Genomic DNA, 87,759 nt, shown 5'->3' on the forward strand with positions numbered 1-87,759 from the left:
GGCTGTGCCGAGGATGAGGTCGGTGACAGCCTTGAGGAATGGCGCTCGCGTGTCCATCCCGATGATCTGGTAGCGGCCCAGCAGGTGCTGCAGACCCATCTGAAGGGGGAGACCGGGGTGTATGAGCATCTCTACCGGATGCGGCACAAGAACGGCAATTACTTGTGGATCCATGATCGCGGCGGCATCGTCGAGCGGGATGCGCAGGCCCGGCCGTTGCGTGTCATCGGCAGTTGTACCGATGTCAGCCAACAGCGCCAACAGCAGCAAACCCTGGACCGCTTGACCGCCAACGTTCCCGGGGCGCTCTACCAGTACCAGCTGGAGGCCGACGGGCATGGTTTTTTCCCGTATGTCAGTGCGGCCATCCAGGACATCTACGCCTGTCGGCCCGAAGACCTGCAGCAGGATGGCAGCCAGGTGTTTTCGCGGATCCATCCAGACGATCTGCAGGCGGTCAGGGATGGCATCGAACAGTCGGCACGTACGCTGGAGCTTTGGCTCAGCGAATACCGGGTCTTCCTGCCCGGGCGGGGGGAGCGTTGGATCAGTGGGCGTGCCAAGCCGGAATTGCTGGCCTCAGGCGCGGTGCTGTGGCACGGCTACCTCCAGGATGTCACCGAGGCCAAGCAACAGGCCATGCAGCTGCAGGAAACCGAGCGTCTGCTGCGGCACCTGATGCAGGAAATGCCGATCGGCCTGCTGATGGTGGATGGGCAGGGCCAGGCCTATTACGTCAACCGGCGTTTCCAGCAGCTGTGTGGTTATTCGCTGGATGAGCTGTCGGCACCGGAGCAGTGGTGGCTGCTGGCCTACCCCGATGCTGACCAACGCGCCCGGGCAAGGCATATCTGGGAACAGGCGGTGGCGCAGGCAGACAACAACGGGGGTTACATTCCCGACCAGAGCTATACGATCACCACCCTGGAGGGCCTGCAGCGCACGCTTCGCATCGGGGGTATTACCTTCGGCAATCATTTCCTTGCCACCCTGGTCGATGACACGGAACAGCAGGCGGAAAATGCCTTCTTCCGCGGGCTTGCCTACAACGATGGCCTTACCGGGCTGGCCAACCGGCGTCGCTTCGATGAGTTGTTCGAAGCCGAATGGCAGCGTTGTCGTCGCAGCCAGAGGCCGCTGGCGGTGCTGATGATCGATATCGATCAGTTCAAGCGTTACAACGATACCTATGGTCACCCGCAAGGGGACATCTGCCTGCAGCAGGTTGCCGATGTGCTGCGCCAGGGATGCCGGCGTTCGCATGACCTGGTCGCGCGCTATGGTGGCGAGGAGTTTGTCTGCCTGCTGCCGGAGTGTGACCTCGATGCAGCGCGTGCCCAGGCCCAGGCGCTGCGCCTGGCGTTATTCGAGCGGAGCATCGAGCACAGTAGCGCCGATGTAGCGCCGGTGGTCACGATCAGCATTGGCGTGGCCTGCCTGATTCCGGATGCCCAGTCCACGCCACAACAGCTGCTGGCAATGGCCGATGCCAACCTGTATCGGGCCAAAGCCAATGGTCGCAATCGCGTGGACGACGGCGGGCAGTGATTGCACGGCGCCTTGCTGATGACCGTTGCGGTCGCAGCGGCTGGTCACCAGATGGCCACTGCTGGCCCTGCAGATACTGGCTATGCGCCAGGTCAGGCCCGCAGGCCGGCGCCACGGCAGGGCGGGCAGCAACGGCGGGAGCGGCTCTCCCGCCGTTGGCCAGGGCTCAGAAGTCCCAGCGTGCGCTGATGCTCACCGGCACCGACAGGCGCTTGGCGTCATCGTTGATGCTGCTCAGGCCCAGGCCGCCGATATCGCGGTCATCACCGTCGAGCTTGGCGATGTAGCGCAGGCCGGCCTGTGCGGTGATGCTGAAGTTGTCGCTGACCGGGAACAGCACACCGACATCCACACCGGCCGAGGCCGACCAGCTCTGCTCGGTGAAGCGGGCGTTGGGGATGGAGATGGCAGCAGCGGGGATGTCAAAGCTGGCCTTGATCGCGTCGGTACGGGTGGCGCCCAGACGGCCGGCGACGAACGGGCGGATGCTGCCCGGCTGCAGGAAGTAATGGCGGTAACCCAGCTCGGCGCTGTAGCTCTTGTAGGTGCTGAAGTTGCCGTAGACCGGCAGCTCGGTATCCAGCGCCGGTACGAAGGCGCCGCCAACCTGCACGTTGCCCTGCGAGGCACGGGTGTGACGGATCTGACCGAACACTTCGGAACGGTCGCTCAGGCCATAGCCCAGTTCCAGGCCGTAGCTGTCGGCGCGGTCGTAGATGCGGTCATGCGAGCGCGGCTGGATGCGCAGCTCGGCCGAGACCCCGGCCAGGTCCGGGTTGAGCGGGCCCAGGTCCGGCACCGGGGCGGTCGCACCGCCGTGCACGTCACCGCTGGTGGGAATGTCGGTGCCACCAAAGACCGAGAAACTCAGCTTGCCGGCTTCAGGACCGGAGGCGTGTGCACTGGTGGCAGCGGTCAGGCCGGCCAGGACGAGAGCAAAAGCAGTACCTTTCATGCGGATTCTCCCAGGGGAATGAAATTTGCGGCGCTATGCCACTGACCAGATACGGGCGCTGATGGGTTTTGGATGCGCCGCGGGAGCCGGGTTGGCTGGCTGGTGTGGTCCGGCCAGACCCTGACCCGGGGGCGGTGACAGATGGCCGGGCGGTCACCCCCTGTGCGTGGCAGCGGGTGCGCCGGCATCAGGCATGGCACGCCCGCTGCCGGGCTGTACGCCAGCAGGGGTGGGCGGCGCGGGCTGGCCGCTGCACCGTCCCGATCAGCGGCTATGCTGTGTGCTTTGTGCGCGGAGGTCCCATGTTGCTTGAAACCATTGAACGCCAGACCGGCGACAACCCGCAGTGGAGCGTGATCTGGCTGCATGGCCTTGGCGCGGACGGCAATGATTTCGTGCCGATCGTGCCGGAGCTGGTGCGTCGGCACTGGCCGGCGATGCGCTTTGTGTTCCCGCATGCGCCGGTACGTGCGGTGACCATCAATGGCGGCGCGCGCATGCGCGCCTGGTACGACATCGTCGGCATGGACCTGGCCTCGCGCGCGGACACTGCCGGTGTGGCCGAGTCGATCGCACAGGTCGATGCCCTGATCCAGCGTGAGGTGCAACGCGGGATCGCGCCGGCGCGGATCCTGCTGGCAGGTTTCTCCCAGGGCGGTGCCATCACCCTGTCCTACGGGCTGCAGGCCACCACCCCGCTGGCGGGCCTGGTGGCCATGTCCACCTATCTGCCGGATCCGGCCAGTGCCGCCTCGCGGCTGGTGGCCGGTGCCACCGCCCAGCCGGTGTTCTTCGCCCATGGCAGCGCGGATCCGGTGGTGCCGTTGGCGCTGGGCGAGTTGAGCATGCAGACCCTGCGTGGGCTGGGCTTTACGGTGCAGGGTCATCGTTATCCAATGGCCCACCAGGTCTGTGGCGAGGAAATCAAGGACCTGGCCGACTGGATCGAACAGCGTCTGCAGCTGCCGGCCTGATGCCGCGGCGGTGACGCCTGTCAGGACACTGGTTACCATGCAGTGGAGCGGAGCAAGGGAGCTGGCAACGGCATGAAGGTGGTTATCGTCGACGACGAGAGTCTGGCGCGCGAGCGTCTGCGCCGGTTGTTGGCCGAGCATGCCGATGTCCAGCTGGTCGCCGAGGTCGACAGCGGCGCCGCGGCGATTGCCGCCTGCCAGGCACATGCACCGGATGTGGTGCTGCTGGATATCGCGATGCCGGGCATGGACGGGCTGCAGGCGGCCCGGCAACTGGCCCAGCTGCAGCCACCGCCGGCGGTGGTGTTCTGCACCGCCTATGACGCCCACGCCCTGTCGGCCTTCGAAGCGGCGGCGCTGGATTACCTGATGAAGCCGATCCGCCCCGAGCGCCTGGCCAGCGCGCTGGCTCGCGTACGTACCTTCATGGCCGGGCAGGGGCGTGAAGGTACCCGGCAGGCCGGGCCGCGGCAGCATCTGTGCGCGCGCCTGCGCGGCAGCCTGCGGCTGATCCCGGTCGCCGATATCCGCTACCTGCAGGCCGAAGAAAAATACGTGGTGGTCCACCATGCGCGCGGCCAGGATCTGGTCGAGGATTCGCTCAAGACGCTGGAAGATGAGTTCGGCACCCGCTTTGTGCGTATCCACCGCAACTGCCTGGTCGCACGCGACCAACTGCTGGAGCTGCGCCGGCATCAGGGAGGGCTGCAGGCGGTATTGCGTGATGAGCCGCAGTTGCTGGAGGTCAGCCGGCGCTGCGCCCCGCAGCTGCGCCAGCTGCTCGATGGCGGCTGAGCAGCAGCCTGCACACCCGGGCGGCAGCCATCGGCGATAATGGTCAGCATGAAAACGCTACGTATCGCCACCCGTAAAAGCCCGCTTGCCCTGTGGCAGAGCGAACATGTTGCCGATCTGCTGCGTCAGGCCCACCCGGGTCTGGAGGTGGTGCTGGTGCCGATGAGCACCCGCGGGGACGAGGTGCTGGACCGCTCGCTGGCGGCCATCGGTGGCAAGGGCCTGTTCCTGAAGGAGCTGGAACTGGCCATGCTGCGGGGTGAAGCCGACTGTGCGGTGCATTCGCTCAAGGATGTGCCGATGGAGCTGGATGGCCCGTTCGTGCTGCCGGCCATCCTGCAGCGCGCCGATCCGGCCGATGCCTTTGTCAGCAACCGCTATGCCCGGCTGGAGGATCTGCCGGCCGGTGCGGTTGTCGGTACGTCCTCGTTGCGCCGGCAGGCGCAACTGCGTGCCTTGCGCCCGGATCTGCTCTGCCGTGACCTGCGCGGCAACGTCAATACCCGTCTGGCCAAGCTCGATGCCGGTGAGTACGACGCGATCCTGCTGGCCTGTGCCGGGCTGCAGCGGCTGGGCCTGGAGGCGCGCATCGCTTCGCGGCTGACCGCGCCGGCCTGGCTGCCGGCACCGGCGCAGGCGGCGGTGGCGGTGGAGTGCCTGGCTACCGATGCCGCGGCCATCGCGCTGTTTGCGGTGCTGGACCATGCCCCGACGCGGACCTGTGTCGAGGCAGAGCGGGCGATGAACCTGGCCCTGCATGGCAGCTGCCATGTGCCGGTGGCCGGGCTGGCCCAGTTCGAAGGCGACAACGGCCTGTGGCTGCAGGGCCTGGTCGGTGATGTGGCCCATGGCCGTGGCATCCGCGCCCAGGCCCATGGCCTGGCCGACCAGCCGCAGGCGCTGGGCGAGCAGGTGGCCCAGCTGCTGCTCGGTGCCGGCGCTGGCGCGCTGCTGGGCCGCCCGGAATAACCGGCCGCCACAGCGGTTGCGATACAACAACGGGACCGCAGGGTCCCGTTGTTGTTTTTCGATGCAATGCCGGGTGTGGGTAGCGGCAGGGGCTTATTTGTAGGTGTAGACCAGGTTGACCGTGGTCAGGGTATCGGTCTTGCGCTTGCCGTCGGCCACATCACTGTTGTGGCGGGCCTGCCAGCCGGCCTTCAGCGCCAGCCGGTCGTTCATGCTCACCGACAGGCCCAGGTCATTCTGCGCAAAGGTGTTGTAGGAGCCCGCTTCCACCAGCAGGTTGTTGCTCAGCGCGGTGTTGTCGGTGATCCGGTAGCGCAGGTCCAGCTGGCTGCGGCCGATCAGGCCGGTACGGGTCTGGTCGGTTTCTGCCTCGTGGGTACGCCGTACACCGGGGCCGAGCTGGGCATCGAGCAGCAGCTTGTCCGCATCGATCAGCCGGGTACCGTAGCCCAGCGAGAAGCTGCCCTGGCGGTCATAGGTGGCAAAGTCGTCGCGCTCGTAACGGGCGTTGGCGGTGAGCTGGCGGTGTTCGCCCAGCTGCAGGCCACTGGCGGCGGCCGCGCTGTAGCGGTAAGCGGTGGTCTGGCGGAAACGCTGGCTGCTGCCGTCATCCAGGGTGCGGGTGTACTCGGCGCTGCTGCGCAGGCCGAACAGGTCCATCGAATGGATCCAGTCGCCCTCGTTGTAGCGCAGGCGCAGCTTGCCGTTGAAGGTTTCAGAGGTGCTGTTGCCATTGGCCGAGGCAAAGCCCAGTTCACCGCCGCTACCGGACCAGGGCGAGGCAATGGCGGCAAGCTGGCTGGCATCCTGGGCAATGGCCAACGGACACACGGACAGGCCGAGCAGACAAATCACAAGCCGGTGTTTCACTAAACGTCTCCGGATATCGCACAGGGGGAAATGCCTTGGCATGATATCCGAGCCTCCATGGCTGACCGCTAACCTGCGCACCGCTGTGTGCACTGGCGTTTGGCCCATGGCCACCGTGTTCCGGAGACCGTTGTCGTCATGGATCGTTACGAGCGTATCAATGCGTTGCACCGCCTGCTCAAGGCTTCGCGTTACCCGGTGACGGTGGCGCGCCTGCAGGATGAACTGGGCTGTTCACGGGCCACGGTCTACCGTGACCTGGCGTTTCTGCGCGATGCGCTGATGGCTCCGGTGGAGGGTGATGGCGAGGCCGGTTTCTGCTATCGCAAGGACGAAAGCGAGCGTTTCGAGCTGCCCGGGATGTGGCTGAGCTCGGAGGAACTGCTGGCCTTGCTGGCTTCCCAGCATCTGCTGCAGCGCACCGGCGGCGGGGTGTTGTCGCAGATGCTGGCGCCACTGCAGCAGCGCATCGAAGGCCTGCTGGCCGCCCAGGCCGGGGTCACCCGCTGGCCGGTGGAGCGGGTGCGGGTGGTACCGCACCGTGGACGCAAGCTGGACCAGGCCAGTTTCCGCGCGGTGGCCTCGGCGGTGCTGGAGCGGCGCCAGTTGTCATTTGAATACCGTGCCCGTTCCACCGACCAGGCAACCAAGCGGCTGGTCTCGCCACAGCGCATCACCCACTACCGTGACAACTGGTACCTGGATGCCTGGGACCATGAGCGCCAGGCCCTGCGCAGTTTCGCGGTCGACCGCATCGGCCAGGCCCGGATCGGCAGCGAGCCGGCGCGGGATCTGAGCGAGCAGGAGCTGGACGGCCAGCTGGCGGCCAGTTACGGCATTTTTTCCGGGGAACCCAAGGGCTGGGCGACGATCCGTTTCAGTGCCAAGGCCGCGCGCTGGGTTGCCGACGAGCACTGGCATTCGCGCCAGCAGGGGCGGTTTCTGGACGATGGCCGCTATGAGCTCAAGCTGCCCTACAGCGTCTCGCGCGAGCTGTTGATGGACGTGCTGCATTACGGCGCTGACGCTGAAATCGTCGAGCCACCGATGCTGCGCGAGCAGGCCAAGGCGCTGTTGGCCCTGACCCTGAGCAATTACGAGGCCTGAGCCCTCAGCGCCTGCCTGGGGTTTCAAACCCCAGCCGGCCCTGCTGCTCCGGTGCCTGCAGCACCCGGCGCATGCGGTCGGTATTGACCCCGTGCTCGGCCAGCCGCTGCGTCAGTTCGAAATAACGGGTCTGGCTCATGTCCGGTTCGCGCGACAGGATCCAGGCCATGTCGCGGCCGGGGTAGCCCACCAGGGCCCAGCTGTAATCAGCGGCCACTTCCAGCACCTCGGTGCGGGTGGGGATGATCCGGTAGAACCAGGTCCGCCAGCGCCGGTTGCCGCTGTCCTGGTCCACCCGTGCGCGCAGGTTCAATACCTGTACCGGGGAGTCGAAGTTTTCCCGGTAGTAATAGTTGATCTGGACCTTGCCATTGGCCGGGTCCTCCAGGCGGTAGTCGTGATGGCTGGCGACATGGCCGCGTTCCACCGGGTTGGCGACCCGGCCGATCACATACCAGCGGCCCATGTAGTGCTGCAGCGACAAGGGCTGGCTGCTGCTGGGCTGCAGCGTGCTTTCGCTCGCGGCCGGTTCGGCGTCCTGCGCGGCGCAGAAAAACGGTGTCGACAGCAGCAGGGCGAGGGCAAGCGGGTAGGCGGCTGAACTTGGCTGGCGCATGAGACGTTTCTAACCCGGCAACAGTGGAAGTTGGGTCGCAGCGGGTGAGATCGGCGCCGGCCATGCTGGCGCCAACGACATCCCGCTGGAGGGTTGATGATGCCAAGGTTGAGGTTGCAATGGGGCTACCGTTCAGAATTATTTCCGGTTGCCGCGTATTGGCGGACCGGCCTGCGTGAGGCCTGCGTCCTCGGCGCCGTGGTGGTGGCGCTGGTGCCGGCGGCGCGCGGCCATCACGACTGGTTCGGCTGGCTGCCGCTGTGGTTGCTGGCAATGCCGGCACTGGCCTGCTGGCTGGTCCACGGCGCGCCCTGGCCGCGACTGACGCGTGCGGCTGCCGTTCCCCGCAGTAGCCGGCCGCGGCGTGCTGGCGTTGGCCAGGCCCGGCGCCTGCCCCGCCGGTTCGGCGGCGTAGTGACTACCGGCCGGGGCCAGCCGACGCTTGCCTGTGGTAGCGTTCGCGGCCAGTAAACCGGTGGAGTACCCATGTCCAAGATCGTTTCGGCCTGCCTGGCGGCAGGCATGTTTGCCAGTGGTGCGGCGATGGCCGCTGACAATGCCGACCCGTACCAGTGGCTGGAGGAGGTCAGCGGCGAGCAGGCGCTGGATTGGGTCAAGGCGCGCAATGCCCAGGCCGAAGCCCGGCTGGCCACCACCCCGGCCTTTGCGCAGACCGAAACGGCGATCCGGGAAGTGCTCGATTCCGATGCGCGCATCCCCGGCGTCTACAAGATGGGCGGCTACTACTACAACTTCTGGAAAGACAAGAACAACGCCCGTGGCATCTGGCGGCGCACCACCCTGGCCGAATACCGCAAGGCCGAGCCGGCCTGGGAAACCCTGCTGGACCTGGATGCACTGAACAAGGCCGAGGGCGAGAACTGGGTCTGGCACGGTGCCAACTGCCTGCGTCCGGCCTATGAGCGTTGCCTGATCGCACTGTCGCGTGGCGGTGCCGACGCCGATGTCACCCGCGAGTTCAACCTGGCCACCAAGTCCTGGGTGGAGGACGGTTTCTACCGCGCCGAGGCCAAGGGCGGGCTGGCCTGGATCGACCAGGACAACGTGTTTGTCTACACCGATTTTGGCGATGGCTCGATGACCACCTCCGGTTACCCGCGGGTGGTCAAGCAGTGGACCCGCGGCACGCCGATGGCCAGCGCCCGGGTGGTCTACGAAGGCCAGGCCGATGACATGTACATCGCCGCTATGCACGACGACACCCCGGGCTTTGCGCGCAGCTTCGTCTCGCGCACGCTGGCCTTCTACAACAACGAGCTGTACCTGATCGCTGACGGCGGCCAGCTGCAGAAGATCGACGCGCCCAATTCGGCCGAGAAGTCGGTCTTCCGCAACTGGCTGACCTTCGAGCTGCGCGAGCCGTGGACCATTGCCGGTACGCAGTACCCGGCCGGTTCGTTGCTGGTCACCGATTTCAATGCCTGGATGGCTGGCCAACGCCAGGTGCAGGTGCTGTTCACCCCGACCGACACCACCTCGCTGGCCGGCTTCACGTGGACCAACAGCCACCTGGTACTGAACGTGCTGGACGACGTGAAGAACCGGCTGGAAGTGTTGACCCCGGGGCAGGGCAGCTGGAGCCGTGCGCCGTTCGTTGGCGCGCCGTCCTTTGGCACGATCAGCGTCGGCGCGGTGGACCGCGATGAATCCGATGCACTGTGGATGACCGCGGCCGACTACCTGACCCCGAGCACGCTGTCGCTGGTGCAGATCGGCCAGCCGCCGGAAGTGCTCAAGTCGATGCCGGCCTTCTTCGATGCCGAGGGCAAGGTGATCAACCAGCACTTTGCCACCAGTGCCGATGGCACCCGGGTGCCGTACTTCATCGTCCACGACAAGGACATCACCCTGGATGGCAGCAACCCGACCCTGCTGTACGGCTATGGTGGTTTTGAAATCTCGCTGACCCCGGGCTACTCGGCCAGCATGGGTCGCGCCTGGCTGGCCCAGGGCGGTGTGTATGTGGTGGCCAACATCCGTGGTGGTGGCGAGTACGGCCCGCGCTGGCACCAGGCCGCACTGAAGGCCAACCGACACAAGGCCTACGAGGACTTTGCCGCGGTGGCGCGTGACCTGATCGCGCGCAAGGTCACCTCGCCGCAGCACCTGGGCGTGCAGGGTGGCAGCAATGGCGGCCTGCTCACCGGCAACATGCTCACCCAGTACCCGGAGCTGTTCGGTGCGGTGGTGGTGCAGGTGCCGCTGCTGGACATGCAGCGCTACCACAAGCTGCTGGCCGGGGCATCGTGGATGGCCGAATACGGCAACCCGGATACCAGCGATTGGGAATTCATCCGGACCTTCTCGCCGTACCACCTGTTCGATGCGGCCAAGGACTACCCGCCGGTGCTGTTCACCACCTCCACCCGCGATGACCGCGTGCATCCGGGCCACGCACGCAAGATGGCCGCGAAGATGATCGAAGCCGGCAAGGACGTGACCTACTACGAGAACATCGAAGGCGGTCACGGCGGGGCGGCCAACAATGCCCAGGCCGCGCACATGCAGGCGCTGGCCTACCGCTTCCTGTGGGAGCGTCTGGGCGGCAGCCAGGCTGAGTAAACCCCTGCCTTCGCTTGTGATCGACAACGCCACCGCAAGGTGGCGTTGTTGTCTGCGCCGCCTGCCGTGTCGCGGTCTTCAGCGTTGTTGCTGCCAGCGCTGCAGGCCGCGTTCGATCCGGCCAACCGCCTGCAGCAGGCGCTCCACCGGCTGGGTGTAGGCGATGCGCAGGTGGGTACTGGCGCCGTGCTGGCCAAAATCCACCCCTGGCGTCAGCGCCACGTGTTCGGTTTCCAGCAGGAAGTGGCACAGCACCTGGGCATCGTCGGTGAACGCGCCGACATCGCAATACAGGTAGAACGCGCCGTCGGGCACGCGCTCGATGCCCAGGCCGATGGCGCGCAGGGCCGGCAGCAGGGCATCGCGGCGGCGGCCGAATTCGGCCCGGCGTTGCTCCAGCAGCGCGATCGAATCGGGCTGGAAACAGGCCAGCGCGGCATGCTGAGCCATGCTCGGCGCACTGATGTACAGGTTCTGCGCCAGTTTCTCCAGCGCGGGGAGGGCCGCAGGCGGGGCCACCAGCCAGCCCAGGCGCCAGCCGGTCATGCCGAAATACTTGGAAAAGCTGTTCAGCACCCAGGCGTTGTCATCGACTTCGAGCACACTGGGCGCGTCCATGCCGTAAGTCAGGCCGTGGTAGATCTCATCGACCACCAGGTGGCCGTCGTGTGCGCGCACCGCGGCGGCAAGGTCTGCCAGTGCCTCGCGCCCGAGCACGCTGCCGGTCGGGTTGGCCGGCGAGGCGACCAGGGCGCCGACGCTGTCTTGGTTCCAGCAACGCTGGACATGCGCCGGGGTCAGCTGCCAGTTGTCGGCCGCGCTGACCGGCACCAGTTGCGCGCTGGCTTCGACCAGGCGCAGGAAGTGGCGGTTGCACGGGTAGCCCGGATCGGCCAGCAGCCAGTGCCGGCCCGGATCGACCAGGGCGCTGGCCGCCAGCAGCAGTGCGCCCGAGCCGCCCGGGGTGACCACCACCCGGGCCGGATCCACATCAACGTCGTAGCGCTGCTGGTAGAAACCAGCGATCGCCTGGCGCAGGGCAGGCAGGCCGAGGGCGGCGGTGTAGCGGGTGTGGCCGGCAGCCAGGGCGGCCTGGCCGGCACGGACCACCGGTTCGATCGTGGTGAAATCCGGCTCGCCGATTTCCAGGTGGATCACATCGTGGCCGGCTGCTTCCAGGGCCTGGGCCCGCGCCAGCAGGGCCATCACGTGGAAGGGGGCGATGTCGCGGCTGCGCGCGCTGAAGCGGGTCGGATCGGTCATCGGCTGATCCTAACCCAGCAACCACGCATGACTGGTGGCAAACTGCCTGCCTTGCAACGCATGGACCGCACCCAAACTTATGAAATCCCTTGTTCCCCTGTTGATGGCCAGCCTGATGACCCTGCCTGCCGCCGCCGCCGCCGCCGCCCTGCCGGCTGCCCCGGATGTTGAGAAGCGTCCGCACACCGTGACCGCCCCGCACGGCGCCAGCCGCAGCGATGAGTATTACTGGCTGCGCGATGACAGCCGCAGCGACAAGGACATGCTGGCCTACCTGAATGCCGAAAATGCCTACGCCGATGCGGTGCTGGCACCGCTGAAGCCGCTGCAGGAGGCGCTGTATGCCGAGATCGTCGGCCGCATCAAGCAGGACGATGCTTCGGTGCCGTACCGCGACCGCGGCTTCTGGTATTACACCCGCTTTGAAACCGGCAAGGACTACCCGATCCATGCCCGCCGCGAAGGCTCGATGGACGCGCCCGAGCAGGTCCTGCTCGACCTGAACCCGATGGCCGAGGGCAAGGGCTATTTCGCCGTTGGCGACATGCAGGTCAGCCAGGACAACCGCCTGCTGGCCTGGGCCGAGGACGATGTCGGCCGCCGCCAGTACACCATCCGCTTCAAGGACCTGAGCACCGGGCAGATCCTGCCTGACGTGATCCAGGGTGTCTCGCCCAATGTGGTCTGGGCCGATGACAACCAGACCCTGTTCTATGTCGAGAACGATCCGGAAACACTGCTCACCGTCCGGGTGAAGAAGCATGTGCTCGGCACCCCGGTCAGCAGCGATGCGCTGGTTTATGAAGAACACGATGACAGCTTCTACATGGGCATCGGCCGCACCACCGATGACCGCTTCATCACCATCGGGGTCGAATCCACGGTGTCTTCGGAACTGCGCTACGCGCCGGCCGCCAACCCGGAAACCTTCACCGTGCTGGCCCCGCGCGCGCGCGATGTCGAGTACGACGCCGACCACCATGAAGGCCGCTGGGTGATCCGCACCAACAGCAACGGCGCCAGCAACTTCAAGCTGGTCACCGCGCCGTCCGATGCCACCGCCAGCACCCAGTGGAGCGACCTGGTCGCGCATGACCAGGCGGTGCTGGTGGAAGGCTTTGACCTGTTCGACGGCTACATGGTCGTGGCCGAACGCGCCGAGGCGCTGGAGCGGCTGCGCGTGCGCTTTGCCGATGGCCGCGATCAGCTGATTGCCGCCGATGAGCCGGTGTATTCGATGGGCCTGTCGGTCAACGCCGAGCCCAATACCGACTGGGTACGTTACAGCTACACCTCGATGACCACCCCGGCCACCACCTTCGAGGTCAACGTGCGCACCGGCGAGCGCCGCCAGCTCAAGCAGCAGCCGGTGATTGGCTATGACGCCAGCAAGTACCAGACCGAGCGGGTCTGGGTGACCGCGCGTGACGGTGCCCGCATCCCGGTCTCGCTGGTCTACCGCAAGGGCTTCGTCAGGGACGGCACCGCCGCGCTGTACCAGTACGCCTACGGCAGCTACGGCATGTCGATGGACCCGGGCTTCAACCTGCCGGCGGTCAGCCTGCTCGATCGCGGCGTGGTGTATGCCATTGCGCATATCCGTGGGGGCGAGGAGATGGGTCGCAGCTGGTATGACAACGGCAAGCTGCTCAACAAGCAGAACACCTTCAACGACTTCATCGATGTCACCCGCGCGCTGGTGGCCCAGGGCTATGCCGCTGCCGACCGCGTCGGTGGTGCCGGCGGCAGCGCCGGTGGCCTGCTGATGGGTGCGGTGGCCAACCAGGCACCGGGCGACTACCGCGCGCTGATGGCCCAGGTGCCGTTCGTCGATGTGGTCACCACCATGCTCGATGCCTCGATCCCGCTGACCACCAACGAGTACGACGAGTGGGGCAACCCCGAGGACAAGGTCTACTACGACTACATCCTCCAGTACTCCCCGTATGACAACGTCAGCGCCCAGGCCTATCCGGCACTGTTTGTCGGTACCGGCCTGTGGGACTCGCAGGTGCAGTACTGGGAGCCGGCCAAGTGGGTGGCGCGCCTGCGTGATGTGAACACCGGCAAGTACCCGATCGTGTTCCGCACCAACATGGAAGCCGGCCACGGCGGCAAGTCCGGCCGCTTCCAGCGTTACCGCGAGATGGCCGAGTACTACGCCTTCATGCTCGACCAGCTCGGCGTGCCGGCACAGCCACTGGCCGACTGAGCCAGCGGCGGCGGTCCTCGAGCCGCCATCGACCACAACGGCCCGGGTGATCGGGCCGTTGTCCTGTCTGCCCGCGGCTTGCCACTGGGCACCTGCTCAGGCAACGTGCACGCCTATGTCTGCCCCGCAACCGCCCCGCCGTCCCCTTTCCCGTCCGCTGCGCTGGGCATGGTGTGCGCTGGCCTATGCCAGCCTGGCGCTGGGCATCATCGGCATCTTCGTGCCGGGCCTGCCGACCACGGTGTTCGTGTTGATCGCCGCCTGGGCGGCCACCCACGGCTCGCAGCGGCTGCACGACTGGCTGCTGGGTCACCCACGCTTCGGGCCTTCGATCCGCAACTGGCGCGAGCATGGTGCGGTCAGCCGGCGTGGCAAGAAAATGGCCACCGCCACGATGGCGGTGTGCGCGGCAATCACCCTGTGGTGCGTGCCGCTGCTCTGGGTCAAGGTGCTGTCGATCAGCTGCATGGCCGTGGTCTGCGGGTGGCTGTGGCGGCGGCCACTGCCACCTGAAGAACGCGCCGGCTGAGCGCGGCCAGCCCGCCGGGCAGTGGCTATACTGCGGCCATGAACATTTTCAAGCGTCCGATTTTCCGGGTGATGTGGGGCGGCCTGCTGGCCCTTGGCATCGTTGGCTGTGGCAACAAGGGCCCGCTGGTGCTGCCGGCCAGGCCGCCGGCGCTGGAACAACCGGCGCCGATGCCGGCCGAGCCAGTGGAACCGGCAGCCGCCGACACCGATGCGGTCGATTCCGGTGCTGCCGCTGACGGCCTCACCGAGCCGGGGCGCTGACGGTGGCCGTGGCCAGCCAGGCGTTGCGCTTCAGCAAGATGCACGGTGCCGGCAATGACTTTGTCGTCATTGACCTGCGCCATGGCCAACCGGCTCCCGATGCCGCCCTGGTGGCGCGGATGGCACATCGACATACCGGCATTGGCTGCGACCAGCTGTTGACCATCGAGCCGGCGCTGTCCCCTGCGGCGGTGGCGTCCTACCGGATCTGGAACAACGATGGCAGCCTGGCCGGGCAGTGCGGCAATGGCGCGCGCTGTGTGGCGGCCTGGCTGGTGCGCGAGGGTTCGGCGCCACGTGCCGATTTCATCATCGACAGCCCGGCCGGCGAGCATGCGGTGCGCTGGATCGATGATGGTCACTTTGAAGTCGACATGGGCGCGCCGCGCTTTGCCCCTGGCCGGGTACCGCTGCTGGGATTTCCGCATGAGCGCGATGAATACCTGGTGTCGGTGGCCGGTGAGAGCCTGCGCCTGGGTGCGGTATCGATGGGCAACCCGCACGCGGTGCTGGAGGTCGGCCTGCTCGACACCGCGCCGCTGGAGCGGATCGGCCCGCTGCTGCAGCAGCACCCGAGTTTTCCAGAGTCGGTCAACGTCGGCTTCGTGCAGGTGCTGGCGCCGGATCATGCGCGCCTGCGGGTGTATGAACGTGGCGTGGGCGAAACCCTGGCCTGTGGCAGTGGTGCCTGTGCCGCCGCGGTGGTGCTGATGCGGCGCGGGCGGCTGGCGCGCCGGGCACGGATCGAATTGCCGGGCGGAAGCCTGCAGATCAGCTGGGAAGATGACGCCGCGCCAGTAAAGATGGCCGGTCCGGCAGCATTTGTCTTTGACGGGGAGTGGATCGGATGAGCGAAACCCAACCGGCGCTGGCCGGGCATGAAGTGGCGGCGTGGTTGCGCCGTCACCCGCAGTTCCTGCAGCAGTATCCGGACCTGGCGATGAGCCTGGTGGTGCCGCGCCAGGATGGCCAGGCCGCCTCCCTGGTTGGGTATCAGCTGGAAATCCTGCGCGAGAAGAACCGCGATCTGTCCCGCCGCCTGCATGAGCTGGCCAGCAATGCGCAGGTCAACGAGCAGCTGGCCATGCGCACCCACCAGCTCACGCTGGTCTTGATGCGCCAGCGCACGGCCGCCGACACCCTGAAGGCGATGGCGGCCAGCCTGGCCGAGGATTTTGCCGGTGACCAGGTGTCCATCGTGCTGCTGCAGGCGGTGGAGGACCTGCCGCAGGTACCGTGGCTGCAGGTGATTGCCGCCGACGATCCGCGTCTGGAGGTATTTGCCGATGCGCTGGCCAGCGGCGAGCCGCTCTGTGGCCGCCTGTTGCCGGCACGCAATGCGCTGCTGTACCGCGAGCAGGCCGGCCAGGTGCAGTCCAGTGCGTTGCTGCCACTGCCGGGGCTGGGGTTGCTGGCCATCGGCAGTACCGACCCCAATCGCTTCTACCCGGGCATGGGCACCGTGTTCCTGCACATGATGGCGCAGTCACTGCTCACCGCGCTGGCACGTTTTCGCTGATGCACCAGGCCGTGTCGGCCACCGTGGCCCCGGTGGCAGCCTTCCTGGCCCACCTGCAGCTGGAGCGTAATGCCTCCCCGCATACCCTGGCCGCCTACCAGCGTGACCTGCAGGCCCTGCAGCAGTGGGCCGGGCAGCAGGACATCACTGATGTGCTGCAGCTGCAGGCCGAGGACCTGCGGGCGTTTGTTGCCGCCGGCCACCGTGCTGGCCTGTCGGCCAGGAGCCTGCAGCGCCGGCTGTCGGCCTGTCGCAGTTTCTATGCCTGGCACCTGCGTCACGGACGGATTGCGGCCAGCCCGGTAGCCGGCATCCGCGCGCCCAAGGCCCAGCGCAAACTGCCCCAGGTACTCGATGCCGACGAAGCGGTGCAGCTGGTTGAACTGCCCACCAATGCCCCGTTGGGTCTGCGTGACCGTGCCTTGCTGGAGCTGTTCTATTCCTCCGGCCTGCGCCTGAGCGAAGTCTGCGCGCTGCGCTGGCGTGACCTGGATACCGCCACGGCCCTGGTCCAGGTGCAGGGCAAGGGCCGGCGTGAGCGCCTGGTGCCGGTGGGCTCGCATGCACTCAACGCGCTGGCCCAGTGGCGCGCCGACAGTGGTGGTGCCGATGAGGCGCCGATCTTTCCCGGCCGCAACGGCGGGCCGATCAGCCAGCGCGCCATCCAGCTGCGGATCAAGCAGCTGGCCCAGCGCCAGGGCCTGTTCAAGCACGTCCACCCGCACATGCTGCGGCACAGCTTCGCCAGCCACATCCTGGAATCCTCCGGTGACCTGCGCGGGGTGCAGGAACTGCTCGGCCATGCCGACATCGCCACCACCCAGATCTACACCCACCTGGATTTCCAGCACCTGGCCAAGGTCTACGACGCCGCGCATCCGCGTGCGCAACGAGTGACAGAGCGCGACATCGAGTAGCTGTCAATGCACTGGGAGCAGCGGTGCACTGAACGGATTCTGTACCCTGCGGTGCTGGGTGGGGGAGTGGCTTGAATCATCGCCGGCGTGCCCCATCTTTGGAATTCACCACGGAGTACCGCGATGGATCCCAGCCAGAACCCTTCTGTTTTTCATGCCACCACGATCTGCTGCGTGCGTCGCGGCGACAAGGTGGCCATTGCCGGTGACGGCCAGGTCACCTTGGGCCACACGGTGATGAAGGGCAATGCCCGCAAGGTCCGTCGTCTGGGCCGTGAGGGCCAAGTGCTGGCCGGTTTTGCCGGTGCCGCGGCCGATGCGTTCACCCTGTTCGAGCTGTTCGAGGCCAAGCTGGAAAAGCACGGCCAGCTGCAGCGTGCCGCCGTGGAACTGGCCAAGGACTGGCGTACCGAACGCCGTCTGGGCAAGCTTGAAGCCCTGCTCGCGGTGGCCGACCGCGAGACCTCGCTGATCATCAGCGGCACCGGCGATGTGATCGAGCCGGAAGACGGCATCATCGCCATCGGTTCGGGCGGCTCCTACGCCCTGAGTGCGGCGCGCGCGCTGCTGGCGCACACCGAACTGGATGCCCGCAGCGTGGCCAGCGAGGCGATCAACATCGCTGGCGGCATCTGCATCTACACCAACAAGAACGTGGTGGTCGAGGAGCTGTAAGCCGTACGGCTTGCTGCTGCCTACAACCCCACGTTGCTGTTAGCCAGGAATTGCCCATGAGCACCAAGATTGAAATTTCCTCCGCCTCGATGACCCCGCGCGAGATCGTGCAGGAACTGGACCGTCATATCGTCGGCCAGCAGGAGGCCAAGCGTGCGGTCGCCATTGCCCTGCGCAACCGCTGGCGGCGGATGCAGCTGCCGGCCGAACTGCGCAACGAGGTGATGCCCAAGAACATCCTGATGATCGGCCCCACCGGCGTGGGCAAGACCGAAATCGCCCGCCGCCTGGCCACCCTGGCCAATGCGCCGTTCGTCAAGGTCGAAGCCACCCGTTTCACCGAGGTCGGCTATGTCGGCAAGGATGTCGAGCAGATCATCCGTGACTTGGCCGACACCGCGGTCAAGCTGTACCGCGAGCAGGCCAAGGTGCGCGTGCGCACCCAGGCCGAGGAAAAGGCCGAGGACCGTATCCTCGATGCACTGCTGCCCCGGCGCAGCGTCGGCCTGGGTTTCGATGCCGAGGCGGCGCGCAACGAGCCGTCAGCCGCCGACAGCGAGACCCGGATCAAGTTCCGGCGCATGCTGCGCAATGGCGATCTGGACGAGCGCGAGATCGAACTGGACCTCAGCGCCAATGTCTCGATGGACATCATGACCCCGCCGGGCATGGAGGAAATGGGCCAGCAGCTGAAGTCGATGTTCGCCAACCTGGGCGGCGGCAAGAGCCACAAGCGCACGCTGACGATCAAGGCCGCGCGCCCGCTGTTGATCGAGGAAGAGGCTGGTCGCCTGGTCAACGAGGAGGATATCCGCGCCGCCGCGATCGAGGCCTGCGAACAGCACGGCATCGTGTTCATCGATGAAATCGACAAGGTGGCCAAGCGCGGTGACAACGTCGGTGGTGGCGATGTCAGCCGCGAAGGCGTGCAGCGCGACCTGCTGCCGTTGGTGGAAGGCTCCAATGTTTCCACCAAGTACGGCACGGTCAAGACCGACCACATCCTGTTCATCGCTTCCGGCGCGTTCCACCTGGCCAAGCCTTCGGACCTGATCCCCGAGCTGCAGGGCCGTTTCCCGATCCGGGTCGAGCTGGGGGCGTTGAGCAAGGACGACTTCGTGCGCATCCTGACCGAACCGAAGGCGGCGCTGACCCGGCAGTATGTCGCGCTGATGGGCACCGAAGGGGTGCAGATGTCCTTCACCCCGGAGGCGGTCGAGCGTCTGGCCGAAATCGCCGCCCAGGTCAACGAGCGGCAGGAAAACATCGGCGCCCGTCGCCTGCACACGGTGCTGGAACGGCTGCTGGACAGGCTCAGTTTCGAGGCGCCGGACCGCGATGGCCAGCAGGTCACCGTGGACCGCGATTACGTCGACAGCCACCTCGGTGAGCTGGTCAAGGATCCGGACCTGAGCCGTTACATCCTGTAACCGGCGTCAGCGCCAGACACCACAACGGGGCGGCCGCACAGGTCGCCCCGTTGCTGTGGGGGATGGGGCTGCTCAGGCCGGAGGTGTCGGCGGTTGTCCGGGGACAAAGCTGTCGGCGGTGACCAGGGCGCCGAGCAGGGCATCCAGTGCGGCCATGCCGTCACGGTGCATGTCGATCGAGCCGGGCTGGAAGATGCTGTTGTAGAGCACCCCGGTCAGGGTGATGTGGAGCAGACGTGCGGCATGCTCGGCGCTGACCCCGGGGCGCAGCTGGCCCAGAGCGTGGGCCCGGTTGAAAGCGCTGATGATGCGCGCGTTGCAGTCGCGAAAACCCTCGGCATGGGTCTGGCGCAGGATCTGGCTGTCGCTGGACAGGTCATTGCGCAGCATGATCTCCAGCAGGCCGCGCAGGCGCGGGCTGGCTTCCAGTTCCATCCACGAGTTGAGGAAGACCGCACGCAGATCCTGCACCGGGGTGTTGCGGCTGCCGGAGGAGGCGCGTTCGAGTTTCTGCAGGAACGGCACCCGGCAGCGGGTGATTACCGCGGCGAGGATTTCGCCCTTGTTCTTGAAGTGCCAATACACCGCGCCACGCGTAAACCCCGCGCGTGCGGCGATTTTCTCCAGCGAGGTATTGGCGATCCCGCTTTCTTGGAAGCAGGCTTCGGCGGCATCGAGGATGCCGTCGCGGGTGGCCAGCGTTTCCTCTTTGGTCTTGCGTGCCATCGGAAAGTGTGTGCAGTTTCAAGAATGAACAGATGCAGAGTCTACTCTGTAACAAACAGTCATGCATGTATGTATACTGACGCACTTGTCCCAGCAGGGGTGGGGGGAGGTTTTCCCCAGACCCCGGAACCACTTGGTTTCACTGGGCACATGGTCATTTTTTGGCATTGTGCCCGCGACATGCCCAATTTCCCCTTGCGAGCATTTTTCTCATGTTGCCTCCACGTTTTCGCACCGTTGTCCTGTCCCTGGCACTTGCCGCGGCGCTTGCCGCCTGTGGTGGAGCCGAGCAGGGCGGTCCGCAGCAGGGCCCCGGCCAGGTCACGGTAGTGACCCTCAAGCCCGAGACCGTCAATCTGAGCCGCGAGCTTCCCGGGCGCACCTCCGCCTACCTGGTGGCTGAAGTCCGTCCGCAGGTCAGCGGCATCATTGCCCGCCGGTTGTTCACCGAAGGAACCGAGGTCAAGGCCGGGCAGGTGCTGTACCAGATCGAGGACGCCAGCTACCGGGCGATGGCTGCCAGTGCCCAGGCCCAGGTGCAGCGCGCCACGGCCAATGCCGAGCAGGCACGGCTGGCGGCACGCCGCATCAGCGAGCTGGCGCAGGTCAATGCGGTCAGCGCCCAGGAGAATGAAAACGCGCAGGCCGCGTTGAAGACGGCCGAGGCAGATCTGGCCAGCGCGCGCGCAGCGTTGCAGCAGGCCAATGTGACCCTGGGCTACGCACGGATCACCGCGCCGATCAGTGGCCGGATCGGCAAGTCCTCGGTGACCCAGGGTGCGCTGGTGACCGCCAACCAGGCCGATGCGCTGGCCACGGTGAACCAGCTTGATCCGATCTATGTTGACCTGACCCAGTCGGCCGCCGAGCTGATGCAGCTGCGCCGTGAACTGGCGGCGGGCAAACTGCAGGCCAACAACCAGATGCCGGTCAAGATCCTGCTCGAGGATGGCAGCACGTTCAACCATGATGGCGTGCTGGAGTTTTCCGAAGTCAGTGTCGACCCGGCGACCGGCAGCTTTGGCCTGCGGATCAAGGTGGACAACCCCGAGGGCGTGCTGATGCCGGGGATGTATGTGCGCGCCGTGGTGGGCACGGCGACCCGCGAGCAGGCGTTGCTGGTGCCGATGCAGGGCGTGCAGCGTGATCCCAAGGGCGCTACCAGTGCGATGGTGGTGGATGCCGAAGGCAAGGTCGCAGTGCGGCCGATCCAGGTCAGCCAGACGGTTGGCGACAAGTGGCTGGTCGAGGGCGGCCTGGCTGCCGGCGACAAGGTCATTGTCGAAGGCCTGCAGAAGATCGGCCCGGGGATGCCGGTCAACGCCACCGAAAAGGGTGCCCAGCCGGCCGCTGCAGCTGCCGCGCCGACCGCCGCCCCGGCCGACGCGAAGTAAGCGGAGAATCCCATGGCACGTTTCTTTATTGATCGCCCCATCTTTGCGTGGGTGATCGCGATCATCATCATGCTTGCCGGCCTGCTCTCGCTGCTGCGCCTGCCGATCTCGATGTACCCGGAAGTGGCTCCGCCAGCTGTTGAAATCCGCGCCACCTACCCGGGTGCGTCGGCCAAGGTGGTGGAAGACTCGGTGACCCAGATCATCGAGCAGAACATGAAAGGCCTGGATGGCCTGCTGTATTTCTCCTCCAACAGCGCGGCCAACGGCATGGCCACCATTACCCTGACCTTTGCCAGCGGCACCGACCCGGACATTGCCCAGGTGCAGGTGCAGAACAAGCTGCAGCTGGCGATGCCGCTGCTGCCGCAGGCGGTGCAGCAGCAGGGTGTCAACGTGGCCAAGTCCTCCAGCAGCTTCCTGCAGGTGGTGGGCTTTGTCTCCGAAGACGGTTCGATGAACGCCAATGACATTGCCGACTATGTCGGCTCGACGATTGTCGACCCGATGAGCCGGGTGCCGGGCGTGGGCAACATCCAGGTGTTCGGTGGCAAGTACGCCATGCGCATCTGGCTGGACCCGGGCAAGCTGCACACCTACCGGTTGTCGGTGGATGAAGTGGTCGCTGCGGTGCGGGCACAGAATGCCCAGGTGGCCATTGGCCAGCTCGGCGGCGCGCCGTCGGTCGAGGGCCAGCAGCTCAACGCGACCATCAACGCCCAGGAGCGGCTGCAGACCCCCGAGCAGTTCCGTGACATCGTGGTGCGCAGCACCGCCGATGGTGGCCAGCTGCGCCTGGGCGATGTGGCCCGGGTGGAGCTGGGTGCGGAAACCTACGATTTCGTCACCCGTTACAACGGCAAGCCGTCCACCGGTATTGCCATCACCCTGGCCACCGGTGCCAACGCACTGGATACCGCCGAGGGCGTCAAGGCCACCCTGGCCGAGCTGGAAAAAGACTTTCCGGCCGGCTTGAAGGCGGTGGTGCCGTATGACACCACCCCGTTCGTGAAGGTGTCGATCAAGGGCGTGGTCAAGACCCTGATCGAGGCGATCGTGCTGGTGTTCCTGGTGATGTACCTGTTCCTGCAGAACTTCCGCGCGACCCTGATCCCGACCATCGCGGTACCGGTGGTGCTGCTGGGTACCTTCGGTGTGCTGGCTGCGCTGGGCTTCTCGATCAACATGCTGACCATGTTCGCGATGGTGCTGGCGATCGGCCTGCTGGTGGACGATGCGATCGTGGTGGTGGAAAACGTCGAGCGCATCATGGCCGAGGAAGGCCTGTCGCCGCTGGAGGCCACACGCAAGTCGATGGAGCAGATCACCGGCGCGCTGGTCGGTATCGGCCTGGTGCTGTCGGCGGTGTTCGTGCCGATGGCCTTCATGGACGGCTCCACCGGTGTGATCTATCGCCAGTTCTCGGCCACCATCGTCTCGGCGATGCTGCTCTCGGTACTGGTGGCCATCGTGCTGACCCCGGCGCTGTGCGCAACCATGCTCAAGCCGTTGCCCAAGGGCGAGCATCATGTGAAACACACGGGTCTGGCCGGCCGTTTCTTTGGCTGGTTCAACCGCAGCTTTGACAACACTTCGGGCAAGTACCAGCGCGGTGTGCGCGGGATCCTGGCACGCCCGGGCCGCTTCATGGCGGTGTTCGCTGCGCTGGCGGTGGTGATGGGCGTGCTGTTCGTGCGCCTGCCCAGCTCGTTCCTGCCCAATGAGGACCAGGGCATCCTGATGGCGCTGGTCTCCACCCCGGTGGGCGCCACCCAGGAGCGCACGCTGGAATCGATCGCCAAGCTGGAAAACCATTTCCTGGAGAACGAAGCGGAGCTGGTGGAGTCGGTGTTCTCGGTGCAGGGCTTCAGCTTCTCCGGCATGGGCCAGAACGCCGGTATGGCCTTCATCAAGCTCAAGGACTGGGAACAGCGCCCGGATGCCGACCAGCAGGTCGGCGCGGTAGCCGGCCGCGCGATGGGCGCGCTGATGCAGATCAAGGACGCCTTCATCTTTGCCTTCCCGCCGCCGGCGATGCCGGAGCTGGGTATCGGCAGTGGTTACAGTTTCTTCCTGAAGGACATGACCGGCCAGGGCCACGAGGCGCTGCTCAATGCCCGCAACCAGCTGCTGGGAATGGCCGGACAGAGCCCGCTGCTGGCCAATGTGCGTCCCAATGGCCAGGAAGATACCCCGCAGCTGCGTCTGGATATCGATCCGGCCAAGGCTGGCGCGCATGGCCTGAGCATGGCGGCGATCAACAGCACGCTGTCGGCGGCCTGGGGTTCGAGCTACATCGATGACTTCATCGACCGTGGCCGGGTCAAGCGGGTGTTCGTGCAGGCGGACAAGGATTTCCGCATGACCCCGGAAGACTTCCAGCTGTGGTCGGTGAAGAACAATGCCGGGCAGATGGTGCCGTTCAGCTCCTTTGCCACCTACCACTGGGACTACGGTTCACCGCGTCTGGAGCGCTACAACGGCGTCAGTGCGGTGGAGATCCAGGGTGAACCGGCGCCCGGCGTGGCCTCGGGCGATGCCATGGACGAGATCGAGAAGCTGGCCAGCCAGTTGCCGCCGGGCTTTGCGATCGAATGGACCGCACTGTCCTACCAGGAGCGTGCGGCCGGCAACCAGACCCCGCTGCTGTACGCGCTGTCGCTGCTGATCGTGTTCCTGTGTCTGGCCGCGCTGTATGAAAGCTGGACGGTGCCCACCGCGGTGCTGCTGGTGGCGCCGTTGGGCATCCTTGGCGCGGTGCTGGCCAATACCCTGCGTGGCATGGAGCGCGACATCTACTTCCAGGTGGCGATGCTGACCACCGTTGGCCTGACCTCCAAGAACGCGATCCTGATCGTGGAGTTCGCCAAGGAAAACCTGGAGAAGGGAGCGGGCGTGATCGAGGCGACGATGCATGCGGTACGTGACCGTCTGCGTCCGATCATCATGACCTCGCTGGCTTTCGGCCTGGGTGTGCTGCCGCTGGCGATTGCTTCCGGTGCCGGTTCCGGTGCCCAGCGCGCCATCGGTACCGGCGTGCTGGGTGGCATGATCCTGGGCACCGCGCTGGGCGTGTTCTTCATCCCGCTGTTCTTTGTCGTGATCAACCGCATGTTCAACCGCAAGCAGAAGGACGCCAGCCATGACTAAGTTCAAGATCACCGCACTGGCGGCGGCCCTGGCCTTGGCCGGCAGCGGCTGCGCGATGCTCGAGCCGCGGCTGCCGGCGGCCCAGGCCGATATTCCGGTCAGCTGGCCGATGCCCGAGCAGGGCAAGGTGCCGGTGGCCGATGCAGTGGCAGTGGCCGATGTCGGCTGGCGCGACTTCTTTGCCGATGAGCGCCTTGAGCAGGTGGTAGCCCAGGCGCTGGAAAACAACCGTGACCTGCGGGTGGCCGTGCTCAACGTCGAGCGCGCCCAGGCCCAGTACCGCATCGTGCGCGCCGACCGCCTGCCGGCGCTGGGCGTGACCGGGCAGATGGAACGCATCGGCGGCGATGTGCCGGTCAGCGAGCAGTACAGCGTCAACCTGGGCGTGGCCGCGTTCGAGCTGGACCTGTTCGGCCGCGTGCGCAACCTCAGCCAGGCGGCGCTGCAGGGGTACCTGGCCACCGAACAGAACCAGCGCGCGGCACAGCTGGCGCTGATTGCCCAGGTAGCCGGCAGCTGGCTGGCCCTGGGCGCTGACGAGCAGGCGCTGGCCATTGCCCGCGACACCCTGGCCAGCTACGAGGAATCGTTGGCGCTGAGCCAGAAGATGTTCGATCTGGGTGCGACCTCGGCCCTGCAGCTCAACCAGACCCGCACCCTGGTCGAATCGGCACGCGCCGATGTGGCCCGCTACAGCGGCCAGGTGGCCCAGGGACGCAATGCGCTGGCGTTGCTGGTGGGCCAGCCGGTGGACAGCTCGCTGCTGCCGACCCGGCTGGACATCGGCAGCAGTGGCGTGGCCGCACTGCCGGCGGGCCTGCCTTCGGAAGTGCTGCTGCGGCGTCCGGACGTGATGGCCGCCGAGCACAGCCTGCGCGGTGCCAACGCCAATATCGGTGCGGCGCGGGCGGCGTTCTTCCCGTCGATCCGGCTGACCGGCGCCATCGGTAGTGCCAGTGGCGAGCTGTCGGGCCTGTTCGAGTCCGGCACCCGGGTGTGGAGCTTCATGCCGCAGGTCAGCCTGCCGATCTTCCAGGGCGGCAGGCTGCGCGCCAACCTGGGCATGGCCACGGCCGAGCGCGACATTGCCCTGGCCAACTATGAGAAGGCGATCCAGGCCGGATTCCGCGAGGTGGCCGACGCGCTGGCCCTGAGCCAGACGCTGGCCGAACAGCGCACGGCGCTGGAAGCGCTGGTGGCTGCCGCGCAGCAGGCCCACGACCTGTCCCAGGCGCGTTATGACGCCGGCATGGACAGCTTCCTGGTCCTGCTCGATGCGCGTCGCAGCCTGTATTCGGCCCGCCAGGGGCTGGTGGCGGTGCAGCTGGCCGAACAGGCCAACCGGATCAGCCTGTACAAGGCGCTGGGTGGGGGCTGGGTGGAAACGGCCGGCACCACGCCGTAACCACGCCGGGTTCATGCAAGGAAAAAGGCCGCCTGCAAGGGCGGCCTTTTGTGTTGCAGGGCGCCGGCCGTGGTCAGTCCTCGCCGATGTCCTCGTTCCACAGCGCCGGGTGGGCGGTGGTGAAGCGCTCCATCATCTCGATGCAGCGCTCATCGGCCAGGTCGATGACCTTGACCCCGGCCTCGCGCAGCCAGTCGATGCCGCCGGCAAAGGTGACCGACTCGCCCACCACCACGGTGCCGATGTTGAACTGGCGCACCAACCCGGAGCAGTACCAGCACGGGGCCAGGGTGGTGACCATGATGGTGTCGCGGTAGGAGCGCTGGCGGCCGGCCTTGCGGAAGGCATCGGTCTCGCCGTGGATGGACGGGTCGCCTTCCTGCACACGACGGTTGTGGCCGCAGCCCAGCAGCCGGCCATCGTTGTGATACAGCGCCGCGCCAATCGGAATCCCGCCCTCGGCCAGACCGATGCGGGCCTGGTCGATCGCCGTTTCCAGCAGGGCGCGGTAGTCGGGGGTGGTGATCATGTGCCAATCCTTCAGAGGTCTGGCGGCAAGTGTGCCCGATTGCGCCGCCGCTGTTGCAGCACGGTTTGCCTGCGCTGTGCTATCACTGCCATCTCGCGGCCCACGGGCCGGCCTGCAGTGCGATAATCCCCCCATGAGCCAATCCCCCTACGAAAGCGGTACCACCCACTTCGGTTTCCGTGATGTTGCGGCCAAGGACAAGCAGAAGCTGGTCGCAGAAGTGTTCACCTCGGTCGCCGGCAAGTACGACCTGATGAACGACCTGATGAGCCTGGGCATCCACCGTGCGTGGAAGCGCTATTTTGTCGCTACCGCACAGGTCAAGCCCGGTGATCGCGTGCTCGACCTGGCCGGCGGCACCGGCGACATTGCCGCGCTGCTCAAGGACCGGGTCGGCAAGGACGGCTACATCGTGCTGGGCGATATCAACGCCGGCATGCTCACCGTCGGCCGCGACCGCCTGCTCAACCGCGGGCTGGTGTTCGGCCTGGATTACGTCCAGCTCAATGCCGAGGCCTTGCCGTTCCCGGATGCCAGCTTTGACCTGGTGACCATTGCCTTCGGCCTGCGCAATGTCACCGACAAGGACAAGGCGCTGGCGGAGATGTACCGCGTGCTCAAGCCCGGCGGACAGGCGCGGGTGCTGGAGTTTTCCGAAGTCACCGCCGAGTGGTTCAAGCCGATCTACGACTTCCATTCGTTCAAGGTACTGCCCAGGCTGGGCAAGCTGTTTGCCCATGGTGACGGCGACAGCTACCAGTACCTGGCCGAAAGCATCCGCAAGCATCCGCCGCAGGAAGAGCTCAAGGCGATGATGGCCGGCGCCGGTTTCGAGCGCTGCCACTACAAGAACCTGTCGGCCGGCATCTGCGCCATCCATTCCGGCTACAAGCTGTAAGGCGCTGTAGCGGCGCCGGGTTGTCAGCAGCGGGCCTGCGGATCGGGCCCGTTGTTATTTGGCCCGGCACGGGACGCTACACTTGGGGTTTTCCACAAGTTGGGTTGACCCATGCGTTCTACGTCCCTGATCCTGCCGCTGGCCATTGCCCTGGTGCTGGGCACTGCCGGCTGCAGTGAATCGACCAGCGCACCGGCCGCGCCGGCCGCCGCCAGCAGCCAGGCAGCCATGAGTACGGCACGCAGCCACGACGAAAGCTCCTATGCGCAGCCGGAAAAGGTGGTGATCACCGATCTGGCGCTGGACCTGAAGCTGGATTTTGATGCCCGGCAGATCAGCGGTACCGCCACCTATACCCTGGACTGGAAGCAGCCCGATGCCGATGCGCTGGTGCTGGATACGCGCGAGCTGAACATCAGCAAGGTCGAGGCGATTGCCGCAGACGGCAGTGCCAGCGAGCTGGCGTTTGCGCTGGCGCCTGCCGACAAGGTGTTCGGCAGCAAGCTGACCATCACCGCGATCAGCCAGCCGCAGACCGTACGCATTACCTATGCCACCGCACCGACCGCTTCGGGCCTGCAGTGGCTGGAGCCATCGATGACCGAAGGCGGGAAGCTGCCTTTCATGTTCAGCCAGTCGCAGGCGATCCATGGTCGCTCCTGGGTGCCACTGCAGGACACCCCGGGCGTGCGTTTCACCTACAGCGCCAAGGTGGCCTCGCGCCCGGACGTGATGGTGCTGATGAGCGCGGACAACGACCCGGCAGCGGTGCGTGACGGTGTGTACGAGTTCACCATGCCGCAGCCGATCCCGTCCTACCTGCTGGCCATCGCCGCCGGTGACCTGGTGTTCAAGCCGGTGTCGGCGCGTTCGGGCATCTGGGCCGAGCCGACCATGGTCGACAAGGCGGCGGCCGAGTTCGAGGACACCGAGAAGATGATCGTGGCCAGTGAAAAGCTTTACGGCGAGTACCGCTGGGGCCGCTACGACATGCTGGTGCTGCCGCCGTCCTTCCCGTTTGGCGGGATGGAAAATCCGCGGCTGACCTTTGCCACGCCCACCGTGATCACCGGCGACAAGTCGCTGGTCTCGCTGATTGCCCATGAGCTGGCGCACAGCTGGTCGGGCAACCTGGTGACCAACTCCAGCTGGAAGGACATCTGGCTCAACGAGGGTTTCACCAGCTATGTGCAGAGCCGCATCATCGAGGAGGTCTACGGCAAGGAAATGGCCGAGATGGAGCGGATGATCGACCAGGCCGGCCTGCGCGAGGAAATGCAGACCACGCCGAGCGCACAGCAGCGGCTGGCGCTGGCCCCGCTCGGTGAGCTGGACCCCGACGAAGCGCTGTCCAGCGTGGCCTATGACAAGGGCGCCTGGTTCCTGCAGTTCCTGGAGCAGCGCGTCGGTCGCGCGGCGTTCGATACCTTCCTGCGCGGCTGGTTTGACAGCCATGCCTTTGGCAGCACCGATACCGACACCTTCCTGGCCTACCTCAACAGCGAGCTGCTGGCCAAATACCCGCATGCGGTCACCGCGCAGGAGCTGGATGAGTGGATCAACCAGCCCGGCATTCCGGCCAGCGCACCGAAGGCGGTGTCGCGCAACTTTGCCATCGTCGACAGTGCACGGATCGCGCTGCAGGGCAGTGGCCAGCTGCCGAGCAAGGAAATCACCGCCAACTGGGTCACCCAGGAGTGGGTGCATTTCATTACCGGCCTGGGCCAGACCCAGGACGTGGCGCTGCTGGCGCAGCTGGACCAGGCGTACCAGTTCTCCGGTACCAGCAACGGTGAAATCGCCATGCGCTGGTACCCGCTGGCCATCCGCAGTGGTTACAGCCAGGCGCTGCCGCAGGCGCAGGCCTTCATCGAGAAGGTCGGCCGGCGCAAGCTGATCATGCCGATCTACGCCGAGCTGGTAAAAACCTCGGCCGGTCTGGAAGCGGCCACGGCCAGTTTCGAGCGGGCGCGTGCCGGTTACCACCCGATCACCACCAGCTCGGTGGCGGCGTTGCTGGCGCAGGCCCGGCCGGCCGACTGAGGCGCTTGCCAGCACTGCGGCTGGTTGCAACGGCGGGCCGCACGGCCCGCCGTTGTTGTTTCCAGGACAATACGTGTGTTGGTGGACGCTGCAACGGATGGTCTTTTGTGTGAAACTCGGGTGAATAACGTCATCTATTAATGACAAGCTTTGCTGCAGCCATCGGGGGCGGTTGGGCGGCAGATGGGCAAAGAGAGGATTCTTGTCTGGGGTGGTTGTGATGAGGGCTGAGGCTGCGCCAACCGGCGCGTATGGGCAGATCAGGCCGGGGGCCTGGCAGTTGTGTGGGCCCGAGCATGGCTTGCCCGGGGGGCTGGTGGCGCCAGCGGGCACCGATGAGGCCGGCCAGTGGTCGCTGTTGCGGCCACAGCTGCTCTACCTGATCCGCTGGCCCGACCCGGCCGGGGTGCCGGAAACACTGGGCTGGGGCAATACCGCACGGGTCTGCGCGTTGCTGAGCCGGCGCCAGAGTGCGGGCTTTCTGGTCGGTCAGTTGCTCGGGATGGAACCGGCGCTGTGCCAGCAGATACTGCTGCTGCTGTGGCGGCAGGGCTGCCTGCAGGCGATTGCGCCGGGGGTGCTGGGCGAGGCGGCCGCGGTGGCGCCAGCTGCCAGCGATCCGACGCCGACCACGCCGGCCGGGTCGTTCATTGTGCGGCTGTGGCGGCGGCTGGCCGGGCTGGGGCAGCACTAGGTCAGGAGGCGGATCGATGGAATGGAATATTGCCTTCATGGGCGCGGTGGGTTCGGGCAAGACCACGGCCATTGCTGCGGTCAGTGATATCGACTGCCTGGATACGGAAGTTGCCTATTACGAGGGTGGGCCGCAGAGCAAGCCGACCACCACCGTTGCCTTGGACATGGGCGTGCTCGAGCTGGGCCAGGGCGACCGCCTGCGCCTGCAGGGCGCGCCCGGCCAGCAGCGTTTTGATTACATGTGGGAAATCCTGCTGCTGCAGGCGCAGGCCGTGGTGGTGCTGGTGCATGCCGGGCCACAGGCGCAGGCGGAGCTGGATTTCTACCTGGGCCAGGTACACCAGCTGATGGCCGCGCAGGGGCGTTCGGTGCCGATCGTGGTCGGCGTGACCCATGTGCAGAACCGGGCAGTGGACCTGCATCTGGATTCGGCGGCAGCCTGTCCCTGCCATCAGTGCCGGCCGCCGATCCTGCCGGTGGATGCGCGCCAGCGCGCCAGTGTGGTGCAGCTGCTGCAGGTGGTGACCGCGCTGCTGGAAGTCAGCGTTCGCCAGCCCGAGCCGGCCCTGCATCGCTGGCTGGGGCAGGCCGGCGCAGGCGTGGTCATGCAGTAACGGCGGCAATGCCAAGGAGAGGGGAGATGTTGAATCCGGCAATGGAAAAATCCGCGCGGGCCATCCTGCGCCAGTTGCAGGGCAGTGAGCCCAACATCCAGGCGCTGGCCTGGGTGGATCGTGCAGGCCAGGTGGTCACCGCCCTGTTTGACAACGGCAACCAGGACCGGGTCGGGGCGATGAGTGCCTCGCTGCTGGCGCTGTCGGCGGCCGCCAGTCGCGAGGTGGCGCTGGGAGCGTTGAACCAGGTGATTCTCAACGGCGCCAACGGCACGATGCTGCTCACCGGGGCCGGCAAGGACCATGTGCTGCTGATTGCCGCCGGTACCCGGGTCAACCTGGGCCGGCTGTTGCTGCATGCGCAGTCCATGAGCAGCCGCCTGGCCGAGCTGGAGCAGCAGTCGGCGACGCTGGCATGAACGCCTGCGCTGGCTACACTGCAGCAACCTTTGTCCGTGAGTGCGCTGTGCGATGAAAACGATGACCCTGTCGGCCCTGTTGTGTACTTCCGTTCTGCTGGGGTGCTCGGACCCCGAGGCCGAGCGTGCCCGGCAGCAGGCGGCAGCGGCGGCAGAAAACGCGCGCAAGGAGCAGGAGGCGGCGGTGATTGCCGGCCATTTCGAACAGGCGGTCAGTGCCGGGGATTGGGACCGGGCGCGTCTGCAGGGGGTCTCGCTGGCTGACCAGTACCCCGATACTGCCGCCGCCGCCGCGGTGGCCCCGCGCATGGACGAGGTGCGGCTCAAGGCCGAGGCCGCGCGCGAGCTGCGCCGCCTGCGCGCGCTGTGGCATTACAACCAGGTGGCTGCAGGCAGTGGCCTGCAGAAGTCAGCCGCCATCTACGCCATGCAGCCGGTGGATGTGGATGGCAGCGGCGCCAAGCCGGTGCAGCTGGTGTTCCGCGACCATCCGCAATGGAAGCAGCATGCCTACCTGGTGCTGCAGGCTGGTGATTTCCGCTGCCCCGGTGGCTGCCAGGTCAAGGTCCAGGTCGACGATGGCCCGGTGCGTTCGATGGCTGCCTGGCGCCCGGACACCGACGAGGCGATTGCGATGTTCATCACCGACCACCGGCAGCTGTGGAAAAGCGCAGCCGGAGCGGGGCGCCTGAGCATCGAATTCCCGGTCAAGGCCGGCGGCACCCGCACTGCGGTGTTCGAGACCAAGGGGCTGGATACCACCACCCTGCCGGCACGCTGGAACTGACCCCGGCCGCTCAGGGCGCCACCACCACCCGGTTGCGTCCGCTGTTCTTGGCGCGCTGCAGCGCCTGGTCGGCGGGGTGCAGCGCGGTATCGACATGGCGCTCGTCATCCTCGCCCAGTGCGGCCACGCCGATGGACACGCTGACGGCCAGCGGCGGCAGGCCGGGCAGCAGCACGAAGGGTTCTTCATCGATGCGCTGGCGCAGCTGCTCGGCCACCTGCCGGCTGCTGGCCAGATCCGCCGCCGGCAACACCACCGCAAACTCCTCGCCGCCGAGGCGGCCCAGCAGGGCGCCATCGGGCAGGCTGGTGCGCAGCCGTTGCGCTACTTCGCGCAGCACCAGGTCACCGGCGGCATGGCCGTGGTGGTCATTGATCTGCTTGAACAGGTCGATGTCCAGCATCAAGGTGCCGATGCTGTGGCCGGTGTCCTGCAGCAGCGTGGGCAGCTGGCTGAAAAAGCCGGCACGGCTCAGCAGCCCGGTCAGGCCGTCATGTGCGGCCGCATGGTGCAGTGCCTTGAGCATGCGTTCGCGCGAGGCATTCATTGCCGAGACCAGAAGCACGGGCACGGCCAGCAGGGCCACGCCGGTGCGCAGGGAAACGATGTCGCCCAGCTCCGGATCCACGGATCCCAGCTCCAGCAGGCCGATGGCCACGGCGTACAGCGTGCCGATGCTGGTGATCAGCAGGCACAGGGCTGCCAGGCCTTGCCGATAGCGCAGCGCGCACCACAGCAGCGCCGGCAGGGTAAATGCCAGTGCGCCGGCACCGTCTGCCCACATTGCCAGCAGCGCACTGGCTGCCAGGGCAAGCAGCGGTGCCCAGCGCCAGAAGCGCGGAGCGGCTGGTGGCAGCAGGCTCTGCCTTGAACTGGTCAGCAGGATCGCTGGCAGCAGTGCCATGTACCAGACCAGTTCGGCGGAAAACCAATACAGCAGCGCCTGGCCATGGCTGGCATCGAGCAGGAACGTGGTGGCAGGCATGGCCACCAGCGCAGAGGTCCATGCCGCGCTCAGGCTGGCCAGCAGCAGCATCAATACCGAAGCCGGGCCCAGCAGCAGGCGGTTGAAATGCGGGCTGTGGCGCAGCAGGGTGTAGCCAACGGCGACCCCGGCCAGGTTGGCCGCCGCCATGTGCACGGTGAGTTCCACGCTGCTGCCGGTGACCAGGTCGGCGGCGAGGTACGCCAGTGCGGCGCAGCTCCAGCCGAGTACGCCAGCCAGCCGGCGTTGCCGCAACAGCCAGCCCAGCAGCAGGGCATTGGCCGGCCAGATCACTGCCAGCAGGTTGTCCGGACGGCTGAAGATGCCCAGCAGGCAGGCGCCGAAGAGGCTGGCACTGAACAGCAGCAGCGTGCCGGTGCCAGGCTGACGGCTGCGGGAAAACAACTGCATGCGGCCCCTTTGAGGTCAGTCAATGGCCGCAGTATGCGGCCACGGCACGCCCGGGTCGAAATTCCAGCGGGTTTTCCGGGTGCAGGCATGCTGTGCAGTCATGCCGCGCCGGCGCAAGCGGCGCCAGTTGCCCGCGATGGTGCTCACGAAAGGAATCGAACCTTCGACCTCCTCCTTACCAAGGAGGTGCTCTACCGACTGAGCTACGTGAGCATGAGTGCCCGGGTGTGCATGGTGCTCACGAAAGGAATCGAACCTTCGACCTCCTCCTTACCAAGGAGGTGCTCTACCGACTGAGCTACGTGAGCATGGAGTGCCCGGGTGCGCATGGTGCTCACGAAAGGAATCGAACCTTCGACCTCCTCCTTACCAAGGAGGTGCTCTACCGACTGAGCTACGTGAGCGCTGCGCGCTCCTGCCTGCGCGCAAAGCGCCAAACAAGGAGCGGGATTCTAGCAGGAAATTACAGCGAATAGCCGAATTGCTGCTTGAATTCCTCATTGAACTGGGCGAAATCAAAGCACTGGTTCTGGGTGCCCGGATGCTCGACCTTCAGCGCACCCATCAGGTTGCCCATGCGGCCGATGGTCAGCCAGTCGTAGCCGTTTTCGATGCCGAACAGCAGGCCGGCGCGGAAAGCATCGCCGCAGCCGGTCGGGTCGGTGACACGGCGTTCGTGCGCCGGCGGGATGTCGTAGCTCTTTTCCGGGGTGTGGATGACCGCACCCTTCGGGCCCTTGGTGGTGATGTAGGCCTTGACCCGCGAGACGATCTGCTTTTCGTCCCAGCCGGTGCGCTGCTGCAGCAGGTTCGACTCGTAGTCGTTGACCACGACAAAGTCGGCCTGCTCGATGAAATCACGCAGCTCCGGGCCGTTGAACAGCGGCATCGCCTGGCCGGGGTCGAAGATGAAGGGGATGCCGCATTCGCGGAATTCGGCCGCGTTCTGGATCATGCCCTCGCGGCCGTCCGGCGAGACGATGCCGATGGTCACGCCGGGCACGTCACGCACGTGGTTCTCGTACGACCTGGCCATCGCGCCCGGGTGGAAGGCGGTGATCTGGTTGTTGTCGTGGTCGGTGGTGATGAAGGCCTGCGGGGTGAACATGTCATCGATCACCTTCAGCTGCGACATGTCGATGCCGCATTGCGCGAAGTGCTCACGGTAGGGGCCGAAATCCTGGCCGACGGTGGCCATTGGCACCGGGTTGCCACCCAGCAGCTTCAGGTTGTAGGCAATGTTGCCGGCGCAGCCGCCGAATTCGCGACGCATGGCCGGCACCAGGAACGACACATTCAGGATGTGCACCTTGTCCGGCAGGATGTGGTTCTTGAACTGGTCCGGGAACACCATGATGGTGTCAAAGGCGAGGGAACCACAGATCAGAGCGGACATCGGATAAAGCCTTTCGGGTGTATGGGGATGGGGCCTGTCGCACAGGCGCACGCAGACGGGCGCCCAATGGCGCCGTGGGGGGCATAGATTAGCGCGTGCGGCGGCATAGAACCAGAAGCGGGGTCTGAACCGGCGATGTCGGCGGTTTGTCTGAATGGGCGCAGCCCCGGGCTTGTGCAGCGATCCGCCTTGCTCGCCCAGAGGTGGGTTGTTAGGCTTGTCGGCCTTAGATTTCCGCCCGTTTTCTACGCCCGCTCCGGGCGCGGGCGCGATGCCCTCCAGGACCATCTCCCCGAATGTTCAAGAAACTGCGCGGCATGTTTTCCAATGACCTGTCCATCGACCTGGGCACGGCCAACACCCTCATCTACGTGCGTGGCCAGGGGATCGTGCTCAATGAGCCGTCCGTGGTGGCCGTACGCCAGGATCGTGCCATCGGTGGCACCCGCTCGGTGGCCGCCGTCGGTGCCGAAGCCAAGCAGATGCTCGGCCGTACCCCGGGCAACATCACCACGATCCGGCCGATGAAGGATGGCGTCATTGCCGACTTCACCTATACCGAGGCGATGCTCAAGCACTTCATAAAGAAGGTGCACAAGTCGCGTGTGCTGCGTCCGAGCCCGCGCGTGCTGGTCTGCGTGCCGGCCGGCTCGACCCAGGTCGAGCGTCGCGCGATCAAGGAATCGGCCGAAGAAGCCGGTGCGCGTGATGTCTACCTGATCGAGGAGCCGATGGCCGCCGCGATCGGTGCCGGCCTGCCGGTGTCCGAGGCACGTGGCTCGATGGTCATCGATATCGGCGGCGGCACCACCGAGGTGGCGGTGATCTCGCTCAACGGCATCGTCTACTCGGCCTCGGTGCGCATTGGTGGTGACCGTTTCGATGAGTCGATCACCAACTACGTGCGCCGCAACCACGGCATGCTGATCGGCGAGGCCACCGCCGAGCGGATCAAGGTCGAGCTGGGCTGTGCCTACCCGCAGGCCGAGGTCAAGGAGCTGGAGATCTCCGGCCGCAACCTCGCCGAGGGCGTGCCGAAGATGATCAAGATCAACTCCAACGAGGTGCTCGAGGCCCTGCACGAGCCGCTGTCGGGGATCGTCTCGGCGGTCAAGCTGGCACTGGAGCAGACCCCGCCGGAGCTGTGCGCCGACGTCGCCGAGCGCGGCATCGTGCTCACCGGTGGTGGCGCGCTGCTGCGCGACCTGGACCGCCTGATCAGCGAGGAAACCGGCCTGCATGTGCAGGTGGCCGATGATCCGTTGACCTGCGTGGCCCGCGGTGGCGGGCGTGCGCTGGAGCTGGTGGATATCGACGGCAACGAATTCTTTGCGCCTGAATAAGCGGCGGTTGTCCGCTGATGCTCCACACGCCCCTGTATTCCGTGTCATTGCCGGCCCTGCGCCGCCTGGATGATGCGGGTGCGGGGGCGTCTGGCCTGGTTACCCCGTTACTTCAATCCTGCTGATCACTGTGCCGACTTACGCCGGACCCAATGTCGCTTCCCGCCCGGCCGATATCGGTGCGATCGTGCGCCTGCTGGTGCTGGTTGGCCTGGCACTGGTGCTGGTGGTGCTGGACAGCCGCGGCGGCTGGCTCAGCCAGTGGCGCACCCAGGCCAATGCCGTGGTGCAACCGGTGTGGGCCCTGCTCGGCCTGCCGACGCATGTCGCCGGCGCGGTGGGCGAGCGCCTGAACAGCCACGCCAGTGTGCTGGAGGAAAACCGGCGCCTGCGCGATGAACTGCTGGTGGCCAACGCCCGGCTGGCCCGGCTGCACGCCGCGGCAATGGAAAACGCGCGCCTGCGCGAACGCCTCGGGGTAGCCGAGCGCAATGGCCTGGATGTGCAGCTGGTGCCGATCCTGGATGTGGACCTGGATCCGGTGCGTCAGCGCCTGGTGCTGGCTGCCGGCAGCCGCCAGGGGGTGTATGTCGGCCAGGCGGTGATCGATGCCGGTGGCCTGGTCGGCCAGGTGATCGAAGTACAGCCGTTCCAGTCGGTGGTGCTGCTGTTGACCGATCCGGATCATGCCATTCCGGTCACCGTCGCGCGCAATGGCGTGCGTCTGATTGCCTATGGCCGCGGTGCGCGGCTGGAACTGCGTGACATCCCGCTCAGTGCCGAGGTCGAAGTTGGTGATGAAATCGTCACCTCCGGCCTGGGCGGGCGCTTTCCGCCCGGTTTCCCGGTCGGCAAGGTGACCACGCTGCGCCCGGATGACAGCCATGCCTTCCTGATCGGCGAGCTGACCCCGGCGGCCAAGCTCGATCGCGGCCAGGACGTGCTGCTGCTGCGCCTGCTGCCCGAGTTGCCGGCCGACAGCCCCGCACCTGCCGTCGCGCTCGATGCCCCGGCGCCGGCAATGCGCGCGGCCGCCGGGCCGGCAGTGGCACCCCGCCAGGCCGGTTCCGCCTTGCCGGTGCCGCGTGCTGCAGCGCCAACGCCCGTCGATTCCGCACCGCCGCAGCCAGCGCCGGAAACGCCACCGGCGACAATGCCGGCCGCTGCCGAGGGGCTGCGATGAGCCGCTGGCGTGGGCGTGGTTGGGTGGTACCGCTGTGCGTGCTGGTGGCCACCGTGCTCGGGGTAGTGCCATTGCCGGAGGCGGTGCAGCCGTTGCGCCCGTTCTGGCTGGCGCTGATCGTGGCCTGGATGGTCATCGAGCTGCCCGAGCGTTTCGGCATCGGCCGCGCCTTTCTGCTCGGCCTGCTGGCCGACATGGTCTACGGTTCGCTGTTGGGCGAGCATGCGCTGCGGCTGGTGCTGCTGACCTTCGTGCTGCAGCACTTCCGCGCGCGGATGCGGTTTTTCCCGCTGCTGCAGCAGGCGATGGTGATCGGCGTGCTGCTGTTTGCCGACCGCGGCCTGACCGCGCTGCTGCACCTGGTGCTGGGCCAGGCGGCGCAGCCCTGGCTGTGGTGGGGCGCACCGTTGGTCGGGATGCTGCTGTGGCCACCGCTGTTCGTTCTGCTTGACCGGCTGGGCCACGGGCGGCGCGGGCGATGAGTCTGGCGCGGCGGCGGCAAACCAAGAACCCGCATGCGGAGGCCGAGCAGTTCCGGCGCCGGGCTGCGATCGGTTTTGCCGGCGTGCTGCTGGCCCTGGGCGGACTGGGCGGCTGGTATTTCAAGCTGCAGGTGGTCGACCACGCCACCTATGCCACCCGTTCCGAATCCAACCGGATCAAGCCGCGGCCGGTCGTACCCGGGCGCGGCATGGTGTATGACCGCGCCGGGCGCCTGCTGGCCGAGAACGTGCCGGCTTTCCGGGTCGACATCACCCCGGACAAGGTCCAGGACATGGACGCCACCCTGGCCGGCCTGCGCACGATCTTCGCGCTCAGCGACGAGGACATCGAACGTTTCGAGCAGTCGCGCAAGGCGCGTCGGCGGTTTTTGCCGGTGACCCTGAAGCTGCGCGTGAGCGAGGAGGAGATGGCGCGCTTTGCGGTGGACCGCTGGAAGTATCCGGGGGTCGAGCTGGAGCCCTATCTGACCCGGCGCTACCCCTATGGCGAGCTGTTTGCGCATGTGATCGGCTATGTCGGCCGGGTTGATGACCGTGACCTGGAAGTGCTGGGCGAGGGCAATGCCGCGCTGACCCATATCGGCAAGTCCGGGCTGGAGCGTTATTACGAGGACCAGCTGCGTGGCCGCATCGGCTACGAGCAGGTGGAAACCAATGTGCAGGGGCGCGCGATCCGCACCGTGGGCCGGGTGCCGGCGCGTTCGGGCAGCGACCTGCGGCTTTCCATCGATGCCCAGCTGCAGCAGGCGATGGTCGCCGCGTTTGGTGAATTCGAAGGCGCGGCGGTGGCGATGGATCCGCGTACCGGCGAGATCCTGGCCATGGTCAGCCTGCCGGCGTATGACCCGAACCTGTTCGTCAACGGCATCTCGCATGCCGACTTCCGTGCGCTCAATGACAACCCCTCGCGGCCGCAGTTCAACCGGCTGGTGCTCGGCGGCGTCGCGCCGGGTTCGACCCTGAAGCCGTTGATCGCGCTGGCCGGGCTGGATGCCGGCGTGCGCCGGCCCGAAGACCGGGTGCTGTCCACCGGTATGTTCCACCTGCCCGGGGTCAGCCGTGGCTGGGGCGATGCCAGTCGTGGCGGCCATGGCTGGACCGACCTGCGCAAGTCGATCGCGCAGTCGGTGAACACCTATTACTACCGGCTGGCGCTGGATCTGGGGATCGAGCGTTTCGTGCAGTACATGCACCACTACGGCTTCGGCCAGCCGACCGGGATCGACCTGACCGGCGAGATCGGTGGCATCCTGCCCTCGCCGGCGACCAAGGCGGCCACGCGCAAGGAGCGCTGGTACCCGGGCGATACGGTCAATGCCTCCATCGGCCAGGGCGACTGGAAGGTCACCCCGCTGCAGCTGGTGCATGCCGTCGCTGGCCTGGCTGATGGCCAGTTGCGCCGGCCGCACCTGGCGGTGGCCAGCCGCGAGGGCTTCGATGCGCCCTGGCTGCCGCTGCCACAGCCGGCGCCGACCCCGATCAGTCCCAACCCTGACAACGTCCAGGTGGTACGCGAAGCGATGATGGCCACGATGCAGCCTGGTGGCAGCGGCGCGCGTACCGCCGCCGGCGCGCCGTACACGATGGCCGGCAAGACCGGCACCGCGCAGGTGGTCAGCCGCCGCGGCAGTGCCGCGGTGGATCCGCGCAGCCTGCCGATGCATCTGCGCCACCGCGCGCTGTTTGTCGGTTTTGCGCCGGCCGAAAACCCGCAGATCGCGGTGGCCGTCGCGGTGGAGGGCGGTGGTTACGGCGGTACTTCGGCCGGGCCGATCGCGCGCAAGGTGTTCGATGCCTGGTTGCTGGGCAAGCTGCCGGAGGGCATGCAGCCGCTGGACAGCGAGCGCGGCCTGACCGCACTGGCCGAGCGCACCCTGGAGGCCAGCAAGGACGGCTTGCCGCTGGCCCAGGTGCAGGCCGCCCGGCTGGCGGCACTGGCGGCAGAGACCGCGCCGGTGCAGATCGGTGCGCCGGCGCCTGCACCCTCAGCCACCGACAGCGGGCCGCCACGATGAGGGCGGTGCTGCGCTGGCTCGGTGACCTGGCCCATCGTTTTGGCCGCACCCTGGACCTGCCCCTGCTCGGCGCCCTGCTGGCGCTGATGGTGATCGGCCTGCTGGTGCTGCACAGTGCCGGCGGCATGGGCCTGGTCAAGGCGCAGGGTGCACGCTGTGTGGTCGGCCTGGCGGCGTTGTGGGCGATTTCGCGCATCCCTATCCTGCGCATCCGCGAACTGACCCCGCTGATCTACGCGCTGTCGATGCTGCCACTGCTGGCGGTGTTCGTGATCGGCACCGGCAAGTACGGGCGGCAGTGGATCAACCTGGGCCTGTTCTACCTGCAGCCGGCCGAACTGCTCAAGGTCTGCCTGCCGATGATGGTGGCCTGGTACCTGAACCGGATGCCGCTGCCGCCGCGGGTGCCGGTGGTGCTGGTGGCCGCGGCGATCATCGGCCTGCCCACCGGGCTGGTGATGCTGCAGCCGGATTTCGGCACCGCGGTGCTGATCGCCGCCTCCGGGGTGTTCGTGCTGTTGCTGGCCGGCCTGCCGTGGTGGTGGGTCGGGGTCGGTATCGGCGGCGTCGCCGCGGCCGCGCCGGTGGCCTGGTTCTGGTTCCTGCGTCCCTACCAGAAGGACCGCATCCTGATGTTCCTGGACCCGGAAAGTGATGCGCTCGGCGCCGGCTGGAACATCATCCAGTCCAAGATCGCAATCGGCTCCGGCGGCTGGAGCGGGCAGGGCTGGGGCCAGGGCAGCCAGGCGCATTTGAACTTCATTCCCGAGCAGACCACCGACTTTGCGTTTTCCGTGCTCAGCGAGGAGTTCGGCTGGCTGGGCGTGGCCACCGTGCTGGCCCTGTATGTATTCGTGGTCGGTCGCTGCCTGTGGATCGCGCTGGAATGCAAGGACGGCTATTCGCGGCTGTTGTGCGGGGCCACCGGGCTGGCCCTGTTTGTCTATGTGCTGGTCAATGGCGGGATGATTTCCGGACTGCTGCCGGTGGTCGGGGTGCCGATGCCGCTGATCAGTTATGGCGGCACTTCGGCGGTATCGCTGCTGGTCAGTTTTGGCCTGGTCATGGCCGCGCAGGCCCATCGGCCGGTCAATTACTCCTGATCCGTGACGTCAAGCGGGTTTTTTGATCAGGATCAAACCCATTACGGTGGTGCGCGTGCACAATGGCGCCCCCGCCGCAGCTAAGTGAATGCGCAGTTGAGGTACGGGTCGGATGCCGCGCCTGGCGCGCGTTCGATGGTCGAAGCAGGCGGCGTGGGGAGACGCTGGCCTGCGCTTGAATCGACCGTGAGTTGCCGGTTGCGTCCGCTGGGGATGGGGGACGCAACCGGTAATTCATTATTTTCCGGCGGTACCGGCCGGCGGGTTTGAGGTGTGCGATTTGCCCCGGCTGCTGCTAACCTCGACGACATGAAATTTCGTGCCCTGGCCTGTCTGGCGTCGCTGTCCCTGGTTGCCTGCGCAACCGGCGACCAGCACGCTCCCGCACCGGTAACCCGCGCTGTGGCGCCGGTACCGGCGACCTCCACCACGCCGGCAGAAGCCGCTCCCGAGTCCGCCCAGGCATTGCCCCCGGTCGAGGACTGGGCGCACCTGAGCCTGGAGCAGCAGCGCGAGCGCTTCATCGCCGAGGCCGCTGCCGCGCACCGGCTGGACCCGGCGGTACTGCATGCGGGCCTGGCCCAGGCGCAGATCAAGCCGGCCATCATCAGTGCGATGTCACGCCCGGCCGAGCGGGTCAAGCCGTGGCATGAGTACCGGCCGATGTTCATCAGCCAGGCGCGGATCGACGGCGGCCGCCAGTTCCTGGCCGAGCACCGCCAGGAGCTGGCCCGGGTCGAGCAACAGACCGGGGTGCCGGCACAGGTCATCGTGGCCATCATCGGGGTGGAAACCAGTTATGGCCGCAACACCGGCAGCCATCGCGTGCTCGATGCGCTGTACACGCTGGCGTTCAACTACCCGCGCAGTGGCGACCCGGCCAAGCTGGATCGTGAAATCCGCCGCGCGGCCTTTTTCCGTGATGAGCTGGCCAGGCTGTTCGTGCTGGCCCGCGATGAGCAGCTGGACCTGCTCGCCCTGCAGGGCAGTTATGCCGGGGCGATGGGCATGGGCCAGTTCATGCCGTCCAGCTATCTGGATTTTGCCGTGGATGGCGATGGCGACGGCCGTCGTGACCTGTTCACCAGCCGCGCCGATGTGTTTGCCTCCATCGCCAATTACTTTGTCCGCAAGGGCGGCTGGCAGCGTGGTGGCCTGATCGCGGTGCCGGCGACCCTGGCCGAGGGCCATGAGGAGTTCAATCCCGAAGACTGGACCCCGCGCTGGAGCCAGGCAGACCTGGCCCAGCGGGGTTACCGCGCCCGGGTGCCGGTACCGGCGGCGGCCACCGCCACCCCGATCAGCCTGGAGGGCGCGGCCGGCAAGCAGTACTGGCTGGGCTACCAGAACTACTATGCGATCACCCGTTACAACATCTCCAAGATGTATGCGATGGCGGTGTTCCAGCTGTCTGAAGCCATTGCCGGACAGGAGCTGCCGTCGGCATGAACCATTACCGCTGGGGATTGGGACTGATCGTACTGGCCTTGGCGGCCTGCAGCAGCGCACCACAGCGCGGCGTCGGCAGCGCCGACGGAGCCGGGGCGGGCACCGTGGTCAGCGGCAAGGCCGAGTGTCCGCCGGGCTCACCGTATGCACCGGCCAGCGAAGATCCTTCCACCCGCGGCCATTACACCGCCGGCGGCCTGTACCGCCCCGGGGTGAGTGACTCCACGCCGGCCTACATTCCCAATGTGGCCTGTATCCCCGAGCCGGTGGTGACCGACGAGCCGCGCTCGCCGGTCGGCAATCGCTCCCCGTATACGGTGCTGGGCAAGCAGTACCACGTGCTGCAAGATCCACGCGGCTACCAGGAAACCGGTATCGCCTCGTATTACGGCGCCAAGTTCCATGGCCGGTTGACCTCCAACCGCGAGGTGTATGACATGTACACCTTCAGTGCCGCGCACAAGTCCTTGCCGCTGCCCAGTTTTGCCGAGGTGACCAACCTGGAGAACGGGCAGAGCGTGATCGTCCGGGTCAATGACCGTGGTCCTTTCCATGACGGCCGGGTCATCGATCTGAGCTATGCCGCGGCAGTCAAGCTGGGCATTACCCAGCGCGGCACCGGCCAGGTCAGCGTGCGTGCGCTGACCCCGGGCCAGGAGCGTGGCCGGCGCGCGCGCCGCGATGCGGCCGCAGCCACCCCCACGTCCACTGCCATGCCCGCCACCGCGGCCACGACCGCGGCACTGGCCGAACCCGCCGCTGCCGTGGTCAGCACGCCGTTGCCGCAGGCGGTGACGGCTGCCGGCAGGGTCGCTGACAGCCCGCAGGCGGCCTTGCTGCAGGTGGCCAGTTTTGCCAGCCGTGACAATGCCGAACGTGCGCTGCAGCAACTGCTGCTGGCCGGGATTGCCGGTGGCCGGTTGCAGGATGTGGTCGCCGATGGACGCACCCTGTGGCGTCTGCGGGTGGCCGCCGATGACCACAGCACTGTGCCGCAACTGGTGCAGCGTATTGCCGCATTGGGTCTTGGCCAGCCGCGTGTGGTCAACGACTGAATCCAGGCCGGGTATTGTCGTGTGAGCGTGTGCACATCCGGCTCACCCGCCTACAATGGCCCATCCCCTCCCTGCTCCCGCAAGGTTGCGCTCTGATGAAATTCCGCTTTGCTGTTGCCGCCGCCGCCGCGCTGACCACCGGTCTGGTGCTGGCTCAGACCCCGCTGCCGACGCCGCGCGCAGCAACCCCCGCTGCGCCGGCGGCGGTGCAGATTCCCGCCGCTCCGGCGCCGAGCACCGCAACGGCCTGGTTGGTGATGGATCACGCCACCGGGCAGGTGCTGGCCGGTGAGAACATCCACACCCCGCTGCCGCCGGCCTCGATCACCAAGGTCATGACCTCCTACGTGATCGCCGCCGAAGTGGCTGCCGGCAAGATCAACCTGGATGACCAGGTGATGATGAGCGAGCGCGCCTGGCGTGAGGGTGGGGCCGGTACCGATGGCAGCTACTCCGGTTTCCCGGTCAACCAGACCGCGCGCCTGGAAGAGATGGAAAAGGGCATGGCGATCCAGTCCGGCAACGATGCGGCCATTGCGCTGGCCGAGCACGTGGCCGGCAGCCAGGAAGCGTTTGCCGAACTGATGAACAGCTATGCCGCCAAGATCGGCATGAAGGACAGCCACTTCGTCAACGCCCACGGCCTGACCGCCGAGGGCCACCAGGCCAGTGCCTATGACCTGGCCCTGCTGGGCCGCGCGCTGGTGCGTGATTACCCGGAAACCTATGCCTACAACAAGGTCAAGGAATTCACCGTCGGCAGCATCCGCCAGCACAACCGCAACCTGCTGCTGTGGCGTGATCCGAGCGTGGACGGGATCAAGACCGGTCACACTGCCGCGGCCGGCTACTGCCTGCTGTCCTCGGCCCAGCGCGGCGACCAGCGCCTGATCGTGGTGCTGCTCGGTGGCGCCTCGGAAAAGCAGCGCGCCGATGATTCGCTGGCACTGCTCAACTGGGGCTTCCGTTTCCACGAGACCCACCGCCTGTATGAGCCGGCCACGGCCATCACCACCCAGAAGGTGTGGAAGGGCCAGGCCGCCGAGCTGCAGCTCGGGGTGGCCCAGCCGTTGCTGGTCACCGTGCCGCGCGGCCGTTACGACGAGCTGAAGGCGGTGATGGATGTGCCGCGCGAGCTGGTGGCCCCGTTTGCCGCCGGCCAGCAGGTCGGCACCGTCAAGGTCAGCCTGGATGACAAGGTCATCGCCCAGGCACCGTTGGTGGCGGTTGCCGCCGTCGAGGAGGCCGGCTTCTTCAAGCGCCTGTGGCATTCGCTGCTGATGTGGTGGAACAGCTGAGCGCAGGCGTCTGGTCGTCACTGGACGACCGGCATGAAAAATCGGCATGACCTGCTGAACTTTGGCACGGGCGCCCAGGCGCCCGTTGCTGTTAGGCTGCACGCCCCACGTTTGTGATGCCCCACGCTTGCCGTGATTGAATTCCGTCAGATCCACAAGTCCTACCCGGTTGCCGGGCGCTCGCTCCAGGCCCTGGCGCCACTGGACCTTTCTGTGCGTGCCGGCGAGGTGTTCGGCATCATCGGCCATTCCGGTGCCGGCAAGTCGACCCTGATCCGCCTGATCAATGGCCTGGAACTGCCCAGCGGCGGCGAGTTGATCGTCGATGGCCAGTCCATCACCGCGCTGGACGCGGACGGCCTGCGCACCTTGCGCCGCCGGATCGGGATGATCTTCCAGCACTTCAACCTGCTTTCCAGCCGTACCGTGGCTGCCAATGTGGCCTTTCCACTGGAGCTGGCCGGTGAATCCAGGCCTGCCATTGCCGCGCGGGTGGCGGAATTGCTGGCCACCGTCGGCCTGACCGAGCACGCCGACAAGTACCCGGCGCAGCTGTCCGGCGGGCAGAAGCAGCGCGTGGGCATTGCGCGCGCGCTGGCGACCCGGCCGTCGATCCTGCTCTGCGATGAGGCCACCAGCGCGCTGGACCCGCAGACCACCGCCCAGGTGCTGGAGCTGCTGGCGCGGATCAACCGCGAACTGGGCCTGACCATCGTGCTGATCACCCACGAGATGGACGTGATCCGCCGGGTCTGCGACCGGGTGGCGGTGCTCGATGCCGGCGTGGTGGTGGAGAGTGGCGCGGTGGCCGATGTGTTCCTGCATCCGCAGCACCCCACCACGCGCCGCTTTGTCAGCGAATACGAGCACAGCGACGAGGAGGCGATGCTGGCCGACCTGGCTGCCGCCGGTGGCCGGGTGGTGCGCCTGACCTTTGTCGGCAGTGATACCTACCAGCCGTTGCTGGGCCGGATCGCGCGCGAGACCGGGGTCGATTACAGCATCCTTTCCGGGCGTATCGACCGTATCCGCGACACCCCGTACGGCCAGTTGATGCTGGCCCTGACCGGTGGTGATACCGCCGCGGCGCTGGCCGCGTTTGCTGCTGCCGGTGTCCATGTGCAGGAGGTGCAGGCATGAATCCGATGATCGCCGCCGCGGACGGTTTCTTCCGCCATCTGGATGCCGGCAAGTGGGCCGATATCGGCCAGGCCAGCATCGATACCCTGCTGATGCTCGCCGGCTCGCTGCCGCTGACCATCGCCATCGGCCTGCCGCTGGGCGTGGCGCTGTTTTTGACCGGCAGCCCGCAGCTGGGGCGCAGGCCGTGGCTGTATGGCGGGCTGGCGCTGGTGGTCAACCTGCTGCGCTCGGTGCCCTTCATCATCCTGATGATCGTGCTGATCCCGGTCACGCTGGCCTTGATGGGCACCTCGCTGGGTGTGCGCGGGGCGATCCTGCCGCTGGTGATTGGCGCGGCGCCGTTCTATGCCCGGCTGGTGGAGACTGCCCTGCGCGAGGTCGACCGCGGCGTGGTCGAGGCCTCGCTGGCGATGGGCGCCACCACCTGGCAGCTGGTGACCCGGGTGCTGCTGCCCGAGGCGCGCCCGGGCCTGATCGCCGGGGCCACGGTCACCGTGGTCGCGCTGGTCGGGTTCACCGCGATGGGCGGTGCGATCGGCTCCGGTGGCCTGGGCGATCTGGCCTTCCGTGATGGTTACCAGCGTTCGCATACCGATGTGGCCCTGGTCACCGTGGTCGCGCTGCTGGTGCTGGTCCAGCTGCTGCAGATGGCCGGCGACTGGCTGGTCACGCGCTACACCCGTCGCTGAGCGGTCTACACTTGCCGGCCACTCCCCCCGATTTTCACAGGACGTTTCGATGATCAAGTTGTTGGCTCTTCCCGTGCTGGCGGTGACGCTGGCCCTGACTGCCTGCGGCAAGCCGGCCGCGCAGGACGACAAGCTGGTGGTTGCCGCGACCGCGGTGCCGCATGCGGAGATCCTGGAGGTGGTCAAGCCGCTGCTGGCCGAACAGGGCCTGAGCCTGGAGGTGCGCGTGTTCAATGACTACGTGCAGCCCAACGACCAGCTGGTGCAGGGTCAGGTCGATGTCAATTACTTCCAGACCGAACCCTACCTGGATGCCTACAACGCCGACCGCGGTACCGCGCTGGTGACCGTCACCGGGGTGCATATCGAGCCGTTCGGTGCCTATTCGCGTCGCTACACCGCGCTGGACCAGCTGCCGGTCGGGGCCGATGTGGTGATCCCGAATGACCCGTCCAACAACAGCCGTGCGCTGATCCTGCTGCATACCGCCGGGGTGATCACCCTGGCCGACCCGTCCAATGCGCTGTCCACCCAGCGCGACATCACTGCCAACCCGAAGCAGCTGAAGTTCCGCGAGCTGGATTCGGCGATGCTGCCGCGGGTGCTCGACCAGGTCGACCTGGCGCTGATCAACACCAACTACGCGCTGGATGCCGGGCTGAAGCCGACCGAGGATGCGCTGGCGATCGAATCGGCGGAATCGCCGTATGTGAACTTCCTGGTCTCGCGCGTGGACAACAATGACGATGCGCGCGTGCAGCAGCTGGCGACGGCACTGACCAGCCCGCAGGTCAAGGCCTTCATCGAGCAGAAATACGCCGGCGCGGTGCTGCCGGCGTTCTGAGCCGGGCGCATGCCACTGCTGCTGGCCCTGCCGCTGTCCATCGCGCTGCTGCTGGTGCTGCTGCTGGCGTTGTGGCCGCTGGCTTTCTACCTGCGTCTGCGTCGCGGCACCTCGCCCCGCCAGCTGCAGCGCTGGCCGCTGCGGTTGCAGCTGGCCGGCTGTCTGCTTTCGGCCTCAACCCTGTTGCTGATCGCCCTGGTGGCCGGTTACTGGTGGCCCGGAGCCTTGTTGCATGCCGCTGGTGGGATGGCCTGCGGCATCGTGCTGGGCCTTCTGGCACGGTTGCCGGCACGCGTGTTGTCCGGGCCGGGCGGGGTGTTCGTCACCCCCAGCCGCGGGTTCGTCTGGGGCCTGCTGGCGGTGGTGGTGCTGCGCCTGGGCGCGGGCCTGTGGCTGAGCCTGCAGGTGATGCTGGCTGGCGCCAGCTGGCCGGTGAGCGGTTGGATGAGCCACGCCGGCCTGCTCGGGCTGGCGGCGCTGCTGGTGGGCAGTGCGCTGGGCAATGTGTGCTGGATGAGCCATGAGCTGAGCCGGCAGCAGCGGCTTTATCGACGCCGCTGAAGCCCTGGTGATGGTCGGTTCAGCGGGTCATGCCAGGATTCGGCGCGGCTGGATGGCACGAGCATCCGTTTTCGAGGACGACCTCGCCCGTGGTGGGAACTGTTTGCCGGGACGACCCGGGTCTATCGAAAGGAGGGCCCGTGATGGCCTGGATCTACCTGTTGTTGGCTGGCCTGCTGGAAGTGGTGTGGGCCTGTTCGATGAAGCTGTCGGACGGTTTCAGCAAACCGGTGCCGGCCACCATCACCATCGTCACCATGATTGGCAGCTTTGCCTTGCTGTCCCTGGCGATGCGCTCACTGCCGCTGGGCACGGCCTATACGATCTGGACCGGTATTGGTGCCGTGGGTGCCTTCGTGCTGGGTATCGTTGCACTGGGCGAGCCGGTCACCCCGCTGCGGATCACGGCGGCGGTCCTGATTGTCAGCGGGCTGGTGCTGATGAAACTGTCCGCGACCTGATGCAGACAAAAGGCCGGCCCCGCAGGGCCGGCCTTTTGCCTGTCCATCAGGCGGGCTCAGAAACGGGCGCCGATGCCCAGGCCCACCACCCACGGGTCCAGCTTCAGATCGCTGCCGCTGCCCTGGCCACCCACGGTCAGCTCCGGTCGGGCATGCAGGTAACGCGCATCGGCGCGTACAAACCAGGTCGGGTTGATGTTCATGTCCACACCGACGGTGCCGATGGCGCCCTTGGCGGTTTCCACCCCGACATGCAGCCCGTCCAGTGCCGGGATGTCCTCGTTGCTGAAGTTGGATTCGTAGTAACCCACACCGACAAACGGGCGGAAGGTGGTGTCGGCCTGGCCGAAGTGGTACTGCGCGCTCAGGGCCAGCGGCTGCTGCTCCACGGTGCCCAGCTTGGCGCCGGTATCGCTGTTGACCCGGTGATTGAATTTATCGGCCGCGCCCCACAGCTCGACGGCGAAATTGTCATTGAGGTACCAGCTGGCGCTCAGGGTCGGTGCCGGGTCGCCATCGATATCGCCGATGCCTGCACCTGCATCGCCCTTGGGCTGCAGATGGGCGATCCCGCCGACCACGGCAAAACGCTTGCCCGAAGCTGTATCGGTGTTGTCCTGGGCGAAGGCGGGGGCGGCAATCACGGTGGCAGTGGCCAACGCCAGAGCGGTGATGATGCGCATGGGGAGTCTCCTTTTCTAACCTGTTGCTGGGGTCGTGATCATTGCGATGGTTCGCGCTGCAGGGCGTTGGCCGTCGCAAGACCGGGCCATGCTGGCGCGGATTGAATGAATGTTTGCCGACAATCGACGTTCAACCAGGGCTCATTCAGGCGCGGCGGCGAGCAGCGGCGACGCTGCGGCAGTGATGGCTGCCAAGGTGTTCATTGGTGTCACGGGAGTGTGATGAAATGCAGGTGTTACAAGGCTTTTCTGCGCAGGTTGCCAGCAACACGCGGGTATTGATCCTGGGGTCCATGCCCGGCACGGCTTCGTTGACGGCAGGGCAGTACTACGCCCACCCGCGCAACCGTTTCTGGCCGGTGATGCAGGCGGTGTGCGGGGTGGATGCCCAGCTGGCCTACCCGCAACGGCTGCAGGCCCTGCAGGGCCGGGGGGTGGGGCTGTGGGACGTGCTGGCGCGCTGCCAGCGCCAGGGCAGTCTGGATTCAGCCATCCGCCGGCAAAGCGAAGTTGCGGTGGATCTGCCCGGTTTATTGCCGCATTGCCCGCAATTGGCGTTGATCGTCTGCAATGGCACCGCCGCCGCGCGGCTGTATTCCCGGCATCTGCAGGCGGCGGTCCTGGCCCTGCGTCCCGGGCTGGAAATGCTGGCACTGCCATCCACCAGCCCGGCCAATGCCTCCTGTTCATTGGCTGCGTTGGCCGTGCACTGGCAGCCGCTGCGCAGCTGGCTGCTGCCGATGGGGCCGGTACAGCAGGGGCAATGAATGCTGCAACCGCACATGGATTGTGTGACGGCCAGAGTGTTTGACCGGTTGGCACCGCTGCGTGGGCGGACCACAATACGGCGTTAATTAATACATATGTACTCGGAGTAGCCCATGGCGCAAATCAAAGAAGCACGTGTCCCGGACATCGGTGACTACAGTGATGTCCCGGTGATTGAAGTGCTGGTGGCTGTGGGCGACACCGTTGCCAAGGACCAGGGGTTGGTAACCCTCGAGTCGGACAAGGCGACGCTGGAAGTGCCTTCGGCCTTTGCCGGTGTGGTGCGCGAGATCAAGGTCAAGCTCGGTGACAGCCTGTCCGAAGGCGCGCTGGTGGCGATGATCGAAGTGGCCGAAGACGCGGCCGACACCGCCCCGGCACCGGTAGCCGCCGCACCTGCACCGGCACCTGCACCTGCACCTGCACCTGTACCTGTACCTGTACCGGCACCGGCACCGACGCCCGCACCCGCACCCGCCGCTGTGACCGCCCCGGCACCGGCAGCCAGCGAACCCAGCAGCCCGCCGGTGGCGTTCACTGCCGATGCGGTGCTGCCGGCCAAGGTTCCTTACGCCAGCCCGGCAGTGCGCGTGTTTGCGCGCGAGCTGGGGGTGGATCTGCTGCAGGTCACCGGCAGTGAGCAGGGCGGTCGTATTACCCGGGCTGATGTGCAGAAGTTCGTCAAGGCCGCACTGACCGCTGGCGCTGCAACGGCTGGCAGCAACGTCGGGGCCGGCAATGGGCTGAACCTGCTGCCGTGGCCGAAGGTGGACTTCGCCAAGTTCGGTGAGATCGACACCCAGCCGCTGAGCCGCATCCAGAAGATTTCCGGTGCCAACCTGGCGCGCAACTGGGCCATGATTCCGCACGTCACCCAGTTCGACCAGGCCGACATCACCGGGCTGGAAGCCCTGCGCGTGCAGCTGAACAAGGAAAACGAAAAGTCCGGCATCAAGCTGACGATGCTGGCGTTTTTGATCAAGGCCAGTGCCGCGGCGCTGAAGCAGTTCCCGCAGTTCAACGCCTCGCTCGACGCCTCGGGCGAGAACCTGGTGCTGAAGAAGTACTTCCATATCGGTTTTGCCGCCGACACCCCGAACGGGCTGGTGGTGCCGGTGATCCGTGATGTCGACCGCAAGGGCGTGCTGCAGATTGCCCAGGAAACCGCCGAACTGGCCAGGAAGGCGCGCGACGGCAAGCTCGGCCCGGCCGACATGCAGGGCGGCTGTTTCTCGATCTCCTCGCTTGGTGGCATCGGCGGTACCGCCTTCACTCCGATCATCAATGCACCGGAAGTGGCCATCCTCGGCGTGTCCAAGTCGAGCATGCAGCCGGTCTGGAATGGCAGCGCGTTCGAGCCGCGGCTGACCCTGCCGTTGTCGCTGAGCTATGACCATCGCGTCATCGACGGCGCTGCCGCCGCCCGCTTCACCAGCTACCTGGGCAACGTGCTGGCCGACATGCGCCGGGTGCTGCTGTGAGTGCAGGGCTGCGTGGTATCTGCCTGGCCCTGCTGGCGGCCGCGCCGCTGGCCCAGGCCCAGGTCTGCACGCTGGACATGGGCCCCGGCTGGCCGGCGGCCACCGGCAATTACGGCCAGGCCGCGGTGAGCCTGCTTGGTGGCGAGCATGCCGATGGTATTGCCTGGTTGTCGTTGCCCAAGCGTGGCAGCGAAAGCCAGCTGCAGCTGGCGCCCGATGAGCAGGGCCAGTGGTGGGTAGTCCGGGCCCGAGCCGAGGAGCGCATTCACCACATCAGCAACGACCGCAACAGTTTTGGTGTCCAGCTGCGGCTGGAGCAGCAGCCGGAGATCGAGCGCGCCCCGATTCCCGCCGAACTGGCGCAGCGCATCCTGGCGCACTGGCAGCGGGTACTGGCCCAGGTCCAGATGGCCGAGCGGGCCCCGGTGATGGGCGAGGAGGATATCTTCTCGCTGCAGCTCAATGGCCAGCGCTACAGCGGCCGTGAACCCGGCTGCAGTGCCCTGGTGCGACTGCTGGACCAGCGCGCCCTGCTCGAGGAGCTGGCCGGCAGCAAGGAAAAGAAACACGAAAAGCGCTACGAGGCGATCGGCCGCGCGCTGGACAAATACGACGAACGGGTTGCCGAAGGCAAGGCCTGAGGCGCGGAGACACACATGGCAACGATTGAAATCAAGGTCCCGGATATCGGTGACTACAACGACGTCCCGGTGATCGAGATCCTGGTGGCCGTCGGCGACACCGTGGCCAAGGACCAGGGTCTGGTGACCCTGGAATCAGACAAGGCCACGCTGGAAGTGCCGTCCTCGGCCGCGGGTGTGGTCAAGGCCGTCAAGGTCAAGCTCGGCGATACCCTCAGCCAGGGCGATGTGGTGGTGCTGTTGGAGGAGGCCACGGCTCAAGCGTCGGCGCCCCCGCCCGCACCGGCCCCGGCCCCGGCCAGCAAGCCGCCGGTGACCCCGTCGCACCGTGCACCGAACCCGGCGGTGGCCGCCAAGGCGCTGCCGGCCTCCGGCCGCCAGGCCGACATCAGCTGCCGCTTGGTGGTGCTGGGCGCCGGCCCCGGTGGCTACACCGCGGCCTTCCGTGCGGCTGATCTGGGCATGGATACCGTACTGGTCGAGCGCTATGCCAGCCTGGGCGGTGTCTGCCTCAACGTCGGCTGCATCCCGTCCAAGGCGCTGCTGCATGCGGCCGAAATCATTGACCATGCCGCCCATGCCAGCGAACTGGGCATCGACTTTGGCGCCCCGTCGATCAACCTGGACACCCTGCGTGGTTACAAGGAAAAGGTCGTCGGTCAGTTGACCAAGGGGCTGGCCGGCATGGCCAGGCAGCGCAAGGTGCGCACCGTGCAGGGCACGGCGGTGTTTGTCTCGGCCAACGAGCTGGAAATCACCGGCGACGACGGCAAGACCCAGCTGCTGCGCTTCGAGCAGTGCATCATCGCCGCCGGTTCGCAGGCGGTGAAGCTGCCGAACTTCCCGTGGGACGATGCGCGCGTGATGGACTCCACCGATGCACTGGAGCTGGCCGAGGTGCCCGGTTCCTTGCTGGTCGTCGGCGGCGGCATCATTGGCCTGGAAATGGCCACCGTATACAGCGCACTGGGCGCCAGGGTCACCGTGGTCGAGTTCATGGACCAGCTGATGCCCGGCGCCGACAAGGACCTGGTCAAGCCGCTGGCCGACCGGCTCAAGAAGCAGGGCATCGAGGTCCACCTCAAGACCAAGGCCGCTGGCGTCACTGCTGGTGGCGATGGCATCACCGTCACCTTCGAGGCCGCCGATGGTGGCACCCCGGCGCTGGCGCAAGGTACCTTCGACCGCGTGCTGGTCGCGGTGGGCCGCGCACCGAACGGCAACAAGATCGCGGCCGACAAGGCCGGTGTGGCTGTGACCGACCGCGGCTTCATCCCGGTCGATCGCCAGATGCGCACCAATGTGTCGCACATCTTTGCCATCGGTGACATCGTCGGCAACCCGATGCTGGCCCACAAGGCCACCCACGAAGGCAAGCTGGCCGCCGAAGTGGCCTTTGGCGAGAAGCGCGAATGGGTGGCCCGCGTCATCCCGTCGGTGGCCTATACCAACCCGGAAATCGCCTGGGTCGGTGTCACCGAAAACGAAGCCAAGGCGCAGGGCCTGAAGGTCGGTGTGGCCAAGTTCCCGTGGGCGGCCAGTGGCCGCGCGATTGGCAGCGGCCGTACCGAAGGTTTCACCAAACTGCTGTTTGACGAGCAGACCCAGCGGGTGATCGGCGGGGCGATCGTCGGCCCGCATGCCGGCGAGCTGCTGGCCGAGATCTGCCTGGCCATCGAGATGGGCGCCGAGGCCGGCGACATCGGCCATACCATCCACGCCCATCCCACACTGAGCGAATCGGTGGCAATGGCCGCGGAGATCTTCGAAGGCACGATCACCGACCTGTACCTGCCAAAGAAGAAGTAAACGAAAAAGCCCGGCATTGCCGGGCTTTTTTCATCCTGGTGGTGTGCTCAGGTATGGCAGTGATGGCGGGCAAGTACGGCGTCACCGGCATCGGCTGCGCGCGGTGTTTGCCGGCGCTGCCAGAGTTTTTCGTGGAAATGAAAGGCCACGGTATTGCACAGCGGCTCGACCAGTGCCAATGCACCGCCCACACGCCAGTCGCCACTGATCGCCCAGCCGACCACGAAGGCCACGCTGAAGTGCAGGCAGGCAAAGCTCAGGGTCTTGCGCATATCGGTCAGACACGGGGAAGGGCAGATCACTGTGCGCCGCCGTCGCTGTTGGCGTCCAATTGAATGCACACCGGTTGGCCATAGCTGCCGGCTATGGATTTTCTGCCAATGTCCAACGCTGGTACGAAAGGTAGCGGCAACCTCGGCGGATAGCCGTATCGGCCGCGGCTGCTGCGTGCTGGAAGGGGTGCGCCGCCGATGGCCGTTGCCGTGGTCTGCCTGTAGTGGTGCAACGGCGTTGTGCGGGGGTACCTGCCCGTGCAGGGCCCCCAGCTGCCGCTGATGGCCCTACTGCGGCGGCGGTTACGCGCTGCCGGGCGTGGCTTGCCGCTCTGTCCGGGGGAGGGGGTGGCACAAGGCACCGGTGCGCATGCTGCAGCCGGGAGCAGCCAACAACGTGAAACCTGTTTGTGCGGTTTTGCCCATTTTTGTCTAGTTCTATTAATGGAAACCTATGAAAATCAGCAGCTTGTCCTGATCGGGTGGTATCGGTAAGGCGGTTGTCTAGCAAAATGCCTCCTTGCTATACTCTCGCAGCTCGACGGGTAGCTGCATGACTGCATACCCGGTCCCTTCCTCGATACTTGGCTGGATGTTGATGCTGAACTCCGTAGATGCGGGTCGGCGGCTGATGTTGCGTGCGGCGGTATATCCGTTCCTCGCAGTAGTGGCTCTGGCCCTGGTATTCCTGCTGATCAGCACCACCCACGCCATCGCGGCGTTGGCCTCTGGTCTGGCAGTCGTGGCTGGGGGTTGGCTTGCTGCGCGCATCGCTTTGAACGGCGGCGCGCAGGCTGCGACGGCTGCCGTTGGTCGGCTGGTTGCGGCAATGGTGTTGAAATGGGTTCTGGTGATCGGCGTTCTGGCCATTGGCATCATCCAGTTCCGTTTTCCGCCGATGGCACTGCTTGCAGGCATTGCCGTCGGAATGATGTTCCAGGTGCTGGCTCTGGCCAGACGTTGATCGCATTCAAATAAGGTTCCGGACACATGGCGGGCGAGGCTCTAACTCCAACCACGTACATCCAGCATCACTTGCAGAATCTGACCGCTCCGGTCGGTGAGGGCGGTGGTTTCTGGACGCTGCACGTAGATACCTTCCTGACCGCTGTGCTGATGGGTCTGGTGATGGTGGTCGCTTTCTGGCTGGCAACGCGCAAGGCCACCGCCGGTGTGCCGGGCAAGTGGCAGGCCTTCGTCGAGATCTGCCTGGAGTTTGTCGACAAGCAGGCCAAGGACACCTATCACGGCAAGAGCAAGCTGGTGACGCCGATCGCGATCACCATCTTCTTCTGGATCCTGCTGATGAACCTGCTGAAGATGATTCCGGCAGACTTCTTCGCCATCCCGCTGGGCTGGATCGGGGTCAACTACTGGAAGCCGGTACCGACCGCCGACGTCAATGCCACCCTGGGCATGTCGATCAGCGTGTTCTTCCTGATGATTTTCTTTGCGCTGAAGTCCAAGGGCATCGGCGGTTTCGTGAAGGAATTCCTCACTGCGCCGTTCGGCAAGTGGATGATGCCCTTCAACCTGATCCTCAACATCGTCGAGTGGGCATCCAAGCCGATCTCGCTGGCGATGCGACTGTTCGGCAACATGTTCGGCGGCGAAATCGTCTTCCTGCTGATCTGGGTGCTGGGCGGTGCTGGTCTGTTCGGCGCTATCGCCGGCGGCGTATTCGGCCTCGGCTGGATGCTGTTCCACCTGCTGGTGATCCCGTTGCAGGCTTTCATTTTCATGATGTTGACCATCGTGTATCTGAGCCTGTCCGAAGACAGCCACTAAGCTTCACCGCTGCAATCAGTTTCACCCCTTCATCCGTTTCATCATCCTTAGTTACTTAAGTTCCTGGAGAAAACCATGTACTTCGCCGTCCTGACCAATCTCGCCCAGATTCAGAGCTCCACCGCCCTTGCCGTTGGCATCATGATCGGCCTGGCCGCGCTGGGCGCTGGCCTGGGTCTGGCCATCATGGCTGGTAAGTTCCTGGAGTCGGCCGCTCGCCAGCCGGAACTGATCCCGGTGCTGCAGGTGCGCATGTTCATCACCGCCGGCCTGATCGACGCCGCGTTCATCATCTCGGTCGCTGTCGGCCTGCTGCTGGCCTTCGCCAACCCGCTGTCGGCTGCCCTGCTGGCCGAAGCCGCCAAGCTGGCTGGCTGATAGCCGGTTGAAGTGAGACGACCAGACGCTTTCACCGGCGTCTGGTCGCGGATGAAGGCTCGGACGCGCCGCATTGCGCGGCGCGGCCACCCTGCACCAGCGATTGAGCGAACCCATGAATATCAATTTCACCCTTATTGCGCAGGCTCTGGCCTTCGCTGCTCTGATCTGGATCATCGCGACCCTGATCTGGCCGCCGCTGTTGAATGCGATCGAAGAGCGTCAGCAGAAGATTGCCGAGGGTCTGGCTGCCGCTGACAACAGCCGCAAGGCGTTGGCTGATGCCGAAGACAAGGTCAACGAAGCCCTCAAGGAAGCACGCGTCAAGGCCAACGAGATCATCGACCAGGCCAACGCGCGCGCCAACCAGATTGTGGAGTCGGCCAAGAACGAAGCCATCAGCGAAGCGACCCGTCAGAAGGAGCTTGCCCTGGCCGAGATTGATGCCGCTGCCAACCGTGCCCGCGAACAGCTGCGTACCCAGGTGTCGGCCCTGGCCGTTGCCGGTGCTGAAAAGCTGCTGCGCAAGGAAATCGATGCCAACGCCCACAAGGCGCTGCTCGACGAACTGGCTTCGGAGATTTAAACGATGAGCCAGGCCCTCACGCTTGCCCGTCCGTACGCCCGCGCCGCGTTTGCGATCGCCCGTGAGGCAGGCTCCTTCGCGTCGTGGTCCGACGCGCTGGCCTTCTCTGCCCGGGTAGCTACCGACCCGGGCGTGGCCGCCCTGCTGGGCAACCCCAACCTCGGGCGTGCCGAAGCGGTTTCCCTGTTGATGCCCGATTCGGCCGATGCCGCTTTCGGTCGTTTTCTGGAGCTGCTGGCCGACGCCCGTCGCCTGTCGACCCTGCCGGAAATCTCCGGTCTGTTCGAAGCGCTGCGCGCTGAAGAAGAGAAGGTGGTCAAGGCGCATGTGACCTCGGCTGCCGAACTGTCGGCTGACGAGATCGAAAAGCTTGCCGTGTCACTGCGCAAGCGCTTCGGCCGCGAGGTCGAGATCACCACGGCTGTTGATGCCTCGCTGATCGGCGGTGCCGTCATCGATGCTGGCGATGTGGTGATTGATGGCTCCCTGAAGGGCAAGCTGTCGCGCCTGCAGACTGCGCTCGCCCACTGAATTCATTTGAACGTCCGGCCTGATCGCCGGCACTAGGACTTGACGATGGCTACCACGCTCAACCCCTCCGAAATCAGCGAACTGATCAAGCACCGCATCGAGAAGGTCGCGCTGTCCGCAGAATCGCGCAACGAAGGCACCGTCACCTCGGTGTCCGACGGCATCGTGCGCATCTACGGCCTGGCCGACGTGATGCAGGGCGAAATGATCGAACTGCCGAACAACACCTTTGCGCTGGCGCTGAACCTGGAGCGCGACTCGGTCGGCGCCGTGGTCCTGGGTGACTACGAGCACCTGCGCGAAGGCGACGTGGCCAAGACCACCGGCCGCATCCTGGAAGTTCCGGTCGGTCCGGAAATGCTGGGTCGCGTCGTCAACGCCCTGGGCGAGCCGATCGACGGCAAGGGCCCGCTGGGCACCTCGCTGACCGCTCCGGTGGAGCGCGTTGCTCCGGGCGTGATCTGGCGCAAGTCGGTCGACCAGCCGGTGCAGACCGGTTACAAGTCGGTCGACGCGATGATCCCGATCGGCCGTGGCCAGCGTGAGCTGATCATCGGTGACCGCCAGACCGGCAAGACCGCGATGGCCATCGATGCGGTGATCAACCAGAAGAACACCGGCATCAAGTGCGTGTACGTGGCGATCGGCCAGAAGGCTTCGACCGTTGCCAACATCGTGCGCAAGCTGGAAGAGAATGGCGCCCTGGCCCACACCGTGGTGGTGGCGGCTACCGCCTCTGAATCGGCTGCGATGCAGTACATCAGCGCCTACTCCGGTTGCACCATGGGCGAGTACTTCATGGACCGTGGCCAGGACGCGCTGATCGTGTACGACGACCTGTCCAAGCAGGCCGTTGCCTACCGCCAGATCTCGCTGCTGCTCAAGCGCCCGCCGGGCCGCGAAGCCTACCCGGGTGACGTGTTCTACCTGCACTCCCGCCTGCTGGAACGTGCTGCCCGCGTCTCGGAAGAGTACGTGGAGCAGTTCACCAAGGGTGAAGTGAAGGGCAAGACCGGTTCGCTGACCGCACTGCCGATCATCGAAACCCAGGCCGGCGACGTGTCCGCCTTCGTGCCGACCAACGTGATCTCGATCACCGACGGCCAGATCTTCCTGGAAACCGACCTGTTCAACGCCGGCATCCGCCCGGCCGTGAACGCCGGTATCTCGGTGTCGCGCGTCGGTGGTGCGGCCCAGACCAAGATCATCAAGAAGCTGTCCGGCGGCATCCGTATCTCGCTGGCGCAGTACCGTGAGCTGGCTGCCTTCGCGCAGTTCGCCTCGGACCTGGACGAAGCCACCCGCAAGCAGCTGGAGCGCGGTCAGCGCGTGACCGAGCTGATGAAGCAGAAGCAGTACGCTCCGATGTCCATCGCCGACCAGGCGCTGTCCATCTACGCTGTCAACGAAGGCTTCCTGGACGACGTCCCGGTCAACAAGCTGCTGGCCTTCGAAGCCGGTCTGCATGCCCACTTTGCCAATACCCAGGGCGAGCTGGTCAGCAAGATCAACGCCACCGGTGGCTGGAACGACGAGATCGAGGCTGCCTTCAAGAAGGGCATTGCCGAGTTCAAGACCACCGGCAGCTGGTAACCGCACCAGCACTTCCGGAAGGGCTGGCCTGACCGGGCCAGCCCACAACCCAGTTAGCAAAGCGAGCGACAAATGGCAGGCGGACGCGAAATCAAAACCAAGATCAAGAGCGTGCAGAACACCCGCAAGGTGACGCGCGCGCTCGAAATGGTCTCGGCCTCCAAGATCCGCAAGGCGCAGGATCGGATGAAGACCTCGCGTCCGTACGCGCAGGCGATGAAGCAGGTGGTCGGTCACCTGGCCCAGGCCAGCACCGATTACCAGCATCCGTTCCTGGTGCAGCGCGAGCAGGTCAAGCGCGTCGGCTACATCGTGATCTCTTCCGATCGCGGTCTGGCTGGCGGCCTGAACAACAACCTGTTCCGCAAGACCGTTGCGGACATGAAGGAATGGCAGGACAAGGGTGCCGAGATTGACGTGGTGACCATCGGTTCGAAGGCAAGCGTCTTCTTCCGCCGGGTCAACGTCAACATGGCAGCCAGTGTGGCCAACCTCGGCGATACGCCGAAGCTGGAAACGCTGATCGGCGTGATCAAGGTCATGCTCGACGCCTTCACCGAAGGCAAGGTCGACCGCGTGTACCTGGTCTACAACAACTTCGTCAACACGATGGTCCAGAAGGCCACCTTCGATCAGCTGCTGCCGTTGGCTGCTGCCGATACCAAGGTTGCCGAGCACGACTGGGACTACCTGTACGAACCCGATGCTGCGACCGTGCTGGAGCACGTGATCACGCGTTACATCGAGTCGTTGGTCTACCAGGCAGTGCTGGAAAACGTGGCCTCCGAGCATGCCGCACGCATGGTGGCGATGAAGGCAGCGAGCGACAACGCCAACAAGCTGATCGGAACCCTGCAGCTGGTCTACAACAAGGCCCGCCAGGCAGCGATCACCCAGGAAATTTCCGAAATCGTCGGCGGCGCGGCTGCGGTTTGAGCCGCCGCGCGCAGTCACACGCACACATTTAGAGGATGCAGCAATGAGTCAGGGCAAGATCGTTCAGATCATCGGCGCCGTCGTCGACGTCGAATTCCCGCGCAGCGACGTACCGAAGGTGTACGACGCGTTGAAGGTGGAAAACACCGAAATCACGCTGGAAGTCCAGCAGCAGCTGGGTGACGGCATCGTCCGTACCATCGCGCTGGGCTCCACCGATGGCCTGAAGCGCAACCTGGTTGCCGTGAATACCGGTCGCGCCATTTCGGTGCCGGTTGGTCCGGGCACCCTGGGCCGCATCATGGACGTTCTGGGTCGTCCGATCGACGAAGCCGGTCCGGTCGAAGCTGCCGGCACCTGGGAAATCCACCGCGCTGCCCCGTCGTACGAAGACCAGTCCTCGGCCAACGAGCTGCTGGAAACCGGCATCAAGGTCATCGACCTGATGTGCCCGTTCGCCAAGGGCGGCAAGGTCGGCCTGTTCGGCGGCGCCGGCGTCGGCAAGACCGTCAACATGATGGAGCTGATCAACAACATCGCCAAGGCACACTCGGGTCTGTCCGTGTTCGCCGGCGTGGGTGAGCGTACCCGTGAGGGCAACGACTTCTACCACGAAATGAAGGACTCCAACGTCCTGGACAAGGTGGCGATGGTCTACGGCCAGATGAACGAGCCGCCGGGCAACCGTCTGCGCGTGGCCCTGACCGGCCTGACCATGGCCGAGTACTTCCGCGACGAGAAGGACGCCAACGGCAAGGGCAAGGACGTTCTGCTGTTCGTGGACAACATCTACCGCTACACCCTGGCCGGTACCGAAGTGTCCGCGCTGCTGGGTCGTATGCCGTCGGCAGTGGGTTACCAGCCGACCCTGGCCGAGGAAATGGGCGTCCTGCAGGAACGCATCACCTCGACCAAGACCGGTTCGATCACCTCGATCCAGGCCGTGTACGTGCCCGCGGACGACCTGACCGACCCGTCGCCGGCCACCACCTTCGCCCACCTCGACGCCACCGTCGTGCTGAGCCGTAACATCGCCTCGCTGGGTATCTACCCGGCCGTCGATCCGCTGGACTCGACCTCGCGTCAGCTGGATCCGCTGGTGATCGGTACCGAGCACTACGAGACCGCCCGCGGCGTGCAGGCCACCCTGCAGAAGTACAAGGAACTGAAGGACATCATCGCCATCTTGGGTATGGACGAGCTGTCGGAAGAAGACAAGCAGGCCGTGTCGCGCGCCCGCAAGATCGAGCGCTTCTTCTCCCAGCCGTTCCACGTGGCCGAAGTGTTCACCGGTTCGCCGGGCAAGTACGTGGCGCTGAAGGACACCATCCGTGGCTTCAAGGGCATCCTGGCCGGTGAATACGATCACCTGCCGGAACAGGCCTTCTACATGGTCGGCGGCATCGAAGAAGCCGTGGAAAAGGCCAAGAAGATGGCTGAAAAGGCCTAAGAGCACCTCCGGGACGGACCCCAGGTCCGTCCCGTCGGACAAGACCCTGTGGTGGGCGCTGCGCCCACCCAACCAGGCGAAGAGAGTTTCATGAGCACGATCCGTTGCGACATCGTCAGTGCCGAACAGGAAATCTACAGCGGTCAGGCGACCCTGGTCGTTGCCACCGGTGAGCTGGGCGAACTGGGTATTGCCCCCAAGCATGCCCCGCTGATCACCCGTCTGAAGCCGGGCAAGGTGGTGGTCACCACCGAATCGGGCCAGCAGCTGGATTTCGCCATCTCCGGTGGCATCCTGGAAGTGCAGCCGCAGGTCGTGACCGTGCTGGCTGACACCGCCATCCGCGCTGACGACATCGATGAAGCTGCCGTGCGCAAGGCCAAGGAAGAAGCCGAGCGCGTGCTGGCCGGCCGTGGCGAAGCCATGGAGCTGGCCGAGGCGCAGCAGAAGCTGGCTGAAATCACTGCCCAGCTGCAGGCACTTGAGCGTCTGCGGCGTAACCTCAAGCACTGATCCTGCTGGTTGTTGCGCGCTTCAAAACGCCGGCATTGCCGGCGTTTTTTTTTCCCTCAGCCAGGCCTGCCCGGCGCAAGCGGGCGCTCACGGCGCGGTAACCGCTGGCGTGTCGGCGGCCGCGGCCACATCGCCCGGGTGCCATGGCCCGGGCCGACCCAATGCAAAGGATAGGCATGACTGTTAGCAATGCCCGCGCCAGCAAGGCGTACTGGTGGATGGCCGCGGCCATCGTGGTGATGGCCCTGAACCTGCGCCCGATCCTGGCGGCCACCGGCCCGCTGCTGGACATCATCCAGCAGGCCACCGGCCTGACCGATGCCCAGGCCGGGCTGATGACCACCCTGCCGATCTTCGTGATGGGCCTGTGCGCACTGGCCGCCGGGCCGTTGCAACGCTGGCCCGGCACCCGTCGGGGCATTGCCGCCGGTGGCCTGGTGATTGCCCTGGCCTGCGCGCTGCGGATGGTCTGGCCCAGCGCCGGTACCCTGCTGCTCACTGCGGTGGCCAGTGGTGTCGGCATTGCCCTGGTCCAGGCGCTGATGCCGGCCTTCATCAAGGCCCGCGCCGGGGCACGCGCCGGCAGTCTGATGGGGCTGTATTCGACCGGGATCATGGGCGGCGCGGCGTTTGCCGCGGCGCTGAGTCCCGCTGTGGCCGAGCACTGGGGCTGGGCGCCGGCCCAGGCGCTGTGGGCGCTGCCGGCGCTGCTGGCGGTGGCGCTGTGGCTGGCCTGCTGTGGCCCCGGGCCTGCGGCGGCGACGCAGCCGGCGCCCGGCAGCGGTGATGCGGCCATGGCGGTATGGCGCAGCCGGCGTGCCTGGCTGCTGATGCTGTTCTTCGGCATCGGCACCGGTGCCTACACCCTGGTGCTGGCCTGGCTGGCGCCGTACTACCTGCAGCTGGGCTGGAGTGCCCGGGCCAGTGGCGGGCTGCTGGCGGCGATCAGTGTCGGCGAGGTCATCGCCGGCCTGCTGGTATCGCTGCTGGTACACCGTTTCCCCGACCGCCGGGTGCTGCTGCTGGTGGTGCTGGGCCTGGTCGCGCTGGCCCTGGCCGGGTTGCTGCTGGCCCCGCAGGCGCTGGTGCTGCCGATCACCGTGTGCCTGTCGCTGGGGATCGGCGCTCTGTTTCCGCTGACCCTGATCGTGACCCTGGACCATGCCCGCAGCGCCACCCATGCCGGGGCCCTGCTCGGCTTCGTGCAGGGCGGTGGCTACATGCTCTCCAGCCTGATGCCGCTGGTCGCTGGCGCACTGCGCAGCCAGGGCCACAGCCTGGCGCTGGCCTGGGCGATCATGCTGGCCTGCTGCGTCGTGCTGGCAGCAATGGCCTGGCGGTTTGCGCCGCTGCCGGCTACCCACCAGGCCTGAACCGGGCAGGGCGGCTCAGGGGCGGTAGATCCAGTGGCGGGCGGCCAGGAAACCGGCCGCGGCCATGCCGGCATCCACGGCTGGCTTGAACAGCCAGCTGGCCTGCAGCCCGAAGCGATGGTCGATGGCGGCCAGCAGCAGGGCACTGCACCCGGTGGCCAGCAGCCAGAAGCCGATGAAGCGGGCCAGGCTGGCCCCATGCAGCACCGGCTGCACCCCGCTGGCGAAGGTATAACGGCCATTGAGCCAGTAACCGAGCATCGCGCCGCTGATCCGTCCGCAGACCGTGGCCAGTGCCACCGCCAGCCCGAGCGAGCTCAGGCCGATCATCACTGCGCTGTCGATCAACCACTGCAGGGCGCCGATGCCGGCATAGGCGAGCAGTTGACGTGACAGGGTCACCGTGGACTCCGTACGTGCCCGCATGCGCTGCCGGGCTGCGGGTAGAATGGCGGCCTGTCCACTGGTTCGTAACGTCTCATGAGCGCATCGCTGCACATCATCATTCTCGCTGCCGGCGAGGGCAAGCGCATGAAGTCCTCCCTGCCCAAGGTGCTGCAGCCGGTTGCCGGTGTGCCGATGCTGGGCCATGTCATCGCGGCCGCCCGGGCGCTGGCGCCGGCGGCGATCCATGTGGTCTACGGCCATGGTGGCGAGCAGGTACGCCGTGCCTTTGCCGACCAGGCGGACCTGCACTGGAGCGAGCAGCGCGAACGCCTGGGCACCGGCCACGCGGTGGCCCAGGCCATGCCGCAGGTACCCGATGATGCGCGCGTGCTGGTGCTCTACGGCGATGTGCCGCTGATCCGCAGCCAGACCCTGGGTCAGCTGCTGGCGGCCAGGGACAAGCTGGCGGTGCTGGCCGCCGAACTGGCCGACCCCACTGGCTATGGCCGGATCGTGCGCGATACCCAGGGCAAGGTCGCCATGATCGTCGAGCAGAAGGATGCCACCGATGAACAGCGCCAGCTGGGCACGGTCAATACCGGCATCATCGCTGCCGATGCGGCCGATCTGCGCCGCTGGTTGTCCGGGCTGTCCAACACCAATGCCCAGGGCGAGTATTACCTGACCGATGTGTTTGCCGCTGCTGCTGCCGAATATGCACCGGCCGAACTGGTGGTGGTTGCTGATGCCCAGGAAACCGAAGGCGCCAATGACCCGTGGCAGCTGAGCCAGCTCGAGCGTGCGTACCAGCTGCGCGCGGTGCAGCAGCTGTGTGTGGACGGGGCGCGGGTACTGGATCCGGCCCGGGTGGATATCCGTGGCACGGTGCGGGTGGGACGCGACGTCCAGGTCGATGTCAACGTGGTGTTTGAAGGTGAGGTCGAGCTTGGCGACGGGGTGCAGGTCGGCCCGTTCTGCCGGCTCAAGGACGTGCGCCTGGCTGCGGGCACGATCGTGCGTGCGCACTGCGACCTGGAAGGGGCGGTGACCGAAGGAGCGGTGCAGATCGGCCCGTTCGCCCGCCTGCGTCAGGGTACGGTGCTGGCCGATGGCGTGCACATCGGCAACTTCGTCGAAACCAAGAACACGGTGATGGGGCAGGGCAGCAAGGCCAACCATCTGACCTACCTGGGCGATGCCCGGATCGGCAGCCGCAGCAACATCGGTGCCGGCACCATCACCTGCAACTACGACGGGGTCAACAAGTCGATCACCCAGATCGGCGACAACGCCTTCATCGGCTCCAATTCCTCGCTGGTGGCACCGTTGACCATTGGCAGTGGTGCCACCATCGGCGCCGGCTCGGTCATCACCAAACCGGCTGCTGCCGACAAGCTGACCGTTGCACGCGCCAGCCAGGCCACCATTGACGGCTGGCAACGGCCGCAGAAACGCGGCAGCTGAGCGGCGCGCTGCCGGCCACTCAGGCCGGCAGCAGCACGCTGACGCACAGGCCACCTTCGGCGCGGTTGTTCAGTGCGATACGTCCGCCGTGGGCCTCGATGATCTCGCGCACCAGTGCCAGCCCCAGGCCGGTGCCGTTGCGCTTGGTCGAATAGAACGGCAGCAATGCGTTGTGCAGCACGGCCTCGTTCATGCCGCTGCCGTTGTCCAGCACCTCCAGCCGGATCCAGCCCGCCTGCGCGCCGATCCGCAGCTCGACCTGCGCGTGGCCATCGGCGACGGCTTCGTGGGCATTCTTGAGCAGGTTCAACAGCGCCTGTGACAGCTGCCCCGGATCGGCGCGGCTGGTCAGGCTGCGCGCCGGCAGCTGGCAGGCAAAGCCGATCTGCTGCTGCAGGCCGGTCAGGTAATCGGCCCAGTGGATGGTCTGCAGCTGCGGCGCGGGCAGTTTGGCAAAGCGCGCATAGCCGCGGATGAAACCTTCCAGGTGGCGGGCCCGCTCCTCGATGATGGCCAGCACTTCGGGCAGGCGTTCGGCCTTGCCGCGGCGGACCAGTTCGGCACCGGAATGGGCCAGCGAGGCAATCGGTGCCAGCGCATTGTTGAGCTCGTGGCTGATCACGCGGATGACCTTTTTCCAGGTCAGCACTTCCTGGCGGCGCAGTTCATGGGTCAGCAGGCGCAGCAGGATCAACTGGTGCGGGCGGCCATTGAGCTGGAAGCTGCGCCGCGACAGGTGGTACAGCTCTTCCTCGTCGCTGTCGGCATCGGGCACGGCAAACACGCTGTCGCCATCGTTGTCCAATGCCACCTGCAGCGGGTCGGGCAGGCTGGCGATAAGCGTGGCAAGCCGCTGTCCTTCCAGTTTCCAGCCACCGTGCAGCAGTTTGCGTGCCGCCAGGTTGGAAAACACCACCCGCTGCTCGCCGTCGCCACCGCCGGCAATCAGCAGCATCGCCACCGGCGTGTTCTGCAGCATGGTGTCCAGCAGCAGCTCGCGCTGTACCAGGTCCTGCCGTTGTTGCCGCAGCACCTGGCCCAGTTGCTGATGGGCATCGACCAGCTCACCGACTTCGCCCTGGCCTTGCCAATGCACGCCGACATTGAATTCGCCATCGCGGTAGCTGGCGGTGAGCCCGGCCAGTGCCCGCAACAGCGAGCGCAACGGGGCGGTGGCGTGATGCACCGCCAGCCAGAGCACGAGCAGCAGCAACAGCCCGCCGAGGATGGCCGGGACCGGTTGATGCAGGCGTGGGCCCAGCCACCAGCAGATCAGGGCGGCAAACAGCAGGGCGGGCAACAGGCGCAGGAACAGGCGGTTGGTCAGCGACAACCGGCTCATGGGCGGGCGATACCGTGGCGCTCCATGCGCCGGTACAGTGCCTGCCGGCTCAGGCCCAGTTCGGCAGCGGCCTGGCTGATGTTGCCGTCGGCATGGGTGAGCGCGGCGCTGATGCGCTCCCGGTCCGGCTCGGCCTGGCTGCTGGCAGGCAGATGGCTGCGGCCTGGCGCCGGCAGGGCCAGGTCGGCCGGCTCGATCCGCGCCTGACTGGCGAGCAGGCAGGCGCGGGCGATGACGTTGCGCAGCTCGCGTACGTTGCCCGGCCACGGGTAATGCCGCAGCGCACGGCTGGCGCCATCGCTGAGCTGGTGGGCGTCATCGAGGAAATGCCGGGCCAGCGGCAGGATGTCGTTGGGACGTTCGGCCAGTGCGGGCAGGTGCAGCTCGATGGTGTTGAGCCGGTAATACAGGTCTTCGCGAAAAGTTCCCTCGCGGATCATGCCGGGCAGATCGGCATTGGTGGCACTGATCACGCGCACCGTGACCTGGCGCTCGCGGTTGCTGCCCAGGCGCGAGAAACGGCCGGTCTCCAGCACCCGCAGCAGCTTCATCTGCCCGGCCAGCGGCAGGTTGCCGATCTCGTCCAGGAACAGGGTGCCGCCATCGGCGGCTTCAAACTTGCCTTCGCGTGCCTTGTTGGCACCGGTATAGGCCCCGGCCTCGGCGCCGAACAGTTCGGCTTCGATCAACTCGGCCGGCAACGCGCCGCAGTTGACCGTGACCAGGGCCTGGCGGCGCTGCGGGCCATTGGCATGCAGGATCTGGGCGATGCGTTCCTTGCCACTGCCATTGGGGCCGGTGATCAATACCGGCAGCTCCGAGCGTGCCACCTGGCAGGCCATCTGCACCACGCGCACGCTGGCTGGATCGTGGAAGATCGCACCACACAGGTCAAAGCGCTGGGCCAGCGCTTCGCGTTCGCGCTGCTCGCGACGTTGCCGGCGGGCGAGCTCCTGGCGCGTCTCGGCCAGCTCCAGCAGGTTGTTGACCGTGGTCAGCAGCCGGCTGTCATCCCAGGGCTTGGCCAGGTAATCCGCTGCTCCGGCCTTGGCCAGGGCGACGGCTGCATCCAGGTGGGTCCAGGCGGTGAGCAGGATCACCGGCAGGTCCGGCCAGCCGCTGCGGATCTGGGCAAACAGGGCTTCGCCCTCCTGGCCGGAGGTGGTATCAGCGCTGAAGTTCATGTCCTGGATGACCAGGTCCACTGACTGCGTGTTCAGTGCGGCAAGCCCTGCCTGCGGGCTGTCGGCATGCAGGCAGTCGATGTCATGCAGGGAAAACAGCACATCCAACGCGGCAGCCACGCTGGCGTTGTCATCGATGATCAGGATCTGGGGCATGGCGGCGGTGCTTGCAGTAAGGATGTGCTTGGATGTTCAGATTACCCCGCCATGGCCACGGCAGTGTGCCACGCCAGGACGTAGGGCCAGGTGTAGGCCGATCCGTGCCCGGGGCCATGGCGACAGGCGTACGGCGGACACGTTGGATGCAGCGATGGGCCGTTGCGCTGTGCGCGGACGTATTCATCAGCAATGGCCTGCAATCGGCCTGCATTGCCACGGCAAGTGCACGCGGTCCACCGCGTGCAACGCCGGGTGGCCGCTGCAGGCTGGCGCAGGAACACGCCAGCGCGCAGCAGCGGCCCATCAGAGGCTGCGGGTGGCCACCGCCGGTGGCACGCTGGCGGCGCGCCGGGCCGGGCCATACACCGACAGCAGCCCCAGTGCCCACAGCACCACCGCGCCGATGGGCAGGTAGTACAGCGGCAGGCGCGGCAGGCTGTATTGGCCCATCAGCCACTGGTTCAGGCCATAGCTGAGCAGCATGCCGGCCACGATACCGGCGCTGACCAGCAGCACGTTCTCGGTCAGGAAGTACTGCAGGATCTGCCCGCGGGTGGCGCCCAGCGCGCGCCGGATACCGATCTGCCGGGTGCGCTGGCCAACCCAGAAACTGGCCAGGCCGACGATGCCCAGTGCGGTGACCAGCAGCAACAGGATCGAGACCACCAGCAGCAGCCCCACCATGTCGCGGTCGGCACTGAAGAACTTGGCACGCACCGAGTCGTAGGTACGCGGCTCGCGGATCAGACGGTTTGGGTCGTTCTTCTCCAGCACCTTGACCGCCGCAGCCATCACTTCCTCGCGCATCGCAGGATCGGCCACGTTCAGCAGGTAGAAGCCGCCATCGTTGTAGTTCATCACCATCGGCATGATCAGCGACATTTCCAGGTCGCCCTGCATGGCACTGGCGCGCTTGAGGGTCTCCACCACGCCGATCACCCGGACCAGTACCGGCCCCATGTACACGGCCTTGCCGACGGCCTGCTCGCCGGGGAACAGGCGCTCGGCCATGGCCTGGCTGATGATCAGCGAGATCCGCGCTTGGTTGGGGTCGGCCATCGCACGCAGGTCGTCGGTGGAGATGTACTCATCCGGGTGGAAGTCGCGCCCGGCAATCAGGTTCACACCCAGGGTCTTCAGGCCATCGGAGGAAACGCCGTACTGCGCAGCGTTGACCACGGTGCCCTTGAAGTCCGGCTCGGTGGAGATGGAGGTATTCCACGAGCCGCTCTGGAAGGGCACCTGGTTGATGACGGTGGCCGAGGCCACGCCGGGAATCCGGCGCAGGGCCTCCAGGTCCTCGCGGGTGCGCGCGCCGGCCTGGTCGACATTACCGATGCCGGCCACGCGGATGTCGACCAGGTGCGCCTCGGCCACGCCACTGGGCAGGGAGATGCGTGCGATCCGCTCGCTGACAATGAACAGGGCGTTGCACAGGATGGCGCAGCTGATGGCCACCTCGAGCACGATCAGGGCAGCGGCGGTCTTGTGCCGGGCCAGGGTGGAGAGGATGGGACGGATGTGCATGTCAGGGTCTCCGAAGGCGCGGCGTCAGGACTTGAGCTGGATGGCCGGGGTGATGCGCATGGCGCGCCAGGCCGGCAGGACACCGGCCAGCAGGCTGGCGCCGATGGCCAGCACGAAGGTCAGCAGCAACATGCCAAGGTCCAGCTGGGCCAGGGCGGCATAGTCGGTGGGGCGCTGGCGCACGGCCCACAGGCCGAGCAGGGCCAGCCCCAGGCCGACCACGCCACCGGCCAGGCCAACGGTGCCGGCTTCCACCAGGCACTGCTTGAAGATCTCCGCACGGCTGGCCCCGAGGGCGCGGCGCACGCCGATCTCGCCGCTGCGGCGCAGGAACTTGGCCAGCAACAGGCCCACGGTGTTGACCAGGCACACCAGCAGGAAGCCGAAGGCCAGCCACAGCTGCAGGCGCACGTCGCCGGGCACCACGTCGTGGTGCTGCAGATGCTCCAGCACGTTGCGCAGGCGGGTATTGGCCGGCCGTTCAAAGCGGCCGGCCGCGCGCTGCTGCCCGGAGTAATTGTTCAGGTAGGACTTGAATTCCGGTGCATCAGCCGGGGAGTCCAGCTCGACCCAGTACTGGATCCAGGTGCACGGCGCGTTCTCGGCCTCCGGCACGGTCACCGCCTGGCGGCCGAAGCAGTTCATGGTGCCGGCCCGGCCCAGCGTGAGCTCGAAGGCGGTGGTGATCGGCAGCCAGATTTCTTCTTCCTGGCCATAGATGCCGGACATGATGTCGAAAAAGCGCGGCTGTGGCGCCCAGTCATCGGCCACGCCGACCACACGCAGGCTGTGGCCGGAGACACGGATGTCGCGGCCCACGCTGTCGATGGTGCCGAACAGCTTCTGGCTCAGCGCACGGCTGATCACCGCCACGCGGGCGCGGCCATCGTCCTCGGCCTTGGTCCAGGGCTGGCCGGCCAGCAGCGGCACCTGGAACATCGGGAAGAAATCGGCCGAGGTGTAGCGCAGGCGGGTCAGGAACGGACTCAGGGAGCTGGCATCGGCACTGACCACGTCACCACCACCGGTCATCATGGTCTGGCGCGGGGCCTTGGCCTGGGCGAGCAGGGCCGCTGCGTCGAAACGGGTCAGCTGGGCTTCCGGCTCCTCGCCGGCGACGTAGTCATCCATGCCGGCCGGATCGAGCTGGACGTGGAACAGACGATCGCTCTTGGACGGGATCGGGTCACCGGCGAGCACCTTGAACACGGTCAGGGTGGTCATCGCCGCGCCGATCCCCAGGCCGATGGCCAGCACCATCAGCGCGGTGAGGATCTTGTTGCGGCCGAAGCTGCGCAGGGCCAGGCGGAAATAGTAGGCAAGCATGGGCCTCTCCTCAGGCGGTGGCCAGCGGCGCGCTGGGGCGGGCCAGTACCGGCTCGCGGATCAGGTCGGTGGCCTGGCCATCGACGATGTGCACGTTGCGCTGGGCGCGGGCAGCCAGTTCCGGGTCATGGGTGACCATCACGATGGTGGTGCCGGCGGCATTGATCTGTTCCAGCAGCTCCATCACCCCGCGTGCCATCTGGGTGTCCAGGTTGCCGGTCGGTTCGTCGGCCAGCAGCAGGCGCGGCTGGCCGGCCAGCGCCCGGGCGATGGCCACGCGCTGTTGCTGGCCACCGGACAGTTCGGCCGGGAAATGCTTCATCCGCGAGGCCAGGCCGACATCGCCCAGCGCCTTCTCGATGCGCGCGCGGCGCTCGGCGGCCGGCAGGCCGCGGTAGCGCAGCGGCACATCGACGTTGTCAAACAGGTTCAGGTCCGGGATCAGGTTGAAGCCCTGGAAGATGAAACCGATCTTCTGGTTGCGCAGGCGCGAACGGGCGTCGTCACCGAGGTGGCTGACGTCCTGGCCATCGAGCAGGTACTGGCCGGAGGTGGAGGTTTCCAGCAGCCCGGCGATGTTGAGGAAGGTGGTCTTGCCCGAGCCGGACGGGCCGGTCACGGCGACGAACTCGCCTTCGCGCACCTGCAGGTCCAGCGAGCGCAGGGCGTGGGTCTGCACCTGCTCGGTGCGGAAGATCTTGGAGACGGCAGTCATCTGCAGCATGGAAGGTTCCAGTGCCCGGTGGGCGGTTCAGTTGAGGGTGACCTGTTCGGCCTTGCCGAACAGTTCGGTTCCGGCGATCACGATGGTCTGGCCTGCGCTCAGACCATCGAGTACTTCCACTTCGCCCAGGCTCTGCACGCCCAGGCGGACGGGGATGCGGCGGGCGGTACGGCCGTCCACCACCCAGGCGTGACGGCCGCCATCGGCCTCCACGAACGGGCCACGGCTGAGCTTGAGCACGTCCTTGCGGGTATCAAGCAGGATGCGCGCGCTCAGGCGCTGGCTCTGGCGCAGGCCCGGCGGCTGCTGCCCGGCAAAGCGCAGGCGGGCGGTAACCTCGCCGCCGACCACCTCCGGCGAGACCGCCGCGACCTCGGCCGCGACCGGGGTGCCGTTGCCGCTGGTCAGCTGGGCCGGCATGCCGATGGCCAGGTCACGGGCGAAGGATTCGGGCACGCGGATCTCGACCTCGAAGCGGGTCAGGTCGACCACGCCCAGCACCGGCGCGTTGGCGGCGACCTGGGTGCGCTGGGTGGCATGCACCTGGCCGACCTGGCCATCGAAGGGCGCGCGCAGGGTGAGTGCATCGACCTGGCGGGCCACCTCGGCCACCACCTCGCGCTGGCGCTGGGCCATCTGGCGTGCGTTGCTGGCATCCAGGCTGGCGCCCTGGCCCTGCAGGTCGGCATCGGCGCTGGCGTGCTGCAGGGTGATCTCGGCCTTGCGCATATCGTCCTCGGCCTTGGACAGGTAGACCTGGGCCACCGCGCCGCCAGCAAACCCGCGCTGGTTGCGCTCCAGCTCACGGGCAGCGGCCTGGCGTTCGATCCGCGCCTGGTCAGTCAGCCGTGCGGCATTGGCGCGGGCCAGCCGGGCATCGAGCTCGGCGCGCCGCGCCTGGGCTTCCAGCCCGGCCAGGGTGGCCTGTTCCTGGGCCAGCCGGCTGCGCAGCTCCGGACTGTCGATCACCGCCAGCTCCTGGCCCTGCTTGACCACGTCGCCGGCCACCACCTTCAGCTCGACGGTACCGGCGGAGATGGCGTACAGCACCGGGTTGTTGGCCGCGATCACCCGGCCATCGGCGGCGATGTCGCGGACCAGATCCCCCCGGGTCACCTGCGCGGTGCGCAGCCGGGTGCTGTCCACCGAGTGGCTGCCGCCCAGCCAGCCGCGTGCCACCCACACGATGGCCAGCAGCAGCACTGCCAGGGCCAGGATCAGCAGCACACCACGCTTGAAAGGACGCGATGTCGACGGGGGCAGGACCTGGTCCTGTGCAGCAGTGTCTCGGATCATCGGGACAGGGTGGTTGGTGGAGATGGTGTTGCCTGAGCAGGAATCGTGCCAAATCCCATGTATTTGATTTTGTTTTGTTTGTTTCCGGAAGCCGGCATGGCCTGAGTGTCCGCGGACACACCGTGGACAGTGCCGCGGACCAGCGGCGGACGCGATGCGGACAGTGGCCGGCGCGATACCGCTGTTGCCGCTACCGGGGCTGAGCAGAACCGGCGCGGCAGTGTCCGCGGTGTGGCTGCAATGGCTAGAATGCGGGTCTTGTAATCATCTGGATGTCTCCCATGTGTGGAATTGTCGGCGCGATCGCAGGACGTGATGTGGTGCCGGTTCTGGTGGAAGGGTTGAAGCGGCTGGAATACCGTGGCTATGACTCCTCCGGAATCGCGGTGCTGGAACCAGGGACGGTACGTCGTGTGCGTCGCACCGGCCGTGTGGTGGAAATGGAAGCCGTCGCCGCGCAGAAGGGCGTCCATGGCCAGCTCGGCATCGGCCACACCCGCTGGGCCACCCATGGCGGGGTCACCGAGGCCAATGCCCATCCGCACATCAGTGCCGGGGTCGCGCTGGTGCACAACGGCATCATCGAAAACCACGAGCAGCAGCGCGAGCGCCTGCTGGGCCTGGGCTACACGTTTGAATCGCAGACCGATACCGAGGTCATTGCCCACCTGATCCATCATCACCTGCGCCACGGCAGTGCCGATCTGCTGGCCGCGCTGCAGGCGGCGGTGAAGGAGCTGACCGGCGCCTATGCGCTGGCGGTGATGAGCGCCGACGAACCGGAACGGCTGGTGGTCGCGCGCATGGGCTGCCCGCTGCTGGTCGGCCTGGGCGAAGGCGAGAACTTCGTCGCCTCCGACGTGTCGGCGATCCTGCAGGCCACGCGCCGGGTGATCTTCCTGGAAGAAGGCGACACCGCCGAGCTGACCCGCAATGGCGTGCGCGTCTTTGGTCCGGACAATGCTCCGGTACAGCGTGCCCAGCACCTGTCCGATGTGTCGCTGGCTTCGCTGGAACTGGGGCCGTACCGCCACTTCATGCAGAAGGAAATCCATGAACAGCCGCGCGCGCTGGCCGACACCATCGATGCGGTGATCAATGCCGGCAGTTTCGATCCCAGCCTGTTCGGGGCCGATGCCGAAGCGATCCTGGCCGGTATCGAGGGGGTCAAGATCCTGGCCTGCGGCACCAGCTTCTATGCCGGTTCCACTGCCAAATACTGGATCGAGTCGATCGCCGGGCTGCCCTGCGATGTCGAGATCGCCAGCGAGTACCGCTACCGCGAGGCCTTTGCCAACCCGAAGCACCTGGTGGTGACCATTTCCCAGTCCGGCGAGACGCTGGACACGATGGAGGCGCTCAAGTACGCCAAGTCGCTGGGCCACAGGCACACCCTGTCGATCTGCAATGTGCAGGAAAGCGCGATCCCGCGTGCCAGCGAACTGGTCTGCTACACACGCGCCGGTGCCGAGATCGGCGTGGCCTCGACCAAGGCCTTCACCACGCAGCTGGCCGCACTGTTCCAGCTCACCGTGGTGCTGGGCAAGCTGCATGGCAAGGTCAATGCCGAGCAGGAGGCTGATTACCTGGAGCAGCTGCGCCAGCTGCCCGGCAGCGTGCAGCATGCGCTGAACCTGGAGCCGCAGATCGTGGCCTGGGCCGAGCGTTTTGCCGGCAAGGCCAATGCGCTGTTCCTGGGCCGTGGCCTGCATTACCCGATCGCGCTGGAAGGTGCACTCAAGCTCAAGGAAATCACCTACATCCATGCCGAGGCCTATCCGGCCGGCGAGCTCAAGCATGGCCCGCTGGCGCTGGTGGATGAAGCCATGCCGGTGGTGGTGATCGCGCCCAATGACAGCCTGCTGGAGAAGGTCAAGTCCAACATGCAGGAAGTGCGCGCGCGTGGCGGCGAGCTGTTCGTGTTCGCCGACCAGGACAGCAACTTTGCCGCCTCCGAAGGCGTGCACGTGATCCGCACCCCGCGCCATGCCGGCGTGCTCAGCCCGATCGTGCACACCATCCCGGTGCAGCTGCTGGCCTACCACGCCGCGCTGGCCCGTGGCACCGATGTCGACAAGCCGCGCAACCTGGCCAAGAGCGTGACGGTGGAATAAGCCGCCGCGCCTGCAGGCAAACGAAAACGCCGGCCCTGCCGGCGTTTTTTCTGTCCCGCGCCGGACCCGGACTGCCGGTGGTGGCTGAAAGGGTGTGTTGCCGATCCCGTACCAACCTGCCTGCCGGCGCAGCGGCGTGGCCTTTGGCTGCGGCCGCCTGCCTGCGCAGGAGTATCATTGGCGCTCCTGCCGTGTCCCCCACCTGGCCCGTCGTTGATGACTACCGTCCTGTTGAGCCTGGGCAGCAATGTCCAGCCCGAGCATTATCTGGCCGCGGCGGTTGCCGCCCTGCGCGAACGCTTCGGCACGATCCGCGTCTCGCCGGCCTACCGCACCCCCGCAGTGGGATTTGACGGGCCGGCGTTTCTCAACAATGCCGTCGTGATCCAGACCGATTGGCCGCTGGCGCAGATCGAGCAGTGGCTGCATGCGCTGGAGGATGCCCACGGGCGCGATCGCAGCGGGCCCAGGTTCTCGGACCGCACCCTGGATGTGGACGTGGTGTTCTACGGCGACACGGTGCTCATCGAGCAGGGTTGCCAGCGCATCCCGCGCCCGGAGCTCAAGCATGCCTTTGTGCTGCAGCCGCTGGCCGATGTCGCGCCGGATTTTGTCGACCCGGTCAGCGGCCAGACCCTGGCCGCGCTGTGGCAGGCCCACCGTCAGCATGGCCAGCCGGTGGACGTGGTGGCGCTGGCCGGGGTCTAGGCTGGCTCAGGTCAGCGGCCGGCCGCCATCCAGGCCCAGGGTCTGTCCGGTCAGGTAGCTGGCATCCTCGATCAGCCAGCGCACGGCTTCGGCCACTTCCTCCACCGTGCCCAGCCGCGCCAGCGGGGTGCGCTGCATCAAGGCCAGCCGCGCTGCTTCGGGCTTGCCTTCCTCGGGCCACAGGATCGCCCCCGGTGCCACTGCATTGACCCGCACCTGCGGCGCCAGTTCCAGCGCCAGTGCCTGGGTGATCATCGCCAGTGCCGCCTTGGCGGCGCAGTAGGCGGCATGTTCGCGCTTGGGGGTGGTGGCATGCAGGTCGGTCAGGTTGACGATCGCCCCGTGCTGGCGCTGCAGTGCCGGTGCGGCGGCCTGGGACAGCAGCAGCGGCGCGCGTGCGTTGACCGCCATCAGGCTGTCGAAAGCGGCCGCGCTGATCTGCCCCAGCGGGGTGGGGAAGAAATTGGAGGCATTGTTGACCAGCGCATCCAGGCGGCCGAAATGGGCCAGCGTGTCGTGCACCAGTTCTTCGGCACTGGCCGGATCGGACAGGTCGGCCTGCAGCGCCAGGATGCTGCCCGGGCGGGCCTGCTCCAGGGCAAAGCCGAGGGTGTTCAAGGCATCGCTGGAGTGGTGGGCATGCAGCGCCAGTGACCAGCCGGCTGCATGCAGGGTACGTGCAATCTGTGCGCCGATGCGGCGGGCCGCGCCGGTGATCAGCACTACGCGGGCAGGGGCGGTCATCGGTGGCTACTCCAGGCTCGGCTATTCTTGGCGCCATTGTCCCCGTAATTGCCTTCCTTATGCATGCCAGCCTGCCAATCCCTTCTGATGATGCCCTGCGCCACAGCCAACAACTGAGCCAGCTGCTGGCCCGGGAAATCACTGCCCAGGGGGGAGCCATCGCGTTTTCGCGCTTCATGGAGCTGGTGCTGTATGCCCCGGGCTGGGGTTACTACAGTGCCGGTGCCAGCAAGATCGGTGCGGCCGGTGATTTCACCACGGCGCCGGAAATGGGCGGGCTGTTTGCCGCCACCATCGCCCGCGCGATCGCGCCGGTGCTGGCGCAGATCGGCGCCCGGGCACAGGTCATGGAGCTGGGCGGTGGCACCGGTGCATTTGCCGTGGAGGTGATGCGCGCGCTGCAGGCGCTGGATGCGCTGCCGGCGCGCTATGCCATCCTGGAACCGAGCGCGGACCTGCGCCAGCGCCAGGCCGAACGGGTGGCCGCGCAGTTGCCGGCCGAGCTGGCCGCGCGCGTGGTCTGGATCGATGGCCCGATCGAGGAAGACTGGGACGGCATCGTGTTCGCCAACGAGGTGATCGATGCGCTGCCGACCCCACGCTTTGTCATCGTCGATGGCCAGGTGCACGAGGAAACCGTACGCCTGGGGCCCGATGGCCGCTTCGTTGCTTCCAGCGCCCCGGCCGATGTCATGCTCGAGCGCGCGGTGCGGCATATCGAAAAGGACCTTGGCCAGCGTTTTGCCGATGGTTTCCGCTCCGAAGCGCTGATGCAGCTGCCGTACTGGGTGCAGGCGGTGGCTGGTGGCCTGAAGCGTGGCGCGATGTTGTTTGTCGATTACGGTTATGTCCGTCGCGAGTACTACCTGGCCGATCGCGACCAGGGCACGATCCGCGCCTTCTACCGCCACCAGGTGCACAACGATGTGTTCGCCTGGCCGGGCCTGCAGGACATCACCGCCTCGGTGGATTTCACCGCGATGGCCGAGGCCGGTACCGGCGCCGGCTTCGAGCTGGCCGGCTACACCAACCAGGCCAGCTTCCTGCTCGGCAATGGCATCGACCAGGCCCTGCTCCAGGCCGAGGAGCTCACCGATGAAGTGGGTCGGGTGGCCCTGCGCGAACAGCTCAAGCGGCTGACCCTGCCCAGCGAAATGGGCGAGCGCTTCGGCGTGATCGGCTTCCAGCGCGATGTCGATTTCGAGCCGGCCTTTGCCCTGGGTGACCTGACGTGGCGGCTGTAACCGCGCTCAAACCGATTGCCAACGCACGCTGGTGGATGGGGCTGTGGGGGCTGGCGGTGCTGGTGGTCTGGGGAGGCTGCCTGATGCCGCTGCCCGAATTGCCATCGGTACCGGCCAATGACAAATGGCAGCACTTTGCGGCCTATTTCCTGCTGGCCGCCAGCGGTGTGCAGCTGTGGCGCGGCCGTCCGGCACTGATCCGGCTGGCCCTGGGCTTGCTGCTGATGGGTGCGGCCATCGAGGTGGCGCAGGGCAGCTTCACTGCCGCACGTCAGGCTGATCCGGGTGACCTGCTGGCCAATGCGCTGGGGGTGGCCGTCGGCATTGCCCTGTCGGCCACGCCGCTGGGCAATGTGCTGCTGCGGCTTCAACCGGCGCGGGACTGATCCCTCAGCGCGCGCGCGGCGCCCAGCAGGCCCAGCGCACCGTGTTCGATGCTGCGCACCGGGCGCTGCGCCAGCCACGGGCTGTGCACGCCACGCTGCTGCAGGGTGCTGGCAAAGCCCCAGTGGTTGAGGCGGGCACCCAGGGCCGGGACGATGCCGCCGGCCAGCCAGATCCGCGCCGCGCCGGTGATCATGGCCAGATCGGCACAGAAACCGCCCAGCAGGCGCACGAACAGGCCGAAGGCCTCCACCGCACGCGCATCGTTGCCGGCCAGCGCCGCCGCGCTGACCTGTTCGGGTGCGCTATGCACCGGCGGCAGGTCGTACAGCGCACACAGGGCGCGGTAGGCGGCCAGCAGGCCGGGCCCGGAGACAATGGCCTCCACACTGACATGGCCATCGCCGCGCTGGCTGCGCAGCTGTTCGATCACCGCAGCCTGGCGCGCATCGTTGGCGGCCAGGGCCATCTGACCGGCCTCGCTGGGCAGTACACGTACCGGCGTGCCCGCCAGCACGATGGCCGCGCCCAACCCGGTACCCGGGCCGATCACCAGTAGCGGGCCGGATTCGCAGTTGTCCTCCGGGCCGCAGACGGCCACCCCGTCCGCGGCGGACAGGCCGGCGCAGCCCAGGGCCAGGGCATGGAAGTCGTTGAGTACGGTCACTGGCCGACCGGTGTGGTCAGTCAATTCGGCGGCACCGATGCGCCAGGGCAGGTTGGCGCTGCGTGCATTGCCGTGGGCATCCACCTGGCCGGCCACGGCCAGGCACAGGGCACGGCCATGGTGGCCATCGGGCACGACGCTGGCCAGGGCGGAATGGAGCGTCGGGTGTGCGGCCACCGGCAGCGACGCCTGCGCCAGCAGCTGGCCCTGGGCATTGGCCCAGGCAAAACGGGCATGGGTACCACCGATGTCGGCCACCAGGCAGTGGGAAGGATCGGCAAGCGCAGGCAGGACGGTGGACACGGGCACAACCGCAAAGGCAGGAAAACCGCCGGCCACCTTAGCAAAGCCGCACCGGCTTGCGGCGGCTGCAGGCCCACGGCGTTCCGGCGCACAATGGGCCACTGTCCTGCTGTGCGGAATGCGCTTGTGAGCACCACTGTCCTGCGTCGTGGCCGGGTCCTGGCCGCAGACACCTTTCGCGATGATCTGGCCGTTGTGATCGAGGACGGGCGCATCGTTGCACTGGAACGCGATCCCGATCCGGAGGCGCCACTGCGTGCGGGCCAGGTGGACCTGGAGGGGGGCTGGCTGCTGCCGGGGTTCATCGATGCCCAGGTCAATGGCGGTGGCGGCGTGCTGTTCAACAATGATCCCAGCGTGGAGGGCATCGCCGCCATTGCTGCTGCCCACCGCCGCTTTGGCACCACCGGCCTGCTGCCGACCCTGATCAGTGACCACCCGCCGGTGATGGCGCGCGCCATCGATGCGGTGCACCGTGCCATCGACCAGGGCGTGCCCGGTGTGCTCGGCATCCACCTGGAAGGCCCGTATATCGCGCCGGCGCGCAAGGGCACCCATGATGCGTCTACCTTCCGTGTCCCTGGGGCGGACGAGCTGGCGCTGGCCGCCTCGCTGGACAACGGCGTGACCCTGCTCACCCTGGCCCCGGAACGGGTACCGCTGGAGGCCATCCGCGCGCTGGTCGAGCGCGGAGTGGTGGTGGCGGCCGGCCACACCGCGGCCAGCTACGAGCAGATCGCTGCCGGGCTGGAGGCAGGCGTGCGCGCCTTCACCCATCTGTACAACGCGATGTCACCGTTGACCGGACGCGAGCCGGGCACGGTCGGCGCGGCACTGGACGATGCCCACAGCTGGGTCGGCATCATTGCCGATGGCGTGCATGTGCATCCGGCCAGCCTGCGGGTGGCCTTGAAGGCCAAGCCGCGCGGCAAGGTGTTCCTGGTCACCGATGCGATGCCGCCGGTGGGCGCCGATGACCCGCGCTATGTGTTGTACGGGGAAACCATCAGTGCGGTGGACGGGGTGGTGCGCAATGCTGCCGGCGCGCTGGCCGGCTCGGCGCTGGACATGGCCACGGCGGTGCGCAATGCGGTGGCCTGGCTGGGCGTGGACCTGGCCGAGGCCGCGCGCATGGCCTCGCTGTATCCGGCGCAGCTGCTCAACCTGGATGATGCGCGCGGTCATATCGCCGAAGGCTTTGTTGCCGATCTGGTGTTGCTGGATGACCAGCTGAAAGTACGCCGTACCTGGATTGCCGGGCGCGAGTGAGGCGGCTGGCGAGCGGGGAGCTGGGAGCTGGGAGCGAGGAAAGAGGAAAGAGGAAAGAGGAAAGAGAAGCGGGGAACGCGGCCGGCGTGTCCAGGCGCGGCCGCTGGTTCTGGGTCCGTGGCTGGCTGCTCAGGCCATGGGGCGTGCCAAGGTGCGCGCAGCGGCAATGGCGGCGATGCGCGCCGCTTCCAGCGCCTGGCCGATCGCCGGGCCCTTGAGGCCTTCGGTGGTGAGGTCGCGGGCGTTGATGGCCAGGGCTGCGGCGTGCAGGCGCATCAGCTCGGGTCCCTGTGGGTAGGGGCACTCGGCCTGGCCGCCGCGGCCACGGGCATCGGCTTCGCAGGCGATGGCGACCTGGGCGATGCGTTCGGGTCGGCGGAAGCCATCGCAGCGCTGCAGCAGGGCCAGTACGGTGGCATCGCGCAGCTCGGCCAGGCGGTGCACGTTGAGGTGCTCGCGGCAGACCGCTTCGGCCAGCTGGCGGTAGTCGGCCGGCACTTTCAGCCGCTCGCACAGCGCTGCCAGCGGCTTCAGGCCGCGCTGTTCGTGCTGGAGGTGACGTGGCAGCGCATCGGCCGGGGTCAGCGCCTTGCCGAGGTCGTGGGTAAGGGCGGCAAAGCCGATCCGGCTGTCCCCCGGCGCCAGCCGGGCGGCCATGTCGCTGACCAGTTCCTGATGCAGGCCGGTATCGATTTCCGGGTGGTACTCGGCGCGCTGGGGCACGCCGTACAGCGCATCGACCTCGGGCAGGATCGCGCGCAACGCACCGGCATCGCGCAGGGTGCGCAGGAAGGCCGACGGCTGGCGGCTTGCCAGTACCTTGCGCAGCTCCTGCCAGACCCGTTCGGGAACCAGCGCGTCCAGCTCGCCGGAATCGGCGATCTGCCGCATCAGGGCCAGCGTTTCCGGTGCGACGCCAAAGCCCAGCGGGGCGAAGCGGGCCATGAAGCGCGCCGCGCGCAGCACCCGCAGCGGGTCCTCGACAAAGGCCGGGCCGACATGCCGCAGTACCCGCGCCTGGAGGTCGGCCACCCCGCCGTAGGGGTCGACGAGTTCACCGCTGTCCGGGTCCCGGGCAATGGCGTTGATGGTGAAATCGCGCCGGGCCAGGTCCTGCTCCAGGGTCACCGACGGGTCGGCATCGACGACAAAGCCGCGGTAACCACGGCCGCTCTTGCGTTCGGTCCGTGCCAGCGCATGTTCCTCGCCGGTGGCCGGGTGCAGGAACACCGGGAAATCCTTGCCCACCGCACGGAAGCCCTGGGCTTCCATCTGTGCCTGGGTGGCCCCGACCACCACCCAATCGTTATCGCCGGGGGACAGCCCGAGCAGGGCATCGCGGACGGCGCCGCCAACCAGATAGATCTTCATGCCGGCCATGATGCCAGAGCCTGCGCCGCAGGCCCTGGCAACTGCATGGTGGAGGTGGGTTTACAGGTCGATACCGAAACCGGCACCGACATTCTTCTCGCCGCCACCGAAGGCGCCACCGAGGGAGAAGGTCGCCCGGCCGATCCGCTTGCCATAACCAATGGACATCGCCTGTTCGCCATCCTGGCTGCCGACACCGACGGCCAGGCGGCCGCGCCCGGGCTGGGTCGGCAGGCTGTGCACGCTCATCTGGCTCATCGCCGTGGCCAGCGCACCGATCTGGCTGATGCGGCGGTCGGTGCTGCGCTGACGCTGGTCCATCTGCTGCCTGAACTGATGGAAGTCGTCGTTCAGGGCCTGGACCTGCTGGTCGGTATAGCCGTTGGCCTGCTGCAGGGTCTGGGCGGCCAGTGTGCTGCCTTGCCGGGTCAGGTCCTGCTGTACCTGGTCGATCTGCTGACGTGTGGCCTGGTCACCGGCATCGGCGTGGGTGATGGCCTGCTGCAGGTCCACACCGGAGATGCCGGCATTGCCATCGGGGCCCTGGTCGCCGATCGGTCCCTTGTCGCCGATGGGGCCTTGATCGCCAGTCGCTCCCTTGTCGCCATCGGGGCCTTGATCGCCGATCGGTCCCTTGTCGCCGATCGGTCCCTTGTCGCCGATGGGGCCTTGATCACCGATCGCTCCCTTGTCGCCCGTGGGTCCCTTGTCGCCGATCGCTCCCTTGTCGCCCGTGGGTCCCTTGTCGCCGGTCGGGCCTTTGTCGCCATCCGGGCCCTTGGCCCCTGCCAGCGGCGCACTGGCGCAGCCGAACACGCCGTTGGCATCGGTGATCAGCCCGTTGCTGCAGCTGGCCAGGTTGCTGACCTGGACATTGCCGATCACATGCAGCGCCGAGGCGGGATTCCAGGTGCCGATGCCGACCGAATTGTTCTTCAGGGTCAGGGTATTGGTGGCATTGCCCCGCGCGATGCGGAATGGCAGCTGATCACTGCCAGTCTGGTCACGGATGAAGAAGTTGGTTTCATTGGCCCCCATGTCCCAGGTGTAGGGGATGAAAGCGCCGGCGACCTGCTCGAAGCGGATGGTCGGGGTGTTGTTGTTGACCAGGTGCAGGGTCTTTTGCGGTGCGTCGGTGCCGATGCCGACATCGCCCGAGGCCGGAAAGGTATTGACCCCCAGCGCCAGCGGCTGCACGCCGGTCATCAACGCGGCCAGCGGGGCGACCACGGTCGTGCTGCCGACCTGCTCGCTGCAGGCCACCGGCTGGCGGTCTTCGTCGGTGGCGGCAGCTTGCTGGCAGGTGCCGGTGCTGGCCGGGTCGGTGGCCGTGCCCGGTTCGGTGGCGGCCTGGCTGTGGCCGGCCAGTGCCAGCAACAGGGCCAGGGTGAGACGGGTGTGCAATGGCTGCATGGGGATGACCCTTCATCAGATGCCGCTGCCCGACGCAACGGCCAATGCCGGGATCCTATACAGCCAACGTAAGAGCCTCAGCCGGCTGCAGGGCAGGCAAACCGGCGGCTGGGCTGGCCCAGCCGGCCTTGCATGCGGTCAGCCAGCGGGACGGCCTTGCCGTTCAAACGCCAGTCGTAGATCACGCTGAAGGCCAGCACGCGGGCGACGTAATCGCGGGTTTCCTTGTAGCTGATGGTCTCGATCCAGATATCCGGGTCAAAATCGCCGCGCTGGGCCAGCCAGCGCGCGGTGGGGGTCGGGCCGGCGTTGTAGGCAGCCAGCACCACATACGGCTTGTTGTCGTACTTCTGTTTCAGTTCGCGCAGGTAGGCGGTGCCGATGGTGATGTTGGTCTCCGGGTCATACAGGCTCTCGGCGCCACGGTAACCGTCCAGCCCCAGCCGGTTGGCCACCGCCTGCCCGGTGCTCGGAATCACCTGCATCAGGCCCAGGGCATTGGCTGGCGAGCGCGCCTTGGGGTTGAAGGTGCTTTCGGCACGGATTTCTGCTGCGACCCAGGCCGGATCCAGCTCGTTGGCGGCCGCATGGCGACGGATGTCGGCATCGTGATGCAAGGGAAAGCGCAGGCTGTACAGGCGCATTTCCTGCTCGCCCTTCAGCGCGAACACGGCACGGTCGTACCAGCCCACGCCACTGGCCAGGGCAACGGCATGCTGGCGCTGGGTATCGTTGAACCCGGCCAGGGCATGGGCCCATTCGCGTGCAGCCCAGCCCGGACGGTCGAGTTGATGCAGCATCAACGCACGCTGCAGGGCCAGGTTGCCGGCCACTTCGGTGCGTACGGCGCTGTCGGCATCCAGCTCCAGCGGACACAGGGCATAGGGCCGGTTCAAGCGGTCAGCGGCCAGATAGCCGTGGAAGCTGGGCGAACGTGCCGCGCGCTGCAGCCATACCTGGGCGGCGCTCTGCCTGCCGGTTTTTTCCAGCATGCGCGCGGTAAACCATTGCCAGCGGGCATCCTCGCGCTGTGTTGCCGGCATTGCCTGCAGCGCCGCCAGCGCGCCGGGCCAGTCGCTGCGGGCCATCGCCTCGCGCACCTGCCACTCATGCAGGCGCTCATCCCAGGCCGCTGCGGGCACCGCGGCCAGGCGCTGGGCACTGTCGGGCAGGTAGGAGGCCACGGTCCACAGCGCGATCTGGTACTTCACCTGGCCCTGCTGGTGCGCATCCAGCTGCAGGGCCGTGGTCAGGGCCGGCAGCAGCGCCTGCGCCGCATCCGGGTTGCTGCGTGCCAGCGCGCTCAAACCGGCAGTGGCCACGGCACGGCTGCGTGGGGTTTTGGGCCATTGGCTGGCACTGGCATCGGCGGCCTGGACATAGCTGGCATAGCGGTTGGCCAGGGCCAGCTGCTCGGCCGGCAGGCCACGCACGGCGCGGCGCATGACCGCCGGCTGGCCGGCGGCCAGTGCCGCATCAAAGCGCGCCCAGCGCAGTTCATCGCTGATGCCGCCGGTTTTGTCGAGTTGTTCGAATACCGGGTCGCATTGAGCCGGCAACGAGGTGCCGCTGTGGCGCCACAGCTGCAGGGCCTGCTGTTGCCACGGCTCGGCCTGCTGGCCGGTAGCGGCCAGGGCCTGCCAATACGCGCAGCGCAGCGCATTGTCCTGGCGCGGCTGCCAGGCCTGCAGAAAACCGTTCCAGTCGCCACGCTTGGCCAGCTGTGCCAGCCAGGCATCGCGGAATGTCTCGCCGGCAGGGCTGCCGGCATTGCGGCGCAGGAACGACTGCACGCTGGCCGGGGTCAGGCTGTCGATGCGCTGGCGCAGCGCGGCCATTTCCATCCACGCAAACAGCGGGTGGCTGGCCGGCAGGGCCGGGGTCACCTGGCCGCGTTCGGCCGCCTGCAGGGCGTCACGTGTGGCCTGGTCAACGCTGAGGGTGGATTGTGCGCTGGCCAGCATGGGCAGCGCGCCGAGCAACAACAGGACAAGGGCATTCTTCATGCCTGCCAGAATAACCATCGCTGGTGAACGTGGCGCCCACTGCGCGGATCAGCGCCGCTGCGCGCCCATGCTCCGGACTGGCTGGATCGCTGTCGATACGCCGGGTTGGACGCCGGGTTCAACCCGGCATTCAACCCAGCATGGTGCGTGGCACATCCAGTTCCATCGCCACCGCAAGGTGGTCCGAATAGGCGGCCTGCACCGATTGGGTCTGCACGATTTTCAGGCTGTCGCTGACCAGGATATGGTCGATCTGCCGGGTCGGCCCCCAGCTCGGAAAGCTGGGAACCAGGCAGCCCGGCGGCTGCAGCCGGGTCCTGCGGTACAGGCTCTGCATTTCCGGACGGTCAGCGTCGCAGTTGAAATCGCCCATCAGTACCGAGTTGGGGTGGTCGGAGAGCACCTCGGCGATGAAATCCAGCTGGGCAAGGCGTGAGCCGGCGCCCAGCGACAGATGCGCCACGGCCACGGTCAGGCCCTGCTCACCGTCGCCAAAGCGTGCCAGCAGCAGGCCCCGTCCGCCCAGCCGGCCAGGCAATACGTGGTCCTGCACTTCCACCGGCTGCAGCCGACTGAGCAGGCCATTGGCACTGGAGGCCACCCCGGCGACCTTGCGGTTGGGCTGGTGGCTCCAGTAATTGAAGCCGGCGCGCTGGGCCAGGTAATGGGTCTGGTTGGTGAAGCCCGAACGCAATGAGCCGGGATCGGCCTCGTTGAGGCCGACGATGTCATGCCCGGCAACCATCCTGGCGATCGCGTCCAGACTTTCCCGTTTGCCCCCCACCGGCAGCGCGTGGGACCAGCTGCGGGTCACGTAATCACTGTAGCTGCGCGTGCTCGAGCCGGCCTGGATATTGGCGGTGAGCACGCGCAGGCGACGCGTATCGGTGGTGCGGGACGACGTCATTGCCGGCTTTGCTCAGCCGCCCAGTGCAGCGCGTTCGCGTGCGATCAGGTGGTCGGTGATGCGCAGCATGTCCTCAAAGCTCTTGCCCTTGACCAGGTACTTGCCGTGCACCACCAGCGACGGGGTGCCGGTGATCTGGCTGCGCTGGGCGAACTGGCGGGCGCGGGCGACCTGGGCGTTGACACCGAAGCTGGCCATCGCGTTCTTCATCTGGGTCGCATCCACGCCAAAGCCGGCGTAGACCGCGGCGATGTCATCGGCGCTCTGGCCGCGCAGCTTGCGCTCGACATGCACGGCGGCATACATCGGCTCGTGCACCTTGTCGAACACGCCCAGGGTCTGCGAGGCGTAGAAGCCGCGGGCAAATTCATCACCCGGGCCACCGAAGGCACCCGGCATGTAGATGAAATTGACATCGGCCGGCAGGCGGGCCTTCCACGGGGCCAGGATTGCCTGGAAGCGGAAGCAGGCCGGGCAGGTGTAGCCGAAGATCTCGACCACTTCCACCTTGCCGGCGACCGGCGAGAACGGCACGCCACCGGTGATGGTCAGGTAGTCCTCACCTTCGACCGGGGCCGGGCCCTGCGGGGCGCGCGGCGCGGCCGCTGCCGGGGTCGCTTCCGGGCTGGTTGCCGCGTCGCTGCCGGCGGCTTGTCCGGCCTCGGCCGGGGTGGCCGCCTGCGGTTCGGTGGTCGTAGCCGGCGCCTGGGTGGCGGTTGCCGGTTCGGTGGCCGGGGCCACATCGGCCGAGCCGTCCTGGGCCTTGCAGGCCACCATCAACGGCAACAGGGCGGTCAGCATCAGGGCAAAGCGCATCTTCATCGAACAACTCTCCAGCGTGCGTATCGAAATGGGGGGCAAAGCCAACAGAGCTGCATTATGCGTCGGCTGGCGTCGGTGTGGCAGTCAGTGGCTGCTGCGGCGCTCACGGGCGATCAGGGCATCGGCATTGCGCAGCATCTGCTCGAAGCTGTCACCCAGCACCCGGTACTTGCCATTGACGATCAGTGTCGGCGTACCGGTGACCTGTGCATTGATGGCGTACTGGCGTGCACGCTGCAGTTCCTGCTCGGTCTTTTCACTGCGCAACGCGGCCTCGAACACCGTCGGCTTGACCCCGTAGGCCTGGTAGAAACCGGCCAATGCCGATGGTGTGATGCCCGAAGCCGGCAGGCTGCGGCTGACATGGATCGCATTGAACACCGCCTGGTGGCTGGCCTTGTCCACGCCCAGCTGCCTGGCGGCCAGATAGGCACGGGCCCAGGGATCCCAGTAACCACCGAAGGCGGCCGGTACCGGGGTGAAGGTCACGTCCGCCGGCAGGCGCTGCACCCAGGGGTGCAGCACGTTTTCAAAACGTGCGCAGTGGCCGCAGGTGTAGCCGAATACTTCCACCACTTCGACCTTGCCCGCCTGCGGGGCATACGGCCCCACTGCCGTGCGCTCGTAGTGCACGCCTTCCTGCAGGGCGGGGGATGGGCTCGGGGCAGCAAATACTGTGGCGCTGACCAGGGCGGCACAGGCCAACAACAGACGGGCAACGGCTTTCATTGTTTCTCCAGGGGATAAAGAGCGACGCCGGCCCCGGGCCGGCGTCGCTGGGCAACGCAAACGCTAAACCGATCAGGGCGCCGACGCCACCGCGATGTCATTGCGCGCCGGGTGCAGGCCCTGCAGGTAGCTGGCCAGCGACTGGATCTCGCTGTCGGTCAGCTGCTGGCTGACCTGCTGCATGATCTGGAAGTTGGCCGCCTGCTGCAGGGTGTGCTCGCCACTGCGGTACTGCTGCAGGCGCTGGCTGATGTAGCTGGCGTGCTGGCCGGCAATGTGGGGCCAGCCGGGGCCGGGGTTGCCGGCGCCGGTGGGGCCGTGGCAGGCAATGCAGGCCGGGATGCCGCGCTGGGCATCGCCACCGCGGTACAGCTGCTGGCCGATCGCATAGAACGGCTGCCCGGCCAGTGGGCCTTCGCTGATCGGGGTGTCATCGGCGAGCCCGGCACTGGCTTTCTGGCTGGCATACCAGGCGCCGATATCACGCATGTCCTGCGCGCTCAGGTCGGTGACAAAGGGCTGCATCGACAACGCCTGTCCCG

General features: G+C 66.7%; 82 protein-coding genes and 3 tRNA genes (1 of these 85 cut by a window edge). 56 read left to right on the forward strand and 29 right to left on the reverse strand.

Annotation, left to right across the window (positions count from 1 at the left end; genetic code table 11):
- Positions 1 to 1,548 carry the 3' portion of a diguanylate cyclase domain-containing protein gene (locus tag ABB25_RS02035; protein WP_211259277.1) on the forward strand. It extends 1,116 nt beyond the left edge of the window, so 1,548 of the gene's 2,664 nt are visible here — the last part of the coding sequence; its start codon lies beyond the left edge, outside the window; its stop codon occupies positions 1,546 to 1,548.
- A 166-nt stretch (positions 1,549 to 1,714) separates the two neighbouring features.
- On the opposite strand, the gene ABB25_RS02040 is transcribed toward ABB25_RS02035, so the two are convergent.
- Positions 1,715 to 2,503, reverse strand: coding sequence for an autotransporter outer membrane beta-barrel domain-containing protein (locus ABB25_RS02040; protein ID WP_057663011.1), 789 nt, complete (start codon positions 2,501 to 2,503; stop codon positions 1,715 to 1,717).
- 302 nt (positions 2,504 to 2,805) lie between these two features.
- On the opposite strand from ABB25_RS02040, the gene ABB25_RS02045 reads away from it, so the two are divergent.
- From ABB25_RS02045 to hemC, 3 genes are all read left to right on the forward strand, one after another.
- Positions 2,806 to 3,477, forward strand: coding sequence for an alpha/beta hydrolase (locus ABB25_RS02045; RefSeq protein WP_057663014.1), 672 nt, complete (start codon positions 2,806 to 2,808; stop codon positions 3,475 to 3,477).
- 72 nt (positions 3,478 to 3,549) lie between these two features.
- Complete coding sequence (locus ABB25_RS02050; RefSeq protein WP_057663017.1) at positions 3,550 to 4,272, forward strand: LytR/AlgR family response regulator transcription factor; 723 nt, start codon at positions 3,550 to 3,552, stop codon at positions 4,270 to 4,272.
- A gap of 48 nt (positions 4,273 to 4,320) precedes the next feature.
- Positions 4,321 to 5,241 (forward strand): hydroxymethylbilane synthase, encoded by a 921-nt coding sequence (gene hemC / locus ABB25_RS02055; RefSeq protein ID WP_057663255.1) that lies wholly within the window; start codon positions 4,321 to 4,323, stop codon positions 5,239 to 5,241.
- A gap of 93 nt (positions 5,242 to 5,334) precedes the next feature.
- On the opposite strand, the gene ABB25_RS02060 is transcribed toward hemC, so the two are convergent.
- The gene (locus ABB25_RS02060) at positions 5,335 to 6,153 is read right to left on the reverse strand and encodes a DUF481 domain-containing protein (protein WP_057663020.1); all 819 of its coding nucleotides are present in this window, start codon (positions 6,151 to 6,153) and stop codon (positions 5,335 to 5,337) included.
- A 96-nt stretch (positions 6,154 to 6,249) separates the two neighbouring features.
- Here ABB25_RS02060 and ABB25_RS02065 point away from each other — a divergent pair, with 96 nt between their 5' ends.
- A complete protein-coding gene (locus tag ABB25_RS02065; RefSeq protein WP_057663023.1) occupies positions 6,250 to 7,218 on the forward strand; it encodes a helix-turn-helix transcriptional regulator in 969 nt (322 codons plus the stop codon).
- A gap of 4 nt (positions 7,219 to 7,222) precedes the next feature.
- On the opposite strand, the gene ABB25_RS02070 is transcribed toward ABB25_RS02065, so the two are convergent.
- Entirely contained in the window at positions 7,223 to 7,834 is a 612-nt protein-coding gene (locus ABB25_RS02070; protein WP_057663025.1) for a lipocalin family protein, read from the reverse strand.
- A 486-nt stretch (positions 7,835 to 8,320) separates the two neighbouring features.
- On the opposite strand from ABB25_RS02070, the gene ABB25_RS02080 reads away from it, so the two are divergent.
- On the forward strand, positions 8,321 to 10,417 hold the full coding sequence (locus ABB25_RS02080) for a prolyl oligopeptidase family serine peptidase (protein WP_057663030.1): 2,097 nt from the start codon (positions 8,321 to 8,323) through the stop codon (positions 10,415 to 10,417).
- Between the two features lie 78 nt (positions 10,418 to 10,495).
- Here the strand turns inward: ABB25_RS02080 and ABB25_RS02085 are convergent, their stop codons facing one another.
- On the reverse strand, positions 10,496 to 11,680 hold the full coding sequence (locus ABB25_RS02085; RefSeq protein WP_057663032.1) for a pyridoxal phosphate-dependent aminotransferase: 1,185 nt from the start codon (positions 11,678 to 11,680) through the stop codon (positions 10,496 to 10,498).
- 79 nt (positions 11,681 to 11,759) lie between these two features.
- Here ABB25_RS02085 and ABB25_RS02090 point away from each other — a divergent pair, with 79 nt between their 5' ends.
- From ABB25_RS02090 to hslU, 8 genes are all read left to right on the forward strand, one after another.
- Positions 11,760 to 13,892, forward strand: a complete 2,133-nt coding sequence (locus tag ABB25_RS02090) for a S9 family peptidase (RefSeq protein WP_057663035.1) — start codon at positions 11,760 to 11,762, stop codon at positions 13,890 to 13,892.
- A 115-nt stretch (positions 13,893 to 14,007) separates the two neighbouring features.
- The gene (locus tag ABB25_RS02095) at positions 14,008 to 14,421 is read left to right on the forward strand and encodes a YbaN family protein (RefSeq protein WP_057663038.1); all 414 of its coding nucleotides are present in this window, start codon (positions 14,008 to 14,010) and stop codon (positions 14,419 to 14,421) included.
- Positions 14,422 to 14,459: 38 nt separating this feature from the next.
- Positions 14,460 to 14,684 (forward strand): LPS translocon maturation chaperone LptM, encoded by a 225-nt coding sequence (lptM, locus tag ABB25_RS02100; RefSeq protein WP_057663041.1) that lies wholly within the window; start codon positions 14,460 to 14,462, stop codon positions 14,682 to 14,684.
- 38 nt (positions 14,685 to 14,722) lie between these two features.
- Entirely contained in the window at positions 14,723 to 15,535 is an 813-nt protein-coding gene (dapF, locus tag ABB25_RS02105) for a diaminopimelate epimerase (RefSeq protein WP_244477734.1), read from the forward strand.
- Positions 15,532 to 16,203: a DUF484 family protein gene (locus ABB25_RS02110; RefSeq protein WP_057663047.1), complete on the forward strand. Its 672-nt coding sequence runs from the start codon at positions 15,532 to 15,534 to the stop codon at positions 16,201 to 16,203. Before dapF ends, ABB25_RS02110 begins: the two co-directional genes overlap by 4 nt.
- Positions 16,203 to 17,120: a tyrosine recombinase XerC gene (gene xerC / locus ABB25_RS02115; protein ID WP_057663050.1), complete on the forward strand. Its 918-nt coding sequence runs from the start codon at positions 16,203 to 16,205 to the stop codon at positions 17,118 to 17,120. Before ABB25_RS02110 ends, xerC begins: the two co-directional genes overlap by 1 nt.
- 123 nt (positions 17,121 to 17,243) lie before the next feature.
- Positions 17,244 to 17,795 carry an ATP-dependent protease subunit HslV gene (hslV, locus tag ABB25_RS02120; protein ID WP_057663053.1) on the forward strand — a complete coding sequence of 184 codons (552 nt, stop codon included), beginning with the start codon at positions 17,244 to 17,246 and terminating at the stop codon, positions 17,793 to 17,795.
- Positions 17,796 to 17,851: 56 nt separating this feature from the next.
- Complete coding sequence (hslU, locus tag ABB25_RS02125) at positions 17,852 to 19,225, forward strand: ATP-dependent protease ATPase subunit HslU (RefSeq protein ID WP_057663056.1); 1,374 nt, start codon at positions 17,852 to 17,854, stop codon at positions 19,223 to 19,225.
- 72 nt (positions 19,226 to 19,297) lie between these two features.
- Here the strand turns inward: hslU and ABB25_RS02130 are convergent, their stop codons facing one another.
- Positions 19,298 to 19,951, reverse strand: coding sequence for a TetR family transcriptional regulator (locus tag ABB25_RS02130; protein ID WP_057663059.1), 654 nt, complete (start codon positions 19,949 to 19,951; stop codon positions 19,298 to 19,300).
- A gap of 212 nt (positions 19,952 to 20,163) precedes the next feature.
- Here ABB25_RS02130 and ABB25_RS02135 point away from each other — a divergent pair, with 212 nt between their 5' ends.
- The 3 genes from ABB25_RS02135 to ABB25_RS02145 are packed head-to-tail and all read left to right on the forward strand — an operon-like array spanning position 20,164 to position 25,900.
- Positions 20,164 to 21,345, forward strand: a complete 1,182-nt coding sequence (locus ABB25_RS02135) for an efflux RND transporter periplasmic adaptor subunit (RefSeq protein WP_057663061.1) — start codon at positions 20,164 to 20,166, stop codon at positions 21,343 to 21,345.
- Between the two features lie 12 nt (positions 21,346 to 21,357).
- Positions 21,358 to 24,495 (forward strand): multidrug efflux RND transporter permease subunit SmeE, encoded by a 3,138-nt coding sequence (smeE, locus tag ABB25_RS02140; protein ID WP_057663064.1) that lies wholly within the window; start codon positions 21,358 to 21,360, stop codon positions 24,493 to 24,495.
- Complete coding sequence (locus ABB25_RS02145; protein ID WP_057663068.1) at positions 24,488 to 25,900, forward strand: efflux transporter outer membrane subunit; 1,413 nt, start codon at positions 24,488 to 24,490, stop codon at positions 25,898 to 25,900. The genes smeE and ABB25_RS02145 overlap by 8 nt, the downstream gene beginning before the upstream one ends.
- Before the next feature lie 73 nt (positions 25,901 to 25,973).
- Here ABB25_RS02145 and ABB25_RS02150 read toward each other — a convergent pair whose 3' ends face one another.
- Entirely contained in the window at positions 25,974 to 26,429 is a 456-nt protein-coding gene (locus ABB25_RS02150; RefSeq protein WP_057663071.1) for a nucleoside deaminase, read from the reverse strand.
- 133 nt (positions 26,430 to 26,562) lie between these two features.
- Here ABB25_RS02150 and ubiE point away from each other — a divergent pair, with 133 nt between their 5' ends.
- From ubiE to ABB25_RS02180, 6 genes are all read left to right on the forward strand, one after another.
- Positions 26,563 to 27,327, forward strand: a complete 765-nt coding sequence (gene ubiE / locus ABB25_RS02155) for a bifunctional demethylmenaquinone methyltransferase/2-methoxy-6-polyprenyl-1,4-benzoquinol methylase UbiE (RefSeq protein WP_057663074.1) — start codon at positions 26,563 to 26,565, stop codon at positions 27,325 to 27,327.
- A gap of 111 nt (positions 27,328 to 27,438) precedes the next feature.
- On the forward strand, positions 27,439 to 29,370 hold the full coding sequence (locus tag ABB25_RS02160; protein ID WP_057663077.1) for a M1 family metallopeptidase: 1,932 nt from the start codon (positions 27,439 to 27,441) through the stop codon (positions 29,368 to 29,370).
- A 301-nt stretch (positions 29,371 to 29,671) separates the two neighbouring features.
- Entirely contained in the window at positions 29,672 to 30,064 is a 393-nt protein-coding gene (locus ABB25_RS02165; RefSeq protein WP_057663082.1) for a hypothetical protein, read from the forward strand.
- A 16-nt stretch (positions 30,065 to 30,080) separates the two neighbouring features.
- A complete protein-coding gene (locus ABB25_RS02170) occupies positions 30,081 to 30,680 on the forward strand; it encodes a GTP-binding protein (RefSeq protein ID WP_152980926.1) in 600 nt (199 codons plus the stop codon).
- Between the two features lie 26 nt (positions 30,681 to 30,706).
- Complete coding sequence (locus tag ABB25_RS02175) at positions 30,707 to 31,099, forward strand: roadblock/LC7 domain-containing protein (RefSeq protein ID WP_160319399.1); 393 nt, start codon at positions 30,707 to 30,709, stop codon at positions 31,097 to 31,099.
- A 52-nt stretch (positions 31,100 to 31,151) separates the two neighbouring features.
- Positions 31,152 to 31,886, forward strand: a complete 735-nt coding sequence (locus ABB25_RS02180) for a hypothetical protein (RefSeq protein ID WP_057663093.1) — start codon at positions 31,152 to 31,154, stop codon at positions 31,884 to 31,886.
- 10 nt (positions 31,887 to 31,896) lie between these two features.
- Here ABB25_RS02180 and ABB25_RS02185 read toward each other — a convergent pair whose 3' ends face one another.
- The 5 genes from ABB25_RS02185 to ABB25_RS02205 all read right to left on the reverse strand — a co-directional run bounded on the left by ABB25_RS02185 (position 31,897) and on the right by ABB25_RS02205 (position 34,678).
- A complete protein-coding gene (locus ABB25_RS02185) occupies positions 31,897 to 33,282 on the reverse strand; it encodes a GGDEF domain-containing protein (protein WP_057663096.1) in 1,386 nt (461 codons plus the stop codon).
- Between the two features lie 137 nt (positions 33,283 to 33,419).
- Positions 33,420 to 33,495: transfer RNA gene (locus tag ABB25_RS02190), tRNA-Thr, on the reverse strand.
- A gap of 19 nt (positions 33,496 to 33,514) precedes the next feature.
- A tRNA-Thr gene (locus ABB25_RS02195) sits at positions 33,515 to 33,590 on the reverse strand.
- Positions 33,591 to 33,610: 20 nt separating this feature from the next.
- Positions 33,611 to 33,686 (reverse strand) — tRNA-Thr (locus ABB25_RS02200).
- A gap of 59 nt (positions 33,687 to 33,745) precedes the next feature.
- Complete coding sequence (locus ABB25_RS02205) at positions 33,746 to 34,678, reverse strand: carbohydrate kinase family protein (RefSeq protein ID WP_057663100.1); 933 nt, start codon at positions 34,676 to 34,678, stop codon at positions 33,746 to 33,748.
- A gap of 296 nt (positions 34,679 to 34,974) precedes the next feature.
- On the opposite strand from ABB25_RS02205, the gene ABB25_RS02210 reads away from it, so the two are divergent.
- The 13 genes from ABB25_RS02210 to ABB25_RS02270 all read left to right on the forward strand — a co-directional run bounded on the left by ABB25_RS02210 (position 34,975) and on the right by ABB25_RS02270 (position 48,325).
- A complete protein-coding gene (locus ABB25_RS02210) occupies positions 34,975 to 36,021 on the forward strand; it encodes a rod shape-determining protein (RefSeq protein ID WP_057637081.1) in 1,047 nt (348 codons plus the stop codon).
- A gap of 130 nt (positions 36,022 to 36,151) precedes the next feature.
- Positions 36,152 to 37,204 (forward strand): rod shape-determining protein MreC, encoded by a 1,053-nt coding sequence (gene mreC, locus ABB25_RS02215; RefSeq protein ID WP_057663103.1) that lies wholly within the window; start codon positions 36,152 to 36,154, stop codon positions 37,202 to 37,204.
- Positions 37,201 to 37,686 (forward strand): rod shape-determining protein MreD, encoded by a 486-nt coding sequence (gene mreD, locus ABB25_RS02220; protein WP_057663106.1) that lies wholly within the window; start codon positions 37,201 to 37,203, stop codon positions 37,684 to 37,686. The genes mreC and mreD overlap by 4 nt, the downstream gene beginning before the upstream one ends.
- Complete coding sequence (mrdA, locus tag ABB25_RS02225; RefSeq protein WP_057663108.1) at positions 37,683 to 39,722, forward strand: penicillin-binding protein 2; 2,040 nt, start codon at positions 37,683 to 37,685, stop codon at positions 39,720 to 39,722. Before mreD ends, mrdA begins: the two co-directional genes overlap by 4 nt.
- Positions 39,719 to 40,825 (forward strand): rod shape-determining protein RodA, encoded by a 1,107-nt coding sequence (rodA, locus tag ABB25_RS02230; protein ID WP_057663110.1) that lies wholly within the window; start codon positions 39,719 to 39,721, stop codon positions 40,823 to 40,825. The genes mrdA and rodA overlap by 4 nt, the downstream gene beginning before the upstream one ends.
- 309 nt (positions 40,826 to 41,134) lie before the next feature.
- Entirely contained in the window at positions 41,135 to 42,274 is a 1,140-nt protein-coding gene (mltB, locus tag ABB25_RS02235) for a lytic murein transglycosylase B (protein ID WP_057663114.1), read from the forward strand.
- Positions 42,271 to 43,329 (forward strand): septal ring lytic transglycosylase RlpA family protein, encoded by a 1,059-nt coding sequence (locus tag ABB25_RS02240; protein ID WP_057663116.1) that lies wholly within the window; start codon positions 42,271 to 42,273, stop codon positions 43,327 to 43,329. The genes mltB and ABB25_RS02240 overlap by 4 nt, the downstream gene beginning before the upstream one ends.
- A 95-nt stretch (positions 43,330 to 43,424) precedes the next feature.
- Complete coding sequence (locus ABB25_RS02245; RefSeq protein ID WP_057663118.1) at positions 43,425 to 44,627, forward strand: D-alanyl-D-alanine carboxypeptidase family protein; 1,203 nt, start codon at positions 43,425 to 43,427, stop codon at positions 44,625 to 44,627.
- A 132-nt stretch (positions 44,628 to 44,759) separates the two neighbouring features.
- A complete protein-coding gene (locus ABB25_RS02250) occupies positions 44,760 to 45,767 on the forward strand; it encodes a methionine ABC transporter ATP-binding protein (RefSeq protein WP_057663120.1) in 1,008 nt (335 codons plus the stop codon).
- Positions 45,764 to 46,459 carry a methionine ABC transporter permease gene (locus tag ABB25_RS02255; RefSeq protein WP_057663123.1) on the forward strand — a complete coding sequence of 232 codons (696 nt, stop codon included), beginning with the start codon at positions 45,764 to 45,766 and terminating at the stop codon, positions 46,457 to 46,459. Before ABB25_RS02250 ends, ABB25_RS02255 begins: the two co-directional genes overlap by 4 nt.
- A gap of 49 nt (positions 46,460 to 46,508) precedes the next feature.
- The gene (locus ABB25_RS02260) at positions 46,509 to 47,303 is read left to right on the forward strand and encodes a MetQ/NlpA family ABC transporter substrate-binding protein (RefSeq protein ID WP_057663128.1); all 795 of its coding nucleotides are present in this window, start codon (positions 46,509 to 46,511) and stop codon (positions 47,301 to 47,303) included.
- A 9-nt stretch (positions 47,304 to 47,312) separates the two neighbouring features.
- Complete coding sequence (locus ABB25_RS02265) at positions 47,313 to 47,864, forward strand: hypothetical protein (RefSeq protein ID WP_057663130.1); 552 nt, start codon at positions 47,313 to 47,315, stop codon at positions 47,862 to 47,864.
- Positions 47,865 to 48,007: 143 nt separating this feature from the next.
- Positions 48,008 to 48,325, forward strand: a complete 318-nt coding sequence (locus ABB25_RS02270; RefSeq protein ID WP_057663259.1) for a DMT family transporter — start codon at positions 48,008 to 48,010, stop codon at positions 48,323 to 48,325.
- A 56-nt stretch (positions 48,326 to 48,381) separates the two neighbouring features.
- Here the strand turns inward: ABB25_RS02270 and ABB25_RS02275 are convergent, their stop codons facing one another.
- Entirely contained in the window at positions 48,382 to 49,008 is a 627-nt protein-coding gene (locus tag ABB25_RS02275; RefSeq protein WP_057663132.1) for an OmpW/AlkL family protein, read from the reverse strand.
- Positions 49,009 to 49,235: 227 nt separating this feature from the next.
- On the opposite strand from ABB25_RS02275, the gene ABB25_RS02280 reads away from it, so the two are divergent.
- From ABB25_RS02280 to lpdA, 4 genes are all read left to right on the forward strand, one after another.
- Positions 49,236 to 49,775: a DNA-deoxyinosine glycosylase gene (locus ABB25_RS02280; RefSeq protein WP_057663135.1), complete on the forward strand. Its 540-nt coding sequence runs from the start codon at positions 49,236 to 49,238 to the stop codon at positions 49,773 to 49,775.
- 114 nt (positions 49,776 to 49,889) lie between these two features.
- Positions 49,890 to 51,257, forward strand: a complete 1,368-nt coding sequence (aceF, locus tag ABB25_RS02285; RefSeq protein WP_057663138.1) for a dihydrolipoyllysine-residue acetyltransferase — start codon at positions 49,890 to 49,892, stop codon at positions 51,255 to 51,257.
- Positions 51,254 to 51,898 carry a hypothetical protein gene (locus ABB25_RS02290; protein WP_057663142.1) on the forward strand — a complete coding sequence of 215 codons (645 nt, stop codon included), beginning with the start codon at positions 51,254 to 51,256 and terminating at the stop codon, positions 51,896 to 51,898. Before aceF ends, ABB25_RS02290 begins: the two co-directional genes overlap by 4 nt.
- 15 nt (positions 51,899 to 51,913) lie before the next feature.
- Entirely contained in the window at positions 51,914 to 53,707 is a 1,794-nt protein-coding gene (lpdA, locus tag ABB25_RS02295; RefSeq protein ID WP_057663145.1) for a dihydrolipoyl dehydrogenase, read from the forward strand.
- A gap of 47 nt (positions 53,708 to 53,754) precedes the next feature.
- On the opposite strand, the gene ABB25_RS02300 is transcribed toward lpdA, so the two are convergent.
- Complete coding sequence (locus ABB25_RS02300) at positions 53,755 to 53,979, reverse strand: DUF2061 domain-containing protein (protein ID WP_057663148.1); 225 nt, start codon at positions 53,977 to 53,979, stop codon at positions 53,755 to 53,757.
- Between the two features lie 598 nt (positions 53,980 to 54,577).
- Here ABB25_RS02300 and ABB25_RS02305 point away from each other — a divergent pair.
- The 10 genes from ABB25_RS02305 (at position 54,578) to ABB25_RS02350 (ending at position 63,127) form a co-directional block, all read left to right on the forward strand.
- Positions 54,578 to 54,943 carry a hypothetical protein gene (locus ABB25_RS02305; RefSeq protein WP_083488064.1) on the forward strand — a complete coding sequence of 122 codons (366 nt, stop codon included), beginning with the start codon at positions 54,578 to 54,580 and terminating at the stop codon, positions 54,941 to 54,943.
- A 26-nt stretch (positions 54,944 to 54,969) separates the two neighbouring features.
- Positions 54,970 to 55,767, forward strand: coding sequence for a F0F1 ATP synthase subunit A (gene atpB, locus ABB25_RS02310; protein ID WP_057663150.1), 798 nt, complete (start codon positions 54,970 to 54,972; stop codon positions 55,765 to 55,767).
- Between the two features lie 75 nt (positions 55,768 to 55,842).
- Positions 55,843 to 56,145 carry a F0F1 ATP synthase subunit C gene (gene atpE / locus ABB25_RS02315; protein ID WP_057637099.1) on the forward strand — a complete coding sequence of 101 codons (303 nt, stop codon included), beginning with the start codon at positions 55,843 to 55,845 and terminating at the stop codon, positions 56,143 to 56,145.
- A 115-nt stretch (positions 56,146 to 56,260) separates the two neighbouring features.
- Complete coding sequence (locus ABB25_RS02320) at positions 56,261 to 56,731, forward strand: F0F1 ATP synthase subunit B (RefSeq protein ID WP_057663153.1); 471 nt, start codon at positions 56,261 to 56,263, stop codon at positions 56,729 to 56,731.
- Between the two features lie 3 nt (positions 56,732 to 56,734).
- A complete protein-coding gene (locus ABB25_RS02325; protein WP_057663156.1) occupies positions 56,735 to 57,262 on the forward strand; it encodes a F0F1 ATP synthase subunit delta in 528 nt (175 codons plus the stop codon).
- 45 nt (positions 57,263 to 57,307) lie between these two features.
- The gene (atpA, locus tag ABB25_RS02330) at positions 57,308 to 58,855 is read left to right on the forward strand and encodes a F0F1 ATP synthase subunit alpha (RefSeq protein WP_057663158.1); all 1,548 of its coding nucleotides are present in this window, start codon (positions 57,308 to 57,310) and stop codon (positions 58,853 to 58,855) included.
- A gap of 72 nt (positions 58,856 to 58,927) precedes the next feature.
- Positions 58,928 to 59,791, forward strand: a complete 864-nt coding sequence (gene atpG / locus ABB25_RS02335) for a F0F1 ATP synthase subunit gamma (protein ID WP_057663162.1) — start codon at positions 58,928 to 58,930, stop codon at positions 59,789 to 59,791.
- A gap of 43 nt (positions 59,792 to 59,834) precedes the next feature.
- Entirely contained in the window at positions 59,835 to 61,241 is a 1,407-nt protein-coding gene (gene atpD, locus ABB25_RS02340) for a F0F1 ATP synthase subunit beta (protein WP_057663165.1), read from the forward strand.
- Positions 61,242 to 61,331: 90 nt separating this feature from the next.
- A complete protein-coding gene (locus tag ABB25_RS02345) occupies positions 61,332 to 61,754 on the forward strand; it encodes a F0F1 ATP synthase subunit epsilon (protein ID WP_057663168.1) in 423 nt (140 codons plus the stop codon).
- 176 nt (positions 61,755 to 61,930) lie between these two features.
- On the forward strand, positions 61,931 to 63,127 hold the full coding sequence (locus ABB25_RS02350; RefSeq protein ID WP_211259278.1) for an MFS transporter: 1,197 nt from the start codon (positions 61,931 to 61,933) through the stop codon (positions 63,125 to 63,127).
- Between the two features lie 15 nt (positions 63,128 to 63,142).
- On the opposite strand, the gene ABB25_RS02355 is transcribed toward ABB25_RS02350, so the two are convergent.
- Positions 63,143 to 63,529: a GtrA family protein gene (locus ABB25_RS02355; RefSeq protein WP_160319400.1), complete on the reverse strand. Its 387-nt coding sequence runs from the start codon at positions 63,527 to 63,529 to the stop codon at positions 63,143 to 63,145.
- 78 nt (positions 63,530 to 63,607) lie between these two features.
- Between ABB25_RS02355 and glmU the strand changes: the two genes are divergently transcribed.
- Positions 63,608 to 64,978, forward strand: a complete 1,371-nt coding sequence (gene glmU / locus ABB25_RS02360) for a bifunctional UDP-N-acetylglucosamine diphosphorylase/glucosamine-1-phosphate N-acetyltransferase GlmU (RefSeq protein WP_057663177.1) — start codon at positions 63,608 to 63,610, stop codon at positions 64,976 to 64,978.
- A gap of 19 nt (positions 64,979 to 64,997) precedes the next feature.
- Here the strand turns inward: glmU and ABB25_RS02365 are convergent, their stop codons facing one another.
- From ABB25_RS02365 to ABB25_RS02390, 6 genes are all read right to left on the reverse strand, one after another.
- Positions 64,998 to 66,320, reverse strand: a complete 1,323-nt coding sequence (locus ABB25_RS02365; protein ID WP_057663180.1) for a sensor histidine kinase — start codon at positions 66,318 to 66,320, stop codon at positions 64,998 to 65,000.
- Positions 66,317 to 67,660, reverse strand: coding sequence for a sigma-54-dependent transcriptional regulator (locus tag ABB25_RS02370; protein WP_057663182.1), 1,344 nt, complete (start codon positions 67,658 to 67,660; stop codon positions 66,317 to 66,319). Before ABB25_RS02370 ends, ABB25_RS02365 begins: the two co-directional genes overlap by 4 nt.
- 306 nt (positions 67,661 to 67,966) lie before the next feature.
- Entirely contained in the window at positions 67,967 to 69,190 is a 1,224-nt protein-coding gene (locus ABB25_RS02375; RefSeq protein WP_057663185.1) for an ABC transporter permease, read from the reverse strand.
- 24 nt (positions 69,191 to 69,214) lie between these two features.
- Positions 69,215 to 70,516 carry an ABC transporter permease gene (locus ABB25_RS02380; RefSeq protein WP_057663188.1) on the reverse strand — a complete coding sequence of 434 codons (1,302 nt, stop codon included), beginning with the start codon at positions 70,514 to 70,516 and terminating at the stop codon, positions 69,215 to 69,217.
- Positions 70,517 to 70,526: 10 nt separating this feature from the next.
- A complete protein-coding gene (locus ABB25_RS02385) occupies positions 70,527 to 71,240 on the reverse strand; it encodes an ABC transporter ATP-binding protein (RefSeq protein WP_057663190.1) in 714 nt (237 codons plus the stop codon).
- A gap of 27 nt (positions 71,241 to 71,267) precedes the next feature.
- Positions 71,268 to 72,536: an efflux RND transporter periplasmic adaptor subunit gene (locus ABB25_RS02390; RefSeq protein ID WP_057663193.1), complete on the reverse strand. Its 1,269-nt coding sequence runs from the start codon at positions 72,534 to 72,536 to the stop codon at positions 71,268 to 71,270.
- 281 nt (positions 72,537 to 72,817) lie between these two features.
- Here ABB25_RS02390 and glmS point away from each other — a divergent pair, with 281 nt between their 5' ends.
- Positions 72,818 to 74,650 carry a glutamine--fructose-6-phosphate transaminase (isomerizing) gene (gene glmS, locus ABB25_RS02395; protein ID WP_057663197.1) on the forward strand — a complete coding sequence of 611 codons (1,833 nt, stop codon included), beginning with the start codon at positions 72,818 to 72,820 and terminating at the stop codon, positions 74,648 to 74,650.
- 216 nt (positions 74,651 to 74,866) lie between these two features.
- A complete protein-coding gene (gene folK / locus ABB25_RS02400; protein ID WP_057663200.1) occupies positions 74,867 to 75,358 on the forward strand; it encodes a 2-amino-4-hydroxy-6-hydroxymethyldihydropteridine diphosphokinase in 492 nt (163 codons plus the stop codon).
- 6 nt (positions 75,359 to 75,364) lie between these two features.
- Here the strand turns inward: folK and ABB25_RS02405 are convergent, their stop codons facing one another.
- Entirely contained in the window at positions 75,365 to 76,102 is a 738-nt protein-coding gene (locus ABB25_RS02405; RefSeq protein ID WP_057663203.1) for a pteridine reductase, read from the reverse strand.
- Between the two features lie 59 nt (positions 76,103 to 76,161).
- Here ABB25_RS02405 and ABB25_RS02410 point away from each other — a divergent pair, with 59 nt between their 5' ends.
- Together ABB25_RS02410 and ABB25_RS02415 are read left to right on the forward strand one after the other, a co-directional pair.
- Positions 76,162 to 77,346, forward strand: a complete 1,185-nt coding sequence (locus ABB25_RS02410; RefSeq protein WP_057663205.1) for a class I SAM-dependent methyltransferase — start codon at positions 76,162 to 76,164, stop codon at positions 77,344 to 77,346.
- Positions 77,334 to 77,732, forward strand: a complete 399-nt coding sequence (locus tag ABB25_RS02415; RefSeq protein WP_057663208.1) for a VanZ family protein — start codon at positions 77,334 to 77,336, stop codon at positions 77,730 to 77,732. Before ABB25_RS02410 ends, ABB25_RS02415 begins: the two co-directional genes overlap by 13 nt.
- Here ABB25_RS02415 and ABB25_RS02420 read toward each other — a convergent pair.
- Positions 77,714 to 78,700, reverse strand: coding sequence for a glucokinase (locus tag ABB25_RS02420; protein ID WP_160319401.1), 987 nt, complete (start codon positions 78,698 to 78,700; stop codon positions 77,714 to 77,716). The two genes, ABB25_RS02415 and ABB25_RS02420, sit on opposite strands and share 19 nt — an antisense overlap.
- 126 nt (positions 78,701 to 78,826) lie before the next feature.
- Between ABB25_RS02420 and nagA the strand changes: the two genes are divergently transcribed.
- A complete protein-coding gene (gene nagA / locus ABB25_RS02425; RefSeq protein WP_057663213.1) occupies positions 78,827 to 79,969 on the forward strand; it encodes an N-acetylglucosamine-6-phosphate deacetylase in 1,143 nt (380 codons plus the stop codon).
- Between the two features lie 129 nt (positions 79,970 to 80,098).
- On the opposite strand, the gene ABB25_RS02430 is transcribed toward nagA, so the two are convergent.
- From ABB25_RS02430 to ABB25_RS02460, 7 genes are all read right to left on the reverse strand, one after another.
- A complete protein-coding gene (locus ABB25_RS02430) occupies positions 80,099 to 81,340 on the reverse strand; it encodes a multifunctional CCA addition/repair protein (RefSeq protein ID WP_057663265.1) in 1,242 nt (413 codons plus the stop codon).
- 60 nt (positions 81,341 to 81,400) lie between these two features.
- A complete protein-coding gene (locus ABB25_RS14960) occupies positions 81,401 to 82,753 on the reverse strand; it encodes a YadA-like family protein (protein ID WP_057663218.1) in 1,353 nt (450 codons plus the stop codon).
- Between the two features lie 77 nt (positions 82,754 to 82,830).
- Positions 82,831 to 84,759, reverse strand: coding sequence for a transglycosylase SLT domain-containing protein (locus ABB25_RS02440; RefSeq protein WP_152980930.1), 1,929 nt, complete (start codon positions 84,757 to 84,759; stop codon positions 82,831 to 82,833).
- 130 nt (positions 84,760 to 84,889) lie between these two features.
- Positions 84,890 to 85,666 carry an endonuclease/exonuclease/phosphatase family protein gene (locus ABB25_RS02445; protein WP_057663222.1) on the reverse strand — a complete coding sequence of 259 codons (777 nt, stop codon included), beginning with the start codon at positions 85,664 to 85,666 and terminating at the stop codon, positions 84,890 to 84,892.
- Positions 85,667 to 85,678: 12 nt separating this feature from the next.
- Positions 85,679 to 86,488 carry a thiol:disulfide interchange protein DsbA/DsbL gene (locus ABB25_RS02450; protein WP_057663224.1) on the reverse strand — a complete coding sequence of 270 codons (810 nt, stop codon included), beginning with the start codon at positions 86,486 to 86,488 and terminating at the stop codon, positions 85,679 to 85,681.
- A gap of 84 nt (positions 86,489 to 86,572) precedes the next feature.
- Complete coding sequence (locus tag ABB25_RS02455; protein WP_057663227.1) at positions 86,573 to 87,217, reverse strand: thiol:disulfide interchange protein DsbA/DsbL; 645 nt, start codon at positions 87,215 to 87,217, stop codon at positions 86,573 to 86,575.
- 72 nt (positions 87,218 to 87,289) lie between these two features.
- Positions 87,290 to 87,759: c-type cytochrome (locus tag ABB25_RS02460; RefSeq protein ID WP_152980932.1), on the reverse strand; the 470-nt coding region annotated here is incomplete at its 5' end.

Source organism: Stenotrophomonas koreensis, from assembly GCF_001431525.1.
GTDB lineage: Bacteria > Pseudomonadota > Gammaproteobacteria > Xanthomonadales > Xanthomonadaceae > Stenotrophomonas > Stenotrophomonas koreensis.

Bases quoted from the DNA above. Each gene is read 5' to 3' on its own strand.
- ABB25_RS02040 (WP_057663011.1), bottom strand. From the start codon at position 2,503: ATGAAAGGTACTGCTTTTGCTCTCGTCCTGGCCGGCCTGACCGCTGCC.
- ABB25_RS02045 (WP_057663014.1), top strand. From the start codon at position 2,806: ATGTTGCTTGAAACCATTGAACGCCAGACCGGCGACAACCCGCAGTGG.
- ABB25_RS02050 (WP_057663017.1), top strand. From the start codon at position 3,550: ATGAAGGTGGTTATCGTCGACGACGAGAGTCTGGCGCGCGAGCGTCTG.
- hemC (WP_057663255.1), top strand. From the start codon at position 4,321: ATGAAAACGCTACGTATCGCCACCCGTAAAAGCCCGCTTGCCCTGTGG.
- ABB25_RS02060 (WP_057663020.1), bottom strand. From the start codon at position 6,153: ATGCCAAGGCATTTCCCCCTGTGCGATATCCGGAGACGTTTAGTGAAA.
- ABB25_RS02065 (WP_057663023.1), top strand. From the start codon at position 6,250: ATGGATCGTTACGAGCGTATCAATGCGTTGCACCGCCTGCTCAAGGCT.
- ABB25_RS02070 (WP_057663025.1), bottom strand. From the start codon at position 7,834: ATGCGCCAGCCAAGTTCAGCCGCCTACCCGCTTGCCCTCGCCCTGCTG.
- ABB25_RS02080 (WP_057663030.1), top strand. From the start codon at position 8,321: ATGTCCAAGATCGTTTCGGCCTGCCTGGCGGCAGGCATGTTTGCCAGT.
- ABB25_RS02085 (WP_057663032.1), bottom strand. From the start codon at position 11,680: ATGACCGATCCGACCCGCTTCAGCGCGCGCAGCCGCGACATCGCCCCC.
- ABB25_RS02090 (WP_057663035.1), top strand. From the start codon at position 11,760: ATGAAATCCCTTGTTCCCCTGTTGATGGCCAGCCTGATGACCCTGCCT.
- ABB25_RS02095 (WP_057663038.1), top strand. From the start codon at position 14,008: ATGTCTGCCCCGCAACCGCCCCGCCGTCCCCTTTCCCGTCCGCTGCGC.
- lptM (WP_057663041.1), top strand. From the start codon at position 14,460: ATGAACATTTTCAAGCGTCCGATTTTCCGGGTGATGTGGGGCGGCCTG.
- dapF (WP_244477734.1), top strand. From the start codon at position 14,723: ATGCACGGTGCCGGCAATGACTTTGTCGTCATTGACCTGCGCCATGGC.
- ABB25_RS02110 (WP_057663047.1), top strand. From the start codon at position 15,532: ATGAGCGAAACCCAACCGGCGCTGGCCGGGCATGAAGTGGCGGCGTGG.
- xerC (WP_057663050.1), top strand. From the start codon at position 16,203: ATGCACCAGGCCGTGTCGGCCACCGTGGCCCCGGTGGCAGCCTTCCTG.
- hslV (WP_057663053.1), top strand. From the start codon at position 17,244: ATGGATCCCAGCCAGAACCCTTCTGTTTTTCATGCCACCACGATCTGC.
- hslU (WP_057663056.1), top strand. From the start codon at position 17,852: ATGAGCACCAAGATTGAAATTTCCTCCGCCTCGATGACCCCGCGCGAG.
- ABB25_RS02130 (WP_057663059.1), bottom strand. From the start codon at position 19,951: ATGGCACGCAAGACCAAAGAGGAAACGCTGGCCACCCGCGACGGCATC.
- ABB25_RS02135 (WP_057663061.1), top strand. From the start codon at position 20,164: ATGTTGCCTCCACGTTTTCGCACCGTTGTCCTGTCCCTGGCACTTGCC.
- smeE (WP_057663064.1), top strand. From the start codon at position 21,358: ATGGCACGTTTCTTTATTGATCGCCCCATCTTTGCGTGGGTGATCGCG.
- ABB25_RS02145 (WP_057663068.1), top strand. From the start codon at position 24,488: ATGACTAAGTTCAAGATCACCGCACTGGCGGCGGCCCTGGCCTTGGCC.
- ABB25_RS02150 (WP_057663071.1), bottom strand. From the start codon at position 26,429: ATGATCACCACCCCCGACTACCGCGCCCTGCTGGAAACGGCGATCGAC.
- ubiE (WP_057663074.1), top strand. From the start codon at position 26,563: ATGAGCCAATCCCCCTACGAAAGCGGTACCACCCACTTCGGTTTCCGT.
- ABB25_RS02160 (WP_057663077.1), top strand. From the start codon at position 27,439: ATGCGTTCTACGTCCCTGATCCTGCCGCTGGCCATTGCCCTGGTGCTG.
- ABB25_RS02170 (WP_152980926.1), top strand. From the start codon at position 30,081: ATGGAATGGAATATTGCCTTCATGGGCGCGGTGGGTTCGGGCAAGACC.
- ABB25_RS02175 (WP_160319399.1), top strand. From the start codon at position 30,707: ATGTTGAATCCGGCAATGGAAAAATCCGCGCGGGCCATCCTGCGCCAG.
- ABB25_RS02180 (WP_057663093.1), top strand. From the start codon at position 31,152: ATGAAAACGATGACCCTGTCGGCCCTGTTGTGTACTTCCGTTCTGCTG.
- ABB25_RS02185 (WP_057663096.1), bottom strand. From the start codon at position 33,282: ATGCAGTTGTTTTCCCGCAGCCGTCAGCCTGGCACCGGCACGCTGCTG.
- ABB25_RS02205 (WP_057663100.1), bottom strand. From the start codon at position 34,678: ATGTCCGCTCTGATCTGTGGTTCCCTCGCCTTTGACACCATCATGGTG.
- ABB25_RS02210 (WP_057637081.1), top strand. From the start codon at position 34,975: ATGTTCAAGAAACTGCGCGGCATGTTTTCCAATGACCTGTCCATCGAC.
- mreD (WP_057663106.1), top strand. From the start codon at position 37,201: ATGAGCCGCTGGCGTGGGCGTGGTTGGGTGGTACCGCTGTGCGTGCTG.
- mrdA (WP_057663108.1), top strand. From the start codon at position 37,683: ATGAGTCTGGCGCGGCGGCGGCAAACCAAGAACCCGCATGCGGAGGCC.
- rodA (WP_057663110.1), top strand. From the start codon at position 39,719: ATGAGGGCGGTGCTGCGCTGGCTCGGTGACCTGGCCCATCGTTTTGGC.
- mltB (WP_057663114.1), top strand. From the start codon at position 41,135: ATGAAATTTCGTGCCCTGGCCTGTCTGGCGTCGCTGTCCCTGGTTGCC.
- ABB25_RS02240 (WP_057663116.1), top strand. From the start codon at position 42,271: ATGAACCATTACCGCTGGGGATTGGGACTGATCGTACTGGCCTTGGCG.
- ABB25_RS02245 (WP_057663118.1), top strand. From the start codon at position 43,425: ATGAAATTCCGCTTTGCTGTTGCCGCCGCCGCCGCGCTGACCACCGGT.
- ABB25_RS02255 (WP_057663123.1), top strand. From the start codon at position 45,764: ATGAATCCGATGATCGCCGCCGCGGACGGTTTCTTCCGCCATCTGGAT.
- ABB25_RS02260 (WP_057663128.1), top strand. From the start codon at position 46,509: ATGATCAAGTTGTTGGCTCTTCCCGTGCTGGCGGTGACGCTGGCCCTG.
- ABB25_RS02265 (WP_057663130.1), top strand. From the start codon at position 47,313: ATGCCACTGCTGCTGGCCCTGCCGCTGTCCATCGCGCTGCTGCTGGTG.
- ABB25_RS02270 (WP_057663259.1), top strand. From the start codon at position 48,008: ATGGCCTGGATCTACCTGTTGTTGGCTGGCCTGCTGGAAGTGGTGTGG.
- ABB25_RS02275 (WP_057663132.1), bottom strand. From the start codon at position 49,008: ATGCGCATCATCACCGCTCTGGCGTTGGCCACTGCCACCGTGATTGCC.
- ABB25_RS02280 (WP_057663135.1), top strand. From the start codon at position 49,236: ATGCAGGTGTTACAAGGCTTTTCTGCGCAGGTTGCCAGCAACACGCGG.
- aceF (WP_057663138.1), top strand. From the start codon at position 49,890: ATGGCGCAAATCAAAGAAGCACGTGTCCCGGACATCGGTGACTACAGT.
- lpdA (WP_057663145.1), top strand. From the start codon at position 51,914: ATGGCAACGATTGAAATCAAGGTCCCGGATATCGGTGACTACAACGAC.
- ABB25_RS02300 (WP_057663148.1), bottom strand. From the start codon at position 53,979: ATGCGCAAGACCCTGAGCTTTGCCTGCCTGCACTTCAGCGTGGCCTTC.
- ABB25_RS02305 (WP_083488064.1), top strand. From the start codon at position 54,578: ATGCTGAACTCCGTAGATGCGGGTCGGCGGCTGATGTTGCGTGCGGCG.
- atpB (WP_057663150.1), top strand. From the start codon at position 54,970: ATGGCGGGCGAGGCTCTAACTCCAACCACGTACATCCAGCATCACTTG.
- atpE (WP_057637099.1), top strand. From the start codon at position 55,843: ATGTACTTCGCCGTCCTGACCAATCTCGCCCAGATTCAGAGCTCCACC.
- ABB25_RS02320 (WP_057663153.1), top strand. From the start codon at position 56,261: ATGAATATCAATTTCACCCTTATTGCGCAGGCTCTGGCCTTCGCTGCT.
- ABB25_RS02325 (WP_057663156.1), top strand. From the start codon at position 56,735: ATGAGCCAGGCCCTCACGCTTGCCCGTCCGTACGCCCGCGCCGCGTTT.
- atpA (WP_057663158.1), top strand. From the start codon at position 57,308: ATGGCTACCACGCTCAACCCCTCCGAAATCAGCGAACTGATCAAGCAC.
- atpG (WP_057663162.1), top strand. From the start codon at position 58,928: ATGGCAGGCGGACGCGAAATCAAAACCAAGATCAAGAGCGTGCAGAAC.
- atpD (WP_057663165.1), top strand. From the start codon at position 59,835: ATGAGTCAGGGCAAGATCGTTCAGATCATCGGCGCCGTCGTCGACGTC.
- ABB25_RS02345 (WP_057663168.1), top strand. From the start codon at position 61,332: ATGAGCACGATCCGTTGCGACATCGTCAGTGCCGAACAGGAAATCTAC.
- ABB25_RS02350 (WP_211259278.1), top strand. From the start codon at position 61,931: ATGACTGTTAGCAATGCCCGCGCCAGCAAGGCGTACTGGTGGATGGCC.
- glmU (WP_057663177.1), top strand. From the start codon at position 63,608: ATGAGCGCATCGCTGCACATCATCATTCTCGCTGCCGGCGAGGGCAAG.
- ABB25_RS02365 (WP_057663180.1), bottom strand. From the start codon at position 66,320: ATGAGCCGGTTGTCGCTGACCAACCGCCTGTTCCTGCGCCTGTTGCCC.
- ABB25_RS02370 (WP_057663182.1), bottom strand. From the start codon at position 67,660: ATGCCCCAGATCCTGATCATCGATGACAACGCCAGCGTGGCTGCCGCG.
- ABB25_RS02375 (WP_057663185.1), bottom strand. From the start codon at position 69,190: ATGCACATCCGTCCCATCCTCTCCACCCTGGCCCGGCACAAGACCGCC.
- ABB25_RS02380 (WP_057663188.1), bottom strand. From the start codon at position 70,516: ATGCTTGCCTACTATTTCCGCCTGGCCCTGCGCAGCTTCGGCCGCAAC.
- ABB25_RS02385 (WP_057663190.1), bottom strand. From the start codon at position 71,240: ATGCTGCAGATGACTGCCGTCTCCAAGATCTTCCGCACCGAGCAGGTG.
- ABB25_RS02390 (WP_057663193.1), bottom strand. From the start codon at position 72,536: ATGATCCGAGACACTGCTGCACAGGACCAGGTCCTGCCCCCGTCGACA.
- glmS (WP_057663197.1), top strand. From the start codon at position 72,818: ATGTGTGGAATTGTCGGCGCGATCGCAGGACGTGATGTGGTGCCGGTT.
- folK (WP_057663200.1), top strand. From the start codon at position 74,867: ATGACTACCGTCCTGTTGAGCCTGGGCAGCAATGTCCAGCCCGAGCAT.
- ABB25_RS02405 (WP_057663203.1), bottom strand. From the start codon at position 76,102: ATGACCGCCCCTGCCCGCGTAGTGCTGATCACCGGCGCGGCCCGCCGC.
- ABB25_RS02410 (WP_057663205.1), top strand. From the start codon at position 76,162: ATGCATGCCAGCCTGCCAATCCCTTCTGATGATGCCCTGCGCCACAGC.
- ABB25_RS02430 (WP_057663265.1), bottom strand. From the start codon at position 81,340: ATGAAGATCTATCTGGTTGGCGGCGCCGTCCGCGATGCCCTGCTCGGG.
- ABB25_RS14960 (WP_057663218.1), bottom strand. From the start codon at position 82,753: ATGCAGCCATTGCACACCCGTCTCACCCTGGCCCTGTTGCTGGCACTG.
- ABB25_RS02440 (WP_152980930.1), bottom strand. From the start codon at position 84,759: ATGAAGAATGCCCTTGTCCTGTTGTTGCTCGGCGCGCTGCCCATGCTG.
- ABB25_RS02445 (WP_057663222.1), bottom strand. From the start codon at position 85,666: ATGACGTCGTCCCGCACCACCGATACGCGTCGCCTGCGCGTGCTCACC.
- ABB25_RS02450 (WP_057663224.1), bottom strand. From the start codon at position 86,488: ATGAAGATGCGCTTTGCCCTGATGCTGACCGCCCTGTTGCCGTTGATG.
- ABB25_RS02455 (WP_057663227.1), bottom strand. From the start codon at position 87,217: ATGAAAGCCGTTGCCCGTCTGTTGTTGGCCTGTGCCGCCCTGGTCAGC.